The sequence below is a fragment of the Microbacterium sp. FG3 genome (assembly GCF_057809335.1).
Map to the genome: position 1 here is coordinate 1 of NZ_JBMDJT010000004.1, position 111,430 is coordinate 111,430.

At 72.0% G+C, this 111,430-nt stretch carries 107 protein-coding genes, 4 tRNA genes, 1 pseudogene and 1 riboswitch (1 of these 113 cut by a window edge); of the genes and pseudogenes, 62 read left to right on the plus strand and 50 right to left on the minus strand.

Translation table 11 applies throughout. The features are described from left to right. Positions 1–133: 133 nt before the first annotated feature. A complete protein-coding gene (locus ACODR5_RS02165; RefSeq protein ID WP_488982581.1) occupies positions 134–1,876 on the minus strand; it encodes a TIGR03767 family metallophosphoesterase in 1,743 nt (580 codons plus the stop codon). Positions 1,877–2,107: 231 nt separating this feature from the next. Continuing rightward, positions 2,108–3,094 (minus strand): o-succinylbenzoate synthase, encoded by a 987-nt coding sequence (locus ACODR5_RS02170; protein ID WP_488982582.1) that lies wholly within the window; start codon positions 3,092–3,094, stop codon positions 2,108–2,110. 205 nt (positions 3,095–3,299) lie between these two features. Between ACODR5_RS02170 and ACODR5_RS02175 the strand changes: the two genes are divergently transcribed. The 7 genes from ACODR5_RS02175 (at position 3,300) to ACODR5_RS02205 (ending at position 9,256) form a co-directional block, all read left to right on the plus strand. Next, positions 3,300–3,623: a PadR family transcriptional regulator gene (locus tag ACODR5_RS02175; protein ID WP_449854068.1), complete on the plus strand. Its 324-nt coding sequence runs from the start codon at positions 3,300–3,302 to the stop codon at positions 3,621–3,623. Between the two features lie 29 nt (positions 3,624–3,652). Further along, the gene (locus ACODR5_RS02180; RefSeq protein WP_488982583.1) at positions 3,653–4,621 is read left to right on the plus strand and encodes a permease prefix domain 1-containing protein; all 969 of its coding nucleotides are present in this window, start codon (positions 3,653–3,655) and stop codon (positions 4,619–4,621) included. Between the two features lie 127 nt (positions 4,622–4,748). Then, positions 4,749–5,546 carry an LLM class F420-dependent oxidoreductase gene (locus ACODR5_RS02185; RefSeq protein WP_488982584.1) on the plus strand — a complete coding sequence of 266 codons (798 nt, stop codon included), beginning with the start codon at positions 4,749–4,751 and terminating at the stop codon, positions 5,544–5,546. Further along, on the plus strand, positions 5,546–5,995 hold the full coding sequence (locus tag ACODR5_RS02190) for a hypothetical protein (RefSeq protein WP_488982585.1): 450 nt from the start codon (positions 5,546–5,548) through the stop codon (positions 5,993–5,995). Before ACODR5_RS02185 ends, ACODR5_RS02190 begins: the two co-directional genes overlap by 1 nt. Positions 5,996–6,167: 172 nt before the next feature. Further along, positions 6,168–7,079, plus strand: a complete 912-nt coding sequence (locus ACODR5_RS02195; RefSeq protein ID WP_449854072.1) for a 1,4-dihydroxy-2-naphthoyl-CoA synthase — start codon at positions 6,168–6,170, stop codon at positions 7,077–7,079. 13 nt (positions 7,080–7,092) lie between these two features. Then, entirely contained in the window at positions 7,093–8,235 is a 1,143-nt protein-coding gene (locus ACODR5_RS02200) for an AMP-binding protein (RefSeq protein ID WP_449854073.1), read from the plus strand. Between the two features lie 64 nt (positions 8,236–8,299). Beyond that, positions 8,300–9,256 (plus strand): 1,4-dihydroxy-2-naphthoate polyprenyltransferase, encoded by a 957-nt coding sequence (locus tag ACODR5_RS02205; protein ID WP_488982586.1) that lies wholly within the window; start codon positions 8,300–8,302, stop codon positions 9,254–9,256. A gap of 85 nt (positions 9,257–9,341) precedes the next feature. Here ACODR5_RS02205 and ACODR5_RS02210 read toward each other — a convergent pair whose 3' ends face one another. Further along, on the minus strand, positions 9,342–9,629 hold the full coding sequence (locus ACODR5_RS02210) for a DUF4229 domain-containing protein (protein ID WP_488982587.1): 288 nt from the start codon (positions 9,627–9,629) through the stop codon (positions 9,342–9,344). A 76-nt stretch (positions 9,630–9,705) separates the two neighbouring features. Between ACODR5_RS02210 and ACODR5_RS02215 the strand changes: the two genes are divergently transcribed. The 4 genes and pseudogenes from ACODR5_RS02215 to ACODR5_RS02230 all read left to right on the plus strand — a co-directional run. Continuing rightward, positions 9,706–10,125: a PLD nuclease N-terminal domain-containing protein gene (locus tag ACODR5_RS02215; RefSeq protein ID WP_460816281.1), complete on the plus strand. Its 420-nt coding sequence runs from the start codon at positions 9,706–9,708 to the stop codon at positions 10,123–10,125. A gap of 13 nt (positions 10,126–10,138) precedes the next feature. Continuing rightward, on the plus strand, positions 10,139–11,923 hold the full coding sequence (menD, locus tag ACODR5_RS02220) for a 2-succinyl-5-enolpyruvyl-6-hydroxy-3-cyclohexene-1-carboxylic-acid synthase (protein ID WP_488982588.1): 1,785 nt from the start codon (positions 10,139–10,141) through the stop codon (positions 11,921–11,923). 112 nt (positions 11,924–12,035) lie between these two features. Then, complete coding sequence (locus ACODR5_RS02225) at positions 12,036–12,908, plus strand: polyphosphate kinase 2 family protein (RefSeq protein WP_488982589.1); 873 nt, start codon at positions 12,036–12,038, stop codon at positions 12,906–12,908. A 109-nt stretch (positions 12,909–13,017) separates the two neighbouring features. Next, positions 13,018–13,737 (plus strand): annotated as a pseudogene (locus tag ACODR5_RS02230) (glycerate kinase); the annotation flags it as partial. Between the two features lie 86 nt (positions 13,738–13,823). Here ACODR5_RS02230 and ACODR5_RS02235 read toward each other — a convergent pair. The 3 genes from ACODR5_RS02235 to ACODR5_RS02245 all read right to left on the minus strand — a co-directional run bounded on the left by ACODR5_RS02235 (position 13,824) and on the right by ACODR5_RS02245 (position 16,287). After that, complete coding sequence (locus ACODR5_RS02235) at positions 13,824–15,137, minus strand: DUF2079 domain-containing protein (RefSeq protein WP_488982590.1); 1,314 nt, start codon at positions 15,135–15,137, stop codon at positions 13,824–13,826. Positions 15,138–15,226: 89 nt separating this feature from the next. Beyond that, a complete protein-coding gene (locus tag ACODR5_RS02240) occupies positions 15,227–15,694 on the minus strand; it encodes a hypothetical protein (RefSeq protein ID WP_488982591.1) in 468 nt (155 codons plus the stop codon). Continuing rightward, positions 15,691–16,287 carry an RNA polymerase sigma factor gene (locus ACODR5_RS02245; protein WP_488982592.1) on the minus strand — a complete coding sequence of 199 codons (597 nt, stop codon included), beginning with the start codon at positions 16,285–16,287 and terminating at the stop codon, positions 15,691–15,693. Before ACODR5_RS02245 ends, ACODR5_RS02240 begins: the two co-directional genes overlap by 4 nt. A 183-nt stretch (positions 16,288–16,470) precedes the next feature. Here ACODR5_RS02245 and ACODR5_RS02250 point away from each other — a divergent pair, with 183 nt between their 5' ends. Then, entirely contained in the window at positions 16,471–17,037 is a 567-nt protein-coding gene (locus ACODR5_RS02250) for a beta/gamma crystallin family protein (protein ID WP_056208535.1), read from the plus strand. Continuing rightward, a complete protein-coding gene (locus ACODR5_RS02255) occupies positions 17,034–17,546 on the plus strand; it encodes a hypothetical protein (RefSeq protein ID WP_488982593.1) in 513 nt (170 codons plus the stop codon). Before ACODR5_RS02250 ends, ACODR5_RS02255 begins: the two co-directional genes overlap by 4 nt. Positions 17,547–17,607: 61 nt before the next feature. On the opposite strand, the gene ACODR5_RS02260 is transcribed toward ACODR5_RS02255, so the two are convergent. Genes ACODR5_RS02260 through ACODR5_RS02270 form a run of 3 tightly spaced genes read right to left on the minus strand, consistent with a single transcriptional unit; the run spans position 17,608 to position 21,802 of the window. Further along, complete coding sequence (locus tag ACODR5_RS02260; RefSeq protein ID WP_488982594.1) at positions 17,608–18,195, minus strand: DUF6262 family protein; 588 nt, start codon at positions 18,193–18,195, stop codon at positions 17,608–17,610. Then, positions 18,192–20,654 carry a tyrosine-type recombinase/integrase gene (locus tag ACODR5_RS02265; protein WP_488982595.1) on the minus strand — a complete coding sequence of 821 codons (2,463 nt, stop codon included), beginning with the start codon at positions 20,652–20,654 and terminating at the stop codon, positions 18,192–18,194. Before ACODR5_RS02265 ends, ACODR5_RS02260 begins: the two co-directional genes overlap by 4 nt. Next, positions 20,651–21,802 (minus strand): tyrosine-type recombinase/integrase, encoded by a 1,152-nt coding sequence (locus tag ACODR5_RS02270; protein WP_488982596.1) that lies wholly within the window; start codon positions 21,800–21,802, stop codon positions 20,651–20,653. The genes ACODR5_RS02265 and ACODR5_RS02270 overlap by 4 nt, the downstream gene beginning before the upstream one ends. 103 nt (positions 21,803–21,905) lie before the next feature. Between ACODR5_RS02270 and ACODR5_RS02275 the strand changes: the two genes are divergently transcribed. Further along, complete coding sequence (locus tag ACODR5_RS02275; RefSeq protein ID WP_488982661.1) at positions 21,906–22,310, plus strand: glycerate kinase; 405 nt, start codon at positions 21,906–21,908, stop codon at positions 22,308–22,310. Positions 22,311–22,353: 43 nt separating this feature from the next. Then, positions 22,354–22,704, plus strand: coding sequence for a hypothetical protein (locus ACODR5_RS02280; RefSeq protein WP_488982597.1), 351 nt, complete (start codon positions 22,354–22,356; stop codon positions 22,702–22,704). Positions 22,705–22,995: 291 nt separating this feature from the next. Here the strand turns inward: ACODR5_RS02280 and ACODR5_RS02285 are convergent, their stop codons facing one another. Then, complete coding sequence (locus ACODR5_RS02285; RefSeq protein WP_460816287.1) at positions 22,996–24,249, minus strand: isochorismate synthase; 1,254 nt, start codon at positions 24,247–24,249, stop codon at positions 22,996–22,998. Positions 24,250–24,337: 88 nt separating this feature from the next. Here ACODR5_RS02285 and ubiE point away from each other — a divergent pair, with 88 nt between their 5' ends. The 3 genes from ubiE to ACODR5_RS02300 all read left to right on the plus strand — a co-directional run bounded on the left by ubiE (position 24,338) and on the right by ACODR5_RS02300 (position 27,591). Continuing rightward, complete coding sequence (ubiE, locus tag ACODR5_RS02290) at positions 24,338–25,063, plus strand: bifunctional demethylmenaquinone methyltransferase/2-methoxy-6-polyprenyl-1,4-benzoquinol methylase UbiE (protein WP_488982598.1); 726 nt, start codon at positions 24,338–24,340, stop codon at positions 25,061–25,063. A gap of 22 nt (positions 25,064–25,085) precedes the next feature. Next, positions 25,086–26,138, plus strand: coding sequence for a polyprenyl synthetase family protein (locus ACODR5_RS02295; RefSeq protein WP_460816290.1), 1,053 nt, complete (start codon positions 25,086–25,088; stop codon positions 26,136–26,138). Between the two features lie 79 nt (positions 26,139–26,217). Then, positions 26,218–27,591 carry an FAD-dependent oxidoreductase gene (locus ACODR5_RS02300; protein ID WP_488982599.1) on the plus strand — a complete coding sequence of 458 codons (1,374 nt, stop codon included), beginning with the start codon at positions 26,218–26,220 and terminating at the stop codon, positions 27,589–27,591. Positions 27,592–27,867: 276 nt separating this feature from the next. On the opposite strand, the gene ACODR5_RS02305 is transcribed toward ACODR5_RS02300, so the two are convergent. The 6 genes from ACODR5_RS02305 to ACODR5_RS02330 form a co-directional block, all read right to left on the minus strand. Beyond that, positions 27,868–29,106: an alpha-hydroxy acid oxidase gene (locus tag ACODR5_RS02305; RefSeq protein ID WP_449854085.1), complete on the minus strand. Its 1,239-nt coding sequence runs from the start codon at positions 29,104–29,106 to the stop codon at positions 27,868–27,870. Positions 29,107–29,117: 11 nt separating this feature from the next. Further along, positions 29,118–30,545 carry a rhamnulokinase gene (locus ACODR5_RS02310; RefSeq protein WP_488982600.1) on the minus strand — a complete coding sequence of 476 codons (1,428 nt, stop codon included), beginning with the start codon at positions 30,543–30,545 and terminating at the stop codon, positions 29,118–29,120. Between the two features lie 136 nt (positions 30,546–30,681). Then, the gene (locus tag ACODR5_RS02315) at positions 30,682–32,718 is read right to left on the minus strand and encodes a bifunctional aldolase/short-chain dehydrogenase (RefSeq protein ID WP_488982601.1); all 2,037 of its coding nucleotides are present in this window, start codon (positions 32,716–32,718) and stop codon (positions 30,682–30,684) included. A 73-nt stretch (positions 32,719–32,791) separates the two neighbouring features. Then, positions 32,792–34,102, minus strand: coding sequence for an MFS transporter (locus tag ACODR5_RS02320; protein WP_488982602.1), 1,311 nt, complete (start codon positions 34,100–34,102; stop codon positions 32,792–32,794). Positions 34,103–34,128: 26 nt separating this feature from the next. Continuing rightward, on the minus strand, positions 34,129–35,292 hold the full coding sequence (gene rhaI, locus ACODR5_RS02325; RefSeq protein ID WP_449854097.1) for an L-rhamnose isomerase: 1,164 nt from the start codon (positions 35,290–35,292) through the stop codon (positions 34,129–34,131). Positions 35,293–35,332: 40 nt separating this feature from the next. Then, positions 35,333–35,704 carry an L-rhamnose mutarotase gene (locus ACODR5_RS02330; RefSeq protein ID WP_449854098.1) on the minus strand — a complete coding sequence of 124 codons (372 nt, stop codon included), beginning with the start codon at positions 35,702–35,704 and terminating at the stop codon, positions 35,333–35,335. Between the two features lie 131 nt (positions 35,705–35,835). On the opposite strand from ACODR5_RS02330, the gene ACODR5_RS02335 reads away from it, so the two are divergent. After that, entirely contained in the window at positions 35,836–36,828 is a 993-nt protein-coding gene (locus ACODR5_RS02335; protein WP_488982603.1) for a LacI family DNA-binding transcriptional regulator, read from the plus strand. A gap of 266 nt (positions 36,829–37,094) precedes the next feature. Here the strand turns inward: ACODR5_RS02335 and ACODR5_RS02340 are convergent, their stop codons facing one another. From ACODR5_RS02340 to ACODR5_RS02350, 3 genes are all read right to left on the minus strand, one after another. Then, positions 37,095–38,594, minus strand: coding sequence for a DEAD/DEAH box helicase (locus tag ACODR5_RS02340; RefSeq protein WP_488982604.1), 1,500 nt, complete (start codon positions 38,592–38,594; stop codon positions 37,095–37,097). Positions 38,595–38,924: 330 nt separating this feature from the next. Further along, on the minus strand, positions 38,925–39,941 hold the full coding sequence (locus ACODR5_RS02345) for a LacI family DNA-binding transcriptional regulator (RefSeq protein ID WP_488982605.1): 1,017 nt from the start codon (positions 39,939–39,941) through the stop codon (positions 38,925–38,927). A 20-nt stretch (positions 39,942–39,961) separates the two neighbouring features. After that, complete coding sequence (locus ACODR5_RS02350) at positions 39,962–41,593, minus strand: glycoside hydrolase family 13 protein (protein ID WP_488982606.1); 1,632 nt, start codon at positions 41,591–41,593, stop codon at positions 39,962–39,964. Positions 41,594–41,787: 194 nt separating this feature from the next. Here ACODR5_RS02350 and ACODR5_RS02355 point away from each other — a divergent pair, with 194 nt between their 5' ends. From ACODR5_RS02355 to ACODR5_RS02380, 6 genes are all read left to right on the plus strand, one after another. Beyond that, positions 41,788–43,023, plus strand: coding sequence for a sugar ABC transporter substrate-binding protein (locus tag ACODR5_RS02355; protein ID WP_488982607.1), 1,236 nt, complete (start codon positions 41,788–41,790; stop codon positions 43,021–43,023). A gap of 96 nt (positions 43,024–43,119) precedes the next feature. Beyond that, on the plus strand, positions 43,120–44,739 hold the full coding sequence (locus ACODR5_RS02360) for an ABC transporter permease subunit (RefSeq protein WP_488982608.1): 1,620 nt from the start codon (positions 43,120–43,122) through the stop codon (positions 44,737–44,739). Next, positions 44,739–45,623, plus strand: coding sequence for a sugar ABC transporter permease (locus ACODR5_RS02365; RefSeq protein ID WP_488982609.1), 885 nt, complete (start codon positions 44,739–44,741; stop codon positions 45,621–45,623). The genes ACODR5_RS02360 and ACODR5_RS02365 overlap by 1 nt, the downstream gene beginning before the upstream one ends. 170 nt (positions 45,624–45,793) lie before the next feature. After that, entirely contained in the window at positions 45,794–47,515 is a 1,722-nt protein-coding gene (locus tag ACODR5_RS02370) for a long-chain-fatty-acid--CoA ligase (RefSeq protein ID WP_488982610.1), read from the plus strand. A 49-nt stretch (positions 47,516–47,564) separates the two neighbouring features. Next, positions 47,565–48,566 carry an alpha/beta hydrolase gene (locus tag ACODR5_RS02375; protein ID WP_488982611.1) on the plus strand — a complete coding sequence of 334 codons (1,002 nt, stop codon included), beginning with the start codon at positions 47,565–47,567 and terminating at the stop codon, positions 48,564–48,566. A 9-nt stretch (positions 48,567–48,575) separates the two neighbouring features. Further along, positions 48,576–48,794 (plus strand): hypothetical protein, encoded by a 219-nt coding sequence (locus ACODR5_RS02380; RefSeq protein WP_460816315.1) that lies wholly within the window; start codon positions 48,576–48,578, stop codon positions 48,792–48,794. 78 nt (positions 48,795–48,872) lie between these two features. Here the strand turns inward: ACODR5_RS02380 and ACODR5_RS02385 are convergent, their stop codons facing one another. From ACODR5_RS02385 to ACODR5_RS02425, 9 genes are all read right to left on the minus strand, one after another. Continuing rightward, positions 48,873–49,739, minus strand: a complete 867-nt coding sequence (locus ACODR5_RS02385) for a MurR/RpiR family transcriptional regulator (RefSeq protein WP_488982612.1) — start codon at positions 49,737–49,739, stop codon at positions 48,873–48,875. Next, positions 49,717–50,559, minus strand: coding sequence for a phosphonate ABC transporter, permease protein PhnE (gene phnE, locus ACODR5_RS02390; protein ID WP_449854112.1), 843 nt, complete (start codon positions 50,557–50,559; stop codon positions 49,717–49,719). The genes ACODR5_RS02385 and phnE (ACODR5_RS02390) overlap by 23 nt, the downstream gene beginning before the upstream one ends. After that, positions 50,556–51,374, minus strand: coding sequence for a phosphonate ABC transporter, permease protein PhnE (phnE, locus tag ACODR5_RS02395; RefSeq protein WP_460816319.1), 819 nt, complete (start codon positions 51,372–51,374; stop codon positions 50,556–50,558). The genes phnE (ACODR5_RS02390) and phnE (ACODR5_RS02395) overlap by 4 nt, the downstream gene beginning before the upstream one ends. Then, a complete protein-coding gene (gene phnC, locus ACODR5_RS02400) occupies positions 51,371–52,198 on the minus strand; it encodes a phosphonate ABC transporter ATP-binding protein (RefSeq protein WP_449854114.1) in 828 nt (275 codons plus the stop codon). The genes phnE (ACODR5_RS02395) and phnC overlap by 4 nt, the downstream gene beginning before the upstream one ends. Positions 52,199–52,221: 23 nt before the next feature. Next, positions 52,222–53,229 (minus strand): PhnD/SsuA/transferrin family substrate-binding protein, encoded by a 1,008-nt coding sequence (locus tag ACODR5_RS02405; protein WP_488982613.1) that lies wholly within the window; start codon positions 53,227–53,229, stop codon positions 52,222–52,224. An 8-nt stretch (positions 53,230–53,237) separates the two neighbouring features. Beyond that, the gene (locus tag ACODR5_RS02410; RefSeq protein WP_488982614.1) at positions 53,238–53,942 is read right to left on the minus strand and encodes an HAD family hydrolase; all 705 of its coding nucleotides are present in this window, start codon (positions 53,940–53,942) and stop codon (positions 53,238–53,240) included. A 207-nt stretch (positions 53,943–54,149) separates the two neighbouring features. Beyond that, positions 54,150–54,755 (minus strand): amino acid deaminase, encoded by a 606-nt coding sequence (locus ACODR5_RS02415; protein WP_488982615.1) that lies wholly within the window; start codon positions 54,753–54,755, stop codon positions 54,150–54,152. Then, complete coding sequence (locus ACODR5_RS02420; RefSeq protein ID WP_488982616.1) at positions 54,752–55,240, minus strand: YajQ family cyclic di-GMP-binding protein; 489 nt, start codon at positions 55,238–55,240, stop codon at positions 54,752–54,754. The genes ACODR5_RS02415 and ACODR5_RS02420 overlap by 4 nt, the downstream gene beginning before the upstream one ends. Before the next feature lie 22 nt (positions 55,241–55,262). Beyond that, positions 55,263–55,712, minus strand: coding sequence for a hypothetical protein (locus ACODR5_RS02425; RefSeq protein ID WP_488982617.1), 450 nt, complete (start codon positions 55,710–55,712; stop codon positions 55,263–55,265). A gap of 77 nt (positions 55,713–55,789) precedes the next feature. On the opposite strand from ACODR5_RS02425, the gene ACODR5_RS02430 reads away from it, so the two are divergent. The 6 genes from ACODR5_RS02430 to ACODR5_RS02455 all read left to right on the plus strand — a co-directional run bounded on the left by ACODR5_RS02430 (position 55,790) and on the right by ACODR5_RS02455 (position 59,240). Then, positions 55,790–56,278 carry an FBP domain-containing protein gene (locus ACODR5_RS02430; RefSeq protein WP_488982618.1) on the plus strand — a complete coding sequence of 163 codons (489 nt, stop codon included), beginning with the start codon at positions 55,790–55,792 and terminating at the stop codon, positions 56,276–56,278. A gap of 88 nt (positions 56,279–56,366) precedes the next feature. Beyond that, positions 56,367–56,448, plus strand: a tRNA-Tyr gene (locus tag ACODR5_RS02435). A 100-nt stretch (positions 56,449–56,548) separates the two neighbouring features. Further along, the gene (locus tag ACODR5_RS02440) at positions 56,549–57,346 is read left to right on the plus strand and encodes an inositol monophosphatase family protein (protein ID WP_449854121.1); all 798 of its coding nucleotides are present in this window, start codon (positions 56,549–56,551) and stop codon (positions 57,344–57,346) included. 212 nt (positions 57,347–57,558) lie between these two features. Then, positions 57,559–59,004 carry a M23 family metallopeptidase gene (locus ACODR5_RS02445; RefSeq protein ID WP_488982619.1) on the plus strand — a complete coding sequence of 482 codons (1,446 nt, stop codon included), beginning with the start codon at positions 57,559–57,561 and terminating at the stop codon, positions 59,002–59,004. A 66-nt stretch (positions 59,005–59,070) separates the two neighbouring features. Continuing rightward, positions 59,071–59,142 (plus strand) — tRNA-Thr (locus tag ACODR5_RS02450). A 24-nt stretch (positions 59,143–59,166) separates the two neighbouring features. Beyond that, a tRNA-Met gene (locus tag ACODR5_RS02455) sits at positions 59,167–59,240 on the plus strand. Between the two features lie 45 nt (positions 59,241–59,285). On the opposite strand, the gene ACODR5_RS02460 is transcribed toward ACODR5_RS02455, so the two are convergent. The 4 genes from ACODR5_RS02460 to ACODR5_RS02475 form a co-directional block, all read right to left on the minus strand. Further along, complete coding sequence (locus tag ACODR5_RS02460) at positions 59,286–59,702, minus strand: alpha/beta fold hydrolase (RefSeq protein ID WP_488982620.1); 417 nt, start codon at positions 59,700–59,702, stop codon at positions 59,286–59,288. Between the two features lie 12 nt (positions 59,703–59,714). Then, on the minus strand, positions 59,715–60,005 hold the full coding sequence (locus ACODR5_RS02465; RefSeq protein WP_488982621.1) for a hypothetical protein: 291 nt from the start codon (positions 60,003–60,005) through the stop codon (positions 59,715–59,717). Positions 60,006–60,150: 145 nt separating this feature from the next. Beyond that, the gene (locus tag ACODR5_RS02470) at positions 60,151–60,432 is read right to left on the minus strand and encodes a DUF7882 family protein (protein ID WP_488982622.1); all 282 of its coding nucleotides are present in this window, start codon (positions 60,430–60,432) and stop codon (positions 60,151–60,153) included. 67 nt (positions 60,433–60,499) lie between these two features. After that, positions 60,500–61,207, minus strand: a complete 708-nt coding sequence (locus ACODR5_RS02475) for an EAL domain-containing protein (protein ID WP_449854126.1) — start codon at positions 61,205–61,207, stop codon at positions 60,500–60,502. A 243-nt stretch (positions 61,208–61,450) separates the two neighbouring features. Between ACODR5_RS02475 and ACODR5_RS02480 the strand changes: the two genes are divergently transcribed. The 5 genes from ACODR5_RS02480 to ACODR5_RS02500 are packed head-to-tail and all read left to right on the plus strand — an operon-like array spanning position 61,451 to position 66,268. Beyond that, positions 61,451–63,406, plus strand: a complete 1,956-nt coding sequence (locus tag ACODR5_RS02480) for a diguanylate cyclase domain-containing protein (RefSeq protein ID WP_488982623.1) — start codon at positions 61,451–61,453, stop codon at positions 63,404–63,406. A gap of 58 nt (positions 63,407–63,464) precedes the next feature. Beyond that, on the plus strand, positions 63,465–64,256 hold the full coding sequence (locus ACODR5_RS02485) for a sulfite exporter TauE/SafE family protein (protein WP_449854128.1): 792 nt from the start codon (positions 63,465–63,467) through the stop codon (positions 64,254–64,256). A 37-nt stretch (positions 64,257–64,293) separates the two neighbouring features. After that, the gene (locus ACODR5_RS02490; RefSeq protein ID WP_449854129.1) at positions 64,294–64,740 is read left to right on the plus strand and encodes an FAS1-like dehydratase domain-containing protein; all 447 of its coding nucleotides are present in this window, start codon (positions 64,294–64,296) and stop codon (positions 64,738–64,740) included. Continuing rightward, a complete protein-coding gene (locus ACODR5_RS02495) occupies positions 64,737–65,132 on the plus strand; it encodes a MaoC/PaaZ C-terminal domain-containing protein (protein WP_449854130.1) in 396 nt (131 codons plus the stop codon). Before ACODR5_RS02490 ends, ACODR5_RS02495 begins: the two co-directional genes overlap by 4 nt. Next, positions 65,129–66,268, plus strand: a complete 1,140-nt coding sequence (locus ACODR5_RS02500; protein ID WP_488982624.1) for a UDP-N-acetylmuramate dehydrogenase — start codon at positions 65,129–65,131, stop codon at positions 66,266–66,268. The genes ACODR5_RS02495 and ACODR5_RS02500 overlap by 4 nt, the downstream gene beginning before the upstream one ends. Before the next feature lie 158 nt (positions 66,269–66,426). On the opposite strand, the gene ACODR5_RS02505 is transcribed toward ACODR5_RS02500, so the two are convergent. The 3 genes from ACODR5_RS02505 to ACODR5_RS02515 form a co-directional block, all read right to left on the minus strand. Next, positions 66,427–67,698, minus strand: coding sequence for a cell division initiation protein (locus ACODR5_RS02505; RefSeq protein ID WP_488982625.1), 1,272 nt, complete (start codon positions 67,696–67,698; stop codon positions 66,427–66,429). Between the two features lie 182 nt (positions 67,699–67,880). After that, complete coding sequence (locus ACODR5_RS02510; protein ID WP_488982626.1) at positions 67,881–69,083, minus strand: pyridoxal phosphate-dependent aminotransferase; 1,203 nt, start codon at positions 69,081–69,083, stop codon at positions 67,881–67,883. Between the two features lie 50 nt (positions 69,084–69,133). Further along, entirely contained in the window at positions 69,134–70,615 is a 1,482-nt protein-coding gene (locus ACODR5_RS02515; RefSeq protein ID WP_488982627.1) for a PucR family transcriptional regulator, read from the minus strand. Positions 70,616–70,705: 90 nt separating this feature from the next. Here ACODR5_RS02515 and gabT point away from each other — a divergent pair, with 90 nt between their 5' ends. From gabT to ACODR5_RS02530, 3 genes are read left to right on the plus strand one after another with little or no spacing between them, the layout of a single operon-like run. Further along, positions 70,706–72,055: a 4-aminobutyrate--2-oxoglutarate transaminase gene (gene gabT, locus ACODR5_RS02520; protein WP_488982628.1), complete on the plus strand. Its 1,350-nt coding sequence runs from the start codon at positions 70,706–70,708 to the stop codon at positions 72,053–72,055. A gap of 21 nt (positions 72,056–72,076) precedes the next feature. Continuing rightward, the gene (locus tag ACODR5_RS02525) at positions 72,077–73,534 is read left to right on the plus strand and encodes an NAD-dependent succinate-semialdehyde dehydrogenase (RefSeq protein ID WP_488982629.1); all 1,458 of its coding nucleotides are present in this window, start codon (positions 72,077–72,079) and stop codon (positions 73,532–73,534) included. A gap of 36 nt (positions 73,535–73,570) precedes the next feature. Then, positions 73,571–74,935, plus strand: a complete 1,365-nt coding sequence (locus ACODR5_RS02530) for an aldehyde dehydrogenase family protein (RefSeq protein WP_488982630.1) — start codon at positions 73,571–73,573, stop codon at positions 74,933–74,935. 86 nt (positions 74,936–75,021) lie between these two features. Here the strand turns inward: ACODR5_RS02530 and ACODR5_RS02535 are convergent, their stop codons facing one another. Continuing rightward, complete coding sequence (locus ACODR5_RS02535; RefSeq protein ID WP_488982631.1) at positions 75,022–75,609, minus strand: helix-turn-helix domain-containing protein; 588 nt, start codon at positions 75,607–75,609, stop codon at positions 75,022–75,024. Between the two features lie 159 nt (positions 75,610–75,768). Here ACODR5_RS02535 and ACODR5_RS02540 point away from each other — a divergent pair, with 159 nt between their 5' ends. The 12 genes from ACODR5_RS02540 (at position 75,769) to rplA (ending at position 86,062) form a co-directional block, all read left to right on the plus strand. Beyond that, a complete protein-coding gene (locus tag ACODR5_RS02540) occupies positions 75,769–76,680 on the plus strand; it encodes an ABC transporter substrate-binding protein (RefSeq protein WP_488982632.1) in 912 nt (303 codons plus the stop codon). Between the two features lie 4 nt (positions 76,681–76,684). Beyond that, positions 76,685–77,635, plus strand: coding sequence for an amino acid ABC transporter permease (locus ACODR5_RS02545; protein ID WP_488982633.1), 951 nt, complete (start codon positions 76,685–76,687; stop codon positions 77,633–77,635). Then, positions 77,632–78,405, plus strand: a complete 774-nt coding sequence (locus ACODR5_RS02550; protein ID WP_488982634.1) for an amino acid ABC transporter ATP-binding protein — start codon at positions 77,632–77,634, stop codon at positions 78,403–78,405. Before ACODR5_RS02545 ends, ACODR5_RS02550 begins: the two co-directional genes overlap by 4 nt. Before the next feature lie 15 nt (positions 78,406–78,420). Beyond that, positions 78,421–79,998: a thiamine pyrophosphate-binding protein gene (locus ACODR5_RS02555; protein ID WP_488982635.1), complete on the plus strand. Its 1,578-nt coding sequence runs from the start codon at positions 78,421–78,423 to the stop codon at positions 79,996–79,998. A gap of 44 nt (positions 79,999–80,042) precedes the next feature. Beyond that, entirely contained in the window at positions 80,043–81,047 is a 1,005-nt protein-coding gene (locus ACODR5_RS02560) for a dimethylarginine dimethylaminohydrolase family protein (RefSeq protein WP_488982636.1), read from the plus strand. Continuing rightward, positions 81,044–82,279, plus strand: a complete 1,236-nt coding sequence (locus ACODR5_RS02565; RefSeq protein ID WP_488982637.1) for a M20 family metallo-hydrolase — start codon at positions 81,044–81,046, stop codon at positions 82,277–82,279. The genes ACODR5_RS02560 and ACODR5_RS02565 overlap by 4 nt, the downstream gene beginning before the upstream one ends. A 13-nt stretch (positions 82,280–82,292) precedes the next feature. Next, positions 82,293–83,210, plus strand: coding sequence for a C-terminal binding protein (locus tag ACODR5_RS02570; RefSeq protein WP_488982638.1), 918 nt, complete (start codon positions 82,293–82,295; stop codon positions 83,208–83,210). A gap of 149 nt (positions 83,211–83,359) precedes the next feature. Beyond that, positions 83,360–83,432 (plus strand) — tRNA-Trp (locus tag ACODR5_RS02575). Positions 83,433–83,467: 35 nt separating this feature from the next. Continuing rightward, positions 83,468–83,725 carry a preprotein translocase subunit SecE gene (gene secE / locus ACODR5_RS02580; protein ID WP_449854135.1) on the plus strand — a complete coding sequence of 86 codons (258 nt, stop codon included), beginning with the start codon at positions 83,468–83,470 and terminating at the stop codon, positions 83,723–83,725. Between the two features lie 31 nt (positions 83,726–83,756). Next, positions 83,757–84,749, plus strand: coding sequence for a transcription termination/antitermination protein NusG (nusG, locus tag ACODR5_RS02585; RefSeq protein ID WP_449854136.1), 993 nt, complete (start codon positions 83,757–83,759; stop codon positions 84,747–84,749). A gap of 174 nt (positions 84,750–84,923) precedes the next feature. After that, positions 84,924–85,355, plus strand: coding sequence for a 50S ribosomal protein L11 (gene rplK, locus ACODR5_RS02590; RefSeq protein ID WP_449854137.1), 432 nt, complete (start codon positions 84,924–84,926; stop codon positions 85,353–85,355). 14 nt (positions 85,356–85,369) lie between these two features. Then, on the plus strand, positions 85,370–86,062 hold the full coding sequence (gene rplA, locus ACODR5_RS02595) for a 50S ribosomal protein L1 (protein ID WP_449854138.1): 693 nt from the start codon (positions 85,370–85,372) through the stop codon (positions 86,060–86,062). A gap of 409 nt (positions 86,063–86,471) precedes the next feature. Here the strand turns inward: rplA and ACODR5_RS02600 are convergent, their stop codons facing one another. Next, entirely contained in the window at positions 86,472–87,131 is a 660-nt protein-coding gene (locus ACODR5_RS02600; RefSeq protein WP_488982639.1) for a LysE/ArgO family amino acid transporter, read from the minus strand. 84 nt (positions 87,132–87,215) lie between these two features. Between ACODR5_RS02600 and ACODR5_RS02605 the strand changes: the two genes are divergently transcribed. Beyond that, positions 87,216–88,085, plus strand: coding sequence for a LysR family transcriptional regulator ArgP (locus ACODR5_RS02605; RefSeq protein ID WP_488982640.1), 870 nt, complete (start codon positions 87,216–87,218; stop codon positions 88,083–88,085). A 14-nt stretch (positions 88,086–88,099) separates the two neighbouring features. Here the strand turns inward: ACODR5_RS02605 and ACODR5_RS02610 are convergent, their stop codons facing one another. From ACODR5_RS02610 to ACODR5_RS02625, 4 genes are all read right to left on the minus strand, one after another. After that, positions 88,100–89,128, minus strand: coding sequence for an NADP-dependent oxidoreductase (locus ACODR5_RS02610; protein WP_488982641.1), 1,029 nt, complete (start codon positions 89,126–89,128; stop codon positions 88,100–88,102). 118 nt (positions 89,129–89,246) lie between these two features. Further along, positions 89,247–89,741 (minus strand): MarR family winged helix-turn-helix transcriptional regulator, encoded by a 495-nt coding sequence (locus ACODR5_RS02615; protein ID WP_488982642.1) that lies wholly within the window; start codon positions 89,739–89,741, stop codon positions 89,247–89,249. Beyond that, entirely contained in the window at positions 89,738–91,486 is a 1,749-nt protein-coding gene (locus tag ACODR5_RS02620; RefSeq protein ID WP_488982643.1) for an MDR family MFS transporter, read from the minus strand. The genes ACODR5_RS02615 and ACODR5_RS02620 overlap by 4 nt, the downstream gene beginning before the upstream one ends. A 214-nt stretch (positions 91,487–91,700) precedes the next feature. After that, positions 91,701–92,384 (minus strand): YqaJ viral recombinase family protein, encoded by a 684-nt coding sequence (locus ACODR5_RS02625; RefSeq protein ID WP_488982644.1) that lies wholly within the window; start codon positions 92,382–92,384, stop codon positions 91,701–91,703. 306 nt (positions 92,385–92,690) lie between these two features. Here ACODR5_RS02625 and rplJ point away from each other — a divergent pair, with 306 nt between their 5' ends. The 5 genes from rplJ (at position 92,691) to ACODR5_RS02650 (ending at position 97,394) form a co-directional block, all read left to right on the plus strand. Further along, complete coding sequence (gene rplJ / locus ACODR5_RS02630) at positions 92,691–93,206, plus strand: 50S ribosomal protein L10 (protein ID WP_460816352.1); 516 nt, start codon at positions 92,691–92,693, stop codon at positions 93,204–93,206. A 50-nt stretch (positions 93,207–93,256) separates the two neighbouring features. Beyond that, entirely contained in the window at positions 93,257–93,646 is a 390-nt protein-coding gene (gene rplL / locus ACODR5_RS02635; protein ID WP_449855275.1) for a 50S ribosomal protein L7/L12, read from the plus strand. Between the two features lie 205 nt (positions 93,647–93,851). Next, a complete protein-coding gene (locus ACODR5_RS02640; RefSeq protein WP_488982645.1) occupies positions 93,852–95,150 on the plus strand; it encodes an ABC transporter substrate-binding protein in 1,299 nt (432 codons plus the stop codon). A 7-nt stretch (positions 95,151–95,157) separates the two neighbouring features. Next, positions 95,158–96,510, plus strand: a complete 1,353-nt coding sequence (locus ACODR5_RS02645) for an ABC transporter permease (RefSeq protein WP_488982646.1) — start codon at positions 95,158–95,160, stop codon at positions 96,508–96,510. After that, positions 96,507–97,394 carry a carbohydrate ABC transporter permease gene (locus ACODR5_RS02650; protein ID WP_449855199.1) on the plus strand — a complete coding sequence of 296 codons (888 nt, stop codon included), beginning with the start codon at positions 96,507–96,509 and terminating at the stop codon, positions 97,392–97,394. Before ACODR5_RS02645 ends, ACODR5_RS02650 begins: the two co-directional genes overlap by 4 nt. A 60-nt stretch (positions 97,395–97,454) precedes the next feature. Here ACODR5_RS02650 and ACODR5_RS02655 read toward each other — a convergent pair whose 3' ends face one another. Both ACODR5_RS02655 and ACODR5_RS02660 read right to left on the minus strand, forming a co-directional pair. After that, the gene (locus ACODR5_RS02655; protein WP_449855200.1) at positions 97,455–98,114 is read right to left on the minus strand and encodes a DUF305 domain-containing protein; all 660 of its coding nucleotides are present in this window, start codon (positions 98,112–98,114) and stop codon (positions 97,455–97,457) included. 5 nt (positions 98,115–98,119) lie between these two features. Further along, on the minus strand, positions 98,120–98,830 hold the full coding sequence (locus ACODR5_RS02660; RefSeq protein WP_488982647.1) for a thioredoxin-like domain-containing protein: 711 nt from the start codon (positions 98,828–98,830) through the stop codon (positions 98,120–98,122). A gap of 101 nt (positions 98,831–98,931) precedes the next feature. Between ACODR5_RS02660 and ACODR5_RS02665 the strand changes: the two genes are divergently transcribed. After that, complete coding sequence (locus ACODR5_RS02665; RefSeq protein WP_488982648.1) at positions 98,932–99,600, plus strand: phosphatase PAP2 family protein; 669 nt, start codon at positions 98,932–98,934, stop codon at positions 99,598–99,600. Positions 99,601–99,688: 88 nt separating this feature from the next. Here ACODR5_RS02665 and ACODR5_RS02670 read toward each other — a convergent pair whose 3' ends face one another. The 3 genes from ACODR5_RS02670 to ACODR5_RS02680 all read right to left on the minus strand — a co-directional run bounded on the left by ACODR5_RS02670 (position 99,689) and on the right by ACODR5_RS02680 (position 103,957). Continuing rightward, positions 99,689–100,666 (minus strand): malate dehydrogenase, encoded by a 978-nt coding sequence (locus ACODR5_RS02670; protein WP_488982649.1) that lies wholly within the window; start codon positions 100,664–100,666, stop codon positions 99,689–99,691. A 41-nt stretch (positions 100,667–100,707) separates the two neighbouring features. After that, entirely contained in the window at positions 100,708–102,495 is a 1,788-nt protein-coding gene (locus ACODR5_RS02675) for a sigma-70 family RNA polymerase sigma factor (protein ID WP_488982650.1), read from the minus strand. A gap of 310 nt (positions 102,496–102,805) precedes the next feature. Further along, positions 102,806–103,957 (minus strand): N-acetylglucosamine-6-phosphate deacetylase, encoded by a 1,152-nt coding sequence (locus ACODR5_RS02680; RefSeq protein ID WP_449855205.1) that lies wholly within the window; start codon positions 103,955–103,957, stop codon positions 102,806–102,808. Between the two features lie 61 nt (positions 103,958–104,018). Continuing rightward, a riboswitch (ZMP/ZTP riboswitch) is annotated at positions 104,019–104,102 on the plus strand. Positions 104,103–104,138: 36 nt separating this feature from the next. Between ACODR5_RS02680 and glyA the strand changes: the two genes are divergently transcribed. The 3 genes from glyA to ACODR5_RS02695 all read left to right on the plus strand — a co-directional run bounded on the left by glyA (position 104,139) and on the right by ACODR5_RS02695 (position 106,866). Further along, the gene (gene glyA, locus ACODR5_RS02685) at positions 104,139–105,437 is read left to right on the plus strand and encodes a serine hydroxymethyltransferase (protein ID WP_460816366.1); all 1,299 of its coding nucleotides are present in this window, start codon (positions 104,139–104,141) and stop codon (positions 105,435–105,437) included. After that, positions 105,437–106,318, plus strand: a complete 882-nt coding sequence (locus ACODR5_RS02690; RefSeq protein ID WP_449855207.1) for a bifunctional methylenetetrahydrofolate dehydrogenase/methenyltetrahydrofolate cyclohydrolase — start codon at positions 105,437–105,439, stop codon at positions 106,316–106,318. Before glyA ends, ACODR5_RS02690 begins: the two co-directional genes overlap by 1 nt. Before the next feature lie 65 nt (positions 106,319–106,383). Further along, the gene (locus ACODR5_RS02695; RefSeq protein ID WP_488982651.1) at positions 106,384–106,866 is read left to right on the plus strand and encodes an SIP domain-containing protein; all 483 of its coding nucleotides are present in this window, start codon (positions 106,384–106,386) and stop codon (positions 106,864–106,866) included. Here ACODR5_RS02695 and ACODR5_RS02700 read toward each other — a convergent pair. The 4 genes from ACODR5_RS02700 to ACODR5_RS02715 all read right to left on the minus strand — a co-directional run bounded on the left by ACODR5_RS02700 (position 106,842) and on the right by ACODR5_RS02715 (position 111,132). Beyond that, positions 106,842–107,339, minus strand: coding sequence for a Fe-S oxidoreductase (locus ACODR5_RS02700; RefSeq protein WP_488982652.1), 498 nt, complete (start codon positions 107,337–107,339; stop codon positions 106,842–106,844). The two genes, ACODR5_RS02695 and ACODR5_RS02700, sit on opposite strands and share 25 nt — an antisense overlap. After that, positions 107,336–108,154, minus strand: a complete 819-nt coding sequence (locus ACODR5_RS02705; protein WP_488982653.1) for an arginase family protein — start codon at positions 108,152–108,154, stop codon at positions 107,336–107,338. Before ACODR5_RS02705 ends, ACODR5_RS02700 begins: the two co-directional genes overlap by 4 nt. A 138-nt stretch (positions 108,155–108,292) precedes the next feature. Beyond that, on the minus strand, positions 108,293–109,024 hold the full coding sequence (locus ACODR5_RS02710; protein WP_449855211.1) for a PspA/IM30 family protein: 732 nt from the start codon (positions 109,022–109,024) through the stop codon (positions 108,293–108,295). Positions 109,025–109,170: 146 nt separating this feature from the next. Beyond that, positions 109,171–111,132: a TPM domain-containing protein gene (locus tag ACODR5_RS02715; RefSeq protein WP_488982654.1), complete on the minus strand. Its 1,962-nt coding sequence runs from the start codon at positions 111,130–111,132 to the stop codon at positions 109,171–109,173. Between the two features lie 146 nt (positions 111,133–111,278). Here ACODR5_RS02715 and ACODR5_RS02720 point away from each other — a divergent pair, with 146 nt between their 5' ends. Then, positions 111,279–111,430, plus strand: partial view of a DUF3097 domain-containing protein gene (locus tag ACODR5_RS02720; protein WP_488982655.1) — the beginning only. 682 nt of this gene lie beyond the right edge of the window; 152 of the gene's 834 nt are visible here — the first part of the coding sequence; its start codon is at positions 111,279–111,281; its stop codon lies off the right edge, out of view.

The following is a 111,430-nucleotide window of genomic DNA, read 5'->3' on the forward strand; positions in this document are numbered from 1 at the left end:
GGGGCGGCCCCACGCTCGCGCTTCGCGCTCGCACAGTGATCGGCTGCTATGGAGGGGTGTGCGAATCGGTGACACTCATCGGTTGCTGAACGGAGCGGCCGGAGGCCGCGGAGATGAAGCGACCTGCGCAAGCTCAGCGGCGCGGATCCACCAGGAGGAGTTCGGCGTTGCGGTCGTGCGGCTCGCCGATCGCGGTGGCGCGGGCGTTGAGGTCGTTGAACGCCAGCTCGCGGTAGATCGAGGCGAGCCCCGCGGGCGTGAAGTCGTCGTACTCCACGCGGGCCGGCGCATCCGACTCGATGAGCGTCGTGAACAGCGACAGCGTGCCGTCGCGGTTGTCGGCGAGCTCGATCACCCGGGCCAGCTGCGGCGCGTCGACGTGGGAGGCCGTGTTGATCTCCCAGAACCCGCGCTCGGGCGACGGGCCCGGGTGCGGCGTGATCGCGTTGCGGTGGCTGTGCCCGTTGATCCAGGCGATGACGTTGGGGTAGCGGTGCAGCAGGTCGAGCACCTGCGGCCCGAGCAGGCGCGGCTCGTCCGGGCGGCGCGGGTCGGGCGTCGGGTTGTCCATGGCGTGCGAGGGGTGGTGGCTGAACACGACGAACAGCTCATCGCTCGTGGCCTGGCGCTCCTCGCCGCCCAGCGGCGTCCAGTACCGGGACGATCCGGCGCGCAGCGTGCGCTCGAGCCAGGCGAACTGGTGCGCGCCGAGCGAGCCGCGGCCCCGGCCGCCCATCGTCGTCGTGTCGAGCGAGATGCCCGTGACGCCCTCGGCGATCGGGAACGTGTAGAAGAGGTCGCGGCCGTCGCGGTTCGCATCCGTGAATCCGTGCCCGATCGGGCCGGCGCCCTCGTAGCGCGGATCGAAGTGGGCCGCCACGAACTCCGCGGGCGTGAACGGGCGGCGCCGCTCGTCGGGGGTGATCTCGCGCAGCGTGCCGGTGCCGAACAGCTCGCGCGCCGTCACGCCGCGGGGATCGCGGAACGAGTCGGCGATCCGCTGCCGTGCCGCCCGATCCCTGCCGGTCACCTTCGTCGCCGCCGTGTAGTACTCGGCCATGGCGGGGGCGTCGGCCAGCGATCCCTGCACGGAGTCGTCGTGGTTGCCGAACGTGCAGTACCAGGGCAGGCTGAGGCCGGGCGAGGTCAGGGGCGCGCCGGCGGCGGTGAGCAGACCGGGGATCTCGGGGAAGCCCTTCGCGGTCCACGCCGAGCGATCCAGCGCGCGGTCGGGGTGCCAGTAGAACGGGTCGCCGCCGTCCTGCACGCCCTCGTACCGATCCGGATCGCCCGTGCGCTGCGCGGCCGTGCCGCCCGAGAGTGCCGTGAGGAACCACTCGAGCTCGGCGAGCTCGTGGTTGTCGGTGTTGTCGCCCGTCGTCACGACGAACGCGAGATCGCCGCCCGTGTAGGGTCCGCGCCGCAGCGCGTTGATGCGGCGCACCAGCGCGGCCGATCCGGCGAGGCCCAGCGCCTCCTGCGGGCGGTGCATCGAGGGGATGAGGTCGTGGATGTCCTCGATCCGCGCGGGGGACTCGGCGTCGATGAGGTGCAGATCGGTCACCTGCACGAACGACACGACGCCTTCGCGGCGGTCGTCGCGATCCGGGCTGCCCGCGGCCAGCTCCTCGCGCACGACCGTCGGCCAGCCGCCGGCCGCGACGAGCCGGGCGTAGCGGTGCGGATCGGCGTGCTCGGGAGCGCTCACCGACTCGAGGGTCGTGCCGCGCGTCGACAGGGCGGGGCCCGCGGTGAGCGGCTGCGGACGCGGGGCGCCCGCGGGGGTGGCGCTCGCCGCGCCGACGGCCATGCCGGTGAGCCCGGCCAGGCCGCCCACGCCCGCCGCCAGCAGGATCCCGCGCCGCGTGAACCGCATGGGCCCAGGCTCCCCAGCGCGGGCGACGCCCCGTGAAGCGGCGGGCGAACACCCGGTGAAGCCCGGGTGACGATCGGGATCGGGCGAGCCCGCGGGGTTGCGGTGGTCGCTTCATCTCCGCGCCTGCGGCGCTCCGTTCAGCAACCGATTCGGGTGCACCCCTCGGTTGCTGACCCTTCGGCAGGCTCAGGGACCGAGCTGAAGCGACCTCAGCAACTCCTGCGGATCGACCTATCCGCCAGTGAGGAGCGCGTGGCAGCGGGTGATGCGCTCGCGCCACCAGGCCTCGCGGTCCGGCGCCGCGGCGTGCGCGGCGAGCAGGCCGGCGTCGGGCGCGACGCGCGCCGCGGGGATCGCGCCCCCTTCCGGCGCCAGTCGCGGCTCGGCGACGTCGGCCGCGAGCAGCGCGGCGGTGCCGAGGCCGCAGTCGAACTCCAGCTCGGGCAGCGCCGCGGCGAGGGCGGCTCCCTGCGCGAGCCCCACGCTCGTGTCGAGCGCCGAAGACACGACGGCCGGCAGCCCCGCGGCCGCCACGATCTCGAGCGCCCGGCGCACACCGCCGAGCGGCTGCGCCTTCACGACGAGGATGTCGGCGGCGCCGGCGCGCGCCACGGCGAGCGGATCGTCCGCCTTGCGCACCGACTCGTCGGCCGCGATCGGAATGTCCCAGTCACGCAGCCGCTGACGGATCTCCGCGAGCTCCTCGACCGTGGCGCACGGCTGCTCGATGTACTCCAGGTCGAACTCCGCCAGGGCGTGCGCGGCGTGCTCGGCCTCGTCCACGTTCCAGCCGCCGTTCGCGTCGACGCGCACCCGCCCCTCCGGTCCCATCGCCGCGCGGACGGCGCGCACGCGCGCGATGTCGTCGGCGAGGGTCTGGCCGCGCTCGGCGACCTTGACCTTGGCGGTGCGGCAGCCGTCGAAGCGGGCCAGGATCTCGGGCACCCGCTCGGCGGCGATGGCCGGCACGGTGGCGTTGACCGGGATCGCGCCGCGCCGCGGTGCGGGCTGGGGGAGCCAGGCGAAGTCCAGCGCGGCCGCGAGCCAGGCGGCGGCCTCGGCGTCGTCGTACTCCAGGAACGGCGAGAACTCGCCCCATCCCTCCGGCCCCTCGAGCAGCGCGGCCTCCCGGTGATCCACCCCTCGGAAGCGCGTGGCCATCGGCAGCGACACCACCCGCGTGTGCGCGAGCACCTCGTCCAGCTCCGGCAGATCCATGCCCCCATCCTGCCCCTCGCCATGCACAACGAAGGAAGAGCGGCGGCGCCCGTCCGCGCGTACCGGCGTGTCGCGCCGGCCGGGCCGTCATCTTCCTTCGTTGTGCAGCGGGGCGGGGGTCTGGCCGCGGAGAGGGGATCCCCGGGCGCGAGTACATCATGCGTGGGTGTTGCAATAGTGTGTGACGCACAGTAATGTTGCGGACATGGATGAGGGATTCGAGACACATCGACAGGAGCTGCGGCGCGGCACCGTCGTGCTGGCCTGCCTGCGCCTGCTGCGCGAGCCCGGTTACGGGTACGGCCTGCTCGAGGACCTCGCCGCGCGCGGCTTCGACACCGACGCGAACACGCTGTACCCGCTGCTGCGCCGCCTGGAGAAGCAGGGCTACCTCACGAGCGAGTGGAACACCGACGAGGCCCGGCCGCGCAAGTTCTACCGCACCTCCGAGGCGGGCGACCGCCTCGCCGACGCACTGACGACCGACTGGCGTGAGCTGGCACAGGCCTTCGACACGCTCGCCGACTGACCGAGAGACTGACCGAGGGAGGGATGGGGATGGACGCCATCACCAAGGACGACTACACCAACCGCTACGTCGAGGCCGCGACGCGGTCGCTGCCCCCCGACCAGCGCGACGACTACGCGGCCGAGCTGCGGGCGTCGATCCAGGACCAGATCGACGACCGCATCGAGGCGGGGCAGGCGCCGGCCGACGCCGAGCGCGAGGTGCTCGTCGAGCTCGGCGATCCCGCCACGCTCGCCGCGGGCTACGCCGGCCGATCGCTGCAGCTCATCGGACCGCGGTACTACTCCGACTGGAAGCGCCTGCTCGTGCTGCTGCTGTGGACGGTCATGCCGGTCGCCGCCTTCGCGGGGACGATCGGGCCGCTGCTGCGCGGGGAGGACGTGGGCGACCTGATCGCGGGGGCGATCGTGACCGCTCTCACCGCCGGCCTGCACGTGTGCTTCTGGGTCACGCTGGCGTTCGCGCTCGTCGAGCGGTTCGGCGAGCCGGGGCGCAGCCTCGGCGCGTGGACGCCCGACCGCCTGCCGCTCACGTCGGAGCGGCGCACCAAGTTCAGCGAGGTGGTGCTCGCGTTCGTCGCCGTCGCGGTGTTCGCGGTCGTCATCGCCTGGGACCAGCTCATCGGCTTCGTCATCCTGCGCGAGACCGGCGGCGAGCCGCTGCCGTTCCTCGACCCCGGGCTGTGGCCGTGGGGCTTCGGCATCGTGCTGGCGACCACCCTGGCGACCGCGGTGCTCACGCTCCTGGCCTACCGCCGGGGGGAGTGGGCGACCTGGATGGGCATCGCCGCCGCGGTCCTCGCGCTCGGTGTGACGGCCGCCGCCGTGGCGCTCGCGGTGACCGGCCGGCTGCTGAACCCCGAATGGTTCGCGCTCGTGTTCCGCTCCGCCGAGCCGGGCACGGTGCAGGTGATCCAGGCCGCCCTCGGCGTCGGGATCGCGCTGCTCGGCCTCTGGTCGGCGTGGGACTCGTTCCGCCGCACCCGCTCGCTGCGCTGACCCGGCCGGCGCAGCGTCGGCCCGGCGCAGCGGAGGACATCGGCGCCTCCGGAGGACGGGATCATCCGATCCGTCCTCCGGAGGCGCCGTTCTCCGTCCCGGTGCGCGGTGGGCCTACCCTGATCCCATGCCTCTTCTCGACACCCCCGTGCGCCTCGGCGTGCAGCTCGCGCCCCAGCACCAGCTCTCGTACGCGACGATCCGCGACGCCGTGCGCCGCTTCGAGGACATGGGCGTGGACATCCTCTTCAACTGGGATCACTTCTTCCCGCTCTCCGGCGACCCGGACGGCACGCACTTCGAGTCGTGGACCGAGCTGGCCGCCTGGGCCGAGCTGACCGAGCGCGTGGAGTTCGGCGCCCTCGTGAACTGCAACTCGTACCGCAACCCCGACCTGCAGGCCGACATGGCCCGCACGATCGACCACATCTCGGCGAAGGACGGCGTGGGCCGGTTCATCTTCGGCACGGGATCGGGCTGGTTCCAGCGCGACTACGACGAGTACGGCTATGAGTTCGGCACGGTGGGCTCGCGCCTCGACGACCTCGCCGCCGCGCTGCCGCGCATCGAGGCGCGGTGGGCCAAGCTGAACCCCGCGCCGACCCGCAGGATCCCCGTGCTGATCGGCGGCAAGGGCGAGCAGAAGACCCTGCGGCTCGTGGCGCGCCACGCCGACATCTGGCACAGCTTCGTGGGCCCCGAGGAGCTGCCGCACAAGCTCGACGTGCTGCAGAGCTGGGGCGAGAAGGAGGGACGCGACGTCTCGCGCATCGTCGTCTCCAGCGAGCTCGGGCACCGCGACGAGGCGCACGCCGACGCGCTGTACACCGCCGGCGCGCGCCTGTTCACGCTCGGCATCGCGGGCGACGACATCGACGTCGACCGCGTGCAGCGCTGGCTCGACTGGCGGGACGGCAAGAACTGATGCGCGCGCTCGCCGCGGCGGCCCTCGTTGTCGGAGTGCTCGCCCTCGCGGGGTGCGCGACGCCGCAGGGCGAGGGCGCCGGCGCGGGCGCCGACCGCACGGGCGAGGTCGGCGAGGTGCTGCCGCGCGACGTGCCGAGCGGCTGGACCGGGCCGATGCCCGACGGGCAGAGCGCGGGCCCGCTGGTGGGCTGGATCGATGACGAGCAGTTCGGCGTCATCACGATCGGATCGGGCAGCTGCTACCCGGAGGCCACGGCGATCGAGGCGACCGGCGACGCGTCGGCGCGTATCGACTTCGAGATGCCGCCGGCGGACGCGATCTGCACGGCCGACTTCTCGCCGACGACGCACGCCTTCACGCTGCCGCCGGCCGTCACGGAGTTCCCGGTCGCGCTCGAGCTCGCGTTCGGCGACGACGTGGTCGACGCGGAGCTGCCCGCCCGCTGACCCGGGCGTTGCGCTGGTCGCTTCATCGCCGCGGCCTGCGGCCGCACCGTTCAGCAACCGATGGGGTCGACCCGATCGGTTGCTGAACGCCAGGCCGCGGAGCGGCCGGAGATGAAGCGACCCCCGCGACCCGCCCGAGTGCCGCGAGGGCGCCCCGGCGTAGGCTGGGACCGTGACCGACACCTTCGTCTCCGAGCTGTTCGATCCGGACGCGTGGGACGCGGCCCCCGGTGCCGACGCCTACCGCGACATCACGGCGCACGTGTCGAAGGACGGCCGGATCGCCCGCATCGCGTTCGACCGGCCCGAGGTGCGCAACGCCTTCCGGCCGGGCACCGTCGACGAGCTGTACCGGGCGCTCGAGACCGCCCGCACCGACCCGCGGATCGGCGTCGTGCTGCTCACGGGCAACGGCCCCAGCCCGAAGGACGGCGGCTGGGCGTTCTGCTCGGGCGGCGACCAGCGCATCCGCGGGCGCGACGGCTACAAGTACTCCGACGACGACACGGCCGTGACCGATCCGGCCCGCGCCGGTCGCCTGCACATCCTCGAGGTGCAGCGGCTCATCCGGTTCATGCCCAAGGTCGTCATCTGCGTCGTGCCGGGCTGGGCCGCCGGGGGCGGGCACTCGCTGCACGCCGTGTGCGACCTCACGATCGCCTCGGCCGAGCACGGCCGGTTCAAGCAGACCGACGCGGACGTCGGATCGTTCGACGCCGGGTACGGATCAGCGTACTACGCGAAGCAGATCGGCCAGAAGCTCGCCCGCGAGGTGTTCTTCCTGGCCGAGGAGTACTCGGCGCAGCGCGCCTACGAGATGGGCGCCGTCAACCGCGTCGTCCCGCACGCCGAGCTCGAGCGCGAGGCGATCGCCATGGCGCGCACGATCCTCGGCAAGTCGCCCACTGCGATCCGCATGCTGAAGTACGCCTTCAACGCCGCCGACGACGGGATGGTCGGGCTGCAGCTGTTCGCCGGCGAGACGACGCGCCTCGCCTACGGCACCGACGAGGCCGTCGAGGGCCGCGACGCCTTCCTCGAGAAGCGCGACCCCGACTGGTCGGCCTTCCCCTACCACTACTGATGCCGGACGCGGCATGAAGCTCGAGCGGCTGGACACCGACGACCCGCGCGATGTGCTGCGGGCGCTGCGCGGTGCCGTGCTGGGCGCCGGGCCCGCGATCGCGCTCGGGCCGGCCGCCGGGCTGCCGCAGGAGGTGCCCGCCGGAACGGCGGTGGTCCTCACGACGTCCGGATCGACCGGGGTGCCGAAGTCCGTCGCGCTGTCGCGGTCCGCGCTCACCTCGTCCGCCCTCGCCACGGCCGCGCGGATCGGCGAGGGCCACTGGCTGCTGCCGCTCAGCGGCGGCTACATCGCCGGCGTGCAGGTGATGGTGCGCGCGCTCGTCGCGGGGCGCGACCCGGCGATCCTGGCCGGGCGCTTCTCGGCGCGGGCGTTCGCCCATGCCGCCTCCGGCATGCACTCGACGGAGCGCGGCGCGGCGGTGCCGACCTACACCTCGCTCGTGCCCGCGCAGCTGCAGACCCTCGTCGACGCCGCGGACGATCCGGATGTGCTGCGGGCGCTGCGCTCGTTCGAGACGATCCTCGTGGGCGGCCAGGCCCTGCCGCCGGCGCTGCGCGAGCGCGCTGCGGAGCGCGGGGCGCGGATCGTGCGCACGTACGGCTCGACCGAGACGAGCGGCGGATGCGTCTACGACGGCGTGCCTCTCGACGGCGTGCGCGTCGCGGTGGTCGACGGCGAGCTGCGGATCGCGGGACCAACCCTCGCCGACGGGTATGCCGGCGATCCCGAGCGGACCGCCGCGGCGTTCGCGTCGGACGGCGACGGCACGCGCTGGTACCGCACGGGCGACGCGGGATCCGTCGAGGACGGCGTCGTCCGGGTGACCGGCCGGATCGACAACGTCATCGTCTCGGGCGGCGTGAACGTCTCGCTCGACCGCGTCGAGCGCGTCGTCCACGCGGTGCCGGGCCTGGAGGGCGCCGTCGTGGTCGGCGGCCCGCACGAGCGCTGGGGCGAGACGCCCGTGCTCGTGCTCGAGGGGGACGGCGCGCCGGAGCTGCTCGCGCAGGCGCGCGCGGCCGCGGAGCGCGAGCTCGGCGCGCCCGCCCGCCCGGACCGGATCGTCGCCCTCCGCGAGATCCCGCGGCTGGACAGCGGCAAGCCCGATCGCCGCGCGATCACCCGGGCCGTGGCGCGCGCGTCGCAGGGCTGACACCGTCACGCGCGCGTCGTCTCGTGCAAGGGAGCGCGGCTCGCGCGCCGTAGAATCTCCCCTCGTGGCGAAGAGCAAGAGCGCGAGAGGTGTCAGCGGCAACCCGGCGAAGCGGGGGAGCGTCGTCGCGCCGCCGCCCAAGCCCGTCACGCTCGGCGACTGGATCGGCGCGGCCCGGCTGCGCACGCTGCCGCTCGGCATCGCGCCCGTCGTCGTCGGCACGGGCGCGGCGATCCTCGCCGATCCCGAGCACCTCTTCCACTGGGTCATCGCGCTCGCGTGCCTCGTCGTGGCGGTGGCCCTGCAGATCGGCGTGAACTTCGCCAACGACTACAGCGACGGCGTGCGCGGCACCGACGACCACCGGGTCGGTCCCACCCGGCTCACCGCGAGCCGCCGGGTGAAACCGCGCACGGTGCTCACCGTGGCGCTCGTCTTCTTCGCGATCGCCGCGCTCGCGGGCCTGGCGATCGTCATCCGCACGCAGCAGTGGTGGCTGATCGCCGTCGGTGCCGCCTGCATCGTCGCGGCGTGGTTCTACACGGGCGGCAAGCGCCCCTACGGCTACAACGCGCTCGGCGAGGTGTTCGTCTTCGTGTTCTTCGGGCTCGTCGCGACGCTCGGCACCACGTGGGTGCAGGCGCTGCGCCTGCCGCAGGAGGCGTGGGCGGGCGCCGTCGCCGTCGGGTTCCTCGCGTGCGCCGTGCTGCTGGCCAACAACCTGCGCGACATCGATCAGGACCGCGCCGCCGGCAAGCGCACCCTCACGGTGCTGATCGGCCGCCGCGCCACGCAGATCCTGTACACGGTGCTCGTGCTGCTCGCGCTCGGCATCGCGGCGTGGCTCGCGCTGTTCTACCCGATCGCGTGGCTGACGTTCTTCGTCGTGCTCATGCTGGGCCCCGCGATCCTCATCGTCTGGACCTACCGCACGCCGCGCGAGCTCGTCACGGCGCTGGGCCTGACGTCGTTCGGCACGCTCGTCTACGCGGTCTTCCTCTGCTGGGCGCTCGTCGGCTGACCGCCCGGAACCCGCGAGACAGCATCCCTGCGCCGAGACGGCGTGCGCACGCCACTGTCTCGGCGTGCAGATGCTGTCTCGCGGATCAGTCCTCGCGCTGGTCGCGGATCGCGGCCTCGTTCGCGGCGTCCTCGAGGGTGTCCTCCTCGGCGCGCGCGCTCGGGGCGCCCTTCGCGGCGCGGGCCTCGTAGATGCCCGTCGAGACATCGGCGAGCGGCTTCCGCAACAGCAGGATCGACAGGCTCAGGCCGATGATCGCCGCGAAGATCGCCGCCAGCCACCACAGGTCCTGGAACACCGGCAGCAGCATCATCAGGCCGAACGGCACGAGGAAGAAGGCCAGGCGCAGCACGGCGTAGAGGACGAATCTCACGGGGTCAGCCTACGTGCGGCTCGCTGAGCGTTCGCTTCCCGGCATTCCCCCGGTGCGGGCCGATTAGGCTGGATGAATGGCCCGCCTCATCGTCATCCTCGTGGTCGCGGCGGTCGTCTTCACCGTCTTCAGCGTGATCGACTGCGCCGTGCAGCCGGCGACCCGGCACCGCGGCGTGTCGAAGGGGTGGTGGATCGTCATCACGTGCGTGCCCGTCGTCGGCGGCCTGCTGTGGTTCCTCATCGGCCGCGGCCGGGGTCTCGACGCGCGCCGCGCCCGCGGACCCGTCGCCCCGGATGACGATCCCGCCTTCCTCGGCAGCCTCGGATCCGCCGCCGACCAGGACGAGCGCATCCGCCGCCTCGAGGAGGAGCTCGCCAAGCTCGACGACGAGGACGATGCCGAGGACGGCGCGGGCGACGAGCCGAAGCAGGCGGGGCCCGACGACACGCCGGGCGACGACGGCGTCGGCGGCAGCCGCGGCGCCATCGGATGAGCGGCGCGGCGGCATGAGCGGCGACGCGTCGCGCTCCGCCGCGACCGACGCGGCCTGCGCCCTGCTGGACGAGCTCGTCCGGCGCGGGCTGCGGCACGTGGTCGTCAGCCCCGGCTCGCGCTCGCAGGCCCTCGCGCTGGCCGCCGCCGAGCTGGAGCGGCAGGGGCGCATCCGCCTGCACGTGCGCATCGACGAGCGCGTCGCGGGCTTCCTCGCGCTCGGCATCGGACGCGAGACGGGCATGCCCGCCGCCGTGATCTGCACCTCGGGCACCGCCGTGGCCAACCTGCTGCCCGCCGCGCTCGAGGCGCACCACTCCGGCGTGCCGCTGCTGCTGCTCACGGCCGACCGTCCGCCCGAGCTGCGCGGCATCGGCGCGAACCAGACGACGACGCAGCCGGGCATCTTCGGGTCGGCGGTGGGGCTGTCGACGGACGTGCCCGTGCCGCGGGGCGATGCCGGCGAGGAGGCGAGGTTCCGCCGGATCGCGCACGCCGCTCTCGACGCCGCCGCGGGGCACGTCGAGTATCCGTCTTCGGCCGCGCACCGGGCGCGCCGCGCGCCGCGACCCGGGCGCCACATCCCGGGCCCGGCGCACCTGAACCTGCCGTTCCGTGAGCCCCTCGCGGGGGAGCTGCCGGCCTGGTTCACGGATCCCGGATCGTCGCGCGCGGACCGGGTGACGGATCCCGCGGTGGGCGCCGAGGAGGCGCCGCTGCCGGGCCGGCCCCGCGTGATCCACGACACCCTCACGCTGCCGCGCGGCCCTCGCACCGTGGTGGTGGCCGGTGCCGACGCGGGGCCGGAGGCCGAGGAGCTCGCGCACCGGGGCGGCTGGCCGCTCATCGCGGAGGTCGTCAGCGGCGCGCGCTTCGGCCGCCACCTCGTGCACGGCTATCGCGAGGCGCTGCGCAATGCGGCGCTCGGCAGCGCGATCGAGCGCGTGGCGGTGCTGGGCCACCCCACCCTCGCGCGCGAGACGGCGGCGCTGCTGAGCCGCGAGGACGTGGAGGTGATCGCCGCGCGCTCGGGCGGCGAGGCGCTCGACCTCAACGGGCGCACGGTCGAGGCGGGGCGGCTCGAGGTCGGGCCTGGCGAGACCGACCGCGCGTGGCTCGGCGGGTGGATGCGGCACGCGCGCGACCACCGCGTCGACCTCTCCGCCGAGGCGCCGGATCTGGAGGGGCTGCGCTCCACCGATCCGCGCGAGCGCCTGAGCGCCGTGGACGCCGAGCTGCGCGCCGTGCGCCGGCCCCTCGACCGCGCGCTGCTCGTCGACGCCGTGTGGGCCGCGACGTGGCCGCACGACCGGCTCGTGTTCGGATCGTCGCGCCTCGTGCGCGTGGCCGACGAGATCCTGCCAGGCAAGCGGATCCGCGTGCACGCGAACCGCGGGCTGGCGGGGATCGACGGCACGGTCGCGACGGGCATCGGCGTCGCGCTGGCGGCGCAGGACGCGGGCGCGACGGGCGTGACCCGCGTGCTGCTGGGCGACCTCGCGCTGCTGCACGACGCCGGCGCGCTGCTGCGGGCCCCGGGCGAGGAGAGCCCGCGCCTCCAGGTGATCGTCGGCAACGACGGCGGCGGCACGATCTTCGACGGCCTCGAGGTGGCCCGCGCAGCCGGCGCCGAGGCGATGACGCGCGTGCAGTACACGCCGCACGACGCCGACCTCGCCGCGCTCGCCGCCGCGTACGGCTGGGAGCACACGCGCGTCACGACGCGCGCCGCGCTCGATCAGGCGCTGCTCGCGCCCCTGACGGCGCCGCGCCTCATCGAGGTGCCGCTGGAGCGCTGACCGGCGGCCGCCGCGATCCGGTCCGCCGCCCGATCCGATCCGCCCGTCCCGATCCGCCCGCCCATCCGTCCCGCCCTCGATCCGTCCCCGCCGATCCGGCAGGATGGCCCCCATGGTCGCGAAGAGCCAGGCGAAGTGGACGACGGACGCGCGCGAGGCGCTGCGGGCGGGAGGAGGGTTCTCGCTCGCGGCGGTCGATCCGCGCTCGACGCCGGGGTACGAGGGCGACAAGGTCGACGGGATCGCGGATCTCGCGGCGGGCCTGGAGCAGCTGAGCGAGTACCAGGAGCGGCTGTACGCCGCCAGCCGCGGCGGCACCTCGCGCGACGCGGTGCTGCTCGTGCTGCAGGCGATGGACTCCGCGGGCAAGGGCGGCATCGTGCGCCACGTGATGGGCGGCGTGGATCCGCAGGGCATCGAGCTGGCGGCGTTCAAGGCGCCCACCGCGCAGGAGCGCGCGCACGACTTCCTGTGGCGCGTGGAGCGGCGCGTGCCGGCGCCGGGCATGATCGGCGTCTTCGACCGCTCGCACTACGAGGACGTGCTCATCGGCCGGGTGCGCGAGCTCGCGCCGCCCGACGAGATCGAGCGGCGCTACGACGCCATCGTCGACTTCGAGCGCCGGCTCGCGGCCTCGGGCACGCGCGTGGTCAAGGTGATGCTGCACCTGTCGTACGAGGAGCAGGGCGAGCGGCTCATGAAGCGGCTCGAGCGCCGCGACAAGCACTGGAAGTACAGCCCCGGCGACGTCGACGAGCGCGTGCTCTGGCCGCGCTACCAGGAGGCCTACGAGACCGCGATCGCGCGCACGTCGACCGACGAGGCGCCCTGGTACGTCGTGCCCGCCGATCGCAAGTGGTACGCGCGCCTGGCGGTGCAGGAGCTGCTGCTCGAGACCCTCGAGGACATCGACCCGCGCTGGCCCGCCGCGACCTTCGACGTCGCCGCGGAGAAGGCGCGGCTGCGCGCGACGTTCCGGGCCTGATCCGGATCGCCGGGCGTTCGGGGTCCCGCGGCCGGATCCGCCGGGGCGACCGGGCGGTGTCGCATCCGCCGGTGCGGGGCGGCCGTCGCGCGCACGAGAGAATGAGGGCATGACCGATTCCCCTCGCGTGGTGTTCGCCCCCGACAGCTTCAAGGGATCCCTCGCGGCGGCAGGCGTCGCCCGCGCGCTCGCCGAAGGGTGGCCGGGCGCCGAGGCCGTGGCGCGGCCGATGGCCGACGGCGGCGAGGGCACGCTCGACGCGTTCGCGACGGCGGTGCCCGGCTCGCGCCGCACGCCCGTGCGCGTGACGGGACCGCTGGGCTTCGGCATCGACGCGGCGTGGCTGTGGCTGCCGCCCACCGACGACGCGCCGCAGGGCACGGGCGTCGTGGAGCTGGCCTCGACTTCGGGCATCGAGCTGCTGGGCGACGCGCGCCGGCCATGGGACGCCTCGACCCTCGGCTTCGGCCAGGCGATCGCGGCGGCGCTGGATCACGGCGTCTCTCGCCTCGTGCTCGGCATCGGCTCGAGCGCCTCGACTGACGGCGGGGCCGGGCTGCTCACGGCGCTGGGCGCGCGCTTCACGAACGACTTCGGCGCGTCGATCGCGCCGGGCGCCGCGGGGCTCGAGGAGGTCGCGGCGGCCGACCTCACGCGCCTGCGGCCCCTGCCCGAGGGCGGCGTGCAGGTGCTGAGCGACGTGACCAACCCGCTGCTCGGCCCCGCGGGCGCGGCGGCCGTGTTCGGCCCGCAGAAGGGCGTGGACGACGTGACGCGGGCCGAGGCCGCGCTCGCGCGCTTCGCCGACGTGCTGGGCCGCACCGCCGGCGAGTCGCTGCCGGTGACGAGCGTTATCTGGGTGTTGTCAAGGGGGTGAAGCTAGATTGTGCGGGAGTGGCATGTAATCGACGTCAGCTACTGGCAGGCGAGCTCGTACCCGCTCTGCTTGGCGATGGGGCGGTAGGTGGCGCCTGGATGGAGTCGGGTAGCGACCTCAAGAGCGCTGCCCCACTCGTCTGGTGTGCCTCCGGCTATCCGGTCGATAAGGATGCAGTCCGGGGCGGGGTTGGAGTTTCCGAGCCAGTAGACGTCGTGGTCGTCGACGAGGTATGACATGAGGCCAATGTCGCTCTCAACCGAGGAGCCAGCAGGAATCGCCTCAAGGATTGTGGTCGCTGCGTCAGCCCGGTCGGGCTGATCCCACGAGTTGGGTGCGAGAAGCGACCATAGCGGGAGTGTGGGTAGGAGCACTGTTGCTGCTGTGACGGCGATCGCGGCGCCGTGGCGGCTGTAGCTGCGAAGCCAGGTCCACCGGGAGGTGGGTCCGCGGTTGATGGCATCCAGGAGTGCGACGAACACGATCGGCATGAGGACGGCGCTGTAATGCCAGCTTGGCCCCCAGTAGCCATGGTTGCTTGAGAGGAAACGCCACGCGAGGGTCGGCAGGAGGACGAGCGCGATCGGTGACCGGAGGATGAGCCCGCCGCTGATCACCAGGATCAGGGCGAGCGTGAGCCCTTTCGATGGGTGGAAGAGCCCGCCAGGGTCGGCAAGGAGTGTCAGCGGGTTGGCGTTGCTCGCGTACGCCCAGGAACCTTGGGGGTTAAGGAGTGGGAGCACGATGAACACCGCGATCGCGAACCAGCCCACGCCCCAGACCGCGAGCCAGAGCCCAAGCGGCTTGCGCGAGCGGTAAGCGACAAGCAGACCGATGATCGCGACGGTGAGGCCGAGGTCTTCCTTGACGAAGACCAGGGGGGCCGCCCACAGCACGGTAGCGATATCGCGGCGCTCGAGCAGCGCGCTGAGCGAACAGGTCAGCAGGGGGACCGCGAGGGCGATCTCGTGGAACTGTGCTTCGGCGGCATATTGCAAACCCCAGCTGAAGCCGAACGCGAGGCCGAGGAGGACGCCGCCCGCGACGGAGCCAAGGCTGCGGCTCGCGGTGCGGGTGAAAATCGCGGCAGCGACCGCGAAACACACCGCTTGAACGGCGAGCAGTGTGAACGCGTGGGGCGCGATCGCGTAGACGGGTGCGATCAGAGCGAGGAGGGGGTGGAAGTGATCGCCGAGGAGGTTGTATCCGTCGCCTTTGATGTTCACGATGGGCGGTTGCATCCGGGCGTAGTTGTCGAGCAGCTGGGCGAAGATGCTCAGGTCCCAGGACTTCACGGTGAACTGCGACCACTGCCATGCTGCGTAGACAACGTATGTCGTCGCGACGATCACCCCGACGACGCACGGCGCTATCCATCCCGTGCGAGTGCGCCGATCGGGCAGCCGCGGCGCCGTGGGCAGCGCCCGGATCGGGGTGATTGTCACCGGGGTGGCTCCAGGCCGAGATCGCTGCACGCCACGCCATCCTCCTCCGGGAATACTGCGAGCGTCCCGTCACGCTGTGAGCAGACAAACAGCTCGGGCACGGGATGGATCCGCCCATCGTTGGGGGGCGGTCCGTCGTTCTCACCACCGAGTACGCCGATACGCCATACGGACTCACACAAGTCGATGGCGCGGGCAACCCGGTCGTCTCCGACCGGCGACGGATCGCCGACCTGCTGCGCGCGGCTCTGCAACGAGGGCGACTCATAGCAGTACGCGGAGTTGTGCCGCAGCTCCGCGGATGCAAGAGCGATCAGCGCCCCACCCGTGGTGGCAGCGACGAGCACACCGGCGCCGATGAAGATGCTGACCCGCTTGCGAGACCGGCTCCGGTTGCTGCGTCGCCGGACCTCGCGCATCAGGTTGTCGCGCATCCGGTCGTAGTTCGGCTCGTCAATAGTCATTGGTCTATCTGCTTCCTCAACGCTCCGCGCACCCGGGACAGGCGGTTCCGCACAGCCGAGTGACTGGTGCGGAGCTGGTACGCGGCCTGCTTGTAGCTGAGTCCCTCGACAACGCAGAGCCGAAATACGTCCTGGTCGATCTGCGGAAGGGCCGCAACGATCCTTCCGACCTGTTCGAGTTCCATGTTCCGCGCTGCTTCGGCGTCCACCTCGCGCGGGGAGGCGAGATCGTCTTCACTCAGCGCAGTCGTGACCCGCTGCGTCAGACGCCTACTTGCCCGCTGAACGTTGAGGGCAAGGTAGTTCGCAGTGGTCAGCAACCACGGCAGGCAAGATGTGCCGGCCAGGTCAATACGACGGCACTTGCGCCACAACAGCAGAAACGCGTCTTGGGTCACTTCCTCGGCGTCCGACGCGGAGTCAACCTTGCTCCGCGCGAGCAGATACACCGCCCGGACGTGGCGGTCATGAAGTTCGCTCAGAGCGGTGTCGTCTCCATCGCGCAGTCTCCGCAACAGTGGCACATCGTCCTCGACATCATCAGCCGAGGCGAGATCCTGCCGATCCCGGGACGCGCGCGCGGGCTCCGCCACCTGCGACTCCCTCCGACACACGACTCTTCTCGTACCCCATGTTCCCCCACCGTGTGGGTCGGCCGGGGCGACTGTCCGTTCGGACCAAAGGGTCTCAGTATTCGTCGAGGTCTGGCGTGTGAGCAGCGATCGTCGCAAGGCTCTGAACGAAGATCGTCGATCCGAAGGGAACAGACCAACATCATGAAACGTCCACTCGCCGCCCTCGCCGCATCGTTGCTCATGATCGGAGCCGCCGCCATCACGGCGCCCGCGGCAACTGCCGACACCATCGACCGCACTCAGAGCTGTTGGCAGGAGCTCGACACCGGGAAGTCCCTGTGCGTCGACGCCGACGCCAACCTTGCAGACGCCGTGTACGAGGCATACGGCATCGTCCTGTCCACGCCCGACGGGGCGCTCGAAGTCAGCGACGAACTCGTCAACGACTCCAGCAGTGCTCGCTCCGATGTCGCGCCGCTGGCAAGCACCGTGATCGGCATCTTCTACGAGCACAACAACTACGGCGGTGCCTCGTACGCAGCGAGCGTCACCCAAAACGGCTGCTACGGCTATGCCCACGGCTACACGAGCCTCGCCGGGATCGGCTGGGACAACCGGATCACATCGTTCCGGTCGTACTCGAACTGCAAGACCGCGATCTTCGAGAACACCAACTACGGCGGCGCGTCCTACGGTTACTACGTGAACTCCAGCAACGTCGGCGCCGCGATGAACGACCGCGCCTCGTCGATCCGTTGGGCAGCGTGACCCACACCGCCGCGAGGGCGACGACCGTGCACCCTCGCGTCATCGCCGCGGTTGCCGCGATCCTGTTCGTCATCGCGTCCGTGTGGGCGGGGCTTCCCGCCAACGCGACCGTAGGTGATGACCCTCTGAGTGGCTTCACACAGGCTGAGCGGGATCTGTTCGAGTCCGGTGAGCCGACAATCCTGACGGTGGACCCCGCAACCGGCGAGTTCGTGGCGATTGATGCCGCGACGTCGCTAGTGCAACCGTTCGGCGTGGTGCCGAACTGCAGCGGTGACCGGGCCTGCTGGCAGGGCTACCTGTCACCACACCTGTGGTACGGATTCGACGGTACCGGCGCCAGCGGAACCTGGCCCAACCGGGGCAACTTCAAGAGCAACAACTATCGAGCGAAGCTCTGCTGGTCCTACGCAGGCAACAACCCCTGCATGTCTGGATACAGCGGCCTCAACCAGACAATCACCTTCGGGACTGAAGTGACGGGGAAGAGCGTCGCGCTCACCCGATAGCCGAGCCAGTGACGGCGGAGCGGGACACCATCGCAAGGGGGTGTCCCGCTCCGCCGTTTCCTCATCGGTCACTGAATCGGATGCTGGTGACGTTGGCTGGCTGCCCCATGAGTTCGCGGATGGCGGTGCGTTCCACCGCGAGATCGTCCTCCAGGCTGCGGACTTGTTCGCGCAGTTGGGAAACGGTGCGGAGCAGGTCGGCGTTCTGGGCGAGGAGTCGTTCAATCTCCTGGCCGCGGTGCTCGTATAGCTGCCGCAGTCGCTTCTCGTCCCGGATCTCGATTTGCGCGGCGAGGCCGGCGTCGAGCTTCCGGTTCAGCTCGCGCGCTTCACCCTTGAGTCGTTTGATCGTGTTCTGCGCGCTCACCAGGTCCGCGGCGCGGGCCGCGTGGAGGGGGCGGTCGCCTGCGGATGGATGTCGTTCCTGATGCCGACGTAGGCCCTCCATGAGATCGGGACGGCTGTAGAGGAACTGCCGGCTCACGCCGGCCGCGGCCGCGAGAGTCGAGACCGTGAGCGCCTGGCCGTGGGCTGCGGCCGCGTGCAGAGTCGCGGCGACATCACGGTGCTTGCGGGCGCTGGCCTCGGCCCGCGCCTGGGCCAACGCAGCGGAGTTTCCTCGGGGTGGGGTGGGCGTCGTCGTCGTCATATCTCCCTCAGCTCGATGTGTTTCCCGGCGAGGGCAGCGCTGCGGGCGCGTCTCATCACCTCGGACATGGTGGAGATCTCACGCCGCTGGTCCTGTGGGAGCTGTTCGAGGCGTTCCCGCATGGTGGTGAGCACCTTCTCGTAGTCGGCGATCAGGCCGCGCTGCGCGTCCAGCAAGTAGCCGGCGGTGTCGGAGGCCTCCGCGATCCGCAACTGCGACTTCAGCTTCACGATCTCCTTCTCGATCTCTGGGATGTGTGAAGGGTTGGGGCGGAAGAACCCACAGCCCGCGCACTGATACCGCAGCTGACACGCGGTGCCGCCGGCGGCGACATTGCTCGGTTCCGCGCAGTCGCCGTAAGGGACCGGTGTGATCTTCAGCTGCATCCGCCCGTTCGCGATGCCGACCTGTCGGCCGTGACGATCGTGCGCGAGCGGGGCGAGCGTGTTGACGGCCTTCCGGCGACGTTTCGAACTGACCTGGTAGTAGCCCATCGTGGTGCTCAACGAGACGTGGTCCATGAGCTGCCGCAACACGTCCGGGTCTGTCCCGTTGTCCGCGTGACGTTGCGCGTAGGCGCGGCGGAAGTCGTAGGGCTGCACCGTGGTCAGGTCGAAGTCGACCGGATGCCCGTCAGCGTCCGTCACCGGCCCGGGGACCTGGGGAAGGTTCGCTGCGAACTTGTGCAGGATCTTGCCCAGGTAGCGTTCCCCGATCGGAGGGATGTTCTCGTCCTGCAGCCGGCGCCTCCCGCTCGGGAACAGGTACGACGATCTGATGCCGCGCTCGGTGCGGATGCGCTCCCACCGCCGGATCGATTCGACGACAGGTGTCTCGACGGGGAGTTCCTTGGTCGCGCCGCCGGTCTTGTGCGCCGTGTAACGCAGCAGCCACCCGCCGTGCCGATCCTGAACGAGACAGTCCGTCCGCAGCGTCGCGATCTCTGCCGGCCGGCGGCCGGTCTCCATCAGCAGCTCGAGCACGCACCGATACATGTCGGAATGCCGACCGATGTCGAGCCGGCCAGTATGGCTTCGCAGATGGGCGACGACAGCGGCAGGAGTCACCCGATCGCTTTCGACCTTCTGGTCGCCTTTCCCGCGCAAGGTGCGGCGTTTCTGCGCGGCGTAGTTCTGCGCGAAGCTCTCCGGGATCTCATCCCAAACGCCAAACCGTCGTGCCAGCCGGCAGAGCTCCCACCAGACCGAGTAGGTGAACTTGATCCCCTGCGCCGACCAGCGCTGCTCGAACCGTGCGATGATCGCCGCCATGTCCTCGTAGGACAGTCGCGTCGGATCCATGCCCGCGTCGGAGCGGCGATCGGCCATCACCTGGGATGCCTCGGCGCAGACGTCGAAGCACTTCCGGACCGCCCCACGCGGTTCCAACGTCGCACCCAGCCAGGTGCGGAACGCCGACGCCAGCCACGGCTGCGTGAGCTGTCGAACATCCAGCGGGGTGCCACCGAGATCCGGGTTCCGTGCCGACTGGGTCTCTCGCAGCGGGAGGTCCTGGAGGAAGATCAGGTCGCCTTGGAGCGAGTCGTATCCCTCGAACCGGCGGTGCGCCTTCTCCAGCAGCAGCATGCCAACCGCCCGCAGCCCCTTCAGGCGGATGGAGTGCTCGTGCGACCGGAAGCACTCCAGCAGATCGGTGTGCGGGTCGGCGGCGATGTCGTTGATGAACGGTCGCAGCTTGCTGATCATCACCCGACCCACGCCGCGATCGGCATACTGCTGGATGACGAACAGCAGCTCCGTGCGCAACGGCTCACTCAGCGACCCGAGCGCGAGCTGGTGACGCTCCAGCACCACGTTCGAGCCCATGAAGTCCTCGATCGTGAGGGCAGGCTGCTTGCGGCGCGCCGCCCGCAGCCCGGAGTCGTGATAGTCGCAGAGGCCGCTGCTGATGCTGTGTGACAGGATCCTGCCGCACGACGCAATTGGGCACGGGACTGACGGGAATACGAACTTCCCCACCCGATCGGCGACGAATGCGTCCAGCCGGTGATCGGTGAGCGCGGCTTCCGCCTGCTTGCAGCGTTTCGCGAACAGGTCGTAGTGCGTGGGGCAAAGACCCCGCGTGGTCATCGCCCGCCCGCAGCGGACGCCCGCCTCATCGGATATGCCGCAGAGCTCGAAGCCGCGAGTCGTCCTCCTCGCCTCCAAGCTCACCTTCGGGTGGGTGCGGGCATACTCCTCAACGCTCACGCCGGCATGTCTGGCCCGCCGCTGGCATGGCGGGCAGTAGTCGACGCGCGAAGCGGGATTCGCGCAGCCAGGCCGCTGACAGGCACGGAAATCGTTGAGCTCGTTGAACGGATCGACCGTGAGGATCCCGGTCACTGCGTCCCACGCGCCAACAGCCCACTCCTCGTTCAGCATCCCCGCCAGGAACTCCCGCCAACCGCCGCCAGACTTGCTGCCTGCTGCCTCCGCGGTATCGACGATGAGCGTCACGAGCGGTCCTCCGAATACATCGTCGTGCGTGCGACCGCAGCGCGCAGCGCCTCGTCGCTGGCGTGCGTGTAGATGAGCGTCGACGCCAACGATCGGTGCCCGAGCAGCACCCGCACGACATCAAGCTCCACCGCCTGCCCCTCCAGCCCGCGCAACCAGATCGTCGCGCGCGTATGCCGCAGCAGATGTGGCCGCACGTAGAACCCCAGCCGGTCCGACCACCGACGGAACAGGTCCACCACCGTCGCGTAGGTCAACGCCCGGCCCGCCGTCGGGCCCTCCAGTGCAACAATCGCGTTCGGGCTCCCGTCGTCCCCGAGCAGCCTCAGCCGCTCCGACAACGCCTCCTGATACGACAACGCCAGCTCCGCCGGCACCGGGACACTCCGCAGAGATTTCGCCCGCGCGCCGTTGACGGAACGGTTCCGCACGACATGCAGATGAGGCCCGCGGAGCCGGCAGCCGTGCGCACTGTTGTCGGCGAGCAAATGCAGATCCTGCCGAAACAGCGACAGTACTTCGCCGACCCGCAGCCCGGTGAAGTAGAGCAGATCCACCAGGAAACGGTCCCGCGGACGTAACTGCAACTCGAGCAGAGCCCGCCGCTCGGCTTCATCCGACAACCACAGCGGCGCCTTCTCCACGTGCACCGCCCGGACCTTCAACGATCTCGTCATCACGCTCCGAATCCGACCGTGTTCACCGCCACGCGCACCCGGGCGCACCACCTGATCCTCCGTCAGCTGCACGACCAGGTCCCTGGGCACGAGATCCTCAAGCGCGGCCCACCTGTAGAACTCGACCAGCGCGACCAACCACGCGGCGACCGTCGCGGGCTCGCGAGGCGTGGCGATCGCGGAGCCCCGCGAGACCGGCGTCACCAACAGGTGGTTCTTCCACTGCACCAGCGTTGAAGTCCTCACCTGCGTCCAATGCAGGCCCTGAGCCGGAAGCCAACTCAAGAAGCCCGCCAAACGGAGACCGTAGTTCCGCACCGTGTTCGGAGACGCGCCCGACTCAGAAAGAGAACGCAGCCAATCACACGCACCGGGATGAATCACGCCCCGCGTCCGATCGAACACCACCCCCGCATCGACCCCGGAGAAAGACGGCACCCAGCGGAAGGCGAACACCCCAAGGTCACTCATGATCGCGCCGTAGCGACCGTCACTGACACTCCTGCGGGCGTGTCCAACCAAGGACGATCTGCATCCGACGCTGACAACCACTTACAACCACACATGACTACAGATAACGGCCGCGCGCCACGCCGATCCCGCCGCGCCGGGCGCCGGGGCGGCGGGCGGAGCGGGGTACGGGCTGCTCGCCTGGGGCGCGGAGCTCGTGCCCGGGGCGGTGCGGATCGCGGAGCTCACCGGGCTGCGCGAGGCGATCGCGGGCGCGGATCTCGTGGTGACGGGCGAGGGATCGTTCGACGGGCAGTCGGCGGCGGGCAAGGCGCCCGCGCACGTCGCGGAGCTCGCGCGCGAGGCGGGCGTGCCCGTGGCGCTCGTGGCGGGCCGGATCGCGCCCGACGCCGACGTCTCGGCCTTCGTCCGCGCCGTCTCGCTCACCGAGCTCGCCGGATCGGGCGAGGCCGCGATCGCCGATCCGGAGCGCTGGCTGCGCGAGGCGGGCGCCGCGCTGGCGCGCTGATCGGCCCGAGACGGACGTCGGCCCGCCGGGGTACCGTGGCGGCATGACGACGGAGTCGACGTTCGCACCGGAGTACCTCGCGGCCGCCCGCGAGTGGTTCGAGGAGGTGCTGCAGGCCGCGCGCGCCGTGCACGCGATCGGGGAGCGCGGGGCGGCCGAGGGGATCCTGCTCGCGTTGGATCGCTGGCTCCTCGCGCGGGACGTCTCGTCGGGCCCCTCGGCGGAGCTGGCGATGGTCGTGCAGGCGATCCTCGGCGACGACGTGATGCGTCCCTTCGGCCCCTACGACCCCGCGACCTCCGTGCTCGGCAACCCGGTGGGGGCGCACATCACCCTCACCTTCGACGACGCGGCGGCCCTGGGTCGCGCCGTCTTCGCCCAGCTCGACCCCTGACGACGCCTTGCACTGGTCGCTTCATCTCCGCGGCTTCGCCGCTCCGTTCAGCAGCCGGTGAGGTGCAACCGATCGGTTGAACCGACGAGCAACCGAAGGGTGCAACCGATCGGCTCAACCGGTGAGCAAGCCGAAGCGCAACCGATCACTGTGCGAGCGAAGCGAGCGTGGGGGCGCTCATGCGCCCGCCCCGCGGCGCGAAGCGCCGCCTCGTCGGCGCGGGAGCGCCGACGCGAGCACGCGAGCGGCACCCGCGCAGCGGGTGCCCGAGCGCGCGCAGATCCAAATGAACTAAGCCAGCGCATCCACGATCGGGCGGAACTTCACCCGCGTCTCGAGCAGCTCGGCCTCCGGCACGCTGCCCTCGACGATCCCGCCGCCCGCGTGCGCCGTGACGGCGCGGGTGGCGCCCTCGACGGGGCCGAACTGGGCGCAGCGCAGCGCGATGGCCCATTCGCCGTCGCCGTCCCCGTCGATCCAGCCCGCGGGGCCGGCGTAGCGGCCGCGGTCGAACGGCTCGAGGCGACGGATCGCGGCGACGGCCGCGTCGGTCGGGGTGCCGGCCACGGCGGCGGTCGGGTGCAGGGCGCGCACCATGTCGAGCGCGGTCGATCCGTTCGAGAGGGTGCCCTCGACGTCGGTCGCGAGGTGCCACAGGTTGGGCAGGCGCAGCATGAACGGCTGCTCGGCGGCGGCCAGGGCCGAGGTGTGCGGCCGCAGCGAGCGCAGCACGCTCTGCACGGCGTAGTCGTGCTCGGCGTTGTCCTTGTCGCTCGAGGCGAGCTCGGCGGTGATGGCCGCGTCCTCGTCGGCGTCGGCGCCGCGCGGCCGCGTGCCGGCCAGCACGCGGGCGGTCACCGTGCCGCGGCGGACCGTCACGAGCGTCTCGGGGCTGGCCCCGATGATCCCGTCGATGGCGAAGGCCCACGTGTCGGGGTACCCGGAGGCGAGGGCGCGCACGAGGCGGCGCAGGTCGGCGCCGGCCGGCACGGTGCCCGAGATGTCACGCGCGACGACCACCTTGCTGAGCTCGCCCGCGCGGATGGCGTCGAGCGCGGCCCGCACGGCGGCGCCGTGTGCCTCGGGATCCATCGCGCCGGGGCCGAGGGTCGCCGACCACTGCCCGCCGTACTCGCGCGGTTCCGCATCCGGCGCGGATCCGCCGAGTCGGTCGATCCGCGTCATCCACGCGCGACCGTCGCGGCGCCCGATCACCGTGGAGGGCACGACGAGCGTGCTCGGCGCCGCCGAGGCCTCGTCGAAGGCGAACGCGCCGAAGCCGACCAGGCCGGTGCCGGGAAGGCGCACCTCGTCGTCGACGTCGGTGGCCTGCGCGATCGCGCGCCACACGTCGGCGAGGGCGTCGAGTCGGCCGTCCTCTCCCACGTCGAGCCGCAGCACCTCGGGGCCGGCGCCGATGAGGCCGTCGCCGCGCCGCAGCCACGCGATCGGATCGGACGCCGACGCGTAGCGGAGTGGATCGTCGACGGGATCGATCTCGCGGGTCGTGGCGACGAGTCGCGGCAGCGAGATCGGATCGGACACCCCACAAGCGTACGCCGCGGCGGCTCCCACGCTCCGCGGGCGGCGCTCGGACGGGCTCCCCAGGAAGCACCCGCCTAGACTCGATCGGGTGAGCACCGAGCCCAATCGCGCCGATCTCGGCAAGGACCCGACGCGCGTCAGCCGGATGTTCGACCAGGTCGCCGCGAGGTACGACCTCACGAACATCGCGATGACCTTCGGGCTCGACGGGCTGTGGCGCGAGGCGACCACCCGCGCGGTCGACCCGCAGCCGGGGGAGCGGATCCTCGATCTCGCCGCCGGCACGTGCCGCTCGTCGGCCTCGCTGGCCCGCCGCGGCGCGCACGTGGTCGCCGCCGACTTCTCGCCCGGCATGCTCACCGAGGGGCGGCGGCGCTTCGGCGACGTGCGCAACCTCGAGTTCGTGCAGGCCGATGCCACCGCGCTGCCCTTCGACGACGACTCCTTCGACGCCGTCACGATGTCGTACGGGCTGCGCAACGTGAACCAGCCGCGGCAGGCGCTCGCCGAGCTGCTGCGCGTGACCAAGCCGGGCGGGCGCCTCGTCATCAACGAGTTCTCCACGCCGCCGAACCCCGTCTTCCGCGCGCTGTACCGCTTCTACGACGACCGCGTGCTGCCGCGCGTGGCCCGGCTGTTCGGCTCGAACGGCGAGGCGTACGACTACCTGAACGAGTCGATCCGCGCGTGGCCCGACCAGCAGACGCTGGCGGGATGGATCCGCGAGGACGGCTGGACCGACGTGGCCTACCGGAATCTCACCTTCGGGATCGTGGCACTGCACCGGGCGCGCAAGCCCGCTCCGACCGCCTGATCGCGGCTTGTAGGCTGGCAGGGTGACCCAGAGCCCCAGCGCGGCGGAGCGTTCGCGGATGGCGAGTCGCTTCGGACTGAGCGACCGCATCTTCGCGACCCCGGGCGCTCGCCGGCTGGTCGGCCGGATCGAGGAGGGGCTCGAGCGGGTCGAGACCGAGCTGTCGGAGGAGCTGCACTCCACCGACGCGCTCGTCGACGCCACGTCGCGCTACCTCTACGAGGCCGGCGGCAAGCGCGTGCGCCCGATGCTCGCGCTCCTGGCGGCGCAGCTCGGGGAGGGCGCGACGACCGAGGTCATCACGGCGGCCAAGGCACTCGAGCTCACGCACCTCGGATCGCTCTATCACGACGACGTCATGGACGGCGCGGACCGCCGCCGCGGCGTCGCGAGCGCGCACGAGGTGTGGGGCAACAGCATCGCGATCCTCACCGGCGACCTGCTCTTCTCGCGCGCGAGCGTGATGATGGCGCAGCTGGGCAAGCGCGCCATGGAGCTGCAGGCGCAGACCTTCGAGCGCCTCGTGCTGGGCCAGATGCACGAGACGATCGGCGCGCAGCCGGGCGACGAGCCCGTGGCCTTCTACATCCAGGTGCTCGCCGACAAGACCGGATCGCTCATCGCCGCGGCCGCGCAGGCGGGCGCCCTGTTCTCGGGGGCCGATGCGAGCTACCACGAGCCGTTGCGCCAGTTCGGCGAGAAGGTGGGCGTCTCGTTCCAGCTCATGGACGACGTCATCGACCTCTCGGCCGACCCCGCCGAGACCGGCAAGGTGCCTGGCACCGACCTGAGGGCGGGCGTGCCGACCATGCCGTACCTGCTGCTGGACGAGCTGGACGCCGCGCTGAAGGCCCGCATCGACGCGGGCGTGGAGCGGATCGCGGCGGGCGCCGACCCATCGGTGCTCGACGACGAGATCGCCGAGCTGCGCGACCACGAGGCCACGGCGCGCACGCGCGAGCTGGCCGAGTCGTGGACGCGCGAGGCGATCGCGCAGCTCGACGTGCTGCCGCGCGGCGGGGTGCGCGAGGCCCTCACCCGCTTCGCCGAATCGCTCGTCGACCGCAGCAGCTGACGTCGGGCGCGGCGTCCGCTCAGGAGCGGCGCGCGAGACTGGATGGCGCGCCCCACCGGACGTGCAAGGAGAGGAAACCATGACCAAGCTGAGGCTGGCCATCGTCGGCGCCGGACCCGCCGGCATCTACGCCGCGGACATCCTGCTCAAGACCGAGCGGAAGTTCGACGTCTCGATCGACCTCTTCGAGCACCTGCCGGCGCCCTACGGGCTCGTGCGCTACGGCGTCGCGCCGGACCACCCGCGCATCAAGGGCGTCATCAATGCCCTGCGGGAGGTGCTCGATCGCGGCGACATCCGCATCTTCGGCAACGTGCGCTTCGGCGAGGACATCGTGCTCGACGACCTGCAGCGGCACTACCACGCGGTGATCTTCGCCACGGGCGCCGTGCGCGACGCCGACCTCGACATCCCGGGCATCGACGCCGAGGGATCGTTCGGCGCCGCCGACTTCGTGAGCTGGTTCGACGGCCACCCCGACGTGCCCCGCACGTGGCCCCTCACCGCCGCGAGCGTGGGCGTGATCGGCAACGGCAACGTCGCGCTCGACATCAGCCGCATGCTGGCCAAGCACGCCGAGGACCTGCTGCCCACCGAGGTGCCGCAGAATGTCTACGAGATCCTCGAGGCCTCGCCCGTCACCGACGTGCACGTGTTCGGCCGCCGCGGGCCCGCGCAGGTGAAGTTCACGCCGCTCGAGCTGCGCGAGCTCGGCGAGCTGCGCGACGTCGACATGGTCGTGTACGACGAGGACTTCGACTACGACGACGCCTCGCGCGCCGCGATCGAGTCGAACAAGCAGGTCAAGGTCATCGACCGCGTGCTGCAGTCGTGGCGCCAGCGGCCCTCGGCCAACAACGCCGGCGGCACGGCGTCGCGCCGCCTCCACCTGCACTTCTGGGCGCGCCCCGTCGAGGTGAAGACCGACGCCGAGGGCCGCGTGGCCGCGCTCGTGTACGAGCGCACCCGCCCCGATGGGCAGGGCGGCGTGGAGGGCACGGGCGAGCTGCGCGAGGTGCCCATGGGGCAGCTCTACCGCGCCGTCGGCTACTTCGGATCGCCGCTGCCCGGCGTGCCGTTCGACGAGCGCCATGGCGTCATCCCGAACCACGAGGGCCAGGTGCTCGCGGCCGACTCGAACGAGCGCGTGCCCGGCATGTACGCCACGGGCTGGATCAAGCGCGGCCCCGTCGGCCTCATCGGGCACACGAAGTCCGACGCCATGGAGACCATCCAGCACCTCGTCAACGACCAGGGCTCGTGGTGGCAGCCGGAGGACCCCTCGGAGGAGGCGATCCCGGCCCTGCTGGCGGAGCGCGGCGTGCAGTGGACCGACCTGGAGGGCTGGCACCGCCTCGACGAGCACGAGATCGCGCTGGGCGAGCCGCACGGTCGCGCCCGCATCAAGGTCGTGCCCCGCGAGGACATGGTCCGCATCTCCCGCGGGGAGTAGCTTTTCTTTTTTGGATCTGCGCCGCTCGGGCACCCGCTGCGCGGGCGCCGCTCGCGTGCCCGCGCCGGCGCTCGCGCGCCGGCGAGGCGGCGCTTCGCGCCGCGGGGCGGCCACATCGGCGGCCGCACGCTCGCTTCGCTCGCACAGTGATCGGCTGCGCGGTGGCTTGGTCGGACCCGTCGTTTGGCCCGACCGGTTGCACCGCATCGGTTGCTGAACGGAGCGCCGAAGGCGCGGAGATGAAGCGACCACCGCAAGCGGGGCGGCCGCCTGCGGTCAGGGCTTGGGGATGGGCTGCAGGCGCGACAGCTGCGTGACGTGGCGCGGCTCGAGCTCGGCCAGCGTCGAGACACCCAGCAGCGCCATCGTCCGGACGATCTCGCTGCGCAGGATGTCGATCGCGCGATCCACGCCCGCGCGCCCGCCGGCCATGAGGCCGTAGAGGTAGGCGCGGCCGATGAGCGTGAACTTCGCGCCGAGGGCGATCGAGGCGACAATGTCGGCGCCGTTCATGATGCCGGTGTCGATCATCACGGTGGTGTCGCGGCCGACCTCCTTGACCACGTGCGGCAGGAGGTGGAACGGCACGGGGGCGCGGTCGAGCTGGCGGCCGCCGTGGTTGGAGAGGATGATGCCGTCCACGCCCAGGTCGACGAGGCGCTTGGCGTCGGCGACGTTCTGCACGCCCTTGATGACGATCTTCCCCGGCCAGATGCCGCGGATGACGTCGAGATCCTCATAGCTGATCGTCGGATCCATCGCCGCGTTCAGCAGCTCGCCCACGGTGCCGCCCGTCGACGACAGCGAGGCGAACTCCAGCTTGGGTGTCGTGAGGAAGTCGAACCACCACCACGGGCGGGGGATCGCGTTCACGATCGTGCCGAGCGTGAGCTGCGGCGGGATCGAGAAGCCGTTGCGCTTGTCGCGCAGGCGGGCGCCGGCGACCGGGGTGTCGACCGTGAACTGCAGCGTGTCGAAGCCGGCCTCGGCCGCGCGGCGCGCGAGGCCGTACGAGATCTCGCGGTCGCGCATGACGTACAGCTGGAACCAGTTGCGGCCGTGCGGGTTGGCGGCCTTCACGCCCTCGATCGAGGTGGTGCCGAGCGTCGAGAGGGTGAAGGGGATGCCCGCGGCCGCGGCGGCGCCCGCCCCGGCCGTCTCGCCCTCGGTCTGCATCAGGCGCGTGAAGCCCGTGGGCGCGATGCCGAAGGGCAGGGCCGACGGGCCGCCCAGGATCTCGGTGCTCGTGTCGACGTTCTCGGCCGGCCGCAGGATGTCGGGGTGGAACTCGATGTCCTCGAACGCCTGCCGCGCGCGGGCCAGCGACAGCTCGCCCTCGGCGGCGCCGTCGGTGTAGTCGAACGCCGCGGCGGGCGTGCGCCGCTTGGCGATCGCGCGCAGGTCGCCGATCGTGAGGGCGGCGTCGAGGCGGCGCGTGCGCGCGCTGAGCGTGGGCCGCTTGAACTTCATGAGCTCGAACACGTCGGCCGGGCGGGGGAACTGGCGGGTGACCATGGGCACTGCCTTCAGGGACGGGCGCGCGGCGCGTGGCGGCGCGGCTGGTGGGAGCGGGAGACGGTCTCGCGCAGGCTCTCGAGCGAGCCGGAGACGAGGCCCGCGGCGCGGGCCTGCACGAGGAGGTTACCAAGGGCCGTGGCCTCGACGGGGCCGGCGAGCACCTCGAGGCCGGAGCGGTCGGCGGTGCGCTGGCAGAGCAGTTCGTTGAGCGCGCCGCCGCCGACGATGTGGATCGTCTCGACGGCGACGCCCGACAGCTCGGAGGCCTTGCGCACGGCGTCGGCGAAGGCCTGCGCGAGGCTCTCGACGATCGAGCGTGCGAAGGCGGGCCGGTCCTGCGGCACGCGCAGGCCGCGCTCGCCGAGCCACTGCGCGATCCGCGCCGGCATGTCGCCGGGTGGCAGGAAGACCGGGTCGTTCGCGTCGAACACCGGCACCTCGGCGTCGACCTCGGCCGCCGCGCGCAGCAGGGCGGGCAGATCGACGGCGGCGCCGTCCTCGGCCTCCCACGCGCGCACCGACTCGCTCAGCAGCCACAGGCCCATCACGTTGTGCAGGAAGCGGACGCGGCCGTCCACGCCGCCCTCGTTCGTGAAGTTCGCCTCGCGCGCCGCGTCGGTGAGCACGGGCTGCTCGGTCTCCACACCCACGAGGCCCCACGTGCCGCACGAGATGTAGGCGGCGCGGTCGGCGCGCATCGGCACCGCGACGACGGCCGAGGCGGTGTCGTGCGATCCGACGGCGACGACGGGCGCGTCGCCGCCCACCTCCGCCGCCACGTGCGGCAGGAGCGAGCCGATGCGCGCGCCCGGATCGACGAGCTCCGGCAGGATCGCGGTCGGCACGCCGATCCGCTCCGCCAGCTCCGCATCCCACGCGCGCGTGCGCACGTCGAGCAGGCCGGTGGTCGAAGCGTTCGTGCGCTCGGCCGTCTTCTCGCCCGTCAGCAGCCACGCGAACAGGTCGGGCACGAGGAGCAGGCCGTCGGCGAGCCCGAGCAGGCCCGCCTCGCGCTCGCACGCCAGCTGGTACAGCGTGTTGAACGGCAGGAACTGCAGGCCGTTGCGGCGGTAGAGCTCCTCGAACGGCACGGCGGCGTGCACGAGCTCCACGCCGCGGGCCGTGCGCTCGTCGCGGTAGTGGAACGGCGTGCCGAGCATGCGGTCGCCCCGCATGAGCGCGTAGTCCACGGCCCACGAGTCCACGCCGATCGAGCGGATCTGCGGCTCGGCCGCGAACGCCGCGCCCAGTCCGTCGAGCGCGCCGCGGTACAGCGCGATGAGGTCCCAGTGCAGCCCGCTGGGGGTGCGCACGGGCGCGTTCGGGAACCGCCCGACGGTCTCCATGGCGATGGATCCGCCGTCGAAGCGCCCCACGATCACGCGCCCGCTCGTCGCCCCGAGGTCGACCGCCGCGACGGCACCCGATCCGCTCACGACGGTTCCCCGGCTGCACAACGAAGGAGATCCGTGGTCGCCCTAGTGTCCGGGCGGCGGGAAACCGCGGACGATCCGGTGCGGCGCGCCCGGTCTTCCTTCGTTGTGCAGACGCGCAGGGGAGTGATCACCCCGCTCATCGCAGGAACGCCTGCGCCACGCCGGAGTCGACGGGGATGTGCAGGCCGGTCGTGCGGCTCAGCTCGGGGCCCGTGAGCACGTACACGGCGTCGGCGACGTTCTCGGGCACGACCTCGCGCTTGAGGATGGTGCGGTTGGCGTAGAACTGACCCAGATCCTCCTCCTTGACCCCGTACGTCGCGGCGCGGTTGGCGCCCCAGCCCGAGGCGAAGATGCCCGAGCCGCGCACGACGCCGTCGGGGTTGATGCCGTTCACGCGCACGCCGTGCTCGCCGAGCTCGACGGCCAGCAGGCGCACCTGGTGGGCCTGGTCCGCCTTCGTCGCGGAGTACGCGATGTTGTTGGGACCGGCGAAGACCGAGTTCTTCGACGAGATGTAGACGATGTCGCCGCCCATGCCCTGCTCGATGAGCGGCTTCGCGGCGGCCTTCGAGACGAGGAACGATCCCTTCGCCATGACGTCGTGCTGCAGGTCCCAGTCCTTCTCGGTGGTCTCCAGCAGCGGCTTCGACAGCGACAGGCCCGCGTTGTTCACGACGAGGTCGATGCCGCCGAAGGCGAGCAGCGTCGCGTCGATCGCGGCCTGCACGCCCTCGGCGTCGGCGACGTTCGCCGCCACGCCGATCGCGACGTCCGTCGATCCGAGCTCGGCCGCGACGGCCCGCGCCTTCTCGAGGTCGAGGTCGGCGACGACCACGCACGCGCCCTCCTTCGCCAGGCGCGTGGCGATGGCCTTGCCGATGCCCGATGCCGCGCCGGTGACGAACGCGATGCGCCCCTGGTGCGTCTTGGGCTTCGGCATGCGCTGCAGCTTGGCCTCCTCGAGCGCCCAGTACTCGATGCGGAACTTCTCGGCGTCCGAGATGGGGGCGTACGTCGACAGCGCCTCGGCGCCGCGCATCACGTTGATCGCGTTGACGTAGAACTCGCCCGCCACGCGCGCGGTCTGCTTGTTGGCGCCGTAGCTGAACATGCCCACGCCGGGCACGAGCACGATGAGCGGATCGGCGCCGCGCATGGCGGGGCTGTCGGCGGTCGCGTGCGCCTCGTAGTACGCGGTGTAGTCGGCGCGGTACTGCGCGTGCAGCTCCTTCAGGCGCGCGATCGACTCCTCGACGGAGGCCGAGGCCGGCAGGTCGAGCAGCATCGGCTTGACCTTGGTGCGCAGGAAGTGGTCGGGGCAGCTCGTGCCCAGCTCCGCCAGCGCGGGGGCCTTCTCGGAGGCGAGGAAGTCGAGGACGACGTCGGCGTCGGTGAAGTGCCCGACCATCGGCTTGTCGTGGCTGGCCAGCCCGCGGATCGTCGCCGCGAGGGCGGCCGCCTTGGCGCGGCGCTCGTCCTCCGGCAGCGCCTCGAAGCCGGGGCGGACGGATCCGAACGGCTCGGCCTTGCCGTGCGCGTCGATGTACGCCTGCGCGGTCTCGATGATCCAGAGCGAGTTGCGCTCGCTCTCCTCGCTCGTCTCGCCCCACGCGGTGATGCCGTGACCGCCCAGGATCGTGCCGATCGCCTGCGGGTTCTGCTTCTTGATCTCGGCGATGTCGAGGCCGAGCTGGAAGCCGGGGCGGCGCCACGGCACCCACACGACCTTGTCGCCGAAGATCTTCCGCGTCAGCTCCTCGCCGTCGGCCGCCGTCGCGATCGCGATGCCGCTGTCGGGGTGGAGGTGGTCGACGTGCGCGGCGTCGACGAGGCCGTGCATGGCGGTGTCGATCGAGGGGGCGGCGCCGCCCTTGCCGTGCAGGCAGTAGTCGAAGGCTGCGACCATCTCGTCCTCGCGCTCGATGCCGGGGTACACGTCCACGAGGGCGCGCATGCGGTCCAGGCGCAGCGTCGCGAGCCCCGCCTCGGTGAGCGTGCCGAGGTCGCCGCCGGATCCCTTCACCCACAGCAGCTCGACGGGCTCGCCCGTGACGGGGTCGACGTCGGTGCCCTTCGCCGACGTGTTGCCGCCGGCGTAGTTGGTGTTCCTCGGGTCGGAGCCGAGGCGGTTGCTGCGGTCGATCAGGTCCTGGACGGCGGGAGTGGTCATGTCCTTCTTCTTTCGGGTCGGCGGTGTGCGCGTCCCGCGATCCGGAGCGTGCGGATCGCGGGACGCGCCGGCATCACAGGTTGGCGGGGACCTCGGTCGTCAGGGGCACGCGGTCACCGTAGCGCTCGCGCTCGATCTGCTCGAGCGTCTTGCCCTCGGTCTTGGGCGCCCAGATCGTGCCGATCAGGAGGGCGGCCGCCAGCAGGCCGAGGATGATCAGGCCGAGGTTCCCGAGGCCGATCGTGTTGAGCAGCACCGGGAAGACGAGGCTCAGCAGGCCGACCATGACGCGGGCCAGCATGAACAGCACGCCCTGCGCGCTCGCCCGGTAGCGGGTGGCGAACAGCTCAGCGGTCCACAGGCCGTAGAAGGCCTGCGCCCCGATGCCGGCCGAGACGCCCCACGCGACGGCGAAGAACACGAGCGAGACCATGCCGGGGGGAGCGTAGATGAGCACGATCCAGCCGACGATGCCCAGCAGCGCGCCGCCGAAGTACAGCCAGCGGCGGCTCACCCGGTCGCCGTAGCGCATGAAGCCGGCCCACGTGGCGAGCGCGGTGAGCGACCACACGAGCACCTGCAGCAGGTTCTGCTGGATCTCGTCGTGCAGGCCCGCCGCCTCGTAGACGCGCGGCTGGAAGATGCCGGCCTGGCCGGCGACCGTGTTCCAGAGGCCGTACACGCCGAGCAGGAACAGCAGGGCGCCCCAGTTCTTGGGGTTGCGCAGCAGGTCGACGATGCCCGAGAAGAACCCGCCGCGCGTGCCGGCGGCGGTGGCGGCCTCGCGCTCGTCCTTCCAGCGGCGCGACTCGGGCAGACCGCGGCGCACCCACCACGTGATGGCGGCGATCACGAACAGGTGCACGAAGATCAGGCGCGAGCCCATCAGGCCCAGCGGGTGCACGAGCACGGCCAGCAGGAAGCCGACGGCGGGCCCGATCGACCACGCCAGCTGGGCCGTGCCGACGTGCGCCGCGCGGTGCTCGTCCGGCGCCTCCTCGGCGATGTAGGTCCACGACGCGGGCACGCCCGCGCCCACGGCGATGCCCATGAGGATCACGCCGCCGAGCAGCATGGGAAGGCCCGCCGAGAACGCGACGAGCAGGGCGCCGATCATGAACACGATCAGGTCGTACGTGTAGATGAACTTGCGGCCGAGGCGGTCGCACAGGGGCCCGCCGATGGCCGCGCCGATCGCGGCGCCGAAGGCGTTGGCCGAGAGGGCGGCGACCATGCCGACGACGCCGTCGTCGAAGCCGAACGCCTCCTGCCACAGGCCGAGGCTCGTTGCGAGGGCGATGATCGCCCCCGCCTCGATGTAGTTGGACATGGCGACCGCGATCGTCGCCTTCCACGCCGTGAGCGTGCGCTTCTGAGTGGTCATCAGGGTGCGTCTTTCCGTTCCGTGCGTCACGCGCCCCAGCCGGCCTGCTGGCCGCCGACGCGCTCGTTCTCGATCCGCTGCTGGTAGCCCGACTCGATCTGGGCCTGCATGGGGTCGGCGGGCAGGCCGCGCGACGCGCGCCACTCGGCCAGCGCCGGGCGCACGTCCGTGTAGAACGCGTCCATGAACACCGCGTTGGCGGCGAGCGGGTCGCCGGCCACCTGCGCGGCGCGCAGCGCCGCCTGGTCGACGAGCAGCGCGCGGGCTGTCATCTCCTGCACGTTCAGCACCGAGCGGATCTGGCCGAGGATCTTGTTCTCGACGTTGTGGCACTGGTCGAGCATGAACGCCACGTCGGGGTTGTTCAGGCCGCCGCCGCGGATCACCTCGAAGACGATCCGGAACAGCTGGAACGGGTCGGCGGCGCCCACGATGAGGTCGTCGTCGGCGTAGAAGCGGCTGTTGAAGTCGAACGAGCCGAGCTTGCCGAGCCGCAGCAGCTGCATGACGATGAACTCGATGTTCGTGCCGGGGGCGTGGTGGCCGGTGTCGAGGCAGACCATGGCCTTCTCGCCGAGCGCCGACACCTGGGCGTAGGACGTGCCCCAGTCCGGCACGTCGGTGTGGTAGAACGCCGGCTCGAAGAACTTGTACTCGAGCACGAGGCGCTGGTCGTCGCCGAGGCGGTCGTAGATCTCCCGCAGCGACTCGTGCAGGCGATCCTGGCGGCCCCGCATGTCGGCCTGGCCGGGATAGTTCGACCCCTCGGCGAGCCAGATCTTGAGGTCGCGCGAGCCGGTCTCGTGCATCACGTCGATGCACGCGAGGTGGTGGTCGATCGCCTTGCGGCGCACCGCGGCGTCCTCGTGGGTGAGGGCGCCGAACTTGTAGTCGTCGTCCTGGAAGGTGTTGGAGTTGATCGTGCCGAGCGCCACGCCCTCGTCCTCGGCGTGCTTGCGGAGGTCGCCGAAGTCGCACATGTCCCACGGGATGTGCAGGGCCACGCTGGGCGCGAGGCCGGTGAGGCGGTGCACCTGCGCGGCGTCGGAGATCTTCTCGAACGGATCGCGCGGCGTGCCGGGGGTGGCGAACACCTTGAAGCGGGTGCCGGAGTTGCCGAACGCCCAGGAGGGCAGCTCGATGGCCTGCTGCTCGAGGGCGGAGAGGATGTCGGGGCTGAGGGTGGTCACGGTGGGCCTTTCTCGCGCGGGCGTCGTCGCCCTGGGTGGATCAGGATCGGGTCTGGGAGAGCTGCGTCTCGAGGTGGAACACCTCGGGATGCGTGGGTGCGCCCTGGTCGGCGCGCGCGTCGAGCTCGACGAAGAAGGGGCGCATCGACTCCTCCCAGCGCGCGGCCACCTCGCTCTGGGCGAGGTACGCGCGGGAGGCCTCGTCGTCGTCCGTCTCGTAGACGCCCACGAGCAGGCCGCCGCCGAGGTGGAAGATCGAGTAGTCGCGGCGCCCGGACGCGGCGATCTCGGCGAGCATCTCGGGCCACACGGGGGAGTGGCGGGCGATGTACTCGTCCACGAGCTCGGGGCGCACGCGCAGCGTGAAGCAGATTCGCTGCGGCTGGCGCGGGGCGGAGTCAGACGTGCTCATCATCGAGTCTTCCTGTCGTTCGGTGCGCCGTCGTCGCGTCACCTTCCGGGGTCCGACGCGCGATCCGCGCGCCGGATGAATCGTTTCATTATGAAACGATACATGCTCCGGGGGCAAACGAAGGGGACGGCATGGTGGTCAGCATCCGCGATGTGGCGGAGCGCGCGGGCGTCTCGGTCGGCACGGTCTCGAACGTCCTGAACCGCCCCGGCGCCGTGGCCGAGGACACGGTGCGGCGCGTGCGCGGCGCGATCGACGAGCTCGGCTATGTGCGCAACGACGCGGCGCGCCAGCTGCGCGCGGGGCGCAGCACCACCGTCGGTCTCATCGTGCTCGACGCCCGCAACCCGTTCTTCATGGACGTCGCGCGCGGCGCGGAGGACGAGGCGGCCGCCCGCGGGCTGTCGGTGATCGTGGGCAACAGCGGCGAGCAGGCCGATCGCGAGGCGGCGTACCTGAGCCTGTTCGAGGAGCAGCGCGTGCGGGGCGTGCTCGTCTCGCCGATCGGGGGCGAGCTGGAACGGCTCGCCCGGCTGCGCGACAAGGGCACGCCCGTCGTGCTCGTGGACCGCGGCGCGCCCGGGAGCGGCTTCTCGTTCGTCGCGGTCGACGACGAGCGCGGCGGCTACCTGGCCGCGAGGCACCTGCTGGATCGCGGGAGGCGCCGGATCGCGTACGTGGGCGGTCCCGAGGATCTGCGGCAGGTGGCGGATCGTCTCGCGGGCGCGCGGCGCGCGGTGGCGGAGGTGCCGGGCGCCTCTCTCGAGGCGGTCTTCCGATCGGCCCTCACGGTGCTCGAGGGGCGGGCGGCGGGAGACGCCCTGGCGGCGCGCGGCGCGGATCGCCCGGACGCCGTCTTCGCCGCCAACGACCTGCTCGCGATCGGTGTGATGCAGGCGCTCGTGATGACGCGCGACATCCGCGTGCCCGACGACGTCGCCCTCATCGGCTTCGACGACATCGACTTCGCGCAGTCCGCCGTCGTGCCGCTGTCGTCGGTGCGGCAGCCGAGCCACCTCATCGGCGCGACGGCCCTGGGCCTGCTCGCCGACGCGGCCGACGGCGCCGCCCCGCGCGAGATCCAGTTCGAGCCGGAACTGGTCATCCGCGCCTCCACCAGGTGAGCGTGAACCCCATCGGTTGCTGAACGGAGCGGCGGAGCCGCGGAGATGAAGCGACCACCGCAACCGGTCATCGTGCGAGCGCGAAGCGCGAGCGTGAGGCCGCCGATGCGGCCGCCCCGCAGCGCGAAGCGCTGCCGCGCTGTCGCGGGACGCGACAGCGTGAGCACGCGAGCGGCGCCCGCGGAGCGGGTGCCCGAGCGGCGCAGGATAAATAAGAAGGGAACGGCCCCTCTCCGCGTGAGAGAGGGGCCGTTCCTGTGCGCGGATCAGCCCTGGGCGCGGCGCGGGGTGCGGGGCGCGGACGAGCCCGACGACGTGCTGTACACCGACGGTGCCCCCGAGCGGCCGCCCGAGGCGCCCTGGCCCGAGCGGCGCTGGCCCTGGGCCGCTCCGCCCGATCCCTGACCGGATCCGCCGCGGCGGCGGCGCTGGCCCGAGCCCTCGCGCGGGGTCTGTGCGGCGACGTCGCCCGAACGGGCGGCGCGCTTGCGGCGCGCGTTGGCGCCCTGCAACTGCCCGCCGCCGGTGGCGCCGGGAGCCGGCGGGTTGCCCGCGCCGGGCAGGCCGGCGCCGGGCGCGACGCGCGGGGCGACCTCGCCGATGAGGGCGACGACGGCCGGGTGCGACGGGGTCACGGCCTGCGGCTGCACCGAGATCGCGGCGCGACGCAGCAGGTCCTTCGTGTCGCGTCGCTGCGAGGGCAGCATGATCGTCACGACATCGCCGGACGAGCCGGCGCGGGCCGTGCGGCCGCTGCGGTGCAGGTACGCCTTGTGCTCGGCGGGCGGATCGACGTGCACGACCAGCTCGATGCCGTCGACGTGCACGCCGCGCGCGGCGACGTCCGTGGCGACGAGCACGCGCACCGCGCCCGACGAGAAGTCGGCGAGGTTGCGGTCGCGGGCGTTCTGCGACAGGTTGCCGTGCAGGTCGACGGCCGGGATCCCCTTCGCCGTGAGCTGGCGGGCCAGCTTCTTGGCCTGGTGCTTGGTGCGGGTGAACAGCAGGCGGCGCGCGGTGCCCGACGCGAGCGCGAACACGAGGTCGTTCTTGGCCTCGGCGTCGACCTCGAAGACGTGGTGCGTCATGGCGGCGACGGGCGACTCGGCGGAGTCGATCGAGTGGTGCACGGGGTCGCTCAGGAAGCGCTTGACGAGCTTGTCGATGCCGTTGTCGAGCGTGGCCGAGAAGAACATGCGCTGACCCCCGGCGGGCGTCTGCGACAGCAGGCGCGTCACGCCGGGCAGGAAGCCGAGGTCGGCCATGTGGTCGGCCTCGTCGAGCACGGTCACGGCCACGCGGTCGAGGCGCACGATCTTCTGCGAGATGAGGTCCTCGAGGCGGCCGGGGCATGCCACGACGATGTCGACGCCGCCGCGCAGGGCGGTCTCCTGCGGGCGCTGCGAGACGCCGCCGAAGATCGTGGTGGTCTTCAGGCCCTGGGCCTGGGCGAGGGGCTCGACGACCTTGGCGATCTGCGTCGCCAGCTCGCGCGTCGGGGCGAGCACGAGGGCCGTGGGCGAGCCGGCACGGCGCTCGGCGCCGAGGGCGGCGAGGCGGGCGACGAGCGGGATCGCGAAGGCGAGGGTCTTGCCCGAGCCCGTCTTGCCGCGGCCGAGCACGTCACGGCCCGCGAGGGTGGAGGGCAGGGTCGCCTGCTGGATGGGGAAGGGGGTGGGTCGCCCCTCGGCGACGAGCACGTCGACGAGGCGGGCGGGGACGCCGAGATCGGCGAAGGAGGGGGTCTGCGTGGTCGCAGAGGTCATGGATTCTCTTTCGGATGATCCGCGCGGCGCGGCGCGGCGCGATCCGAGAACGGAAGGACGCGAGCACGCGGCGGATGGAGGGCGAACGCGGCGGAATCGCCGGTCCGTTCGCCGCGGCAGTCGCAGAGCGCAGACGGCGCTCGATGAAGGCACGACGAGGCGCCACGGAAACCGGGCGCTGCATCGAGCCTAGCAGTCACCGTCCGGGCGGATGCACAACGAAGGAAAACCAGGGTCTGCGCGGGCGGATGGCCGCCGATCCAGCGAGCGACGCGTCGGATCTCCTTCGTTGTGCAGTGGCGCCGCAGATGTGGATCGGCCCTGCGGCGCTCAGGGGCGGGGCCGGGCGGTCGAGCGGCGCACGCGCAGCTCGAACGGCAGCGGGGTGTCGGCGGGCGCGGCCGCGCCCTCCCGGGGCTCGAGCTGTGCCATGAGGATGTCGACCGCTCTGGCGCCCTGGGCCCGCGGGAACTGGGCGATGGTCGTCAGCCCGAAGAACTCGCCGAGGTCGTGGTCGTCGATGCCGACGACGGAGACGTCCGCGGGCACGCTCAGCCCCAGGTCGCGGGCCGCGAGGATCGCGCCGAAGGCCATCTCGTCCGACGCGGCGAAGATCGCGGTGGGCCGGTCCCGCAGGGGTGCGCCCAGCAGCTGCTTGGCCGCCGCGTAGCCGCCCTGCACCGTGAAGTCGGCCTGCGCGATGAGGCGCGGATCCGGATCGATCCCGGCGTCGGCGAGCGCGTGCTGCCAGCCGCGCAGCCGCTTGGCGGGCATGTGGAAGTCGACGTCCGAGGCGCTGTCGCCGCCGATGATCCCGATGCGGCGATGGTCGAGCCCGATGAGGTGCTCGGTCGCCAGCCGGGCGACGGCGACGTCGTCGATCATGAGGGTCGGCACGCCGGGGATCGGGCCGCCGACGCCGACGAGGGGCTTGCCGATGGCGCGCAGGTTGCCCAGCTCGGCGTCGGTGAGCTCGAGCGCGACGGCGATCACGGCGTCCACCCGCTGCCGCAGCAGGAACTGCTCGAACACCATGGCGCGCTCGCCGTCGTGCCCGGCGAGGTTGTAGAGCGTCACGTCGTAGCCGGCGTGCATCAGCCGCTGCTGGGCGCCCTCGAGCACCGAGGAGAAGTACCAGCGGCCGAGGAAGGGCAGCACGATGCCGACGTTGCGGGTGCGGCCGCTCGCCAGGCTCGACGCCGCCTGCGAGACGACGTAGCCCAGCTCGCGCGCCGCCGTGAGCACGCGGGCGCGCGCGGCCTCGGACACGTGCCCGCGGCCCGACAGGGCGCGCGAGACCGTCGCGGTCGAGACGCCCGCGAGCCGCGCGACCTCGGCGATGCTCACGGCGCGCCCCGTCCCGCCGGTCACGCCCGGACGAGCCAGGCGGCGGTGTCGGTCGGGATCTCGCCCTCGACGGGTCCGCTCGCGACGAGCACGCGCAGGCCCTCCGGCAGGGGCACGGGGGCGTCGCCGAGGTTGGCGATCACCGTGACGCCCGCGCAGCGGAACCAGATCGTGTCCTCCGGCGCCTCCTCGACCCAGTCGAACTGCCCGCTGGAGAGCCCCTGCGCGCGCCGCTGCCGCAGCAGCTCGCGGTACAGGTTGAGCGTCGACGCGGGATCGGGCGACTGGACGTCGCGGGCCAGTCGCGCCCACTCCGGCGGCTGCGGCAGCCACGAGGAGCCGGTCTCGCTGAAGCCGTACGCGGGGGCCTGCGCCTCCCACGGGATCGGCACGCGGCAGCCGTCGCGGCCGTAGCGCTCGCCATTCGTGCGGAACCAGGTGGGATCCTGGCGCGCCTCGTCCGGGATCTCCATCGCCTCGGGCAGGCCGAGCTCCTCGCCCTGGTACAGGTACGCCGATCCCGGCAGTGCGAGCATCACGGTCGTCGCCGCCCGCCCGCGTCGCAGCGCCGCCTCGGGATCGGGCTTGCCCGGCGTCCTCGGCCCGACGCCGTGCCCCTGCGGGGCGTCGGCGCCGAGGGCGAGGCGCGTGGCGTGCCGCACGACGTCGTGGTTCGAGAGCACCCACGTGGTCGGCGCGCCGACGCCGCCGAACGCCGCGAACGACTGGTCGATCACGTCGCGCAGCTCGGCCGCGTCCCACGGCGCGGTGAGGTACGGGAAGTTGAAGGCCTGGTGCATCTCGTCGGGCCGCACCCACAGCGCCGTCTCCTCGGCCGTGGGCATCCACGCCTCGGCGCACAGCGCGCGATCGCCGTCGTACTCGGCCAGCAGCCGGTGCCAGTCGCGGTAGATCTCGTGCACGCCCTCCTGGCCCCAGTACGGCACGGGCTCGCGCCCGCCCATGGAGTCGCTGTCCTCGGGCGGCATGTAGTCGGGCAGCTCGTCGTGCTTGACGAGACCGTGCGCCACGTCCACGCGGAAGCCGTCGACGCCGCGGTCGAGCCAGAAGCGCAGGATGCGGCGGAACTCCTCGCGCACCTCCTCGTTCGCCCAGTCGAAGTCGGGCTGCGACGAGTCGAACAGGTGCAGGTACCACTGGCCGGGCTCGCCGTCCGCCTCGGTCACGCGCGTCCACGCCGGGCCGCCGAACACCGACTGCCAGTTGTTCGGGGGCAGCTCGCCGTGCTCGCCCTTGCCGTCGCGGAACATGTAGCGCGCCCGCTCGCGGCTGCCCGGCGCGGCCGCGAGCGCGGCCTGGAACCACGGGTGCTGATCCGAGGAGTGGTTCGGCACGAGGTCGACGATCACCCGGATCCCGCGGTCGTGCGCCGCCGCGAGCATCTCGTCGAAGTCGGCGAGCGTGCCGAAGATCGGATCGACGTCGCAGTAGTCGGCGACGTCGTAGCCGGCGTCCTTCTGCGGGGAGGTCATGAACGGCGAGAGCCAGATCGCGTCGATGCCGAGATCCTTCAGCGCGTCGAGCCGGCCCGTCACGCCCGGCAGGTCGCCGATGCCGTCGCCGTTCGCGTCCGCGAAGGAGCGGGGATAGATCTGATAGATCACGGCGGTGCGCCACCATTCGGAAGTCATGCGTGCACTCTAGGCGACGTGCGCGGATTCTGGAAGCGCTTGCAGACAAGGTGCCCAGCGCGGCGCGCATCACGGATCCATATCAACCCGGATCCGCGGCGCGCGACCGTTTGCGCATCCGATCGGCGCGTGTCACTCTGTAACCGCTTGCAGAACCTGGCGACGGCGCCGGGGCGAATCAGAAGGGCACACCAATGAAGGCGAACAGCAGGGGCCGCGTCATCGCGGCTTTCGTGGGCGTGGCGACTCTCGGCCTCGCGGGCTGCTCCGGCGGGCAGACGGACGATGCGCCCTCGGACGGCGGCGGCGACGCGGCCTCGACCCTCACGGTCTGGGTCGACGCGGAGCGCGTCGACGCGCTGCAGGACGCGGCCGACGCCTACACGGAGCAGACGGGCGTCGCGGTCGAGCTGGTCGGCAAGGACAACGCCGACATCAAGGACGACTTCATCCAGCAGGTGCCCACGGGCGAGGGGCCCGACATCACGATGGGCGCGCACGACTGGCTCGGCGAGCTCGCCACGAACGGCGTCGTGGCGCCGCTCGAGCTCGGCGACGCGGCGGAGGGCTTCCTGCCCGTCGCGCTCGAGGCGTCGACCTACGAGGGCACCGTCTACATGCTCCCGTACGCGGTCGAGAACATCGCGATGCTGCGCAACGCCGAGCTGGTGCCCGAGCCGGCCACGAGCTTCGACGACATGATCGCCAAGGGCAAGGCGGCCGGGCTCGAGCAGCCGTTCGTCGTCGAGCAGGGCGCGGAGGGCAATCCGTACCACCTGTACCCGTTCCAGACCGCGTTCGGCGCCCCGGTGTTCGGTACCAACGAGCAGGGCTACGACCCGACCGACCTGCAGCTCGGCAACGCCGGAGGCGAGCAGTTCGCCACGTGGCTCGGCAGCCAGGGCAAGAACGGCACGGGCGTGTTCAACACCGACATCGACGGCGACATCGCCAAGCAGGCCTTCATCGACGGCACCGCGGCCTTCTGGCTCACCGGTCCGTGGAACGTCGGCGCCGCGGTGGACGCCGGCATCGACGTCGAGATCGACACCGTCCCGAGCCCGACCGACCAGACGGCCTCGCCGTTCGCGGGCGTGAAGGGCTTCTTCGTCTCGGCGGAGTCGGACAACAAGGTGGCCGCGAACGACTTCCTCGTGAACTACCTCGGCACCGAGGACGCGCAGCTGGCGCTGTTCGAGGCCGGCAACATCCTCCCCGCCCTGTCGTCGGCGGCCGAGACGGCCTCGGCCGACCCGATCATCGCCGGCTTCGCCGAGGTGGGCGCCGAGTCGGTGCCGATGCCCGCGATCCCCGCGATGGGTGCCGTGTGGCAGTACTGGGGCATCGCCGAGGCTGAGATCATCAACGGCGCCGACCCCGTCGCCACGTGGCAGAAGCTCGCGTCCGACGTGCAGGCGGCCATCGGCTGATCCGGTGACGCGGCCGGTCGGGGCGGGTGAGACGCAGATTCCCCGCCCCGACCGGTCCCCCGCGCCCCGGACGCCCCCCCGAACCGAGCAGGAGCCATGACCGCAACCGACACGCACATCGCGCCGGCCGCGAGCGACCCCGGCCGCGCGCGCCGCCGCAGGCAGGCCGAGCGCATCGCCGACCGCGCGAGCGGCGGCACCAGGGCACTCATCCTGAAGCTCCTGCTGCTGGGCATCGTCGACGCGATCGCCGTGTACGCGGTGCTCGTGCTCATCGGCTTCGAGCAGTGGGTCGTCATGGGCGTCGTCGTCGCCGTGGCGCTGCTCGTCAACGGCATCTACCTCTCGCGCCGGGCGCTGCCGGCGAAGTACCTCACGCCCGGGGTCATCTTCCTCGTGCTGTTCCAGGTGTTCGTGCTGCTCTACACCGGGTACGTCGCCTTCACGAACTACGGCACGGGCCACAACGGCAGCAAGGAGCAGGCGGTCGCCTCGCTCATGGCCTCGGCGCTGGATCGCGTGCCCGACTCGCCGACCTACCCCGTCACGGTCGTCGAGCAGGGCGGCGCGCTCGGCCTGCTCGTCACGATGCCCGACGGCGACGCGCTCGTCGGCACCGCGGAGCAGCCGCTCGAGCCGGTCGACGCGGAGTTCGAGGGCTCGAAGGCCGTGGCGGTGCCCGGCTGGACGAGCCTGCAGTTCGCCGAGGTGCTGCAGCGGCAGCAGGAGGTCGCCGACCTCGCGGTCGCGTACTCCGACGATCCGAACGACGGGGCGATCCGCACGCCCGACGGATCCAGCGGCTACCGCTACACCTCGTCGCTCGCGTACGACGAGGCCGCCGGCACCCTCACCGACACGGAGTCCGGCACCGTCTACCGCGACACGGGCGTGGGCGCCTTCACGGCCGAGGACGGCACGCAGCTGATGCCGGGATGGCAGATCACCGTCGGCTTCGACAACTTCATCCGGGCCGTGACCGACGCGCGGCTGGCCGGCCCGCTCGTCTACGTCACGCTGTGGACGTTCGCCTTCGCGCTCATCTCCGTCGCGTCGACGTTCTTCCTGGGCCTGTTCCTCGCGATCGCGTTCAACAACGCGCGCATGCGGGGCCGGCAGGTCTACCGCGTGCTCATGATCCTGCCGTACGCGATCCCGTCGTTCCTGTCGGCGCTCGTGTGGGCCGGCATGATGAACCAGAGCTTCGGCTTCCTGAACGAGGTGATCTTCGGCGGCGCGTCCATTCCGTGGCTCACCGACCCGGTCATGGCGAAGGTGTCGATCCTCATCGTCAACCTCTGGCTGGGCTTCCCCTACATGTTCCTCGTGTGCACGGGCGCGCTGCAGTCGATCCCCGATGAGCTGCAGGAGGCGGCCACGGTCGACGGCGCCCGGCCGTGGGCGGTGTTCCGGCACATCAAGCTGCCGCTGCTGCTCGTGACGGTCGCGCCGCTGCTGATCGCGTCGTTCGCGTTCAACTTCAACAACTTCAACGTCGTCTACATGCTCACCGACGGTGGGCCGCGCGACTCCGCGGCGCCGATCCCCGTCGGGCACACCGACATCCTCATCTCGATGGTCTACAAGGTCGCCTTCACCGGGCAGACGCGCGACTACGGCCTGGCCAGCGCGTACTCGATCATCATCTTCATCGTCGTGGCCGTCATCTCGGTCATCGCGTTCCGCCGCACCAAGTCGCTCGAGGAGCTGAACTGATGGCCGTCGCCGAAGCGCCCGTGAGGCGCCGCTCGTTCGGGCGCTGGCTCGCCGACACCGGATGGCGCCACGTCGTGGGCGTCGTGGTGGTGGCGTTCTCGCTGCTGCCGATCGTGTTCGTCGTGTCGAGCTCGCTGAACCCGCAGGGCACGCTCACGGGCTCCAACGCCCTGTTCTCGCGGATCGGGATCGACAGCTACGTGCGCATCCTCACCGATCCGAAGGTGCCGTTCACCGCGTGGTTCGCCAACACGCTCATCATCGCGGGCATCACGGCGATCGCCACCGTGTTCCTCGGCGCGCTCGCCGCGTATGCCTTCTCGCGCATGCGCTTCACGGGTCGGCGCTTCGGGCTCATCACGATCGTCGTCGTGCAGATGTTCCCGCAGCTGCTGGCCGTCGTGGCGATCTTCCTGCTGCTGAGCACGATCGGCGACTGGTTCCCGGCGCTCGGCCTGAACAGCCGCATCGGGCTGATCCTCGTCTACCTCGGCGGCGCGCTCGGCGTGAACACCTACCTCATGTACGGCTTCTTCAACACCGTGCCGCAGTCGATCGACGAGGCGGCCCGGATCGACGGCGCGAGCCACGTGCGCGTCTTCTTCACGATCATCCTGCGCCTCGTGGCGCCGATCCTCGCCGTCGTCGCGCTGCTGTCGTTCATCGCGACCGTCAACGAGTTCGTCGTCGCGTCGGTCGTGCTCATCGACACCGAGCAGCAGACGCTGGCCGTGGGCCTGACCAAGCTCGTCTCGAATCCGCGCTACGCTGACTGGAGCGCCTTCTCGGCCGGGGCCGTCATGTCGGCGCTGCCCGTGGTCGCCCTCTTCCTCTTCCTGCAGAAGTACATCGTCGGCGGACTCACGGCCGGCGCCGTGAAGTGACGCGCTTCCACGGCGCCTTCCCGGCCGATCCGGCGCTCTGCAAGGGGTTGACGCGGCCGCGGTGCCTGACTGAGCCTGGCGGCATCCAGCAGACCGATAGCCGCGGGTGACAGCATGGGGCACCCGTCGGCTCGCGACGGATCGGGCCGGCGGCCCGGGAAGGGAGCGCCGTGGGCGCATCGCATCCGTGGAGCGGCAGGCCGTGGACGGCGCAGTACGCGCAGGGCGTGCCGGACGACATCGGCGAGGTGTCCGAATCGCTCGTCGACATGATGGCGCGCAGCGTGCGGCGGTTCCGGCGCAAGCCGGCGCTCGTGTTCTTCGGCGCGACGATCGACTACGGCGAGCTGGGCGAGCGGATCGAGCGGGCGGCGGAGGGGCTGCGGCGCCTGGGCGTGCGCAAGGGCGACCGCGTGGCGCTCGTGCTGCCCAACTGCCCGCAGCACGTCGTGGCGTTCTACGCCACGCTGCGGCTGGGCGCGATCGTCGTGGAGCACAACCCGCTCTACACGCCCCGCGAGCTGCGCCATCAGTTCGAGGATCACGAGGCGCAGGTCGCCGTGGTGTGGGACAAGGCGGCCGACGCCGTCGTCGAGCTGCCCGGCGACGCGCGCCCGCGCACCATCATCTCCGTCGACCTCACCGAGGAGCTGCCGTTCGGGCGCCGCCTGGCGCTGCGGCTGCCCGTGAAGAAGGCGCGCGAGGCGCGGCGGCGGCTCACGGGGCGGCCGAAGGCGCGCGGTCTCGTGCCGTGGCGCCGGATCGTCTCGTCGCGTCGGCTGTCGCGGCGGCACGCGCGCCCCGCGGTGGACGACATCGCGCTGCTGCAGTACACGAGCGGCACCACGGGCGACCCGAAGGGCGTGATCCTGACCCACCGCAACCTGCGCGCGAACGCGATGCAGGGCCGCGCGTGGGTGCCGGGGCTGCGCGAGGGCGAGGAGACCTTCTACGGCGTGCTGCCGCTCTTCCACGCGTACGGGCTCACGCTGTGCCTCACGTTCGCCATGAGCATGGGCGCCAAGCTCGTGCTGTTCCCCACGTTCGACGCGGGCCTCGTGGCCGACGCCGCCAAGGCCGATCCGCCGACGTTCCTGCCCGCGGTGCCGCCGATCTACGACGCCCTCTCGCGCGCGGCCGGGCAGGGCGCGATCGACCTGTCGACGATCCGCTTCGCGATCTCCGGCGCCATGAGCCTGCCGCTGGCCACCGTGCGGCGGTGGGAGGAGGCCACGGGAGGGCTGCTCGTCGAGGGCTACGGCATGACCGAGACCTCGCCCGTGGCGCTCGGCAACCCCATGGGGCCCACGCGCCGCCCCGGCACCGTCGGGGTGCCGTTCCCCGGCACCGACATCCGCGTCGTCTCGCCCGACGATCCGTCGACCGACGTGCCGCCCGGCGAGCGCGGCGAGCTGCTCGTGCGCGGGCCGCAGGTGTTCTCGGGCTACTGGCGGCGCCCCGACGAGACGGCGCAGACGCTGCTGCCGGGCGGATGGGTGCGCACGGGCGACATCGTCACGGTGGCGGAGGACGGCTTCGTCACGGTGGTCGACCGGATCAAGGAGCTCATCATCACCGGCGGCTACAACGTCGCGCCCCACGAGGTGGAGGAGACGCTCGAGGCGCACCCCGACGTCGAGGCCGCGGCCGTCGTGGGCCTGCGCCGCCCGGACGGCAGCGAGCAGGTGGCCGCCGCGGTCGAGGTGCGGGCGGGGCGGCCCTTCGACGCCGCCGCGCTGCGCGACTACTGCCGCACCCACCTGGCCGACTACAAGGTGCCACGGCGCATCGTGCAGATGGACGAGCTGCCGCGTTCGCTCGTCGGCAAGGTGCTGCGGCGCGAGGTGCGCGAGCGCATGGCGGGCGAGGGATCCAAGACCCCGCGCCCGTAGGCCGCGGGTGGACCCCGCGCCCGTCGCCGGCGCGCCCTAGGCTGGCGGCATGGCGGAGGGGTGGCGGCCGGACGTGCTGGGGGCGGGGTTCGAGCAACGCACCCTGCCGCTCGGCACCGACGCCGAGGGCGAGGTCGTCGCCACGCTCGTGCGGCACCTGCCGCGGGGGCTGCGCCGCACCGGGGCGCTGCGCGGCGTCGACGTGCTGTACGTGCACGGCTGGTCGGACTACTTCTTCCAGCGCCGGATCGCGCGATTCTGGGCGGATCGCGGGGCGCGGTTCTTCGCGCTCGACCTGCGCAAGTACGGCCGCAGCCTGCGCCCGGGCCAGACGCACGGCTTCGTCTCCGACCTCGCCGCGTACGACGAGGACATCGCCGCGGCGCTGGGCGCGATGGGCGATCGGCGCGGCCGGCGGCTCGTGCTCATGGGGCACTCCACGGGTGGGCTCACGCTGAGCCTGTGGGCCGCGCGCCACCCGGGCGAGGCGGCGGCGCTCGTGCTGAACGCGCCGTGGCTCGAGTTCCAGCTCGGCGCGGCCGGGCGTGCGGCGATCTCCGCGGCCATCGACCTCGGCGCCCGGTTCCGGCCGCGCGACGTCGTGCCGCAGGTCGACCTCGGCTTCTACGCCCGTGCCCAGCTCGCGGCCGCCGATCCGGACGATCCGATGGAGCCCGACCCCCTCTGGCGTCCGACGCCCTCGCCGCCGGTGCTCACGGCGTGGCTCGACGCCGTGCTCGCCGGGCACGCCGAGGTCGCGCGCGGCCTGCGGATCGACGCGCCGGTGTGCGTGCTGCTCTCGGCGCGCAGCGTGGCGCCCACCCGGTGGAGTGAGGAGCTCACGCGCGCCGACACCGTGCTCGCCGTCGACGGGGTCGCGCGTGCGGCTCTCAAACTCGGGCCGTCCGTCTCCGTGGAGAGGATCGACGGCGCCCTGCACGATGTATTCCTCTCGCGCCGCGAGGCGCGCGACGAGGCGTACGCGCGGCTGGATCGCTGGGTCGGCGGATACGTGTCAAGGCCCTCGCGGCGGGGGCCGGCGCGCCCGTAGCGTCGGGCCATGACGAACGCCGCAGACGACGCCCCCGACGAGACCAGCGCGGACGAGACCGGCATGACCGAGGACGAGAAGCGGCGGGATCAGTTGCTGGCCGCCCCGGACGCGGTCGAGGAGGACGCCGCGCCCCGCATCGACGTCACGGAGCGCGACGGCGTGACCCGCATCGACGTCCGCGACGACGCCGCGGTCCGGCCCGGCGGTCCCGACGACGACGCGTGATCCGGTTCGCGAGTGCCTTCGTGCGGTGATCCGGCGCGATAACCACGCGAAGGCACTCGCGAAGCCGCGTGCGCGAACTCAGGACTCGCGGATCGACGAGCCCAGCACCTCGAGCGCGGCCGCGCGGGCGTCGCGGCCGCGGTCGCCGCGGCGGGTGAGGAGGGCGTCGATGAGCGCCTCGGTGACGAGCATGAGCGCCGCGCGGGACGTGTGCAGCAGCTCGTCCTGGAACGTGTCGTTCACGGCCGGCACGATGAGGGCGGTGTCGGCGAGCTCGGTCACGGCCGACTGCGCGAACGACGTGATCGCGAGCACGCGGCATCCGCTCGCGTCGGCCGCCTCCATCGCGGCCAGGGTCGTGTCGTTCGCGCCCGATCCCGACACGACCAGGCACACGGCGTCGGGCCCGAGCTGGCGGGCCGCGATCCGCTGGGCGATGGCGTCGGCGAGATGCTCGGCCGGCCGTCCCGCCGCGTTGAGGCGCAGCGCGAGGTCGAGCCCGAGCGGCGAGGACAGGCCGTTGGCCACGACGAGCACTCGCGGGGCCTCGTCGAGGGCGCGCACGACGTCCTGCAGGCCGTCCTCCGTGAGCCCCGACAGGCTGTGCCCGAGGCGGGAGGCGAAGCGCTCGGCTGAGGCGCGCAGCCCGCCGAGGATCGTCCCGTCCGCCAGCAGCGACGCGTCGCTCGTGCGCATGGCGAGGTCGCGCGCGGCGGCCACGCGCAGCTGCGGGTAGCCCTCGTAGCCGAGCGCCTGCGCCGTGCGGACGACGGTGGCCCGGCCCACGCCGATGGCCTCCGCGGCCTCCTGCGCCGTGCGCTCCACGGCCGTGCCGAGGTCGTTCGCGATCGCCTCGGCCACCCGGCGCTCGCCGGGGTGCAGGGACGGCGCGAGCGCCGTGATGCGCGCCGTCAGCGGTGCGTCAGCCGATCCTGTCCACGCCACGAGTCCTCGCCCCTTCCATGATCCGGCGGCGGATGGCGCCGGAGACCGCGTCGATGAGCATCGTCGCGACGATGACCACGATGAGCAGCATGCCCACCGTGCTCCACTCACGGTAGTTGGTGTAGTTCGACAGCATCGACCCGATCCCGCCCGCGCCCACGAGTCCGAGCACGGCCGAGGTGCGGATGTTGATCTCGAAGCGATACAGCGCGAACGACATGAGCGACGGCAGCGCCGCCGGCCACAGCGCCCAGCGCACGACGGCCACGCGCCCGCCGCCCGCGGCGCGCACGGCCTCGGCCGCGCCGTCGCTGAGCGACTCGATCGTCTCGTACACCCACTTGCCCTGCGTGCCGATGCCCGCGATGCCGAGCGCGAGCGCGCCGGTGAAGGGCGTCAGGCCCGTGACGGTGAGCAGGATGAGGGCGATGATCACCTCGGGCACGGCGCGGATGACGGCGAACACCGCGCGCAGGCCGTGCCGCAGCCACGCCGGGCCCACGCCGTCGGCGGCGAACATGCCCAGCGGCACCGAGAGCGCCACGCACAGCAGCGCGCCGAGCCACGCCATCGAGATCGAACGCCACATCTCGAACAGGGCGCGGCCCAGCCGATCCCAGTCCGGGTTCTCGAACATGAGCACCGCGTACTCCCACGACGCGCGCGGCAGGTCGAGCAGGCGGGCCCAGTTGGCGTCGAGCCCCGCGGCCGCGACGAGGAGCACGACGCCGGCCAGCACCGCGGCGATCGTTTCGCGCCGGCGCGACGGGGGCTTCGGCAGCTCGAGGGCCTTCGTGGCCTGCAGCATCGTGGCGGTCATGTGAGCCTCCGGCGGAGCTGGGTGGAGACGAGCTCGATGAGGATGACCACGACGAGGATCTCGAGGATGATCACCGACACGTCGTCGTAGGCGTAGAAGCCGAAGCGCTCGTCGAGCAGGCGCCCGATACCGCCGGCGCCGACGATGCCGAGGATGGCCGAGATGCGCACGTTGAGCTCGAGCGTGTAGAGCCACTGGTTGGCGAACAGCGGCAGGGTCTGGGGGAGGGCCAGCGCGCGGTTGAGCCGGCCCTGCGTCGCGCCGGCCGCGCGGCCGGCCTCGAGGTACGGGTGCTCGGCGGAGTCGATCGCCTCGGAGACGAGCTTCACGACGATCCCCAGGTCGAACAGGAACAGCGTGAGCAGGCCCGGCAGGGCGCCGACGCCCACGAGCGCGACGAGGATGGTCGCGTACACGAGGTCGGGCACGGCGCGGACGACGTTGATGACGGCGCGCACGATGCGGCGGGTGACGCCGTTCGGGTTCGTCGGACGGGCCGCCCACAGCGTCAGCGGCACCGAGACGAGGGCCGCGGCCGCCGCGCCGACGACGGCCATCTGCAGCGTCTCGAGCATCGGCTGGACGGTGCGGGGCAGGAAGGCGAGGTCGGGCTGCAGCAGCTGCAGCATCTTGTTGGCGCCGTTGCGCCAGTTCTTCGCGATCGCGGCCAGGTCGATCTCCACGCCGCCGATCGCGGGCAGGCACGTGAGCACCGTGAACACCGCGAACGCGGCGATCACGAGCACCGTGCGCGGCCACGTGCGCGGCCGCGGCGGCACCGCGATCGGCGTCGCGGCCGCGTCGGCCGTCGTCACGAGGTCGCCCCGAGGCGATCCTGCGGCTGGATGCGGCGCCCGTAGATCTCCTCGAAGTCGGCGTCGGTGGCATCCGCCGCGGGCCCGTCGTACACGAGCTCGCCGGCGCGCAGGCCGATCATGCGCGTCGTGTAGTCACGGGCCAGGTCCATGAGGTGCAGGTTGACGAGCACCGTGAGGCCGCGCTGCACGCCGATCCGCTCGAGCTCGGCCATGACGGCGTGCGCCGTGGGCGGATCGAGGCTCGCGACGGGCTCGTCGGCGAGCATCACCTGCGGCTCCTGCGACAGCGCGCGGGCGATGGCCACGCGCTGCTTCTGTCCGCCCGAGAGCGACCCGGCGCGCGTCCACACCTTGTCGAGCATGCCGACGGCCTCGAGCGCGCGCAGCGCGATCTCGCGATCCTCGGCCGTGGGGATGCCGAGCAGCGTGCGCAGCGCGCCGGCGCGGGCGAAGCGGCCCACGAGCGTGTTGCGGTACACGTCCACGCGCTCGGCCAGGTTGAAGCCCTGGAAGATCATGCCGACGTGGCCGCGCAGCTCGCGCAACCGGCGGCCGCCGAGGCCCGAGACCGTGTACGGCCCGACCTGCACCGATCCGCTGGTGACGGGGACGAGGCCGTTGATCGTGCGGATGAGCGTCGACTTGCCCGATCCGGACAGGCCGACGACCGAGACCATCTCGCCCGGGGCGATCGAGAGCGACACGTCGCGCAGGGCGGCCGTGCCGTTCGGGTACGTGACCGACACCTTCTCGAGGTGGATCGGCCAGGAGGCGGAGGCCGGGACGAGCCCGGCCTCCGCGATGTGCGCGTCGGATGTCATGCGCTCAGTGCTCCCGGAGGGGATCAGCCCTGGAACTGCGCGAGGATCTCGCCGTAGCGGGTGATCTCCTCCTCGGCCGTCTCGGCGGTCCAGTCGCTCAGGCCCACGAGGTCGAACATGACCGTGGCGGCCTCCTCCGACGAGTCGGCGTATTCGTCGAGCAGGGTGGTGAGCTCGTCGACGAGGTCGGCGGGCAGCGTGTTCGAGACGGCGACGCCTCCGTTGGGGATCATCTCGGTGTAGGCGAACGCGACGGCCTTGTCGGCGATGTCGGGCACCTCCGAGGTCACCGTGGTGCGGGCGTCCCAGTAGCCGAAGCCCACCTCGGCGTCGCCGTTGGCGACGGCGAGCACGGCGTTGTTGTTGCCCTCGACGGGGATCTGCTGGATGTCGGCGTCGGTGTCGATGCCGGCGTCGCGCATCGCGACGACCGGGTACTGGTACCCGGCCGGCGACGTGGCGGCCTGCAGGGCGACCTTCGCGCCGGCGATCTTCTCGAACGCCTCGACGCCCTTGGGGCCCTGGCCGGTGGCCGACGCGCCGGCCTCTTCCAGACCGTTGCAGTACGACAGCTCGATGCCGCTCGCGTCGTAGGTGGCCATGACCGGCTCGTCGTCGCAGTACTTGTCGGGGTTGTTCGTGTAGGCCACGGCGGCGTACGACGTGGCGCCGAAGCGCACGTCGCGCAGGATCAGCTCGGCGTCGTACTGCTCGATGGCGTTGTAGAGCGAGCCGGCGTCGGTGATGACGACCTGGGCCTGGTCGGCGCCGAGCGCCTCGACGGTGGCGGCGTAGTTGTTGGCGACGACGCCCTCGACCTCGATGCCGAGACCCTCCGAGAGGTAGTCGGTGAGGGGGCCGAGCGCCTCGGCGAGGTCCTCGCCCTCGACGGACGGGACGAGCGACAGCGTGATCGACTCCGGCCACTCGGTGGCGGCTTCGGCGTTGTCGGTGGTGTCGGACGTCGCGCAGCCGGCGAGTCCGAGGGCGAGCGCCGCGACGGCACCCGACGCGATCAGGGTCTTGCGCATGGGAGGGTTCACCTTTCGAGGGGGTGGCCCGTGCCGGGCAGCACGGGGGTCTGCGCGTCGGCCCGGCGGGCCCACGCGAGGATCTGGGGGGCGAGCTCGGCGAGGGTCGCCGCGCGCATGGTCACGTCGGCGGCGGAGCCGGCGGCCGTGGCGCCCACGAGGGCGGTGTCGGCGCCGAGCGCGGCGGCCGGGGCCAGGTCGTTCTCGACGATGTCGCCGATGGAGAGGACCGGTCCGCGCGCCAGCGCCTCCCGGATGATCGGGGCGAGGCCGGCGGGCTTGCCGCTGTCGTAGCGCAGCTCGTCGAAGTGCCGCCGCACGCCCCAGCTCTCGAGCAGCGCCTCCACGCCGAGCTCGGGGGCGTTGGTCGCCAGTATGACGCGCGTCGACGCGGGCAGCGCCTCGAGCAGCTCGGCCAGGCCGGGCGCCATGTCGACGGCGCCGTCGGGCCCGCCGAGCGCGGCGCGGCTGGCGAGGTACGCCTCCTGCGTGGCCGCCGCGTCGAGCCCCGCCTCCGCCGCGAGCGTGCCGACGACGTCGTAGCCGTCGCGGAAGCGCGACTCGGTGCCGTCATCGAACGCCGCGATCGTCCGCTCCACGAGTGCGAGGAACTCCGGGCCGACGCGCCGTGCGGCCTCGCGGGCGTACGCGAGCACCGCGCCGTTGCCGACGGCGACGGTGCCGTCGAAGTCGAACACCAGGGTCGCGGTCACCGGCACTCCTTCACGCTCGCGAACAATGCGTCCACGCTATGGCAAGTTCGTGGACGGATTGGTCACGAGGAGATGAACATCCGGTGACCGGTGCGTTCGCGGACCGCCCTCGCCGCGAGAATCCATGCCCGCGCCGAGAAGTCAGGCGCGCACGGATTCTCGGCGCGGCGATGGACTCTCGCCGGCCGGCGGGCGTGCGGGCAGGGCTCAGCGGGGGAGGGCGGCGTTCCAGCGCAGGCGCGGGGGTTCGGCTGCCGCCTCGCGCGCGAATTCGGCCGCGTCGGCGACCGGGAAGAGCGTGACGAGCCGCAGGCGCTGTCCCTCGTCCACGCCATAGCAGAGCACGCCGGATCCGCCGGAGCCGGCCGTGACGACCGCGCGCGTGGGAACGCCGTCGACGGGCACGTCGAGCACCGCGACGGCGTCGGCGGGCGGGTCCTGCAGCAGGGGCAGCGCCGCGGCGGTCACGCGCGCGAGCGGCGTCTCGTCCGGGCTGTCGCCGAGCCGGAACGCCGCCCCGGGCAGCCCGAGCGCGCAGGCGAGCACGCCGTCGTTCCAGCGGTCGCGCTTGTAGCCGTAGGGCGTGGGCACGTCGGAGAAGAAGTAGCCGTACACGTGCACGACGCCCGCGTTGCCGATCGGGAACTCCGCATCGATCCCCGCCGCGTCATGCAGCAGGTCGAACAGCTCGCGCGTGATGACGGGCGCCCCGACGTTCTCGTCGACGACGGTCGAGTGCCCCCACAGCTCGAGCCGCCCGGCGCGCGCGTCCTCGCGCACGCAGCGCAGCGCAGCGTCGAGCCCGTCGGTCACCGGTAGTTGACGAACTGGAGGTCGAGGTCGAGGTCCTTCGACTTCAGCAGGCGGATGACCTCCTGCAGGTCGTCGCGGCTCTTGCTCGAGACGCGCACCTCGTCGCCCTGGATCTGGCTCTTGACGCCCTTCGGGCCCTCGTCGCGGATGATCTTGCCGATCTTCTTCGCGTTGTCCTGATCGATCCCGTTCTTGAGGCTCGAGACGATCCGGTACTCCCTGCCGCTGGCCTGCGGCTCGCCCGAGTCGAGGCTCTTCAGCGAGATGCCGCGCTTGATGAGCTTCGACTGGAACACGTCGAGCACCGCGAGCGCGCGGTCGTCGCTGTTGGCCTTGATGAGGATCTGCTCACCGCTCCACTCGATCGAGGCGTCGGTGCCGCGGAAGTCGTAGCGCTGCTCGACCTCCTTGCGCGCCTGGTTGAGGGCGTTGTCGGCCTCCTGGCGGTCGACCTTGGAGACGATGTCAAAGGAGCTGTCTGCCATGGCCACAGCCTACCGGTGGGCCTCAATACGCGTAGACGTTCTCGGAGATCTGGGACGTGCCCTCGGGGCCGGGCGCGCCGTCGGGCACGACCGCGAAATGCCCCGTCTCGCCGTCCGTCTGCAGCCCCGCTCCCTCGTCGCTGCAGACGACGACCCAGGCCCCCTCGTCCCGATGGGAGAGGAGGCAGATGGCGCCGGGATCCTCGCCTCTCATGAGCCACAGGGAGGAGCCCTCGTGCTCGCCGACCGCGCGCGCCGAGTCGAGGTCTGCCCCGTCGCCCGCCTGCGCGGGCAGGTCGCCGGGGACGGCGTCCGCGGCCTCGGCCTCGCGATCGAGCACCGAGTACGTCGGGCCGGCCGCCGCGCAGCCGGCGAGGGCGAGCGCCGCGCATGCCGTGGCGAGCGCGAGCAGCGCGCGCCGGCGGGGGCGCATGGAGGCGGGGGCCGCTGAGCGGGCGGGATCGGGCGTCATGCGCCGAACCTATCGGCACCGGCGCCCGGTGCGCGAGCGATTCGTAGACTGGCGGCGACCGGAGGGAGGACGCAGACATGCGACCGATGACCGAGCAGGAGGTGCTCGACTCGCTCGTGAACGCCACGCCCGACGAGCGGAGGGTCGCGGCGCTCCCGCACGACTTCCCGCTCGTGGAGTGGGATCACCTCGACTTCCTCGCCTGGGCCGACCCGGATTCGCGCGGGCGCGGATACATCGTCGCCGAGATCGGCGGCGAGCCGACGGGCGTCGTCGTGCGGCGGGCGAACGGATCGTCGCGGGCGCGCGCCGCGTTCTGCAACATCTGCCGCACGATGCAGCCCGGCAACCAGGTGGCGCTGTTCACCGCGCGCAAGGCGGGGGAGGAGGGCGAGCTGGGCAACAGCGTGGGCACCTACATGTGCGCGGATCTGTCGTGTCACGAGAACGTGCGGCTCGCGCTGCCGCTCGCGCCGAACGAGTACCGCGCGAGCGTCGACATGAAGATCGACGGCACCGCCCGCCGCTCGCGCGAGTTCGTCGCCCGCGTGGCCGAGGCCGCCTGACGCGGCGATTTCGGCGCGACCGCCGCAGCGGGTACTATGGATGTTCGCGCCTCCGGTTGGCTGAACAAGTCGGCCGGGCGCGCATCCTGGTAGGTTGCCCGAGCGGCCAAAGGGATCTGACTGTAAATCAGACGGCTCAGCCTTCGGGGGTTCGAATCCCTCACCTACCACGTGCGAGGCCCGCATCCATCGGATGCGGGCCTCCGTCGTTCCCGGGGTCGTGGATCGCGCGGCACCGGGCGTTCACCGGGCGGCGATAGCGTGGGGAGCATGACGACTCCGGGGGAACTGCGGGCGCTGGCGCGCGAGATCGCGGCCGAGGCCGCCGAGCTGGCGGCGCGGCGCCGGGCCGAGGGGGTCGCGATCGCGGCGAGCAAGTCGACGCTCGCCGACATCGTGACCGAGGCCGACCGCGAGGTCGAGGCGCTCATCCGCGCGCGCCTCGCCGCGCAGCGACCGGATGACGCCTTCTACGGCGAGGAATCCGGCGCGGGGAGCGGCACGTCGGGGATCACGTGGGTGGTCGACCCGATCGACGGCACGGTGAACTACGCGTTCGGCATGCCGGCATGGGCCGTGAGCATCGGCGTGGTCGAGGGCGGCGCCGATCCGATGACCTGGCACGCGCTCGCCGGCGTCGTGCACGCGCCGGTGCTCGGCGAGGTGTTCGAGGCGGCCGCGGGCGAGGGCGCGTGGCTCGGCGGGCGGCGGCTCGAGGTCACGCGGGAGGCGCCGGCGGGCGCGCTCATCGCCACGGGCTTCAGCTACGACGCCGCGTCGCGCCAGGAGCAGCTCGCGCTCGTGCAGCGCGTGATGCCGCTCGCGCGCGACCTGCGCCGCATCGGCGCCGCGTCGCTCGATCTCGCGTACGTCGCGGCCGGCCGGCTCGACGCCTACTACGAGCGCGGGCTGCGTCCGTGGGATCTCGCCGCCGGCGCGCTGCTCGTGCAGGAGGCCGGCGGACGCGTGGGCTGGCACCCCGCCGACGAGCGCGGCCGCGCGATGATCGTGACCGGCGGCCCGGCGATCTTCGACGAGCTCTACGTCGCCGTCGCGCCCGACGCCTGACCGCTCCCATCCGTCACTCGGCGGGGGTGTCGGAAGATTTAACACGCCCGTTTCCCGAACCGGCGGCGTGGACTGGCGATGCCCAGGTTCATCCGGGTAGTGTGTGGGTTACCCGATCGTTATAGTCCGATCCCGACGGACGAGGCGGTCGGTGCCCCCGATACACGAGTGCCGATCCCCCGCGGCACCCGAGCGAAAGCCTCCGTACGCCCGTGCCTCACGACCTCCCCCCGGCCGAGCAGCCGACGCGCCTCTCGCGGCGCGCGCTGCGCGCCCAGGCAGCAGGTCTCGCCGCGGCGCTCGCGCAGGCCGAGGCGGCGGCATCGTCGGATCGCGCCGTGGCCGTTCCCGAGCGGCGCTCGGCGGAGGTCGCGCCCGTGGCGCACCCCCCGGCCCAGATCGCCCCTGCCGCAAGCGTGGAGCCCGCAACGGTGGAGCCCGCTGCCGAGGCGCCTGCGACGAGCAAGCCGACGCCCGCCGAGACCGTGCCGCTGACCCGTCGTCAGCGCCGTGCCCTCGCGCAGTCGGCTGCGCACAAGCCCGTCGACCTCGTCTCGGTCGAGGTCGACGACGCGGCCGCGGCCCCCGCGACGCCGCTCGAGGCCGCCGCCGAGGCGCCCGACGCCGAGTCCTCGATCGCGATCGACGAGGTCCCCGCGCCCGAGGTCATCGCTCCGACGGAGCCGGCGGAGCCCGCAGAAGCGGATGAGCCGGACGAGCAGTCCGAGCCCGTCGAGGCGGACGCCTCGAGCTCGTCGGACGATCCATTCGTCGAGGCCGTCCGCGCCTTCGGTGCGACCGGCGAGACCCCGGTCATCCGCGACGCCGCCGAGAGCGGGCGCGCCGAGGAGGCCGACCACGTCGCGCCGCGGCGCCCGCGCCGGCTGCGGCGCGTCATGGCCACCACCACCGCTTCGCTCGGCGTGATGGGGATCGTCGGCGCCCTCGCGGTGGGCCTGACCACGCCGATCGGCGCGATCGCCGCTCCCGCCGAGGGCGAGAACCCCGCGACCCTGGCCTCGGCGTCCGGCTCGATGGGCGGATCGAAGGCCGACATCCAGGCCTTCGTGGCGCCGGCCGACGTGACGGCGGAGGCGCTCGAGGCGTCGAGCTCGTACGCCTCGACGAGCTACAGCGAGCTCGCGGCCGCCGAGGGCATCAATGCCTCGGGCGCCGCCTTCACGAACGACCCGACGGCCGACATCCAGTGGCCGTTCCTCGTGGGCGTGGGCATCAGCTCGCCCTACGGGTACCGCTGGGGCCGGCTGCACGAGGGTCTCGACTTCGTGCCGGGCGCGGGCGCGCCGATCCAGGCGATCGCCGACGGCACCGTGCGCATCGCCACCGAGGCGGGCGGCTCGTACGGCGTGAACGTCTACATCGACCACATCATCGACGGCCAGCTCGTCACGAGCCACTACGCGCACATGCAGTACGGCTCGCTGCGGGTGGTGCCCGGCCAGCGCGTCGAGGTGGGCGACATCATCGGCCTCACGGGCAACACCGGCCGCTCGTACGGCGCGCACCTGCACTTCGAGATCATCATCGGCGGATCCACGATCGACCCGATGCCGTGGCTGCAGAAGTGGGCGGGCACGCACTATCCGGACGAGGCCGCCGCGGAGCCGGCGGGTCAGCCCGAGACCTCGGAGGGATGAGCCCCGGTTCGTGAAGGACCGCGGCGGGATGGTATTCTCTTCTGGTTGCCCGTGACCGGGCAGCACGCCCCGATAGCTCAGTGGCAGAGCACTTCCATGGTAAGGAAGGGGTCGTCAGTTCAATCCTGACTCGGGGCTCGCAGCATCTACGGATGCAGTCGCGGCGGAGTAGCTCAGTTGGTGAGAGCGCACGACTCATAATCGTGAGGTCGCGGGTTCAAGCCCCGCCTCCGCTACCGCATGCAGGCCCCCGGTTCGCCGGGGGCTTTCGCGTTCCCGGCTCAGGACGCCTGCCCGCGGGTGACCGCATCGCGCACGGCGACGACAAACGCTCCGGGGGCGTCGACCTGGAGGGCATGGCCACCGCGGGGGACGATCCTCAGTTCTGCGCCGTCGATCCCGCGGGCGAGCTCTCTCGCCGCGGGCAGACTGGGCCGGTCGGCAGACCCGCACAGCACCACGGTGGGGGCGTGTATCCGAGGGAGCGCATCGCGCAGATCCGCCCGCGCGCCGGCATCCAGCGCCGCGAGCAGTGCAGGCTTCTCCAGCCCTTCCGGAAGCCCGAGCAGTCGCGACGGGATGGCGGTGATGAGGGCCCGCTGCAGGGACATGAGCGCGCGCGGGGGCCGCACCTGTCCGTCGTCCCAGCTGGAAGCGGCCTGCCCGGCGCCGGCGATGAAGACGACCAGGTCGGCCACACGCCGATTCTCTCAGGCGGTCGCGCGCAGCGTGGCCTCGCGGCAGAGGTCGCGGATCGCGGCCGTGATGCTCGCGCGGGCGCCGATGGGACGCGTGTCGCCGAGGTGCGCGCCGGCGAGGCACTCCCAGCCGTCCTCGGTGGCGCAGACGTAGCCGACGACCGTGTCGTCGAGCAGGATCTGGTAGCAGTCGAGCCCCACGGGCACGATCTCGGCCTCGGGGGCCCGGCCGAGCGCGGGGTGCCCGGCGCTCATCGGCGCGTTGGTGCGCGAGGGGCGGGCGGTGGTGGTCGGGTCGGTCATCAGCGTCATCGTCTTCTCCGATCTCGACATCACGGTGGCAGCATGTGCGCTGCTGTCACCACTCTCCCGATGAGGCCCGCTTTCGCGGAATCGAGCGACGAGGCTTGACGACCGTATGCCGCACGGGCTATGGACCGGACGCTGCTCAGGGCGACGGAGTGAACGTGATCGATCCGGTCGCGCTCTCGGCGGCGATGCGCTCGAGGCGCGCGGGATCGGTCGAGGGCGGCGTGACGGCGTCGAACTCGAAGCGCAGGTCGATGGCCGGAGCCACCCAGATCGCCACGCGCTGCCGAGCCTCCGTCCACGACAGGAGGAACCCCTCGCGGCGACGCAGCTTGGTCACGACGACCGCCTTGACGTGTGCGAGCTCGTCGTCGTCCACCTCGACGGGGTCGGGGTGTCCGTCGTAGTAGAGGCGGCCCATCTCCACACCGTAGACCCCCGGGGCGTGCGGCGCCATGGCCTGCGCCATTCCGAGAGACGCGCGGGTCTCAGGCGGCGGCGTACGGCGCGGGGCGGCCGTAGAGGTAGCCCTGCGCGTAGTCGATGCCCGCGTCGACGGCGGTGCGGCGGTGCCGCTCGGTCTCCACACCCTCCGCGAGCGTCCTGGCGCCCACCATGCGCGCCGCCGCCACGTACGCGCGCAGCTTCCTCGCCTCGGTCAGTCCGTCGCCGTCCGCGGGGACGGCGTTCCACAGCAGGGACTTGTCGATCTTGACGATGTCGGGGCGCAGGTCGATGATGCGCTCGACGTTGGCGTGGTTGGTGCCGGCGTCGTCGATCAGGAGCATCGCGTCGAGCTCGTCGACGTGCTCGCGCACGCGGCTGTCGGTGCCGAGCACCGAGGTCTCGAGCAGCTCGATGCCCCAGCGCCGACCGCGAGGCAGGAGCGAGCGCACCTCGGGCCGCGCGATCGACTGCGCCGACAGGTTGATCGTCACGGAGTAGGACGCCGGGATGGCCGAGGCCGCCGCGACGGCGCTGCGCGCGAGCGCGAGCTCGAGCTCGACGATCCCGCACGCCGGGTCCGCCAGGTGCTCGGTAGGCGGCCGCCCGTCCTCGAACCGCGCGAGGGCCTCGTATCCGACGATCCCGCCGGTCCGCGTCGAGACGAGCGGCTGGAAGACGATGCGGTGCGCGGGCACGTCCCCTCGTCGCGTGGCACGACGTGCCTGATCGATGTCGCCCGTCACACTCATCCGTTCTCGTGGCGCGGTTCTCTCGAGCGCGACGTTACCAGTGTGACGGGTGGGAGTGGTGTGCCGATTTGCGCCGGAGACCCTCCCGAGAATGTCTTCCGGAATGCTGCCCGATAGTCCCCGGGCAGCTATGGCGGATGCCCAGGCCCGTTCGGTATGGTCAGGGCGCACTCGCACCCCCGACCACACAGCACCCGGCGGCCCGGTCACATGGCACCGCCGGAGTGCCCGAACCGGTGAGACATGGCACGTTCGAACGACAGGGTCCTGACTCCCCTCGTCAGCCGCGTGCGCCGGGCGTGGAAGCACCAGTCGCGCTTCTCGCTCACCACCGCCATCGGCTCGCTCTACTTCGCCGCGCTCGCCGGGGCGCACCTCCTCGCGCACGATCACGGCCCGGTGCAGGCCGCGCCCGAGGTCACGGTGCTGCTGTTCGGTCTGGCGGGCATGCTCGTGGCGCTCATCGCCGGGCGGCGGTTCCCCCGCTGGGCGGGGATGGCCCTGTCGTTCCTGCTGGGCGGCGGGATCGCGGCGGTCCTGACCTCGAGCGACCACCCCGGCACGGTGGTCGCGGCGCTCCTCGTCGTGCCCGTGCTGATGGTGTACCTCGGCTTCCAGCCCGCCGGCATGGCGCGCCTGGCCGCCGCCGTCGTCATCGCCATCTGCGCGGTGGCCGTCTTCGGCGGCCGCATCGAGCCGATGCACACATCGAGCGGGTCGTGGGTGGTCGTGTACGGCGGGATCGTGTGCTGGCTCGTGCTCGAGGTCTCGCTCGCGCTGGGGGAGGACCTCTCCCGCGTGGTGCGGACCGATCCCCTCACGGGAGCGCTCAACCGGCGGGGACTGAACCGCTACGTGCGCGAGACCCGCCGGTCGGGGGCGGAGCGCTGGATCCTCGTCGCCGACATCGACGGGCTCAAGCCCCTCAACGACCAGCACGGCCATGCCGCGGGCGACGCGCTGCTGCGGGCGACCGTCGCGTCGTGGCAGGAGGTGCTCGGGCCGAACGACGTGGTCGGGCGCTGGGGCGGCGACGAGTTCGTCATCATCTTCCGCGCCTCGGGCGAAGCGGCCGCGCGCGAGGTGGAGGCGCGCCTGCGCGAGGCAGCCGCGCAGCCGTTCAGCGCCGGGCTGGTGCGGCTGCAGTACGGGCCGGGGCTCGACATGCTCGTGCGTCTCGCCGACGACGACCTGTACCGCGAGAAGCGCGAGCGACCGCCGCGGGCCGACACCATCACCGCGCCGGTGATCACGGGCGACACGGTGGACGAGAGCGTGCAGGCCTGGCCGGCGCTCGTGTCGATCGGGGCGGCCGCCCTCTACGTCGCCAGCGCCGCCGTCGGCCTGATGTCGGCGATGACCGTGTGGCAGGTGGTGGCCGAGACCGCGGCCGTTGCCGTCGGCGTGGCGGCCATCTTCGTCGCGGTCCGGCTCGGCGCGCGCTACCCCCACTGGGGCGTCCTCGTCTGGGCGGGCGTGATGGCGGTCACCCTCATGGTGCGGGCGGGCGTGCGCGACGACGCGGACGGGCTCATCGAGCTGCTGTTCTGCCTGCCGCTGTTCGCGGTGATCTCGGGGTGGTTCTATCGCCGCCGCGTCGGGCGCTCCTTCCTGGCCGCCATCATCCTCGGCGTGCTCGCGACGGTGGCGTTCCTTCCCGCGGAGGTCGCCGAGGCGGTCGGATCGATGCCGCTCGTCGCGGCCATCGCCACCGCCTGGCTGCTGCTCGAGGCGGTGCACGCCGTGCGCCACGGGGAGCGCACGCTCGCCGAGACCGATCCCCTCACGCACGCCCTGAACCGCCTCGGCCTCGACCGCGCCTTCGAGCGCGCCGCCGAGCGCACGCGGCGGCGGGGGCTGCCGCTCGCCTACGTCGCCGTCGACTTCGACGGCTTCAAGCAGATCAACGACGAGCAGGGCCACGACGCGGGCGACCGCCTGCTCCAGTCCGCGGTGGAGGCGTGGCGCGACGCGCTGCGCGCGGACGACGTGATCGGCCGGGTGGGCGGCGACGAGTTCGTCATCCTCCTGCCGGGTGCGTCGGCCGCCGCAGCCGAGGCGACGATGACGCGCCTGCACGCCGAGGCGGGCGGCGGCTGGTCGTGGGGCGTGGCCGAGCTGCGCGACGGCGACGACGCCGCGTCGGTCGGAGCGCGCGCCGATGCGGTGCTCTACGCGGCCAAGGCCGCCCGGAACTGATCCGCGGGGCGAACCGCCGGGGTAGCGTGGAGCGGTTGCCGCCGAGAACAGGAGCCCGATGACCGCCGACGCCCGCACCCCCAGGACCTACCTCGCGTTCGTGGCGATCGGCCTCGTCTCCGGCTTCATGTCCGGCCTGTTCGGCGTGGGCGGCGGCACCGTGATCGTGCCTCTGCTCGTGCTGCTGGCGGCGTTCGGGCAGAAGCTCGCCTCGGGCACGTCGGGCGCGTCGATCATCGTCACCGCCGCGGTCGGCGTCATCTCCTATGCCGCGCACGATCAGGTGAACTGGCTGGCGGCGGCGCTGCTCGCCGTCGGCGGTGTGGTCGGCGCGCCGATCGGGGCGCAGCTGCTGCATCGGATCAGCGAGGCGGCCCTGCGCTGGATCTTCGTCGGCTTCCTCGTCGTCGTCATGATCAGCCTCTTCTTCATCATCCCGGACCGCAGCGCAGACGTGCCGATGAACGTGTGGATCGGGCTCGCGCTCATCGCGACGGGGGTCGTCACGGGCGTGCTGTCCGGCCTCATCGGCGTGGGCGGCGGGATCATCGTCGTGCCGGTGCTGATCCTCCTCTTCGGCGCGAGCGACCTCGTCGCCAAGGGCACGTCGCTGCTCATGATGATCCCCACGACCATGTCGGGCGCGTGGCGCAACTGGCGCAACCGCAACATCGACTGGGCGGCCGCGGGGGTGATCGCCCTGGCGACGTGCGTCACGACGCCGCTCGGGGCGATCGTCGCCGGCGTCGTGGACCCCGTCGTGGCGAACTGGCTGTTCGTGGCGTTCCTCGTGCTCATCGCCGCGCAGATGGCGCAGCGCGCGATCCGCGCCGGCCGCCAGGGCCGCTGACCGGGAGCGGCCACGACAAGCCGCGTAGGATCGAACGGTGGCCGTGAATCCTGATCTCGTCGGCCGGGAGTTCCCGCCGACGCCGCCGTACCTCGTGGGTCGCGAGAAGGTGCGCGAGTTCGCGCGCGCCGTGCTCGCGCAGTCCCCGCAGCATCACGACGTCGAGGCCGCGCGCGCCCTCGGCTACGCCGATGTCGTGGCGCCGCCGACCTTCGCGATGGTCGTGCAGGACCTCACGCTGCAGCAGCTGCTGGGCGACGAGTCCGCCGGCATCGTGCTGGAGCGCACGGTGCACGCCGAGCAGCGGTTCCGCTACTCGCGCCCGATCGTGGCCGGCGACGAGCTCACCGCCACGCTGCGCGTGACGCAGGTGCGCGCGATGGGCGGCGCGTCGATGGTCACGAGCGAGTCGGACGTCGTCGACGCCGACGGTGCGCACGTGGTCACGACCACCTCGATCCTCGTCGTGGGAGGGGCCGAATGAACGCCGGAGACGTGCTCGCCGAGCGCACCGTGCACCTCACGCGCGAGTCGCTCGTGCGCTACGCCGGGGCGTCGGGCGACTTCAACCCGATCCACTACCGCGACGATGTCGCCCAGCGCGTGGGCCTGCCCGGCGTGCTCGCGCACGGCATGCTCACCATGGGCATCGCCGGATCGGTCGTGGCCGATGCGCTCGGCGACGCCGGCCGCATCCTCGAGTACGGCGTGAAGTTCACCAAGCCCGTCGTCGTCGACGCCGAGGCCGGCGCGGACGTGGCGATCGTCGCCACCGTCGGCAAGGTCGAGGACGACGGCACGGCGCGCGTGGACCTGACGGTGAGCCACGGCGAGACGAAGGTGCTCGGCAAGGCCCAGTTGCGGGTGCGGGTGTGACGGAGCCGGCCGAGTCGATCCCGCTGTCGCGGCTGACGACCCTGCAGGTGGGCGCCGCGCCCGCCCGCATGGTCGAGGCGCGCACGCGCGATGAACTCGTCGCGGCCCTGCGGGAGGTGTGGGCCGACGGCGACGACTGGTTCGTGCTCGGCGGCGGATCGAACCTGCTGGCGGGAGACGAGCCCTTCGACGGCACCGTCGTGCGGATCCTCACGACCGGCTTCGCAGAGGTTCCCGGCGCGCCGGAGGGGCGCGTGCGCGTGCGCGTGGGGGCGGGGCAGAACTGGGACGAGCTCGTGGCCTGGTCGGTGTCGCAGGGCCTGCGCGGCATCGAGGCGATGTCGGGCATCCCCGGCACGGCCGGCGCGGCGCCCATCCAGAACGTCGGCGCCTACGGGCAGGAGATCGTGCAGACGCTCGTCGAGGTCGAGCTGATCGACGAGGCCACCGGCGAGGTGCACGTGGTGCCCGCCGCCGAGCTGGGGCTCGGCCCGCGCACCTCCGACCTGAAGCGGCACTACGGCGAGGAGCCCGCGCGCTCGGCGGTGATCCTCTCGCTCACGCTCGAGCTCGAGCGCGTGGGCACGGATCCGCGCCCCGTCACGGACGCGCGCATCGCCTCGGCGATCGGCCTGCCGCCGGGTGCGGAGGCCTCGCTGGCGTCGATCCGCGACACCGTGCTGCGCATCCGCGCGGCCAAGGGCATGGTGCTCGACGCCGCCGACGACGACACCCGCAGCGCCGGCTCGTTCTTCAACAACCCGATCGTCACCGAGCAGGAGGCGCGCTCGCTGCCCGCCGACTGCCCGCGCTGGCCGATGGAGCCCGACATCGACGCCGTCTCGGTGATCCCGCTCGAGCGGTTCGACGGGTGGGTGCCCGCCCCCGCGCCACGCCAGGCGCCCGTGAAGGTGAGCGCGGCGTGGCTCATCGAGCACTCGGGCCTGCGCAAGGGGTTCCGGCTCGGCCGCTCGCGCGCCTCGCTGTCGACCAAGCACACCCTCGCGATCACGAACCGCGGGGGAGCGACCGCCGGCGAGATCGCGGAGCTCGCCCGCTTCGTGCAGATGCGCGTGGCGCAGGAGTTCGGCATCGAGCTGCGCCCCGAGCCGGTGTTCGTCGGCGTGGAGCTGTGAGCGGCCGCTGACGCCGTTCGGCGGCCGCCCCGGCGGGCCCGGGGCTCAGTCGGCGCGCGCCGGTCTCTTTGTCCGCAAGTCTCTGCCAAGTCCGCGCGTCTGAACAGCCGGATTCGACAGAGACTTGCGGACATGGGCTCGGCCGGCGGGCCCGGGGCTCAGTCGGCGCGCGAGGGCTCGCCCTGTGCGTCGGCATCGGCGTCGGGCGCCTCGGGCGCGGCGGAGAGCGGGCCGTCGGGGCGGATCAGCTCGCGCACCTCCGCCATGAAGCTCGTCAGCTGCTGCTGCTGCCAGCGCAGCTGGCGGGCGCGGTCCTCGGCGTCGTGCAGCACGGCCGTCGTGTGCCCCGTGACCGTCTCGACGATCTTCTGGGCCTTCGCCCGCGCGCGCTCGAGCGTCTCGCGGGCGCGCACCTGCGCGTCGGCCTCGATCTGCGCCGCCTGCGCGCGCATCAGGCGCTCGTAGTCGTCGGCCTTCGCCGAGATCCGCTGGGCGTGCTCGAGCGATGCGGCGACCTGCTCGTTCGCATCCGCCGTGATGCGCTCGGCGTGCGCCACGGCCTGGTTGTGCAGCACGAGGAACTCCTGCTGCGCGTCGTCCTGGCGGCGGGTGAGCGACTCCTCGAACTCCAGCAGGCGGGCGTTCATCTCGCGCACCTCGCGCTCCGTGTCGGCGCGCAGCTGCGAGGTCTCGCTCGTCACGAGCGCGCGCAGCGCGGCGGCGCCCTTCTCGGCCTCGGTGCGGATCGCGGCCGCCTCGCGCTCGGCCTGCGCCACCTTCTCGGCGGCGTGCTTCGCCTCGCGCTCGATGCGGGCCTCGTGCGCCATGTACTCCGTCTCCATCTTGAGACGGATCTGGTCGGCGTCGTGCTGGGCCTGCGCCGTGATGCGCGCCACATCGGCGTCGAGCTCGGCGCGCTGCGCGGCGACGTCGTCGCGCGCGGCCTCGAGCAGGCGCTCGGCCTGCAGCGCGGTGTTCTGGATGAGCGTGTTCGCCTGCTCCTCGGCCACGCGCAGCACGGCCTCGAACTGCTGACGGGTCTGCGGCTGATCGCCGTCGCCCGCGCCGTCCGAGAGCTCCGTCGTGAGCGCGGCGATCTGCTGCTCCGCCTCTGCGGCCTTCGCCTGCGCCGCCGCGAGCTGCGCGGCGCGCTCCTCCGACTCGGCGCGCAGCCGCTCGGCCTCCGCGCGCAGCCGCTCGGCCTCGGCGCGCTGCTCCTCGAGCTCCTGGCGGTGCCGGTCCTCGAGCGAGGCGAGCCGCGCCGAGACGCTCTGCAGCTTCGTGCCGAGGTCGGCGACCGCCGCGTCCACCTCCTCGCGGTCGTAGCCGCGGAAGCCGATCGAGAACTCGGCCTGCTCCGGCGATCCCGTCGGGAACAGGTCGTCGAATTCTTCGCGGCGACCGCCGCCGTCGGTCGTGGACGTGCTCATGCGGAGGCGTCTCCCTGCAGTCGGGGTTCACGCGACGCGTGTCGCGCGGGTGGGGGAGGGTGCAGGGGCGCTTCCGTAGGACCGAGCCTGCGTGTTCATCGTAGGAGGCCGTGGGGTGCGCCTCAATGGAACCGGACGGATCCGGACGGCATATATCGGCAGCGAGGGGCGGTCGCGGCCGCTCAGGCGCCGAACAGGCGCTGCAGGCGGCGCACCCCCTCGAGCAGCTGGTCGTCGCCGAGTGCGTACGACAGGCGCAGGAAGCCGCTGGGGCCGAACGCCTCGCCGGGCACGACGGCCACCTCGGCCTCGTCGAGGATCAGGTCGGCCAGCTCGAGCGAGCTCTCGACGCGTCGCCCGGCCCATTCGCGGCCGAGCAGGCCCGTCACGTCGGGGTATGCGTAGAAGGCGCCCTGCGGGGTCGGCACCGAGACGCCGGGGATCTTCGACAGCTCGTCGACGATCAGGCGGCGGCGGCGGTCGAACGCCTCGCGCATCCGGTCCACCTCGTCCTGCGGCCCGCTCAGCGCCGCGATCGCGGCGCGCTGCGCGACGTTGTTGACGTTGCTCGTGAGGTGCGACTGCAGGTTCGCCGCGATCCTGATCGCGTCGGCCGGGCCGATCATCCAGCCCACGCGCCAGCCCGTCATGGCGTAGGTCTTCGCCACGCCGTTGACGAGGATCGTCTGGCCGGCCAGCTCGGGCACGGCCTCTACGATCGAGACGGCCCGCGCCCCGTCGTAGGTGAGGTTCTGGTAGATCTCGTCGGTGATCACCCAGATGCCGTGCGCGAGCGCCCATTCGCCGATCGCGCGCGTCTCCTTCTCGGTGTACACCGATCCGGTGGGGTTGGAGGGCGAGACGAACACGAGCGCCGTCGTGCGATCGGTGCGCGCGGCCTCCAGCTGGTCGACCGTCACCTTGTAGTCCTGCTCGGACCCGGCGAACACCTCGACGGGCGTGCCGTCGGCGAGCTGGATCGCCTCCGGGTAGGTCGTCCAGTACGGCGCGGGCAGCAGGACCTCGTCACCGGGGTTCACGACGGCCTGGAACGCCTGGTAGACCGACTGCTTGCCGCCGTTGGTCACGATGATCTGCGACGGCGAGACCTCCAGGCCCGAGTCGCGCAGCGTCTTCGCGGCGATCGCCTCGCGCAGCGCCGGCAGGCCCGCGGCGGCGGAGTAGCGGAAGTTGGCGGGGTTGCGCAGGGCCTCCGCCGCGGCGTCGACGACGAACTGCGGCGTCGCGAAGTCCGGCTCGCCCGCGGCATAGGAGATGACGGGGCGCCCCTCCGCCTTGAGCGACTTCGCCTTGGCGTCGACCTTCAGGGTCGCCGATTCGGCGATGGCGGAGATCTTGCGGGAGAGGGGGGCGCGTTCGGTCACGCGTCCATCGTAGGACCCGTCGCCGCCGCTGTGCAGGGCCCCCGCGGCCCTCACGCCGTGGCGCGGAGGGCGGCCCACAGATCCGCGCGCGCCGCGAACGACGTCAGCTCGCGCCCGAGCAGGTCCTCGGCGCGGACGATGCGGGCGCGGACGGTGTGGCGGTGAACGCCCAGGGCGCGGGCGGCGTCCTCGTAGCGCGCGTCGTGCTCCAGCCAGACCCGCAGCGTCGCGGCGAGGGAAGGATGCGCGTCGAGCGGGGCCAGCGCCGCACGCGCGGCGGCGCGGGCATCATCCCCGAGCACGTCGAGCACGGCGATGTCGCCCTCGCGGAACACCGCGACGCCGTCGCGGGCGCGGTCGCGCGCCGCGCGGGCCTGATCGATCGCGCGGGCCAGGTGATCGTAGGCGGTGGGGGGCGACACCCCCACGGGCGCGGCGAACCGCTGCGCGATGTCGCCGAACACGTCGGGCGCGCCGCGACCGGCGATCACCGCAACGCCGCCGCCCGGGTGCGCGCCGAACGCCAGGCGCCCGCGCAGCTGCGCGGCCCGCAGCTCGAGGTAGGACAGCACAGCGTCGGAGTCGTCGCTCGTCAGCGCGACGGTGATCGGCTCGGCCGGCAGCCCGCCCCAGGGCGCCGTGACATCGCGGGCGAGGGGGAGCTCGCCGCGCAGGAGCGCGCGCAGCACGCCCTCGCGCAGGCTCGCGCGCGCGAGCGACAGCTCCTCGCGTTGCTCGAGCGCGAACCCGGCCATCGCGACGACCGTGGTGACGACCCCGCGCTCCTCCTGATCCAGTCGGCCGTCCGCCGCCGCCTCGACCGCCAGCGCCCCGCGCAGCGCCCCGCCGCGCCCGAGCGTCTGGATCTGGAACGCGCGCCCGTCGAGCGGCACCGTCTCAGCCGCCCTCACCCCGACGCCGAGGATGCGCGTGACCTCGGCCTGCAGGCCGTGCGCGGCGGCGAGTGCCAGGCGGCCCGGCCGCGCATGGGTGGGCGTGCCCGTCGCGTCGTAGAGGCCCACCCAGCGTCCGAGCTGCGTGGCGAGCTCGGCGAGCGTGGCACCGAGAGGATCGGGCCGGAGCGCGGCGAGCGAGATCGCTCGCTGCGCGGCGAGCGCCCAGCTGCGGCGGGCGAAGGCTTCGGCCGCGAGGGCGTCGGCGTTGGCGCGGGCCACGGCGATGAAGGGCGTGCGGAAGGGCACCTCGAACAGGGCGAGCTTTGCCGCGGCGCACGCGGCGATCAGGCCGTCGGGCACCCCCTGGCGCACCACCTCCGTGCCGAACCCGAGCGCGGCCACCCCGCGGGCGACGAGCCGATCGACGTAGGGCTCGAAGCCCTCCGCGCCGTCGAACTGCGTGCCGGTCGTGAGCAGCGCCACGTCCTCGTCGAGGAACGGCGTCGGGTCGGCGAGGTCGGAGGAGTGCACCCATCGCAGCGGCCGGTCGAGCGTGTCGTCGCCGATCTCGCCGATCGCCCGCAGGCCGAGGTCGCGCCGGGCGAGCAGCGAGCGCAGTGTCGGACGATCGGCCATCTCGCTCCTATACGTTGCGGCGAAGAAATCGCCTCAGCTTAGCCGCGCTGTATAGCGGTGCGGAAGGCCACGCCGCCCTAGCATCGCCGCATGACCACTCCCGCACTCGACCTCGTCGGCGGGCCCGCCCTCCCCCAGGAGCGTCGCCTCGTCACGCCGATCCCCGGCCCCCGCTCCCAGGAGCTGATGGCCCGCAAGCACGCGGCCGTGGCCGCCGGCGTCGGGGTCGGCTCGCCCGTCTCCACGGTGGCCGCGGGCGGCGGCGTGATCATCGACGCCGACGGCAACTCGCTCATCGACCTGGGGTCGGGCATCGCCGTGACGAGCGTCGGCAACGCGCACCCGGCCGTCGCCCGCGCGATCGCCGATCAGGCCGCCCGCTTCACCCACACGTGCTTCATGGTCGCGCCGTACGAGTCGTACGTCGCCGTGGCTGAGGCCCTCAACCGGCTCACGCCCGGCGCGCACGCCAAGCGCACCGCCCTGTTCAACACGGGGGCGGAGGCGGTCGAGAACGCGGTGAAGATCGCCCGCAAGCACACCGGCCGAGGCGCCGTCGTCGCCTTCGAGCACGGCTACCACGGCCGCACCAACCTCACGATGGCGCTGACCGCCAAGGCGATGCCCTACAAGAGCGGCTTCGGGCCCTTCGCGCCGGAGGTGTACCGCGCCCCGCTGTCGTACCGGTTCCGCGACGGGCTCACCGGCCCCGAGGCCGCGCAGCGGGCGATCTCGGCGATCGAGAAGCAGATCGGCGCCGAGAACCTCGCGGCGATCGTGATCGAGCCGATCCAGGGCGAGGGCGGGTTCATCGTCCCCGCCGAGGGCTTTCTGCCGGCGCTCGCGCGGTGGGCGAGCGAAAACGGCGTCGTCTTCATCGCCGACGAGGTGCAGACCGGCTTCGCCCGCACGGGGGCGATGTTCGCCAGCGAGCACGAGGGCATCGTCCCCGACCTCATCACCACGGCGAAGGGCATCGCGGGCGGCATGCCGCTGGCGGCGGTGACGGGCCGCGCCGAGATCATGGACGCCGCGCACGCGGGCGGGCTCGGCGGGACCTACGGCGGCAATCCGGTCGCGTGTGCCGCGGCCCTGGCCGCCATCGACGCCTATGAGAACGAGGGGCTCGTCGACCGGGCGGGCGACATCGGCGCGATCCTCGTCGAGCGCCTCACGGCCCTGCAGGTGACCGACCCGCGGATCGGCGAGGTCCGCGGGCGCGGCGCGATGGTGGCGATCGAGCTCGTCGATCCGGAGACGAACGCGCCCGATGCGGCGCTGGCGTCGGCGACCGCGCGCAACGCGCTCGAGCGGGGCGTGATCCTCCTCACGTGCGGCACGTTCGGCAACGTCATCCGGTTCCTGCCGCCCCTCGCGATCGGCGACGAACTGCTGCACGATGGCCTCGACGTCGTCGCCGAGGCCCTCGCGGCCGCCTGAACACGGAACGGAGACCGACACATGGACGAGAAGGCACTGCTCGCATCGATCCCCACGGGGCTCTTCATCGGCGGCTCGTGGACCGAGGCCACCGGCGGAGGGACGTTCGTGGTGCGCGACCCCGCCACGAACGCGGTCGTCGCCGAGATCGCGGACGCCACCGCCGCCGATGCGACTGCGGCGCTCGACGCCGCCGTGGCGGCCCAGGACGAGTGGGCGGCCACCGCGCCGCGCCGTCGCAGCGACATCCTCCGCCGGGCGTGGGAGCTCGTGCAGGAGCGCAAGGAGGACCTCGCGCTCCTCATGACCGTCGAGATGGGCAAGCCGTTCGCCGAGGCGCTCGGGGAGGTCGCCTACGGCGGCGAGTTCCTGCGCTGGTTCAGCGAGGAGGCGGTGCGCATCTCGGGTCGCTATGGCGCCAATCCCGAGGGCACGGGGCACATGATCGTGTCGCAGCACCCCGTGGGGCCGTGCTTCTTCATCACGCCGTGGAACTTCCCCTTCGCGATGGCGACCCGCAAGATCGCCCCCGCGCTCGCCGCTGGCTGCACGAGCGTGATCAAGCCCCCGCAGCTCACGCCGCTGACGACGATGTTCTTCGCGACGCTGCTCGAGGAGGCGGGGCTGCCGAAGGGCGTGCTGAACGTCGTGACCTCGTCGTCGTCCAGCAGCGTCTCGGAGCCGATCATCTCCGATCCCCGACTGCGGAAGCTGTCGTTCACCGGCTCGACCGGTGTCGGCAAGAAGCTGATCGCGCAGGCGGCGGACAACGTCCTGCGCGTGTCGATGGAGCTCGGGGGCAACGCGCCGTTCGTCGTGTTCGAGGACGCCGATCTCGACAAGGCGGTCGATGGCGCCATGGCCGCCAAGTTCCGCAACATCGGTCAGGCCTGCACCGCCGCCAACCGCATCATCGTGCACCGCGACATCGCGGACGCCTTCACGGCGAGGGTGGCCGATCGCGTCGCGGCGATGAAGGTCGGCCGGGGCACCGAGGAGGGCGTGCAGATCGGCCCGCTCATCGACGACGCGGCGGTCGCCAAGGCCGACGAGCTCGTGCAGGACGCCGTCGCGAAGGGCGCGACGCTGGTCCACGGCGGCCGCAGGATCGATGGTCCCGGGACGTTCTTCGAGCCCACGGTGCTCTCCGGTCTCACCGCCGACGCGAAGATCATGCGCGAGGAGATCTTCGGTCCGGTCTTCGCGGTGACGACGTTCGCCGACGAGGACGAGGCCGTCGCGCTCGCCAATGACACCGAGTACGGACTCGTCTCGTACGTCTTCACCGAGGACCTCGCCCGCGGGCACCGCATGATCGACCGGCTCCAGACCGGCATGATGGGCCTCAACGTGGGGGTGGTCTCGAACGCCGCGGCGCCGTTCGGCGGCGTCAAGCAGTCGGGCATGGGCCGCGAGGGCGGCCTCGAGGGCATCCACGAGTACCTCTCGACGAAGTACACCCTGCTGCCGAGCAGCTGACTCGACCCGCGCACGCACGCATCGAAGAGGAGAGCAATGACCACGTACGCCGTCGTCAACCCGGCCACGGGCGAGACCCTGGCTGAGTACCCCACGCTCACCGACGAGGAGGTCGAGGCCGTCCTGGAGCGGGCCGCCGCCGGCTTCGCCGCGTGGTCGGCCACGCCGGTCGCGGACCGCGCCGCGCTCGTCTCGCGCGCGGCCGAGCTGCTGCGCGAGCGGCAGCAGGAGCTCGGCGAGATCATCGTGCGCGAGATGGGCAAGCCGATCAGCGGCGCCGCGGGCGAGGCCGACTTCTCGGCCGACATCCTGCAGTTCTACGCCGACAACGCCGAGGTCATCACCGCGGATCGCCCGCTGGACATCCTCGGCGACGGCAGCGCCGTGATCCGGCCCACGCCGCTCGGCGCCCTGCTGGGGATCATGCCGTGGAACTTCCCGTACTACCAGGTGGCGCGGTTCGTGGGCCCGAACCTCATCAACGGCAACACGATCCTCCTCAAGCACGCCCCGCAGTGCCCCGAGTCGGCGGAGGCGCTGCAGGCGGTGTTCGACGACGCCGGGTTCCCCACGGGGGTCTACCAGAACGTGCGCCTGAGCAACGAGCAGGCGGCCGCGGTGATCGCGGACCCCCGGATCGCAGGGGTCTCGCTCACGGGCTCCGAGCGGGCCGGGGCCGCCGTGGCGTCCGTCGCGGGAGCGCACCTCAAGAAGGTGGCCCTGGAGCTCGGCGGGTCCGACCCGTTCATCGTGTTGAGCGCAGACGACCTCGACACGGTCGTCGCCGATGCCGTCGTGGCGCGCGTGGACAACTCCGGTCAGGCCTGCAACGCCGGCAAGCGCTTCATCATCGTCGACGAGCTGTACGACGCGTTCGCCGAGAAGTTCGTGGCGGCCATGGCGCAGCAGCAGCCGGGCGACCCCGCCGCCGACGAGAACCCGATGGTGGGCCCGCTGTCGTCCCTCGCGGCCGCCGAGCGCCTCGAGGCGCAGGTCTCCCGCGCGATCGAGCAGGGCGCGACCCCGCTGCTGCAGGGCGACCGCGACGGCGCGTGGTTCCCGCCGCACGTGCTCGCCGACGTCACACCGGAGATGGACGCCTACCGCGAGGAGCTGTTCGGCCCGGTGGCGGTGCTGTACCGCGTGGCGGACGAGGCGGAGGCCATCGCGCTCGCCAACGACACGCCCTTCGGTCTCGGCTCGTACGTGTACACGACCGATCCGGCGCAGGGGGAGCGGGTCGCCGACGCCATCCAGGCCGGCATGGTCTACGTCAACATCGTCGCGGCCGACAGCCCCGAGCTCCCGTTCGGCGGCGTGAAGCGATCGGGGACGAGCCGGGAGCTGGGCCTGCTCGCCGCGGACGAGTTCGTCAACAAGAAGCTGATCCGCATCGGCTGACGCGCGACACGCCGTGCGGGCGGACGGCCCGCGCAACATGGCTGTAACACTCAGAGGCAAAGCAAGTTGCCTGTGAGGCAACAGCTCTAGGCGGAGGATCCGCTCCACGGTGCCGGGGTCAGGATCCAGAGCACGGTGTGCGGTGCAGGTCCGGGGTTGTGCCAGGTGTGCGGATCGTGGCCGCGGAAGGTGAGCGAACCCCCGGCCACGAGGTGCTTTTCCTCGTCGGGGAAGCGCACGACGATCTCGCCGTCGAGAACATGGAGCGTCTCGACCTCGGTGTTGACGGTGTAGGGCTCGGCGCCGCCAGAGCCGCCCGGCTCGGCGCAGGACCAGAGGATCTGCACGCGCGACTCGCCGCGCGGGGTGATGAGGCGCTCGGTCACGCCCGAGCCGCCCATGTTGATGAAGGGTGCCTCATCGAGCGAGACGACCTGGCGCTCGGGTGCCGAGAACAGTGAGCCGACCTCGATCGACAGCACATCGCACAGGGCGATCAGCGTGGCGACGCTGGGGGACGCCTCATCGCGCTCGAGGCGGCTCAGGAACCCCTTCGTCACGCCCGCCGTATCGGCGACCTGGGCGATCGTCAGGCGCTGCAGCAGTCGGGCGTTGCGCAGCCGCGCCCCGACGCGGGGCGGCTGCTGCTTGGGGGCGGGGATGACCGGGCGCATGTCGCGATTCCTTGGGTGCATGGCGGAAAACCGGGGTGGAGAGCGTGCTCGGCCGACCGGGCCGCGCAGAAACCATCATGAAACAAATGTTTCTTACCGTTCAACCAGACCCGATCCCCGGCGATTCCGCTCCACCCGCACCGCACCTGGAGGTTCCCGATGAGCACCATCCCCCGACGCCGCGCCGCCCTGGCCTTCGGCGCCATCGCCCTCTCGAGCCTGGCGCTCACCGCCTGCGCCGGAGGGGCGGACGGGCCGGCCGCGAACGGCGACAATGAGGCGGCCGCGGAGGCCGACGAGGCGCTGCACGCGATGCTGCCCCAGGCGGTGCAGGAATCCGGCACCGTCTCCGTCGGCACCGAGGCCTACTACCCGCCGTATGAGTTCATCGACGACGACGGTCAGACGATCGTCGGCCTCGACCTCGACCTCCTCGACGCCGTCACGGCGCGCCTCGGCATCGAGTACGAGCTCGACAACGTCGCCTTCGACACGCTGCTGCCCTCGCTCGACTCGGGGCGCTATGACCTCGTTGTCGCGGGCATCACCGACACCGCGGCCCGGCAGGCCAACTACGACTTCGTCAACTACTTCGCGGCCGACCAGGCGATCATCGTCGCCGCGGGCAACGAGGCCGACATCGGGGCGATGAGCGACCTCTGCGGCCTGACGGTCTCGGTGCTCGTCGACTCGACGCAGCAGACGCTCCTCGAGGAGCAGAGCGCGCAGTGCGCGGGAGACCCCATCGACGTGCTCACGCAGCAGACCGACACCGAGGCCCTCACCCAGGTGCAGACGGGTCGCGCCGATGCGCTCCTCACGCAGGAGGCCGTGGGCGTGTACAACGCCACGCAGATGGGCGGCGGCTCGGTGTTCGAGGTCGCCAACGAGGAGTCGATCGCGCCGATCCCGCTCGGCTACGTGTTCGCCAAGGGCGAGGACGAGCTGCGCGACGCGTTCCAGGCGGGGCTCCAGTCGCTCGTCGACGACGGCACGTACGAGGAGATCCTCGCCGAGTGGGGTCTGGAGAACGCGGCCCTCGACGAGATCACCATCAACGCTGGTCAGTGATCTCATGAGCTGTGCCCCCAGCGGCTCGACCGCCCGCCGGGTCGTCCCGGTCCGGCACTACGGCCAGTGGTTCGGTGTCGCCGTGCTGGCACTGCTGGGTTGCGCGGTGGTGTGGCAGATCGCCGAGAACAGCGTGATCCGGTGGGAGCTCGTGTTCTCGCGCGTCGGCGCCGCCGCGATCCTCGAGGGCGCGTACGTCACCCTCCTCCTCACCGTGGCGAGCATGGCGCTCGGTGTTGCCCTCGGCATGGTGATCGCCGTGATGCGTGTGTCGAGCAACCCCGTGCTGGTCACCGTCGCGTGGCTGTTCGTCTGGGTGTTTCGCGGCACGCCGCTGCTCGTGCAGATCCTGGTGTGGTTCAACCTGGCGCTGTTCATCCCTTCTGTCGGGGTGGGCGACTTCGTGTTCGAGCTCAACACCATCTCGCCGTTCACGGCGGCGCTCATCGCGCTCACGCTGAACGAGGCCGCGTACATGTCGGAGATCGTGCGCGGCGGCCTGATCTCGGTCGACCGGGGCCAGCACGAGGCGGCGGGCGCGCTCGGCATGACCACCGGGCTCACGCTGCGGCGCATCATCCTGCCGCAGGCGATGCGCTCGATCCTGCCGCCCACGGGCAATGAACTCGTCACGCTGCTCAAGGAGACATCGCTCGTCTCGGTGATCGGCGCCGGCGACCTCCTCTACCGTGCGCGACAGATCGGCGCCGCCGACTTCAGCCTCATGGAGATGCTGCTCGTCGCGAGCGTCTGGTACCTCGCCCTGACGACGGTGGCCAGCGTGCTGCAGGCCTGGCTGGAGCGTCGATTCGACAAGGACGCGCCGGATCGCGAGGGCTGGATGTCACGGATGCTCGCCTTCCGGCGCACCCCGAGGAACGAACCACCGCTCGTCACCGGCGTCATCGAGATGCAGGGTACGGGCGCGGCCGCGCAGAAGGGAGAGGACTCGTGACCACCGCAGAACCGCTCGTCACCGTCTCGCACGTCGGCAAGTCCTTCGGCCACGTTGAGGTGCTGCGTGACGTCAGCCTTGAGGTCGGCGCCGGCGAGGTCGTCGGCATTCTTGGCCCCTCGGGCTCGGGCAAGTCCACCTTGCTGCGCTGCATCAACCACCTCGAGGAGGTCGACGCGGGCGAGATCCGGCTCGAGGGCGTGCTCGTGGGATACCGCGAACACCGCGGGCGCCTCTACGAGCTGCGGCCGAAGGAGGTGGCCTACCGGCGCCGCGACCTCGGCATGGTCTTCCAGCGTTTCAACCTCTTCGGTCACATGACGGCACTCGAGAACGTCATGGAGGCGCCGCTGCGCGTGCTCCGCCGGCCCGCCGCCGAGGTCAGGGCCGAGGCCCTCGCCCTCCTCGAGCGCGTCGGGCTCGGGCACCGTGCCGATGTCTATCCGTCGCAGCTCTCGGGCGGGCAGCAGCAGCGGGTCGCGATCGCCCGTGCCCTCGCGATGAAGCCCAAGGTGATGCTCTTCGACGAGCCCACCAGCGCGCTCGACCCCGAGCTCGTCGGCGAGGTGCTGCAGGTGATGCGCCAGCTCGCCGCCGAGGGGATGACCATGATCGTCGTCACACACGAGATCGGCTTCGCCCGCGAGGTCTGCGACCGCGTGGTGTTCATGGCCGACGGAGTGGTCGTCGAGCAGGGCCCGCCCTCGCAGGTGATCGACGATCCGCAGCACCAGCGCACGCGCACGTTCCTGCAGCGCGTGTCCGGTTGAACCAGGAGTGACCACATGAGACTCGGCGAGGCGATCGCCCAGCAGCTCGCGCTGCGCGGCGTGACCGACGTGTTCGGGATCCCCGGCGTCCACACCATCGAGATGTACCGCGGCCTCCCCGCGGCGGGCATCGCGAGCCACCCCGCGCGCCACGAGCAGGGGGTGGGGTTCATGGCCGACGGCTACGCGCGCCAGACGGGGCGTCCCGGTGTGGCCCTTCTCGTCACCGGCCCGGGCCTGCTCAACGCACTCACGCCGCTGGCCCAGGCCTGGCACGACTCCGTGCCGCTGCTCTACCTCGCCGCCGACACGGCGACCGGCGATCTCGGGCGCGGACGCGGGCCGCTCCACGACGTGCTCGACCAGGTGCTCGTGGCGCGCGGGGTGACCGAGCACGCGTGGCGGCTGACGGACGCCGACGACCTGCCCGCGCTCCTCGACGACGCGTGGGCGGTGATGACCGCCGCCCGGCCGCGCCCCGTCGTGCTGTCGGTGCCGATTGACCTGCTCGCGGCCGAGGCCGCCGATTCCCTCGCGCACGTGGCGCCCGCGGCGGCGACCGTGACCGGGGCAGCGGATGAGCGCGAGGTGACGCGCGCCGTCGAGGTGATCGAGGCTGCCTCCACCACCGTGATCATCGCTGGGGGAGGATCCCGCGGCGCGACCGCCCAGATCCGCGCGCTTGCCGAGGCACTCGACGCGCCGGTGGTGACGACGGGCAACGGCGCGGGAGCGATCCCGCCCGGCCATCCGCTCGACGTCGGGCCGCGCCTGCCGTTCGCCGGTGCGCACGAGCTGGTGCGCACGGCCGAGGCGGTCATCGCCGTCGGGACGGAGTTCAGCGACGCCGACATCATCTACAGCGGTCGCCGCGTGGAAGTCGGCGGCGCACTTGTGCGCATCGACGCCGACCCCGCGAACCTGCAGGTCCCGATGCGCGCCGATGCCGCGATCCGTGCCGATGCCGCCGTCGCGCTCGACGAGCTGCTGCGCCGGCTCCCGGCCCGCACGGCCCGCGGCGGTGCCGACCGTGCCTGCGACGCCCGTGGCGCCACGGACTGGACGGATCAGTCGCTCGCCCATCTGCCGTGGGTCGAGGCCATCGAGCGGGCGGCGCCGCGCGACACCGTGTTCGCGCTCGACTCGACCCAGCTCGCCTACACGCTGCACCAGGCGCTCACGCCGAGCGACCCCACCGCCAGGCTCGCGCCGTATGGGCTCGGAACCCTCGGCCCCGCGCTGCCGATGGCCGTCGGTGCCGCGATCGCCGAGCCGGCTCGCCCCGTGCTCGTCATCATGGGCGATGGGGGAGGGCTCTTCACGCTCCCGGAGCTCGCGACGGCCGTGGATCTCGGACGCCAGTTCGCCGTGGTGGTGTGGGACAACGCCGGCTACGCGGAGATCCGGGACTCCTTTGACCGCGCCGATGCCGAGCGCATCGACATCGACGTCTCCGCGCGCGACTACGCGCAGATCGCGCGGGGCTTCGGCGCCACCGCCGCGCACGCAGACTCTCCCGCCGAGCTCGAGCGGCTGCTCGGCGAGGCCATGACCGGCGACGGCACCACGGTGATCGTCGCGCGCGGATTCTGAGCCGGGCGACGGCGCCACGATCCGTGGATGCAGAAAGGACGACAGTGACCGAAGGACTCGACTCCACCATGGAGGTCTCCGATGGGATGTTCCACCGCCTTATGGGGCCCGAGGGTGCGCCGGGGTTCCTCGAGCACGGCGAGCTCGAGGGCACGTGGGGGCGCCGCTGGGGCGCCGCCGACGAGGTCGCGCCGCTGCGGTCCGTGCTGATGCGCCGCCCCGCGGCCTGCCTCGGGCAGCTCAGCGCGGAGATGTACGACCCGTCGGTGGATGCTCTCGTCGAGCCGACCGGGCGGGGCTACTGGACCGGATCGGCCGCCCCCGACATGGACCGCGTATACGCCGAGCACGAGGGCTTCGCCCAGTTGCTGCGCGACAACGGCGTCGAGGTCTTCTTCGCCCCCGAGCTGAACGACTTCCCGAAGGCCGTGTACACACGCGATCCGCTCGTCACGATCCCCGGCGGTGCCATCGTCACCCGCACGGCCGCCCGCATGCGGCGCGGTGAGGAGCAGACGATCACCCAGGCGGTCGCGGCCGCGGGGATGCCGATCCTCGGCACGATCACGGGCGAGGGCATCGTTGAGGGCGGCACCTTCGTCAAGGTCCGGCGGGATCAGGCCTTCCTCGGCACTTCCGTGCGCACGACGCCCGAGGGTTATCGCCAGCTGAAGGCGCTTCTCGACATTCACGGCATCGAGCTGCACCGGGTGTCGCTGCCCGGCTACCTCATCCACCTCGACATGTGCTCGTCGATGATCGACGACGACCTCGCGCTCGTGAACCCGCGGCTCGCCCCATACGACTACACGAGCGCGCTGGAGGGCATGGGCGTCGAGCTCGTCGACGTGCACCCCAGCGAGGAGTGGGCCAGCAACCTGCTCGTGCTCGACCGCCGCAAGGTCGTCATGCCCGAGCACCTGCCCCGCACGGCGGAGCGACTGGCGGCGAAGGGCGTCGAGGTGCTCACGACGCCGTACCGCGAGATTCTCAAGAACGGCGGCGGGCTTCACTGCTCCACGATGGAACTGCAGAGGGACTGGGCATGAGCGCCGCCGACTTCCTGACCGACTTCGCCCGGATGAGCACCTTCGGCGCAACCCCGGGCGGCGGTGTCGATCGCCAGGCGGCGACGACCGACGACGGTGCGATCCGTGTGTGGTTCCGTGATCTGCTCGTCGGGCACGGCTTCGACGTGCGCGTCGACGCGATCGGCAACCTGTTCGGGCTCTTCGAGTTCACGCCGGGAGCGCCCTACGCCCTCTTCGGCTCGCACCTCGACAGTCAGCCGCTCGCCGGCCGTTACGACGGGGCGTATGGCGTGCTCGCGGCCCTCCACGCCGCCGTCCGCACCATCGACACGCATCGCGCTGCGGGCACCGTGCCGCGCTACAACATCGCGGTCGTCGACTGGTTCAACGAGGAGGGTTGCCGGTTCAAGCCCAGCATGATGGGCTCGGGCGTCTACACGGGCAAGCTCGGGCTCGACGTGGCGCTCGCCACGGCCGATCCGCGTGGCGTCACGGTGCGCGACGCGCTCGCCGCCATCGAGGTGGGAGCAGGAGAAGACCAGCTCCCCGCCGTCGCGGCGTACGGCGAGATCCACATCGAGCAGGGGCCGTCGATGGCCGAGCAGGGCGTCACGATCGGCGCGGTGGCCGCGACCTGGTGTGCCTACAAGTACGAGGTCGTCGTCCACGGCGAACAGGGGCACACGGGGTCGATGCGCATGGCCGACCGCCGCGATGCGCTGCTCGGCGCCGCGCATCTCATCGCCGAGGTGAACGGGCTCATCGAGCACTTCCCGGCCGAGACCCTGCACACCACCGTGAGCGAGCTCTACGTCGAGCCGAACTCGCCCGTCACGATCGCGCGCGAGGTGAGGATGCTCATCGATCTCCGCGCCGAGACCACAGAGGAGCTCGAGGAGGCGTTCGCGATCCTGCGCACACGCATCGCCGATGTCGAGAAGCGGGCGAGGGTCAAAGTCGAGATCCTTTCGAGCTCGGTCTGGCGCTCGGGCCCCTTCGTCGAGGCGGGGGTGGCGTTCGTCGAGCGCGCGGCCGAGGACCTCCAGCTCACGCATGCCCGGGTCAAGACCCTGGCAGGCCACGACGCCACCAACGTGAAGGATCTCGTGCCCACGGTGCTGATGTTCGTGCCGAGCGTCGACGGGGTCTCGCACAACGAGCGCGAGTTCACCGAGGACGCTGACATGCTCGCCGGCGTCGATGTCTTCACGCGCGTGGTGGCCGGGATCGCCGACGGGGCGCTCGACTGACATGCGCCCCCGCGTGATCATCACCGACTTCACCGACCTCTCGATCGAGCCCGCGCTGCGGATCCTCACCGACCACGGGTTCGAGGTCGATGTGCTCGACTGGGCGCGCACGTCGGAGACGCCCGAGGCCGCGCGGCGTGCCGTCGCGGGGATCGTCGGGTACGCGCACCTCGACGAGCGCTTCTTCGACACCTTCCCCGACCTCCGGTTCCTCGCGACGAGCTCGACGGGGACCGACATGATCGACGGCGAGGTCACGGCGGCGCGAGGCGTCGAGGTGAGGCCCCTGCGCGGCGCCTCGACCGAGGAGGTGGCCACTCACGCACTGGCCCTGATGCTCGCCGTGGAACGCCGCCTGCCCGAGGCACAGCGCGTCGTGGCGAGCGGTGGGTGGGCCGGCGAGTTCACTCCCGTGCCGCGGCGACTGAGCGAGCTGACGCTGGGCATCTGTGGCATGGGCCAGATCGGCGCGCGTTTTGCCGAGCTGGCCCGCCCCCTGGTCGGGCGGATCATCGGCTACGACCCCCTCGCGGCACGGCCCGAGGCGGTGGCCGAAGCGGTGGGCTTCGACGAGCTCCTGGCGCGCAGCGACGTGCTCTCACTGCATCTACCGCTGCTCCCCGAGACGCGGGGACTGATCGGCGCCGCACAGCTGGCGGCGCTCCCCGCCGGGGCGACGCTCGTCAACGTGTCGCGGGGCGAGCTCGTCGACCTCGCTGCGCTCGTCGCTGCGCTCGACGTCGGCGCGCTCGGTGGCGCCGGGCTCGACGTGCTCGACGCCGAACCGCCGACGCTCGGGCACCCGCTCCGTCGGCATGAGCGGGCGATCGTCACGCCCCACATGGGTTTCCTCTCCCGGTCCTCGCTCGAGACCTATGAGCGAGAGCCGGCGGAGGCCATCGTGCGGTGGTGGCGCCAGCGCGGCGCCTGAGGCGTGTGGGGATCGGTGCGACGCGCCCGGGCATCGGCGCTCGATTCGAGCGCGATCCCCGCATGCCGTACACTTGTCGAAGCAGTTGTCTGCATTCTTTCGGCATGCCCGGAGGGGTCTGGACGACACCCGAGGATCGCGGATCCTCTAGGGCGGTAGCTCAATTGGCAGAGCAGCGGTCTCCAAAACCGCAGGTTGCAGGTTCGATTCCTGTCCGCCCTGCGCGTCAGCGTCAGCTGGCTCACGAAAGGTAGCGAATGGCCAAGGACGTTTCGGGCGACATCGTCGCGGCGAACGGCGCGACCGAGAAGAAGCCCGGCTTCTTCGGGCGGATCCTGATCTTCTTCCGCCAGGTCATCGCCGAGCTGCGCAAGGTCGTCACGCCGACCCGCTCTGAACTGCTGAAGTTCACGGCCGTCGTGCTCGGCTTCGTCGTGGTCGTGATGGGCCTTGTGTACGGGCTCGACATCGTGTTCTCGTGGGTCGCGACCGTCGTGTTCGGCGTGCCGAGCTGATCCCGACGCACGAACGGAAGAGAAGAACCACGTGCCTGAGAACCACTTCGACGACGTCGACCTCGCGACCGCCGCAGAGCAGTCGAGCGAGGACGACGAGGCGCAGGACGGCAACGTCCTCGCGTCCGAGGAGCGCGCCAACGAGGCGGCCGAGCGCGGTGCCATGCACATCGACGGCGACCTGGGCGACGCGGACGAAGACATCGACATCGACGACCCGGAGGCGGACGCGATCGTGAACGACGCACTGAACATCGACGAGACGGCCGAGGCGGAGGCCGCCGCGGAGGTGCTGTCCGACGACGCCGCCGAGAACGGCGTGGACACCACCGCGGAGAACGACGAGCAGCCGGCGGAGAGCACCGACGAGGGCGCGGCCGAGGCGGCCGACGGCGACGACCCCTACGCCGAGTTCCGGGCCGAGCTGCGGTCCCTCGAGGGCAAGTGGTACGTCATCCACTCCTACGCGGGCTTCGAGCGCAAGGTGAAGGCCAACATCGAGCAGCGCAAGTCGACGCTCGAGGTCGAGGACGACATCTACCAGGTCGAGGTCCCGATGGAGGACGTCGTCGAGATCAAGAACGGCCAGCGCAAGATGGTCACGCGCGTGCGCATCCCCGGCTACGTGCTGGTGCGCATGGAGCTCAACGAGGACACCTGGTCGGTCGTGCGGCACACGCCCGGCGTGACCGGCTTCGTCGGCAACGCGCACAACCCCACGCCGCTGCGCTTCGAAGAGGCGTTCAACATGCTCAAGCCGCTCGCCGAGATCAAGGAGGCCGAGAAGGTCGCCGCCTCGGGCAAGTCGGCCGCCAAGACCGGCGCCGCGCCGCGCGTCATCCCCGCCGAGGTCGACTTCGAGGTGGGCGAGACCATCACGATCAAGGAGGGCTCGTTCGCGGGCCTGCCCGGCACGATCAGCGAGATCAACGCCGCGAGCGGCAAGCTCACGGTCCTCGTCTCGCTCTTCGAGCGCGAGACGCCGGTCGAGCTGTCGTTCGACCAGGTCTCCAAGATGATCTGATCCCACGGGATCCCCACGAGAGCCGCTCCCTTCCGGGGGCGGCTCTCGTGCATTCCTGCTAGGATTGTCTGGTTTGCGCCCTGTCTGCGCGAACGATCACCACCGCTTCCGGGATGGGTCCCGGATGCGGGAGAGCGGATGCATCCGGCATCCACTCGACGAAAGGAATGTGCAATGGCACCGAAGAAGAAGGTCTCGGGGCTCATCAAGCTCCAGATCCAGGCCGGCCAGGCCAACCCGGCGCCGCCGATCGGACCCGCCCTGGGTCAGCACGGCGTCAACATCATGGAGTTCTGCAAGGCGTACAACGCGGCGACCGAGTCGCAGCGCGGCAACGTCATCCCCGTGGAGATCACCGTCTACGAGGACCGCAGCTTCACGTTCGTCCTGAAGACCCCGCCGGCCGCTGAGCTGATCAAGAAGGCCGCGGGCGTCAAGAGCGGCTCGGCCACGCCCCACACGGTGAAGGTCGCCAAGCTCACGAAGGCGCAGGTCGAGGAGATCGCCAAGACCAAGCAGCCCGACCTGAACGCGAACGACCTCGAGGCTGCCTCGAAGATCATCGCCGGCACCGCCCGCTCCATGGGCATCACGGTCGAGGACTGAGGGGGATCACGACAATGGCTACCAAGTCCAAGGCTTACATCGCCGCCGCCGAGAAGATCGAGGCCGGCAAGTACTACACGCCCGCCGAGGCCGTAGCGCTCGCGCGCGAGACCGGCTCGAAGAAGTTCGACGCCACCGTCGAGGTCGCGCTGAAGCTCTCGGTCGACCCCCGCAAGGCCGACCAGATGGTGCGCGGCACCGTCATGCTCCCGCACGGCACGGGCAAGACCGCCCGCGTCATCGTGTTCGCGAACGGTGCGGCCGCCGAGGCCGCCATCGCCGCGGGCGCCGATGAGGTCGGCGGCGCCGAGCTCATCGAGAAGGTCGCCGCCGGCTGGACCGACTTCGACGCCGCCGTGGCGGTGCCGGAGCTCATGGGCCAGGTCGGGCGCCTGGGCAAGGTGCTGGGCCCCCGCGGCCTCATGCCGAACCCCAAGACGGGCACCGTCACCCCGAACCCGGCCAAGGCCGTCGAGGAGATCAAGGGCGGAAAGATCGAGTTCCGCGTCGACAAGCACGCCAACATCCACTTCATCGTGGGCAAGGCGTCGTTCGCGCCGGAGCAGCTCGAGGCCAACATCACGGCCGCGCTGGACGAGATCGTCCGCCTGAAGCCGTCGAGCGCCAAGGGCCAGTACATCCAGAAGGGCTCGGTGTCGACCACGTTCGGCCCCGGCATCCCGCTGGACGTCAAGGCGATCGCGTAACACAGCAAGCAGAACGGGCCCCGTCTTCGGACGGGGCCCGTTCTGTTTTCTTTTCAGAAGCGTCTGCGCGCGCTCGGGCACCCGCAAAGCGGGCTGTTTCTTTTCTTGAATCTGGCGCTTCGCGCCGCGGGGGGGGCGCCACCGCTCGCGCTTCGCGCTCGCACAGTGACCGGTGGGAGCGCCATCGGCTGCACCTCATCGGTTGAACCCATCGGTTGAACCCATCGGTTGGACCCCGTCGGTTGCTGAACGGAGCGCCGTAGGCGCGGAGATGAAGCGACCACAGCAACCGTTGTGGACTTGCTGGGGTCGCTTCATCTTCGTTCGCTTCGCTCACTTCGTTCAGCAACCGTGGGGGCTCACCGATCGGTTGCGCCCATCGGCTGCTGGAACGGAGCGGCGAGGCGCGTCAGCCGAGGGCGAGGCGGATCGCGAGGACCAGCATCACGACGGCGATGATCGTGTCGAGGATGCGCCATGCGCGGGGCGTGCGCAGGTAGCGGCCCAGCAGCGTCGCGGCGACCGCGAGCGCGGTGAACCAGATGACCGAGCCGGTGATGGCGCCCGCCGTGAACGTCCAGCGCTCGTCGCCGAACGTGTTGGCGATCGAGCCGAGCATGGCGGTGTCGAGCCACAGGTGCGGGTTGAGCCACGTCATCGCGGCGCACGTGAGCAGCGCCGCCGCGAGCGTGCCCGTGCGCGGACGCGTGAGCACCGCCGTGCCGCCCGTTCCCGTCGCGCTCTGCGGCGCGGGCGCGTCCGGCGCGGCCACGAGCACCTCGCCGGTCGGGCGCCATGCGCGCCGGGCCGCCATGAGGCCGTAGCAGGCGAGGAACACGACGCCCGCCCAGCGCGCCGCCTCGAGCACCCACGGCGCGTGCGAGGCCACGTAGCCGACGGCGCCGGTGGCGGCGCCGATCAGGACGAGGTCGCTGACGATGCAGAACAGCGTGACGGCCACGATGTGCTCGCGCTTGGCGGCCTGGCGCAGCAGGAAGGCGTTCTGCGCGCCGACAGCGACGATGAGGGAGAGTCCGATGCCGAGACCGGAGAGGAAAGCGGAGAGCACGCTCCCACGGTAGGCCGCGCGCGATACGAAGGCCAGTTCACGATCCTTCACCACATGAAGCACGGCTTCATGTAGCGTCGGGTCATGCGGATCGCCCCCGAGCTCGCCGAGACCGTCGCCGCCGTCGTGGACGCGGGAAGCCTCGAGTACGCCGCCATCGACCTCGGCATCTCGCCCTCGGCGGTGAGCCAGCGCCTGCGCGCCCTCGAGTCCGAGCTCGGCCGCGTGCTGGTCGTGCGCTCGCGCCCCGTGCGGGCCACCCCGGCCGGGGAGGCCGTCGTGCGGCTGGCCCGGCAGTACGCGATCCTGCAGCACGACGCGGCGCGCGAGCTCGGTCTGGAGGGCGCCCGCGTGCGGCTCCCGCTCGCGGTCAACGCCGATTCGCTCGCCACGTGGATCCTCGATCCGCTTGCCCGCTTCGCCGCCGATCGGCCCGTCGATCTCGAGCTGCTGCGCGACGACCAGGACGCGACGGCGGGGATGCTCGCCTCCGGGGCGGTGATCGGCGCGGTGACGTCGCAGGACGAGCCCGTCGCGGGCTGCACCGTGGTGCCGCTGGGCGCGATGCGGTACTTCGCGTGCGCGACGCCCGACTACATCGCGCGGTGGCTGCCCGACGGCGCCACGCCCGATGCGCTCGCCCGGGCGCCCGTGCTGGAGTTCGACCGCCGCGACGAGCTGCAGGGTCGGTGGCTCGCGGCCAGGGGCGTGGACCACACGCGCACGCCGCGGCACTTCATCCCCGGATCGCAGGACTTCGTGAGCGCCGTGGCGGCGGGCATGGGCTGGGGCCTCGTGCCCGAGCAGATGGCGCCGCCGGGCCTCGTGCGCATCCGCGAGGAGGAGGCGGTCGTGCCGCTGCACTGGCAGCGCCGCCACCTGCGCTCGCCGCTGCTGGAGGCGCTCGACGAGGTGCTCGTGGCGGCCGCGGCCGACGCGCTCGCGGGCCACTAGGGGGCCGGCGCCGCTCAGCCCTCGGCGACCTGCAGCACGACCTTGCCGCGGGTGTGGCCCTCCTCGAGGCGGCGATGCGCGGCGGCGATATCGGCGAGCGGGAACACCTCGTCCACGTACGCCTGCACCGATCCCGACTCCAGCAGGCGCGCGATCGTGCCGAGCGCGACCCCGTCGGGCACGACCTTGAACGACGTGGCGCGCACGCCGGCCGCGGCGGCCTCCTCGGCGTATCCGGGCCAGGATCCGGTCGGCACCGAGGCGAGCAGGCCGCCGGGTCGCAGCACGGACAGCGAGCGCGATCCCGTGCGCGCCGAGACATTGCCCACGAGGTCGATCACCACGTCGACGGTGCCGACGACCTCCTCGAACCGGGTGCTCGTGTAGTCGACGACGACCGCGGCGCCGAGCTCGCGCAGCCACGAGGTGTTGCGCGACGACGCGGTCGCCGTCACGTGGGCGCCGAAGTACGACGCGAACTGCACGGCGAAGTGCCCCACGCCGCCCGCCGCCGCGTGGATGAGGATGCGCTGACCCTCGTGCGCGTGGGCGACCTCGACCACGAGCTGCCACGCCGTCAGCGCCGCGAGGGGCACACCGGCCGCCTCGGCGTGCGACAGCGACGCGGGCTTGTGCGCCACCGCCGTCGACGGCGCCACGACGTACTCCGCGTGGCTGCCGCCGGTGCGGGGCACGGCCGCCATCCCGAACACCGGCGTGCCGGGCGCCAGCGGATGGGCCTCGTAGGGCGACTTCACGACCACGCCCGAGAAGTCGAAGCCGGGCACGGCGGGCCACGAGGCGATGCCTCCGGAGACGCCCCGCCCCGCCCGCGTCTTCACGTCGATGGGGTTCAGCCCGGCGGCCACGACCCGCACGAGCACCTCGTTCATGATGGGCGCGGGCGTGGGCACGCGGTCGAGGCGCAGCACGTCGGCGCCTCCCGGAGCGTCGAACACCGCGGCGCGCATCGTGTCGGGCGTCTCGGGCACGGGCTCGCTGGCGAGCGCCGTGCTGCTGGAACGCAGCGGCCGGAATCTCATGGGTCGCACCCCCTCCTGCGTGCTCGGCGCGTCCTCGCACCGGTGCGAACAGTCAACCCGATGCGTGAGTCGCCGGTGTTTCGGCGAGGAAACAGCATCCGCGTGTCGCGGCGCCGGATCAGTCCTCGGCCGGCCCGCCCGGCGCGCCCTGCACGAGGCTGTGCAGCAGGTCGGCCAGGCGCTCCACGTCGTGCACGGGCCACGCCCGCAGCTCGCGGAACAGGCCGTCCCGCGGTCCCCGGACCTCCTCGAGGCGGGCCTTGGCGGCGGGCGTCGCCTCGAGGAGCTGAGCGCGGCGGTCGGTGGGGTCGGGTGAGCGCACGACGAGCTCGCGCTCCTCGAGCATGGCGATGAGCCGGCTGAGCTGGCCCTTGTCGAGCATCATCCGCTCGGCCAGCTCCGACGCCTTCACCGGGCCGTGGCGCACGATCGTCGTGAAGACCTTGTAGGCCCCCGGCAGCAGACCGGGGGAGAGCAGCTCGGCGTTGCGCGTGATGATGCGCCGGAAGCGCTGCGCGATCTCCGAGAACTCGCTCTCGACGCGGCGGATCGCGTCGTCGCGGGCGGCGTCGTCCGGCTCGTCCGCCCGCGCCCCGCCCGCGCCCCCGCTCATCGCCGCTCGCCCTCCGCCGATCCGCGTCCCTCGCCGTCCCGGTCCTCGGCGGGCAGCGGGATCGCGCCCGTCGCCGCCAGCGACACCTGACTCACGCTGGCCAGCATGGGGTGTTCGTCCTCGGCCGTCAAATCGCGCTCGCCGTTCGCCGGCTGCTCGCCGCCGGCGGCCTCGCGGGCCGCCTTCTCGGCGCGCAGGCGCTCGACGGTGGTCTGCCGCGTGAGCGGCTTGTTGGGCAGGAAGCAGATCGCGATGAGGCTCAGCAGCGCGATCGGGATCGCCACGACGAACGCGTGTGAGATCGCCTGGGCCGAGACGTCCTCGATGATCGTCGCGATGCCCTCCGGCAGCGTGCGGGTGGCGGGCAGCGCGCCCGAGGCGAGCTCCTCGGCGATCGACACGCCCTCCGGGCCGAGCTTCTGCACCTCCGCGGCCACGTCGGCCGCGCGATCCGTGAGCTGCTGCGTCATGCTGGCGGCGAGCACCGAGCCCATCACGGCCGTGCCGACCGTGCCGCCCACCGAGCGGAAGAAGTTCACGCCGGAGCTGGCGACGCCCATCTTCTTCGGGTCGGTCGTGTTCTGCACGACGAGCACGAGGTTCTGCATCGTCATGCCCGTGCCGGCGCCCACGAGGAACATGAACACGCCGACCAGCCACAGCGGGGTGTCGTAGCGCAGCGTCGACATGAGCGACGAGCCGATCGTGAGCAGCACGGCGCCGACAACGAGGAAGCTCTTCCACTTGCCGAAGCGCGTGACGAGGTTGCCGACGACGGTGGAGGAGCCGAGCATGCCGATCGCCATGGGCAGCGTGAGCAGACCGGCCTGGGTGGGTCCGAAGCCGCGCGAGATCTGCATGTACTGGCCGAGGTAGACGCTCATGCCGAACATCGAGACGCCGATGGCGATCGACGCGAGCACCGACAGCGTGAACGTCGGGTTGCGGAACAGATCCATCGGGATGAGCGGCTCGGCGACGCGGCACTCCACGACGACGAAGAGGATCGCGGCGACGACCCCGATCGAGACCATCGTGTAGGTCTGCCAGCTGTTCCATCCGTAGTCGGAGACGTTCGTGATCCACACGAGCAGGAAGCCGGCGGCCACGCTCAGCAGCATGATGCCGAGGTAGTCGATCCGCACCTTCTGCGCCTCGCGCGGCTCGACGCGCAGCGTCTTGGTGATCACGATGAACGCGAGGATGCCGAGGGGCACGCCCACGAAGAAGTTCCACTGCCAGCCCACGGTGTCGGTCAGCAGGCCGCCCAGCAGCGGTCCGCCGACGATGCCGACGGCCATGACGCTGGCGAACAGGCCCATGTAGCGGCCGCGCTCGCGCGGGCTGATGATGTCGGCCATCAGGATCTGGCTGAGCGCCTGCATGCCGCCGCCGCCGATGCCCTGCAGGGCGCGGAACGCGATGAGCATCTCGGCGTTCGGCGTGAAGCCGGCGCCGACGCTCGAGACCACGAAGATCGTCAGCGCGATGAGCATGAGGGTCTTGCGGTTGACGAGGTCGGAGAGCTTGCCCCAGATGGGCGTCGAGATCGCGGTCGTGAGCATCGTCATGGTGACGACCCACGTGTACTGGGTCTGGGTGCCGCCCAGATCGGGGATGATCACGGGCATCGACGTGCCGACGACGGTCATCGTCATCATCGAGCAGAACATCGCCAGGAGCAGGCCGGAGAGGGCCTCGAGCACCTGACGATGCGACATGCGGGTGGCAGCGGGCGCGGTCATGCGGGCCTTTCACGAGATCGGATGGGGCACGACCTCGTCGTCGCGCAGAAGTTGCTGAACGTCAACCATACCCAAATGGTTGCACTACGTCAACTAATCCCATATCCGCAAGTCTGTGTCGAATCCGCGCGTCCGAACGTGCGGACTTCGCACAGACTTGCGGACACGGCTCGCGGTGGTGGGCGCCGGCGGGTGGGAGGCGCGGGAGGACGCGTCAGTCGGCGAGGGCGAGGGCGCGGTAGGCCGAGCGGGAGGCGGCGCGGTGCAGGGCCTCCTCGCGCGGGGTGAGCGCGCGGCGGCGGGGCACCTCGTTGCCGGTGGTGCGGCGGTAGAGCTCGTCGATGAGCGCGGTGGCCAGGCGCACCAGCCGATCGATCTCCGCATCGTCCCGATCGATCCACACGCACTTGGGCTCGTCGTGCAGGGGGGCGAAGTCGCGGTGCTCCTCCCAGGCGAACAGCGTGCGCTCGGCGCCCAGCACGTGCTGCTGCCACCAGACCTGGCGCAGGTAGGTGCGCGGGATCGTGCGCCACGACTTGTTCGTCGTCTTGATCTCGGCGAGCGTGATCCGGCCGGCGGCGTCCTGCGCCAGTCCGTCGGGCGTGGCCAGGTGGCGCTTCTCGAGCTCGGCGTGGAAGAGCGCGCTCGAGGGCTGGATGCCGTGCGTCGCGGCCACCCAGGCCGCGATCTCGGGCTCGCGGCGCCGGCCGTGATCGGTGTACGCGTTGCCGCCGAAGCGCGACCCCATGCCGAGCTTGGCGTCGGCCGCCCGCTGGATCGCGCCGTCCCCCGTCAGCTGCGCCACGTCGGTCGCGGTGATGCCCGCGGCCCTCGCGCGCAGCCAGCCGACCCGGTCGCGGGAGTCCGCGACGATCCGGGCCTGCAGTTCGGGAGACATCCCCTCGACCCTAACCCCGCCCGCCGACGCCTCCCGTCCGACGCGCGCGCCCGGCCCGGTTTGGCGGTGCCGCAGCGATGGCGTAGCATGGACGGAGCCGAAGACCGCCGGTCATCGTCGTGTGCGCAAGCGCACGAGGATCGAAGCACTGCTCAGCAGGGGCCCGCGCAGGTGTCACGAACGATTCTCCTGATTCCAGGATTCACGCTCCGTGCGCTTGCGCCGGAGCGTTTTGTTTTGCCGTGTGGTGGGAAACGGTCGGCGCCCCGCCTCCGCGGAGCGCCTCGTACACATCAAGGAGTGGCCATGGCGCAGAAGGAAGCATCGGTCGCCGAGCTCACGAAGAACTTCGAGGACTCGACCGCCGTACTGCTCACCGAGTACCGCGGCCTGACGGTTGCCGAGCTCAAGGAGCTCCGCAACAGCATTCGTCAGGACGCGGAATACGCCGTGGTGAAGAACACGCTGACCAAGATCGCCGCGAACAACGCGGGGATCACGGCGCTGGACGACGAGCTCAAGGGCCCGTCGGCCATCGCCTTCGTGCACGGCGACCCCGTCGCCGTCGCCAAGGGTCTGCGTGCCTTCGCCAAGGCACACCCTCTTCTCGTGATCAAGGGCGGCTACTTCGATGGCGCCGCCCTGAGCGCCGAGGAGGTCAGCAAGCTGGCCGACCTCGAGAGCCGTGAAGTCCTGCTGGCCAAGGTCGCCGGCATGATGAAGGCCTCGATGTCGAAGGCTGCCGCCCTCTTCCAGGCGCCGCTGTCGAAGACCGTCCGCACGGTCGAGGCGCTGCGTGAGAAGCAGGAGACCGCCGCGTAACACGCGGTGAGTGATCGACCACCAAACCCCCAACACACAGGAGATACATCATGGCGAAGCTCAGCACCGAGGAGCTGCTCGACGCGTTCAAGGAGCTCACCCTCATCGAGCTCAGCGAGTTCGTGAAGGCCTTCGAGGAGACCTTCGACGTCACGGCTGCGGCCCCGGTCGCGGTTGCCGCCGCGGGCGCCCCCGCCGCGGGCGGCGACGCCCCGGCCGCCGAGGAGAAGGACGAGTTCGACGTCATCCTCGAGGCCGCCGGCGACAAGAAGATCCAGGTCATCAAGGCCGTCCGCGAGCTCACCTCGCTCGGCCTCGGCGAGGCCAAGGCGCTCGTCGACGGTGCGCCGAAGCCCGTTCTCGAGGGCGCCAACAAGGAGGCCGCCGAGGCCGCCAAGGCGAAGCTCGAGGAGGCCGGCGCCACGGTGGGTCTCAAGTAAGACCCCTCGCGTCGCGAGACACCTCACGAAGGCCCCGGGAGCGATCCCGGGGCCTTCGTCGTTCCCGCCGCCCGCGCGCCCTGTCGCAGATCACGGTTCTGTCAAGGCGTTGAAGCCCGAGCCGCGGCCCCAGTAGGGTGACGGCATCGTCCGCTCGCGGAGTCGCGTGGCGGAGACCGAGAACGCCGAAGTCTCAGGGAGCGTCATGAGTGCGAACCGGAACCGCAGGGTCATCTTCGTCGCAGCGGCGGGGGCCGTCGGGCTCACGCTGACGGGTTGCGCGGGAGGCGACGGGGGCGGAGGCGGAGGCGAGTTCTCCGGCGAGGAGCTCAACGTCGTCGCCGCGTGGTCGGGCGCCGAGCAGGAGAACTTCGAGGCGGTGCTCGACGAGTTCGAGTCGCAGACCGGCGCCACCGTGAACTACACGAGCTTCGGCGACAACGGCCCCACCTACATCCAGGGTCAGCTCGAGGGCGGCACGCCGCCGAGCGTCGCGGTGATCGGGCAGCCCGCGCTCATGCAGGAGCTCGCCACGAACGGCGACATCGTGCCGCTCAGCGACGACGCGCTCGCGGCGGTCGAGGAGAACTACTCGCAGGACTGGATCGACCTCGCCACGGTCGACGGCTCCACGTACGGCGTCTGGTTCAAGGCCGCGAACAAGTCGACGGTCTGGTACAACGCCGACATCTACGACGAGGCCGGCGCCGCCGAGCCGGAGGACTGGGACGACTGGCTCGAGCAGCTGCAGATCGTGACCGACGCGGGCTACGCGGGCATCTCGATCGGCGCCGATGTGGGATGGCCGCTCACCGACTGGTTCGAGAACGCCTACCTGCGCGTCGCGGGCGGCGAGAAGTACGACCAGCTCACCAACCACGAGATCCCGTGGACGGATCCGTCGGTGGCCGAGACGCTCGAGGTGCTCGCCGAGCTGTGGGGCAGCGACGTCGTGCAGCCCGGCGGCGACCAGCGCGACTTCCCGACGAGCGTGACCGAGGTGTTCGGCGCGAGCCCGAACGCCGGCACGGTGTTCGAGGGCGACTTCGTCGCCGGCAACATCGCCGCCGACGGCAACTCGGTGGTGGGCGAGAACGCGCTGTTCTACGACTTCCCGGCCATCAACGGATCGGAGCCCTCGGTGGTCGGCGGCGGTGACGTCGCGGTCGCGTTCAGCGACGACCCCGCCGTGGACGCGCTCATGCAGTTCCTCGCCAGCCCGGAGGCGGCGGAGATCTGGGTGCCCAACGGGGGCCTCACCTCGCCGAACCAGAACGTGGACACGTCGCTGTACCCGGACGAGGTCTCGCAGCAGATCGCCGAGTCGCTCACGGAGGCCGAGACGTTCCGCTTCGACATGTCCGACCTCACGCCGAGCGCGTTCGGCGGCACGCAGGGGCAGGGCTTCTGGCAGGAGATGATCGCGTTCTACCAGGACCCGACCGACGTCCAGGGCACCATGGAGCGTCTCGAGGCGGCGGCCGCTTCGGCCTACGAGGGCTGAGTGCGCCGTGACGGCCGTCACCGCCGCGCCGCCCGTCGCCCCCGCTCCGAGCGCGAAGCCGGAGCGGGGCGGCTGGCGCCGCTTCGTCATCACCGCGGCGTTCCTCTCGCCCGCGCTGGTCTTCCTCGGCGCGTTCGTCGTCTACCCGATCGTCTACACGGTCGTCCGCTCGCTCTTCGATCGCTCGGGCGGGCAGTTCGTGGGCTTCGAGAACTACGTGACGATGTTCACGAACGACACGACGTTCACGGCGATCCGGAACAACGTCATCTGGGTGATCGTCGCCCCCGCGGCGTGCACGATCCTCGGACTGATCTTCGCGGTGCTGCTCGAGAAGCTGGCGTGGAAGACGGCCTTCCGGCTCATCATCTTCATGCCGATGGCCATCTCGATGCTCGCCGCCGGCGTGATCTTCCGCGGCCTGTTCCAGGAGAACCCGAACCTGGGCGCCGTGAACGCCGCGATCGTCGGCGTGCAGGGCTGGTTCGGCGACGCCGCGAACTACCCCGGCGCCGGTCCGCGCGAGGGCACGGGGATCGTGGCCGACCGCGGCATCATCTCGTCCGAGGAGACCGTGCAGCCCGGCTCGATCCAGAACTTCGCCCTGACGGGCGTGCGCCAGGGCGACCTGCCCGAGGAGGCGGAGGACGCGCAGGCGGTGGACTCGGCCGCGGACACCGAGATCTCCGGCACGGTGTTCCTCGACGTCATCCGCGGCGGCGGCGGCACGAACGGCGAGATCGAGGAGGGCAAGAGCGGTCTGCCCGGCATCCGGGTCGACGCGGTGGCGCCGGACGGATCGATCGCCGGGTACGCGACGACCGGCGCGGGAGGCGAGTACACGATCGAGGGCCTCACGGCGGGCGAGAGCTACACCGTGGCGCTGCCGGCGGCGAACTTCGACGAGGGCGGCCAGGGCGTCTCGTGGCTGTCGGCGTCGTTCATCAACGCCGTCGTCATCCTGTCGTACATCTGGATCTGGGCGGGCTTCGCGATGGTCATGATCGCGTCGGGTCTGTCGGCCATGGATCGCTCGCTGCAGGAGGCCGCGCGCATGGACGGCGCGAGCGAGTGGAAGGTGTTCACGAAGATCACGGTCCCGCTGCTGGCGCCCGTGCTCATCGTCGTGGTCGTCACGCTCATCATCAACGTGCTGAAGATCTTCGATCTCGTGTACGTCATCCCACCGGGCGCCTCGAAACCCGCGGCGAACGTCATCGCGGTGGAGATGTGGACGCAGTCGTTCGGCGGCGGCAACAACCAGGGCCTCGGCTCGGCGCTGGCCATCCTGCTGCTCATCCTCGTGCTGCCGTCGATGATCATGAACGTCCGCAGGTTCCGTCAGGAGAAGGCCCGATGACCTCCGCCGCAGCGCTCGGACTGGTGACGAAGAAGAAGACGGCCGGACAGCGCATCGCCGACGCCCTCGGCAGCACGATCGTCAACGTCGTGCTGATGATCGTCGCGCTGTTCTGGCTCATCCCGAGCATCGGGCTGTTCCTGACGTCGCTGCGCTCCGCCGGCGACAACGCGCAGTCCGGCTGGTGGACGGTGTTCACGAAGCCGGCCGAGCTGACGATCCAGAACTACGCCAACCTGCTGCAGAACCCCGACATCACGGGATCGATCTGGAACACGATCGTCATCGCCGTGCCCACGACGATCCTCGTCGTGCTGATCGGATCGCTCGCGGGCTACGCGTTCGCGTGGATGCAGTTCCCTGGGCGCGACTGGCTGCTCATCGTCGTGATCGTGCTGCTGGCCGTGCCCATCCAGGTGGCGATCATCCCGCTCGCCCAGCTGTTCGGCGCGCTCGGCATCTTCGGCAGCGTGCTCGGCGTCATCCTGTTCCACACGGCGTTCGGCTTGCCGTTCGCGATCTTCCTGCTGCGCAACTTCTTCACGGAGGTGCCGGGCGAGCTGATCGAGGCGGCCAGGATCGACGGCGCGGGGGAGTGGCGGATCTTCTTCACGGTGATGCTGCCGCTGGCGATGCCGGCGGTCGCGTCGCTGGCGATCTTCCAGTTCCTGTGGACGTGGAACGACATGCTCGTGGCGCTGATCTTCACGAACTCCGAGTCGATGCCGCTCACGGTGGCGATCCAGTCGCAGCTGCGTCAGTTCGGGTCGAACATCGACGTGCTCTCGGCGGGCGCGTTCCTGTCGATGATCGTGCCGCTGATCGTGTTCTTCGCCTTCCAGCGCTACTTCGTGCAGGCGATGCTCGCCGGCTCCCAGAAGTAGCCGATTCGGTTGCTGAACGGAGCGGCGCAGCCGCGCAGATGAAGCGACCAGTCGAACCCGTCAGCCGCAGCCGAGGCGGTTCTGCACCGACCGCAGCGCGTCGATCTCGCGCTGCTGCGTGTCGGCCATCGCCTGGGCCGTCTGCCGCACGCGGGGCACGCTGCCCAGGTCGAGCTCGGCGGCGACCATCTCGAGGGCGCCGGTGTGGTGGCGGATCATCAGCTCGGTGAACAGGCAGTCGCCGGCCGTCGTGCCGGCCGTCTGCTGCAGGCGCGCGAGCTCGTCGTCGCTCGCCATGCCCATGGCGTCGCGCAGCTCGTCCTCGCTGGCCGTGGGCGTCACGGCGCCGCCGTGGTCGTGCTCGCTGCCCTGCATCCACGCCATGAGCGGATCGGAGCCGCGCTGCGGCAGCCCCCACTCCACAAGCCACCCGTACATCTCGCCGCCCTGGGCCTGCTGACCCGTGGCGATGTCGTAGGAGATCACGCGAAGCTCGTCGTCGTCGGTGGCGCGGTACTGGATCATCGCCATCTCCACGGCCTGCGCGTGATGCACCTGCATGTCGCGGGCGAAGCCGATGTCGGCCTCGTTCGGTGCGGTCACCGCGTCGAACGCCGAGAACCGGCCGGCCGCGAAGGCGACGCCGGCGACGAGGATCAGCGCGAAGACGACGAGCGGCCACTGCCGCCGCGGGCGGACGGCGCGCTCGTCGTCGGCCATGCGGCTCAGGCCTTCCCGGGGCCGTCCACCGCGCCCGAGCACGAGGCGCCGGACTCCGGCACATCCTCGCTGCGCCAGTACTCCTCGAAGAACTCCGCGAGCCGCGGGTCGTCGGCCGCGTCCACCTTGAGCTGGGCGTTCCAGGCCTGGATGGAGACGGGCGAGTCCATGCCCTCGAAGGGGGAGAGGATCGCGTAGGTGCGCGGGGTGAGCCCGCGCAGCGCCTCGATGTCGGCGTCGCTGACCTGCGCGGGGTCGTACGTCAGCCACACCGCGCCGTGCTCCATCGAGTGGGTGGCGTACTCCTCCTGCTGCGGCTCGGTGTAGACGCCGCAGTTCAGCCAGTACGGGTAGTGCTCGCCGCCGGCCGAGGGGGTCTGGGCGTACTCGACGTCGGTGCCGACCTCGACGTGCCGCGTGTCGTTGTCGAAGGTCTCGACGCCCGCGATCTCGGCGCCCGTGCCGCCGGCGGTGTACTCGGGGTAGCTCGGCGCGAAGACGTACGACGCCACGATCGCGCCCACCACGGCGAGGGCCGCGACGGAGCCGACCGTCCACCACACCAGCTTGCCGCGCTGACGCTTCTTGAGGTGCGTCTGGTACTCGGCGAGCTTCTCCTGGCGGCGCGCCTCGCGCTGCTGCTTCACGGTGAGCTGCTGCTCCGCCGCGCGCGCCGGGTTGCCGCTGGTGCCCTTGGTGCGGTTGTTCGATGCCACGCGCCCAGAATATGCATACGCAAGTGACGGGAGGCTGAGAAGGCGCCGCCCATGCGCCGGTCGCGGCGCCGCGTCGCCCGGGGACACGGCAGGATGGGTGCGTGAGCGAGAACGCGGTCCCGCGGACGAGACGGCTGGGCGTCGGGATCGGCGCCCTCGCGGCGGCGGCCCTGCTGGGCCTCGTCATCCGGCTCGCCGCGGGCGACGGGCCGCTGCCGGTCGACTCGTGGTGGCGCGGCGTGGTGCGCGCCGCGCCGGAGGGGCCGCTGCTCGGCATGTCGCACGCGCTCGACACGATCGGGGGCGGGCGCTTCGCCAACCTGTGGATCCCGCTCGGCCTGCTGCTGGTGCTGCTCGCGCTGCGGCGGCCGTGGAGCGCGCTCGCCTACGCCGTCGCCTCGCTCGGCAGCACCGCGATCGTCCACCTGGGCAAGGAGCTCTTCGCGCGCGTGCGGCCCGACGACATCCTCATCCACATCTCCTCGGCGGCGTATCCGTCGGGGCACACGGCGTTCGCCGCGACGGTGGCCACCGCGCTGTGGGCGGCGTTCCCGCGCTGGTGGGTGGCCGCTGTCGGCGCGGTGTGGACGGCGGCGATGGCCTTCTCGCGCACGCATCTCTCGGCGCACTGGCTCACCGACACAGTGGGCGGCGCGCTGACCGGCATGGGCGTCGTGCTTGTCGTCGCGGCGCTCCTCGCGCACCGGCTCGACGAGGAGCCGCACCCGCGCGGGGAGACCCGGCCGCGGGACCCGGCTCAGGCTCTGTGAATCCGCAAGTCTCTGTCGAATCCGGGCGCCCAGACGCGCGGATATGACACAGACTTGCGGATATGCGCACGTCGAGACGGGTGCGGGATCAGACCAGGCCGAGGGAGCGCACCTGATCGGCCTCGGCCTGCAGCTCGGCCGCCGAGGCGTCGATGCGGGTGCGAGAGAACTCGTCGATGTCCAGGTCGGGGACGATCCGCCAGTCGCCGCCGGCCGTCGTGACGGGGAACGAGCTCACGAGACCCTCGGGCACGCCGTAGGAGCCGTCGGAGAACACGGCCATCGACGTCCAGTCGCCCTCGCGCGTGCCGCCGAGCCAGTCGCGCGCGGCGTCGACCGTGGCGCTCGCCGCGGAGGCGGCCGAGGACGATCCGCGCGCCTCGATGATGGCCGTTCCGCGGTTCGCGACCGTGGGGATGAAGTCGCGCTCCACCCACTCCCGGTCGCCGATCGCCTCGAGCGCGGGGCGGCCCGCCACGAGCGCGTGCGTGAGGTCGGGGTACTGCGTGGCGGAGTGGTTGCCCCAGATCGCCACGCGCGAGATGTCGGCGACCGGCGCGCCCGTCCTCGCGGCCAGCTGCGCGACGGCGCGGTTGTGGTCGAGGCGCGTGAGGGCCGAGAAGCGCTCGCGCGGGATGTCGGGGGCGTGCGACGCCGCAATGAGGGCGTTCGTGTTGGCCGGGTTGCCCGTGACGAGCACCCGCACGTCGTCGTCGGCGACGGCGCCCAGTGCCTCGCCCTGCGCGCGGAAGATGGCGCCGTTGGCCTCGAGCAGGTCGGCGCGGGTCATGTCGGCGCTGCGCGGGCGGGCGCCGACGAGCAGGGCGAGCTGCGCGCCGTCGAAGATCGCGCGTGGGTCGTCGCCCGTCTCGACGCCGGCTAGCAGCGGGAAGGCGCCGTCCTGCAGCTCCATGACGACGCCTTCGAGCGCCTTCAGCGCCGGGGTGATCTCGAGCAGGCGCAGCTCGATGGGCCGCTCGCCCAGGCCACCGGCGGCGAGTCGGAAGAGCAGGCTGTAGCCGATCTGACCGGCCGCGCCGGTGACCGCGATGCGCAGGGGCGTCATGACTCCGACGCTATCGCGGCGGGCGGTGCAGGGGAACCGGGTTATCGGGACAGCTGGCCGAGCGTGTAGGGAGGGAGCGTCTGATCGCCCGCCGTGACGGTGATGGCGTCGTCTTCGTCCATCCACGCCTCGCTGGGGATCTCGATCTCTGCGATACCCATCTCGTTGGCGACCTGGCACCCGGACGCGCTCACCGGGACCTCGACCTCGACTTCGACCACGTCGGCGTCGAGTGCGACATCGAGCAGGGTGCCGAAGATCGTCGCGTGCACTTCCGTACCGGCGGGGGCCGTGACGACCAGCCTCACCGCGTTGGAGGCGCCGTTGCCGTTGTTCGTCTTCCAGCTCGAGGCCTCGAGATCGAGTGCGACCGCGACGGGCCCCGCGTCGTCGCCAGGGTCGTCCGGAGGTGTCGTCGGCGTGGGGGTCGGCGTCGGTTCAGCCGCGCCCGTACCCTCGTCCCCTTGCTGCTCGTCCCGCTCGTCCTGCTCCACGGCGGCCGTCGCCGGTGCGGGCGGCGCGGCCTCGATGAGCACCGGCGGCGCGGGCTCGGGTGCCGGCTGCGGCGCGGGCGCCCTCGGCTTCTCGGGCTCGGGCTCGGGGATCTTCGGCTCCTCCTCGACCTGTGCCTCCTCGGAGCCGTGCGCGGCGAGGGCGGCGTCGGGCTCGATCGAGGCGTCGGACGGGGCCGCGCTCTCCTCGATCGCGGCGGGCTCGCTCGTCGGGGCCGGAGCGCCGGGAACGACCGCGTTGGCGACGATCGTGCCGACGATCGCGATCGAGGCGACGCCGGCGACGACGAGGCCTCCGATGGTCCACGCCGATCCGGTCGTGGAGCCGCCGCTCGCCGACCCGGAGGAGGAGCCCGCGGCGCCCGCGGTCCCGGCACCCGCCGCGGCGAGGAGCGCGCCGGCGCCCTCGGCGGCGTGGCCGAACACCTCGGCGCCGTGGCCGATCAGGTCGAATGACCCCGTGGCCGCGCCGTCGACCACGCCGTCGGGCATCGCCATGAGGGCCAGGGGAGCGGCGCCGTCCTGCTGCAGCGACGCGAGGTAGCCCGCGGCCCCCGTGACGCCGACCGCGAGGGGCAGCAGCACGAGCACCAGGCGGCTGCCCACGTCGTGCGCCTCCGCGGCCACGATGGTGCAGCGGGCGCAGTCGGCGACGTGGCGGTCGACCTTGCCGCCGTCGCGCGTGCCCAGGTTGCCGCGGGCGTGCGCGCCGAGGCGCTCGATCGTCCAGCGGCAGTCCGAGTCATCGCCGACGGCGGCGATGTGCGCCTGGATCCACGCCTCGCGCAGCCCCTCGCGCGCGCGGAAGGCCAGCTGCGACACGGCGGCGGGCTTCATGCCCAGCAGCTGCGACACCGCGGCGGGCTTCATCTGCTCCACCTCGGTGTACCAGAGCACCTCCTGCCAGCGGCTCGGCAGCGAGCGGAACGCCGAGGTGGTGAGGCTGCGGTCGAGCGCCGCGTCGACCGCGTCCTCGCTCGTGGCGGGATCCTCGACCTCGTCCATCTCGTCCACCGCGGTCTCGCGGTGGGCGCCGCCCCACGCGGCGGCCGTGTTGCGGATGGCCGTGAAGAGGTAGGCGCGGAACGAGCCGGTCGGGCCGCCGCCGCGGCGGATCGCCTGGAAGATCTTGGCGTACGCCTCCTGCACGAGGTCGTCGGCGTCGAGCGACGGCGAGATCGAGCGGGCGGCGACGATCGCCGATCCGTAGTGCCGGCGCCACAGCTCGCCGAACGCACCAGCGTCGCCCGAGCGCGACCGCAGGACGAGATCGGCGTCGGCCGTCGTCTCGGTCGGGTCCGTGTCGGGCACACGCATTACTCCATTGTGGTCTTCGCGGGCCGAGCCGCGCCAGTTCTCCCCAGATTTCGAGGGTTCCTCTGCGCTTCGCGGGTCGGATCCGGGAATCTCGGGAGATTTTCTCCGAACCCGCGTAATGAATCGCGGGGTGCGCGGTCTCATCCGGTGAGAGAGGCATGCGCCCGCCGATCCTGTCGGTGCGGCGCCCCGATCGGACGGAGCGCTTCGGGGGAGGGGATCGGTTCCGGTCGGATGAGAGGGGCCCGGTGTTCGGGGGAACGCCGGGTCCCTCGTTCTGCCCCCGGCGCATCGGCGCACGCGCCGGCCGTCAGACGCGCGCGCCCGCCGCCCACACGGCGCGCACCCGCAGCGACGCGTCCAGCAGCACGGCGTCGGCCACCGCGCCGGCCGCCAGCGAGCCGAGGTCGCCCCGGCCGATCGCCGCCGCGGGCACGGCGGTCAGTGCCGCGACGGCGTCGGGCAGTGCGGCGCCGAAGCCCACCGCGCGGCGCAGGGCGGCGTCCTGCGTGAGGGTCGATCCGGCGATCGCGCCGGTGGCGCGCACGCGCGCGACGCCGCCCGCCACATCCACGTCGAGGGCGCCGATCGTGTAGGCGCCGTCGGGCATGCCCGTGGCCGCCATCGCGTCGGTGACGAGGGCGACGCGGCCCGGCGCGGCCGCGAAGAGCATCCGCATGACGTCGTCGCGCACGTGCACGCCGTCGGCGATGAGCTCGAGCGTGACCCGCTCGTCGCGCGCGGCCACGGGGATCGGCCCCGGATCGCGGTGGTGGATGCCCGGCATGGCGTTGAAGGCGTGGGTGAGGATCGTCGCGCCCGCCTCGATCGCCGCCCGCGTGGCGTCGCCATCGGCCGCGGTGTGCCCGATCGCCGCGGCGGCGCCCGCCGCCACGACGCGCCGCACGGCGTCGAGGCCGCCCGGCCGCTCGGGCGCGATCGTCACCTGCCGCACGGTGCCGCGACCGGCCTCGAGCAGCCGCTCGACGTCGGCGGGCGCCGGATCGCGCAGCAGCGCGGGATCGTGCGCGCCGTGGTGCGCGGGGTCGAGGAACGGGCCCTCCAGGTGCGAGCCCAGCACGCCCGGATCGGCGGCCGCGAGATCCGCGACGACCGCCGCGCGCGCGGCGAGCAGCTCGAGCGGGGCGGTCACGAGGGAGATCACCGCGCGCGTCGTGCCGTGCCGGCGGTGCAGGTCGCGGGCGGTGCGGATCGCGTCGGCGCCCTCGTCGAACGCCGCGCCGCCGCCGCCGTGGCCGTGCAGGTCGACGAAGCCGGGCGTCAGCACGGCGGCCGGGCCGGCCAGTGCCGCCGCGTCGACGACCTCGTCACCCGCCGCGACGATGCCGCGCCAGTCTCCCGATCCGGTCGCCGCGATGCGGTCGCCCTCCAGCCGGATCCACCCGTCCGCCGTCTCGGACGCCCCCGTCACGAGGCGGGCGGAGTGGATCACGGTTCCCATGCGGAAAGCGTGCCACATCGGGCGGATCCGACCCTTGGCAGCCGGCGCCGGTCCGTTATGATCGAGGGGTCGCGACTGGCGTTGAGGTGGGTCACCACCGGGGAGCGACCTGGACGGCATTCGACCGCGCGCCTGGGCCGAAGCGAACACCCGTAATCCGCCACGTCGTCTGGAGATCGCCATGACCGATCCGCTGTTCAACGCCCCCCTGTCCGAGGTCGACCCGGAGATCGCGCAGGTGCTGCAGCGCGAGCTCGACCGCCAGCGCGGCTTCCTCGAGATGATCGCGTCCGAGAACTTCGTGCCGCTGTCGGTGCTGCAGTCGCAGGGCTCGGTGCTCACGAACAAGTACGCCGAGGGCTACCCCGGCCGCCGGTACTACGGCGGCTGCGAGGAGGTCGACGTCGCCGAGGAGCTCGCCATCGCCCGCGCCAAGGAGCTGTTCGGCGCCGAGTTCGCCAACGTGCAGCCGCACTCGGGCGCGTCGGCCAACGCCGCCGTGCTGCACGCCATCGCCCGCCCCGGCGACACGATCCTGGGCCTGTCGCTCGACCACGGCGGCCACCTGACGCACGGCATGAAGATCAACTTCTCGGGCCGGCTCTACGACATCGTCCCCTACGAGGTCGATGCCGAGACCTCGATGGTCGACATGGACGAGGTGCGCCGCCTCGCGCTCGAGCACAAGCCGAAGGTCATCATCGCCGGCTGGTCGGCCTACCCCCGCCAGCTCGACTTCGCCGCCTTCCGAGCGATCGCCGACGAGGTGGGCGCGTACCTGTGGGTCGACATGGCGCACTTCGCCGGCCTCGTGGCGGCGGGCCTGCACCCCAGCCCCGTGCCGCACGCGCACGTCGTCTCTTCCACCGTGCACAAGACGATCGGCGGCCCCCGCTCGGGCTTCATCCTCACCAACGACGCCGACATCGCGAAGAAGATCAACTCGGCCGTCTTCCCCGGTCAGCAGGGCGGCCCGCTCATGCACGTCATCGCCGCCAAGGCGACGGCGTTCAAGCTCGCGGCGACCCCGGAGTTCCGGGACCGCCAGGAGCGCACGCTCCGAGGCGCGCGGATCCTCGCGGATCGCCTGACGCAGCAGGACGTGAAGGACGCGGGCATCACGATCCGCTCGGGCGGCACCGACGTGCACCTCGTGCTCGTGGACCTGCGCGACGCGGCGATCGACGGCAAGCAGGCCGAGGACCTGCTGCACGAGATCCGCATCACCGTGAACCGCAACTCGGTGCCGAACGACCCGCGCCCGCCGATGGTCACCTCGGGCCTGCGCATCGGCACGCCGGCGCTGGCCACCCGTGGTTTCGGCGACGCGGAGTTCACCGAGGTCGCCGACGTCATCGCGCTCGCGCTGCTGCCCGATCCCGACCTCGCGGCGCTGCGCGAGCGCGTGGCGACGCTCGCCGACGCGTTCCCGCTCTACCCGGGCCTCGAGCAGGCCGGCCAGGGCTACGCGGGCGTCTGATGGTCGCGCGGGTTCTCGACGGGAAGGCCGCATCGGCGGCGATCAAGGCCGAACTCGCCGAGCGGGTGGCGGCGCTCAAGGAGCGCGGCGTCGTGCCCGGCATCGCCACCGTGCTCGTCGGCGCCGACCCGGCGTCGCAGCTGTACGTGGGCATGAAGCACCGCCAGTCGGAGGCGATCGGGATGAACTCGATCCAGCGCGAGCTGCCCGCCGACGCCACGCAGGAGCAGGTCGAGGCGCTGATCGACGAGCTGAACGCCGATCCCGCCTGCCACGGCTACATCGTGCAGCTGCCGCTGCCGAAGCACCTCGACACCGACGCGATCCTGGAGCGGATCGATCCCGCCAAGGACGCCGACGGCCTGCACCCGACCAACCTCGGTCGCCTCGTGCTGAACGTGAACGCGCCGATCCACACGCCGCTGCCGTGCACGCCGCGGGGCGTCATCGAGCTGCTGCTGCGTCACGACTACGACCTGAAGGGCAAGCACGTGGTCGTCGTCGGCCGCGGCGTCACGATCGGCCGCTCGATCGGACTGCTGCTCACGCGCCGCGAGATCAACGCCACCGTCACGCAGGTGCACACGGGCACGGTCGACATGGGGCAGTACCTGCGCCAGGCCGACGTGATCGTCGCCTCGGCGGGCGTGAAGCACCTCATCAGGCCCGAGGACGTCAAGCCCGGCGCGGCCGTGCTCGACGTGGGCGTGACGCGCGAGGACGACCCCGCCACGGGCAAGCAGAAGGTCTACGGCGACGTCGACCCGGCCGTGGCCGAGGTCGCGGGCTGGCTCTCGCCCAACCCGGGCGGCGTCGGACCCATGACCGTCGCGCTGCTCATGACGAACGTCGTCGAGGCTGCGGAGCGCGCCACCGCTTGACCCGGCATCCGGGAATGCGCCCGGCGTAGGTAAGGCTCACCTATGCCGGGTGTATCCTGGGGGCGATGTCCGTTCACACGCACGAGGGCTCCGTCCGGGAGCACAGCGACGCCGCCTGCCGCGCGCCGCGGCACTCGCGCGTCCAGCACCTCATCACCGCCGACGAGTCGTCGCTCGCCGAGCTCGAGACGCTGCTGGCGACCCTGCCGATCTGCTCCACCGGTCGCGTGTTCATCGAGATCCCCGACGCGACCTGGGTCAGCGACATCCGCGTGCCCGCCCGCATGACGCTGACCTGGCTCGACCGCTCGGCCCGCACGGGGGCGCCCGGGACGGGGCGCGCGTGCCCGACCGGTCGCGCGCTCGCCCGCGCCGTCACGGCATGGGCCGACGAGATGATGTGCGACGAGGGCGATGCCACGCGCGTGCACCTGCTGGGCGGCTACCTCGGCACGGCCGACATCGTGGATCACCTCACCGACCGCCTCGGCGTGCCGGCGGACGCCATCCACGCGCCCGAGCGCTACCGGCTGCTCGCCCGCGACTGACGGGCGGGCGGGCGTTCCGCGCGCACGTAGCCGCCGTCCTCCAGCCCGGCCTCGATCTCGAAGCGATTGCGCATCGGATCGGTGCCGGCCAGCAGGTAGAGGATCGGCAGCAGCAGCCCGTAGCGGCGCCACTGCCGCACGTGCACGAGCTCGTGGGCGCGCACGCGCGCGCTCTCGGCGTCGCGGTGCGTGAGGTAGCAGCGGCCGACGCACACGCCGCCGCGCGCATGCGTCCAGCGCGGCATGCGGCGGAACACGAGCAGCTCGCCGTGGCGCTCGACCTCTCCCGTGCTCCACAGCCCGCCCCACGCGATGCCGAACGCGGTCGCGATGTGGAAGCCGGCGCGACTGATCCACGAGTCGAGCAGGATGGTCGGGATGCGCCGGTCGAGCGTGCGGCCGTGCTCGAGGCGGAGCGCCGCGATCTCGCGCCAGTTGCCCGGGCGCGGCGGGGAGGGGAACGAGACCTTCACGCGAGCGACCCCACGAGCCGCAGGATCGTGCTCATGTCGTCGACGGCGGCCGCCGGCGTCGCGGGGGCGAACCCGGCGATCGTCGCGCCGGCCAGCGGCATCCGGGCGCGCAGCGCGCCGATCGCCGCCAGGAGCGCCACGGGCGAGAGCCCGAACGGAGCGGCCCGCGAGACGCCGGCGAGGTGGGCGGGATCGAGCACGTCCAGGTCGATGTGCAAGAACGCCCGCGTCGCACCCGTTGCCGCGACGGCGTCGGCGAGCGCCTCGGCGCCGGCCTCGATCTCGTCGCACGCGAGGCGCGCGATCCCCGCCTCCGCGGCGTGATCCGCCTCCGCGCGCTCGAGATCGCGGGCGCCGGCGAGGATCACCCGCTCGGGCGCGATGCGCCCGGGCTCGAGGGCCAGGCCCGCGGCGCCGCCGCCCAGCACGGCGCGCAGCGCCATGCCCGAGAACGCACCGGACGGGCTCGTCTCGGGGGAGTGCAGGTCGCCGTGCGCGTCGAGCCACACGACGGCGAGGTCGTCGGCGGCGAGCGCGTCGATGGCGGGCACCGAGACCGAGCAGTCGCCGCCGATGACGATCGCGGGGGAGTCCTCCGCGGCCACGGCGGAGGCGATGCTCTCGCGCACCCGCAGCAGGGAGCTGGCGCGCTGCACGCCGGTCTCGAGCTGCTCGCCCGCCTCCAGCGGCACCGCCACGCGCGTGCAGGCCGCGCTCGGCAGGTCGCCGGCGATCGCCTCTGCACCGTCGACGAGCGACATCGCGCGCGTCGAGGGCGAACCCTGCCATTGCGGAACCACGACGAACCGGACCATGGGGCCATTCTCTCCCGCGCGACGCGCGTTCGCCCCGCGTGGGCTCATCTTCGTCGCCCGGAGCCGCTTCGCGCCCGCCGCACACGCGACGGCGCCGCCCCGGATGATCCGGAGCGGCGCCGCGCGCGAGTGGGGGCGTCAGGAGGTGATGGCCTGCGTGTTCCCCGACTTGAGGGCGGCCAGGCGCGCCTCGACCTCGGTGAGCTGGCCCATGTCGTTCAGCTCATCGAACTGCGCGTCGAGCGACGACGCGGCGAGCTCGGCCTTGCCGGCGGCGAGCGCCTCCTGGCGGCGGATCTGCTCCTCGAAGCGGCCGAGGTCGCTCGTCGGGTCGAGCACGTTGATCGACTTGACGGCGTCGTGCACCTTGTTCTGGGCCTCGGCCGTCTTGGCGCGGGCGAGCAGCTCGCTGCGCTTCGACTTGAGCTCCTCGAGCTTCTGCTTCATGCCGTCGAGCCCGCCCTTGAGCTTCTCGACGACCTCGGTCTGCGCGGCGATCTGCGGGGCGACGGCCTTGGCGTCGTTCTCCTCCGCGATCTGGCGCTGCAGGGCGACCTTGGCGAGGTTGTCGAACTTCTCGGCGTCGGCGGTGTTGCCCGCCGCGCGCAGCTCGTCGGCCTTGCGGCTCGCCGCGAGGGCCTTATTGCCCCACTCCTTCGCCGTCTCGAGGTCCTCGGCGTGGTCGCGCTCGAGCAGGCGCAGGTTGCCGATCGTCTCGGCGATCGCGGCCTCGGCGTCGGCGATGTTGTTCGTGAAGTCGCGCACGAGCTGGTCGAGCATCTTCTGCGGATCCTCGGCCTGGTCGATCAGCGCGTTCACGTTGGCGCGGATCAGGGTCGAGATGCGGCCGAAGATCGACTGCTTGGTCATGGTGGTTCCCTTCGTGGATGGTGCAGAGCGTCGAGTCGGTTCGTGAAGGTCTATGGCGAGTCTAGGAGCGCCGGCTATGGGTGCGCAGGACGAATTCGGCAGGTGGGACCGCTCGCTCGCGGAGGCGGATGTGCACCCGCGCCACGTCAGAACCTGCCGCCGCCGCGGCGCCCGCTGCGGCCGCCCGAGCGACCGCCGCCGAAGCCGCCGCCGCGCCGGCCCCCGCCGAAGCCGCCCCCGCCGAAGCCGCCGCCGAGCCCGCCGCCCCAGCCGCCCGAGCGGCGCGAGCCGCCGCCGGAGAGCAGGCCGCCGATGATGCCGCCGATGATCGCGCCGCCGATGTCGCTGCCGCCCGATGAGCGGTAGCCGCCCGATCCGCCCATCATGCCGCCGCCCATCATGCCGCTCAGGTCGGACCGCGCCAGCTGCGAGGCCGACTCGGCCAGCTGCAGCGCGCGCTGCGCGTGCGGCAGCGCCTGCGCCGCGTCGGCGGCCTGCAGCGCCTCGGCGCGGGCGAGGGACGAGGCCGCCTCGGCCAGGCGCGTGCGCGCGTCGGCCCCGACGGCCCCGCGCCGCGCAGCGATGAAGTCCTGGGCGGCGGTCACCGCGCTGCGGGCCTGCAGGATCGTCTGGCCGAGCAGCTGCTGGGCCCGCTGGCCGTTCACGATGACGGCGTCGATCTGGTCGTTGGCGGCCTGCAGGTGCTGCAGCAGCACGCGTGGGCGCCGGGCGGAGCCCGACAGGTTCTGCCTGGCCAGCGCGATCGCCTGCTCGGTGGCGGCGATCGCGGGCGCCGCGTCGGCGGCGCCCGCGAGGTCGCGCGCCCTGGCCACGTCGCCCTCCAGCTCGGTCACGAGGGCGACGGCCTGTCGCTCGGCGGCCGTCAGCGTCGCGCCCAGCTCGGTGACGGCGCGCTCGAGGGCGACGGCCTGGTCGGCGGCCTGCTCGCCCACGACGATCGCGGCGGCCGCCTCGCCCGTGTCGCCCGCCGCCAGCAGCAGCTCGGCCTCCCTCAGCTCCGCCTCGGCCGTCGCCAGTCGATCGCGGGCCTGCGCCGGGTTGTCCGCCACCTCCTGCAGGGCCTCCGGCGCGTACGTGGCGCGCAGCGACTCGAGGGCGGCGGCGGCGCGCTGGTCGGCGCCGGTCGCCGCGGTCAGCGCCCGCCGGGCGTTCTCGAGCGCGGCCGGCGCGTTGCGCTCCACCTCGCGCAGCGTGCGGAACGTCTCGGCCTTCTCCTCGAGCGACTGCGCGGCGGCCTCGCAGAGGCGCAGGATCTCCTCGTTCCACGCGCGGGCCTGCCTCTCGCCGTCCGGCTCGGCGTCGCCGAGGCGCTGCCGCAGCTCGAACGCCTTCGCGAGGTTGCGCTTCGCCGCCTCCAGTGCGCGACGGAACTCGCCCGTCGCGTCCTCGCCGAACTGGGCGATCGCGAAGCCCAGCTCCTGCTCGCTCGACTTGACGGCGTCGTCGGTGGCCACCAGCGCCGAGGCGGCGCGCTGCTCGAGCTCCTCGAGCGGCACGGCGCCCGGCTCCGCGTCGTCCCTGGCCCGCGATCGGCGCACGAGCCACAGGATCAGCACCGCTCCGCCGATGAGGACGACGATCCCGACGATCCACGGGAGGGCACCCGATCCGCCCTGCGTCCGCTCCTCGACGGCGTCGGCCGCCGCATCCGCCACACCCGCCCAGTCGTCGGCGCGCAGGGGCTCCTCCACCGCGGTCTCGATGCGCGCGAGGTCGTCGTCGCTCAGGGGGCCCTCCAGGTCGGAGGAGACGTAGTACTGTCGGGCGTCCACGGCGATCGCCAGGAGGTACTGATCGGTGCCGAGCCCGTTCTCGGTCGCGACGGCGTCGGCCCAGGCGACACGGTCGCTCGGGGCGTCGAACTCGTCGACGTACACGATCCACAGGTCGATTCCCGTGTCCTCGCGCAACTGCTCGAGGCGCTCGTCCGCGGCGCGCTCCTCGGCGTCGGTGAGCGCGTCGACGGCGGGCAGGTCGAAGACGAACGAGTCGCCCAGGGTCACGGGCTCCGCCGCGCCCGCCGGCGATGCCGCCCCCATGAGCAGCGCCCCGGCCGCCACCGCCGTCCACGTCGCCAGCCTGCGCATCGCGCCCCTCTCGCTCGGGGCGCGCCGGCTCTGCGCACGGCGGTCGCCCCGCCACGATCCTATTCACGGCCACGGACACGGGAAAGCGCGGCGGACGCGGCCCGGTCGGCGCCGACATCCAGGCGCGGGAACATACGCTGACAGGGATGGACGACAGGTACGGACCCGACGTGCTCGCGACCGGGTGGCGCGATCGCGGCACGAAGCAGGCCAAGCGCGTGCCCGCGCAGATCGACCTCGTGGTCGAGGTGGCGGGCGACGGCTTCACCGGCGCGATCACCCGCCGCGAGGGGCCGCA

What these genes read in the sequence shown, in the direction of transcription:
- ACODR5_RS02215 (WP_460816281.1), top strand. Translation starts at nt 9,706, where the DNA reads ATGGCCCGCCTCATCGTCATCCTCGTGGTCGCGGCGGTCGTCTTCACC.
- ACODR5_RS02185 (WP_488982584.1), top strand. Translation starts at nt 4,749, where the DNA reads ATGCCTCTTCTCGACACCCCCGTGCGCCTCGGCGTGCAGCTCGCGCCC.
- ACODR5_RS02540 (WP_488982632.1), top strand. Translation starts at nt 75,769, where the DNA reads ATGAGCACCATCCCCCGACGCCGCGCCGCCCTGGCCTTCGGCGCCATC.
- ACODR5_RS02485 (WP_449854128.1), top strand. Translation starts at nt 63,465, where the DNA reads ATGACCGCCGACGCCCGCACCCCCAGGACCTACCTCGCGTTCGTGGCG.
- ACODR5_RS02305 (WP_449854085.1), bottom strand. Translation starts at nt 29,106, where the DNA reads ATGGTCACCCGCCAGTTCCCCCGCCCGGCCGACGTGTTCGAGCTCATG.
- ACODR5_RS02695 (WP_488982651.1), top strand. Translation starts at nt 106,384, where the DNA reads ATGTCCGTTCACACGCACGAGGGCTCCGTCCGGGAGCACAGCGACGCC.
- ACODR5_RS02625 (WP_488982644.1), bottom strand. Translation starts at nt 92,384, where the DNA reads ATGTCTCCCGAACTGCAGGCCCGGATCGTCGCGGACTCCCGCGACCGG.
- ACODR5_RS02480 (WP_488982623.1), top strand. Translation starts at nt 61,451, where the DNA reads ATGGCACGTTCGAACGACAGGGTCCTGACTCCCCTCGTCAGCCGCGTG.
- ACODR5_RS02440 (WP_449854121.1), top strand. Translation starts at nt 56,549, where the DNA reads ATGACGACTCCGGGGGAACTGCGGGCGCTGGCGCGCGAGATCGCGGCC.
- ACODR5_RS02640 (WP_488982645.1), top strand. Translation starts at nt 93,852, where the DNA reads ATGAGTGCGAACCGGAACCGCAGGGTCATCTTCGTCGCAGCGGCGGGG.
- rplA (WP_449854138.1), top strand. Translation starts at nt 85,370, where the DNA reads ATGGCTACCAAGTCCAAGGCTTACATCGCCGCCGCCGAGAAGATCGAG.
- ACODR5_RS02375 (WP_488982611.1), top strand. Translation starts at nt 47,565, where the DNA reads ATGGCGGAGGGGTGGCGGCCGGACGTGCTGGGGGCGGGGTTCGAGCAA.
- ACODR5_RS02180 (WP_488982583.1), top strand. Translation starts at nt 3,653, where the DNA reads ATGGACGCCATCACCAAGGACGACTACACCAACCGCTACGTCGAGGCC.
- rplJ (WP_460816352.1), top strand. Translation starts at nt 92,691, where the DNA reads ATGGCGCAGAAGGAAGCATCGGTCGCCGAGCTCACGAAGAACTTCGAG.
- phnC (WP_449854114.1), bottom strand. Translation starts at nt 52,198, where the DNA reads ATGACATCCGACGCGCACATCGCGGAGGCCGGGCTCGTCCCGGCCTCC.
- ACODR5_RS02260 (WP_488982594.1), bottom strand. Translation starts at nt 18,195, where the DNA reads ATGACGACGACGACGCCCACCCCACCCCGAGGAAACTCCGCTGCGTTG.
- ACODR5_RS02655 (WP_449855200.1), bottom strand. Translation starts at nt 98,114, where the DNA reads ATGGCCGACGACGAGCGCGCCGTCCGCCCGCGGCGGCAGTGGCCGCTC.
- ACODR5_RS02615 (WP_488982642.1), bottom strand. Translation starts at nt 89,741, where the DNA reads ATGAGCGGGGGCGCGGGCGGGGCGCGGGCGGACGAGCCGGACGACGCC.
- ACODR5_RS02355 (WP_488982607.1), top strand. Translation starts at nt 41,788, where the DNA reads ATGAAGGCGAACAGCAGGGGCCGCGTCATCGCGGCTTTCGTGGGCGTG.
- ACODR5_RS02175 (WP_449854068.1), top strand. Translation starts at nt 3,300, where the DNA reads ATGGATGAGGGATTCGAGACACATCGACAGGAGCTGCGGCGCGGCACC.
- ACODR5_RS02430 (WP_488982618.1), top strand. Translation starts at nt 55,790, where the DNA reads ATGCGACCGATGACCGAGCAGGAGGTGCTCGACTCGCTCGTGAACGCC.
- ACODR5_RS02320 (WP_488982602.1), bottom strand. Translation starts at nt 34,102, where the DNA reads ATGACCACTCAGAAGCGCACGCTCACGGCGTGGAAGGCGACGATCGCG.
- ACODR5_RS02280 (WP_488982597.1), top strand. Translation starts at nt 22,354, where the DNA reads ATGACGACGGAGTCGACGTTCGCACCGGAGTACCTCGCGGCCGCCCGC.
- ACODR5_RS02165 (WP_488982581.1), bottom strand. Translation starts at nt 1,876, where the DNA reads ATGCGGTTCACGCGGCGCGGGATCCTGCTGGCGGCGGGCGTGGGCGGC.
- secE (WP_449854135.1), top strand. Translation starts at nt 83,468, where the DNA reads ATGGCCAAGGACGTTTCGGGCGACATCGTCGCGGCGAACGGCGCGACC.
- ACODR5_RS02330 (WP_449854098.1), bottom strand. Translation starts at nt 35,704, where the DNA reads ATGAGCACGTCTGACTCCGCCCCGCGCCAGCCGCAGCGAATCTGCTTC.
- ACODR5_RS02530 (WP_488982630.1), top strand. Translation starts at nt 73,571, where the DNA reads ATGACCACGTACGCCGTCGTCAACCCGGCCACGGGCGAGACCCTGGCT.
- ACODR5_RS02670 (WP_488982649.1), bottom strand. Translation starts at nt 100,666, where the DNA reads ATGACGCCCCTGCGCATCGCGGTCACCGGCGCGGCCGGTCAGATCGGC.
- ACODR5_RS02170 (WP_488982582.1), bottom strand. Translation starts at nt 3,094, where the DNA reads ATGGATCTGCCGGAGCTGGACGAGGTGCTCGCGCACACGCGGGTGGTG.
- glyA (WP_460816366.1), top strand. Translation starts at nt 104,139, where the DNA reads ATGACCGATCCGCTGTTCAACGCCCCCCTGTCCGAGGTCGACCCGGAG.
- ACODR5_RS02565 (WP_488982637.1), top strand. Translation starts at nt 81,044, where the DNA reads ATGAGCGCCGCCGACTTCCTGACCGACTTCGCCCGGATGAGCACCTTC.
- ACODR5_RS02495 (WP_449854130.1), top strand. Translation starts at nt 64,737, where the DNA reads ATGAACGCCGGAGACGTGCTCGCCGAGCGCACCGTGCACCTCACGCGC.
- ACODR5_RS02315 (WP_488982601.1), bottom strand. Translation starts at nt 32,718, where the DNA reads ATGACCACTCCCGCCGTCCAGGACCTGATCGACCGCAGCAACCGCCTC.
- ACODR5_RS02405 (WP_488982613.1), bottom strand. Translation starts at nt 53,229, where the DNA reads ATGCGCAAGACCCTGATCGCGTCGGGTGCCGTCGCGGCGCTCGCCCTC.
- ACODR5_RS02380 (WP_460816315.1), top strand. Translation starts at nt 48,576, where the DNA reads ATGACGAACGCCGCAGACGACGCCCCCGACGAGACCAGCGCGGACGAG.
- ACODR5_RS02680 (WP_449855205.1), bottom strand. Translation starts at nt 103,957, where the DNA reads ATGGGAACCGTGATCCACTCCGCCCGCCTCGTGACGGGGGCGTCCGAG.
- gabT (WP_488982628.1), top strand. Translation starts at nt 70,706, where the DNA reads ATGACCACTCCCGCACTCGACCTCGTCGGCGGGCCCGCCCTCCCCCAG.
- ACODR5_RS02340 (WP_488982604.1), bottom strand. Translation starts at nt 38,594, where the DNA reads ATGACCTCTGCGACCACGCAGACCCCCTCCTTCGCCGATCTCGGCGTC.
- rplK (WP_449854137.1), top strand. Translation starts at nt 84,924, where the DNA reads ATGGCACCGAAGAAGAAGGTCTCGGGGCTCATCAAGCTCCAGATCCAG.
- ACODR5_RS02335 (WP_488982603.1), top strand. Translation starts at nt 35,836, where the DNA reads ATGGTGGTCAGCATCCGCGATGTGGCGGAGCGCGCGGGCGTCTCGGTC.
- ACODR5_RS02610 (WP_488982641.1), bottom strand. Translation starts at nt 89,128, where the DNA reads ATGAGATTCCGGCCGCTGCGTTCCAGCAGCACGGCGCTCGCCAGCGAG.
- rplL (WP_449855275.1), top strand. Translation starts at nt 93,257, where the DNA reads ATGGCGAAGCTCAGCACCGAGGAGCTGCTCGACGCGTTCAAGGAGCTC.
- ACODR5_RS02555 (WP_488982635.1), top strand. Translation starts at nt 78,421, where the DNA reads ATGAGACTCGGCGAGGCGATCGCCCAGCAGCTCGCGCTGCGCGGCGTG.
- ACODR5_RS02360 (WP_488982608.1), top strand. Translation starts at nt 43,120, where the DNA reads ATGACCGCAACCGACACGCACATCGCGCCGGCCGCGAGCGACCCCGGC.
- ACODR5_RS02515 (WP_488982627.1), bottom strand. Translation starts at nt 70,615, where the DNA reads ATGGCCGATCGTCCGACACTGCGCTCGCTGCTCGCCCGGCGCGACCTC.
- ACODR5_RS02250 (WP_056208535.1), top strand. Translation starts at nt 16,471, where the DNA reads ATGAAACGTCCACTCGCCGCCCTCGCCGCATCGTTGCTCATGATCGGA.
- ACODR5_RS02620 (WP_488982643.1), bottom strand. Translation starts at nt 91,486, where the DNA reads ATGACCGCGCCCGCTGCCACCCGCATGTCGCATCGTCAGGTGCTCGAG.
- ACODR5_RS02225 (WP_488982589.1), top strand. Translation starts at nt 12,036, where the DNA reads ATGGTCGCGAAGAGCCAGGCGAAGTGGACGACGGACGCGCGCGAGGCG.
- menD (WP_488982588.1), top strand. Translation starts at nt 10,139, where the DNA reads ATGAGCGGCGACGCGTCGCGCTCCGCCGCGACCGACGCGGCCTGCGCC.
- ACODR5_RS02200 (WP_449854073.1), top strand. Translation starts at nt 7,093, where the DNA reads ATGAAGCTCGAGCGGCTGGACACCGACGACCCGCGCGATGTGCTGCGG.
- ACODR5_RS02300 (WP_488982599.1), top strand. Translation starts at nt 26,218, where the DNA reads ATGACCAAGCTGAGGCTGGCCATCGTCGGCGCCGGACCCGCCGGCATC.
- ACODR5_RS02420 (WP_488982616.1), bottom strand. Translation starts at nt 55,240, where the DNA reads ATGGCAGACAGCTCCTTTGACATCGTCTCCAAGGTCGACCGCCAGGAG.
- ACODR5_RS02190 (WP_488982585.1), top strand. Translation starts at nt 5,546, where the DNA reads ATGCGCGCGCTCGCCGCGGCGGCCCTCGTTGTCGGAGTGCTCGCCCTC.
- ACODR5_RS02605 (WP_488982640.1), top strand. Translation starts at nt 87,216, where the DNA reads ATGCGGATCGCCCCCGAGCTCGCCGAGACCGTCGCCGCCGTCGTGGAC.
- ACODR5_RS02650 (WP_449855199.1), top strand. Translation starts at nt 96,507, where the DNA reads ATGACCTCCGCCGCAGCGCTCGGACTGGTGACGAAGAAGAAGACGGCC.
- ACODR5_RS02505 (WP_488982625.1), bottom strand. Translation starts at nt 67,698, where the DNA reads ATGAGCACGTCCACGACCGACGGCGGCGGTCGCCGCGAAGAATTCGAC.
- ACODR5_RS02350 (WP_488982606.1), bottom strand. Translation starts at nt 41,593, where the DNA reads ATGACTTCCGAATGGTGGCGCACCGCCGTGATCTATCAGATCTATCCC.
- ACODR5_RS02365 (WP_488982609.1), top strand. Translation starts at nt 44,739, where the DNA reads ATGGCCGTCGCCGAAGCGCCCGTGAGGCGCCGCTCGTTCGGGCGCTGG.
- ACODR5_RS02710 (WP_449855211.1), bottom strand. Translation starts at nt 109,024, where the DNA reads ATGACCAAGCAGTCGATCTTCGGCCGCATCTCGACCCTGATCCGCGCC.
- ACODR5_RS02270 (WP_488982596.1), bottom strand. Translation starts at nt 21,802, where the DNA reads ATGAGTGACCTTGGGGTGTTCGCCTTCCGCTGGGTGCCGTCTTTCTCC.
- ACODR5_RS02675 (WP_488982650.1), bottom strand. Translation starts at nt 102,495, where the DNA reads ATGCGTGTGCCCGACACGGACCCGACCGAGACGACGGCCGACGCCGAT.
- ACODR5_RS02705 (WP_488982653.1), bottom strand. Translation starts at nt 108,154, where the DNA reads ATGGTCCGGTTCGTCGTGGTTCCGCAATGGCAGGGTTCGCCCTCGACG.
- ACODR5_RS02425 (WP_488982617.1), bottom strand. Translation starts at nt 55,712, where the DNA reads ATGACGCCCGATCCCGCCCGCTCAGCGGCCCCCGCCTCCATGCGCCCC.
- ACODR5_RS02690 (WP_449855207.1), top strand. Translation starts at nt 105,437, where the DNA reads ATGGTCGCGCGGGTTCTCGACGGGAAGGCCGCATCGGCGGCGATCAAG.
- ACODR5_RS02470 (WP_488982622.1), bottom strand. Translation starts at nt 60,432, where the DNA reads ATGGGCCGCCTCTACTACGACGGACACCCCGACCCCGTCGAGGTGGAC.
- ACODR5_RS02525 (WP_488982629.1), top strand. Translation starts at nt 72,077, where the DNA reads ATGGACGAGAAGGCACTGCTCGCATCGATCCCCACGGGGCTCTTCATC.
- ACODR5_RS02475 (WP_449854126.1), bottom strand. Translation starts at nt 61,207, where the DNA reads ATGAGTGTGACGGGCGACATCGATCAGGCACGTCGTGCCACGCGACGA.
- ACODR5_RS02715 (WP_488982654.1), bottom strand. Translation starts at nt 111,132, where the DNA reads ATGCGCAGGCTGGCGACGTGGACGGCGGTGGCGGCCGGGGCGCTGCTC.
- ACODR5_RS02240 (WP_488982591.1), bottom strand. Translation starts at nt 15,694, where the DNA reads ATGACTATTGACGAGCCGAACTACGACCGGATGCGCGACAACCTGATG.
- ACODR5_RS02465 (WP_488982621.1), bottom strand. Translation starts at nt 60,005, where the DNA reads ATGACCGACCCGACCACCACCGCCCGCCCCTCGCGCACCAACGCGCCG.
- ACODR5_RS02535 (WP_488982631.1), bottom strand. Translation starts at nt 75,609, where the DNA reads ATGCGCCCGGTCATCCCCGCCCCCAAGCAGCAGCCGCCCCGCGTCGGG.
- ACODR5_RS02545 (WP_488982633.1), top strand. Translation starts at nt 76,685, where the DNA reads ATGAGCTGTGCCCCCAGCGGCTCGACCGCCCGCCGGGTCGTCCCGGTC.
- phnE (WP_449854112.1), bottom strand. Translation starts at nt 50,559, where the DNA reads ATGACCGCCACGATGCTGCAGGCCACGAAGGCCCTCGAGCTGCCGAAG.